The sequence below is a fragment of the Stutzerimonas frequens genome (genome assembly GCF_024448335.1).
GTDB lineage: Bacteria > Pseudomonadota > Gammaproteobacteria > Pseudomonadales > Pseudomonadaceae > Stutzerimonas > Stutzerimonas frequens.
The window spans coordinates 168,924-278,666 of record NZ_JAMOHM010000001.1 but is presented as its reverse complement, the minus strand read 5'-3'; the positions used below and the strand labels follow the sequence as shown (position 1 = coordinate 278,666).

The following is a 109,743-nucleotide window of genomic DNA, read 5'->3' as shown; positions in this document are numbered from 1 at the left end:
GAGATGGCCGCGCTGTCGCCGATTTTCAGCGGCATCAGCCACGCGCGCCTGGCGCGGACCGGCGGGCTGCAGTGGCCGTGCGATGCGGCGCACCCGGACGGTACCGCGATCCTCCACCAACAGTGCTTCCCGCGTGGTCACGCGCAGCTGATTCCGGTTTCGCAGGTCGAGCCGGATGAATGTCCGGATGCCGACTATCCGTTCTGCTTCACCACTCAGCGCCTGCACTTTCACTACGGTGGCGGGGCGATGACTCGCAAGTCGCCGCTGCTGGAGCGGGAGATTCCCGCCGGGCTGCTGTTCATCCACCCGCAGGATGCCGCGCGACTGAACCTGAACGAGGCACAGGGGGTGTGCGTGGCATCGCGTCGCGGCCAGCTGGAAACCCGCGCGCACCTCACCGACGACGTGCCGCCGGGCACCGTCGCCATGCCCTATCACTTCCGCGAGGCGCCCTGTAACCGTCTGACCAACAGCGCCCAGGACCCGATCAGTCACATGCCGGAACTCAAGGCCTGCGCGGTGGCGCTGACCCCGCTGGCGCCCGGCCAGGCGCCGCGCATCGAACTCGAACGCCCGTTGGAGGCCGACCATGCAGGCCTATGAGCTGGACAGCCCCGAGCGGCTGCGCGCGCCTCTGGCCCGCGAGCGGCAGCTTTACCAGCCGCAGCCGGATGGGCAGGGCGCGTTGCGCTGGCAGGTGCTGGACGATCCGTCGCAGCCCTTCGTCGTGCCGGTCGAGCCGCCGGTGTTTTCCGCCAAGGCGTTCTTCTTCGCCGAGCGCGAGGCGCTGTTCCGCTACGAGAGCGGCCGCTTCATCGCGCTGCAGCCCCAGGTGCGGCCGCAGGTGCTGTTCGGCCTGGCCGCCTGCGACCTCACCGCGGTGGCCTACCAGGACCGCTTCTTCGCCGCCGATCCGCACTATCAGGCGCGCCGCGCCGCGACCCTGCTGGTCGGCCTCGATTGCGCGCAGAGCTGCCAGCACGGCTTCTGCGCCATGATGGACAGCGGGCCGGAGGTGCGCGCGCATACCGCCGACCTGATCCTGCGCCCGCTGGGACGGCGTTGGCTGCTGCTCGTCACCTCCGAGCGTGGGCAGCAGGCGCTGGCCGGGCTGGTGCTGGCTCGTGCACCGGCAGACTGGGCACAACAGCGCGACGCCCAGGCACTGCAGGTGGCCGCCGAGCAGGGCGAGCAGGCCGAGATCGCCCTTGGTTGCGCGGCGCTCAATGGCGAAACGGTGGACAGCCAGGCCTGGAAGCGCTCGGCCTGCGCTGCCTGGGCTGTTCCGGCTGCACCTCGGTGTGCCCGACCTGTTCCTGCTTCGCGCCCTTCGAGCAGGCCGAACCCGCAGGCGGCAGTGTGCAGGAGCGGGTCTGGGATTCCTGCCTGTACCGGGGCTTCCAGCAGGAGGCCAGCGGTCATAACCCCAGCGCGACCCCCGGGCAGCGCTTCTGGTACCACAAGTTCGGCGACGACTTCCGCCAGCGCTTCGGCCGCGACGGTTGCGTCGGTTGCGGGCGCTGCGACGCGGTGTGCCCCGGCGGCATCGGCGTGCACCAGGTGATGAAGAGGATCGGCCAGCCATGATCGACCTGACGCCACGGAGCATGCGCCTGCTCGATTGTTACGACGATGGCGAGGCGGCGCGGCATTTCAGCTTCGCCGTCGAGCCGCTGGCCGACGAGCCGGTAGTGCAGCCGGGGCAGTTCTTCATGCTCGCCGTGCCCGGCGTCGGCGAGGCGGCCTTCACCTATGTCAGCCCGCCGGATGCCGAAGGGCGCTTCAGCGCGCTGATCCGCCAGACCGGCACACTCACCGCCGCGCTGTTCGCCCTCGCGCCGGGCGCCGTGCCCGGCTATCGCGGGCCGTTCGGCCACGGCTGGCCACGCCCTGCGCCGGGCGAGCGGTTGCTGCTGGTGGCCGGCGGTTGCGGGCTGGCGCCGCTGGCCGGAGTGATCGACAGCGCCGCCGGCGAGCTGCAGCTGATCTACGCCGCACGCAGCCGTGCCTATCAGGTGCTGGCGCGCGAACGCGCGCGCTGGCGCCAGCGGCTGACGCTGATCGAGACGCTGGACCAGGGCGATGACGGCCGGCCGCAGGGCAACCCACTGGATGCGCTGGAGCAGGCGCTGAGCCGTGGTGAGGCGCCCGCGCAGGTGCTTTGCTGTGGGCCGGAGGCGCTGATGCTGGCGGTGGCGCGGCGCTGCGTCGATCGTGGCCTGCCCGCCAGGCGGATCTGGCTGTCGCTGGAGCGGCGCATGCATTGCGGGGTGGGGTTGTGCGGGCACTGCTACATCGGCAGCAGCTACGCCTGTGTCGATGGGCCGACCTATCGCTACGATGAGTACCTGCGCCTGCTGGCGGCCAGCGGTCAGGTCGCCGCCGGCTGCCTGCCGCCGCAGCCCTGCTGAGCGGGCCGGGTGGCAGAGCGTCGCCGCGACCCGCCAGTTTCAGTCGCGCCGCCAGTGCACGTCCACGTAATACTCTTCGCCTTCGTAGCGGATCTCAATTCGCCATCGTAGGCGGCTTCCAGCGCGTGGCCGATGCGCTGCGCCAGATGCAGTCCGGTGGTGGTCACGCGCAATCCATCGGGTTCGTCGCTGATGACCATCAGGCGCTCGAGGGGATGTTCGCTCTTCTCTTTTTCCTCGGTGTTGCGGATCAGCCCGCAGAGCTCGTCGGCGTGCGTCTTGACGAAGGCGCCGAGCAGACTGATGGTGCCGGCCGGGACGTTCTCGGCAATGCGTTGGCAGGCCGGGCACAGCGCTTCCTGCGCGTTGGCGGCGTCGACCAGGCCGTGCCAGGTCCAACGCCCGGCCTGGTAGGCGGCGCCGCATTGCGGGCAGACGGTGTCGCCGCGCTGGTGCCAGGCCTTGAGATAGGGGTCGTGGTGTTCGGGTTGCAGAAGCTTGTCGCGCGTATTGTCAATGGCGAAGGCCTCGATGATTGGGAGGGTGCCTTTGCAGCGTAGATCAGCCCGGCGCGCTCGTCCGCTGTCCATGGGTGGCGATTGCGGGTTGCGATGATTTGTCGCGCCCAGCCGGTGGCGCCGGTATGGATGCCCGACCGGGCAAGCATCAGCTGTGACTGGGCGTGCGCCGACAGGGCTCGCTCAACAGGGCCGCGACACCTCGCGTGGCGTCAGCTGCTCCAGGCGCAGCGGCGCCAGTGCGCGCCGGCGCACGGCCATCCAGTCTTCCAGCGCCGACAGCGAACGCGGCGGCGAGAGCAGGTAGCCCTGGAACAGGTCGCAGCCGGCCTCGAGCAGGGCCGACTGCTTTTCCATGTTGTCCACGCCCTCGGCGTTCACCCGTTTGCCCTGCGCATGGCAGAAGGCGATGAGCGCCGCGAGGCTCTGCTGCATGTCCGGGCGGGTGAGGCTGTCGACGATCACCATGTCCAGCTTGATGGTGTCCGCCGGGTATTGCAGCAGCTGCTGGAACGAGGTGTAGCCGACGCCGAAGTCGTCGATCGCCACGCGGAAACCCGCCTGGCGCATGCCCTTGACCACCGCCATGGTGTCCTTGCTCAGCTCGGCGGCGTAGGTTTCGGTCAGCTCGATTTCAATCCTGCCCGGCTCGATGCCGTGGTGGGCGGCGCGCTCGATCAGGTAGCGGCAGATGCGATCGTCCACCAGCTGGGCCGAGGACACGTTGATCGCCAGAATGACACCCTCGCCAAACAGGCGGACCAGCTCGGGGTACTCGGCCAGTGCATGGTCGATCACCCAGCTGTCGATCTTCGGGAACAGCCCGGCACGCTCGGCGATGGGGATGAACTCCGCCGGCGAGACGGTGCCGAGGATCGGCGAATGCCAGCGCAGCAGCACTTCGCAGCTGACCACCGCACCTTCACGGTCGAGCGCCGGCATATACACCAGGCGCAGCTGGTCGTCGCCGTCGAGCGCGCGCAGCTGCTCTTCGATCAGGCGGATGCGCTCGTTGCGTAGCGCGAGTTCGCCACTGAAGGCCACCACCGCGTTCTTGCCTTCGGCCTTGGCCTGATACATCGCGGTATCGGCACGGGTCAGCAGTTGGGTGATGGAATCCGCGTCTTCCGGGTAGCGGGCGGTGCCGATGCTCAGTCCCACCGGGTAGAGCCGATCCTCGAGACGGAAGCCGCCACGACACAGCCCCAGCAGTGCCTCGCACAGCTCTTCCAGATCTGCAGCGCCGGGCTCGGTCAGCAGCAGGATGGCGAACTCGTCGCCTGACAAACGGGCCAGGGCCGTTTCCGTCTGCGGATGGCGCAGCCGGTGCGCCTCCAGCACGCCCTGGGCGCGCTGGGCAAAAATCCGCAGCAGCGTGTCGCCGGCATCGTGACCGTGCTGATCGTTGACCTGCTTGAAGTTGTCCAGATCGATGAACAGCAGCGCCAGACGCTTGTCGCTGTGCAGGCAGCGTTCGTACATGGCGTTGGCGAGCATGCCGAAATGCGCGCGATTGCTGGTCTGGGTCAGGCTGTCGGTCCAGGAGATCTCCTGGATACGGCGCAGCGCGGCGGTGTTGTGATCGTGCAGCGTCTTCATGTTCAGCGTCAGGCGGCCGATTTCGCCGCCGACGGTGGGTTCGTCGAGCGCGGCGCGCTTGCACAGCAACAGGTCGGTGAGCTGGTCGTCGAGCTGGCTGATGGGGGCGGTGACGTAGCGGCGGATCAACAGCAGCAACAGGCCGATGGAAACCACGCACACCAGCGTGCCACCGGCGAGGAACGCCAGGCGCAGCGTTTGCAGACGCTCGGCGAGATATTCCGGGGCAGGGGTGAGGCGCGCATACAGCGAGCGCGACAGCAGCACGTCGGCGGACAGCTCCGGCTGGATCGGAGCCAGTTCGGCGGCGATCTCCAGCTGCGCGCGGTATTCGTGTTCAAGTGCCTGTTTCAGCGCAATGAAGGCTTCCGGGCGCACCGCCAGCTGCAGGGCGAAGGCTTCGCCACGCTGGCTGGGCAATGGCCGGCTGCCGGATGCGGGCAGGATGAAGTCGGTCTGCAGCAGAAGCGGGCCGCCCTCGGCCTGCTCGACGTAGACCATTGCGGCGGGCTCCAGCCCCTGCTTTGCCTGCCGAACCACCTGCTGCTGGATCACGTTCATGCTGGCGAACGGCGACAGGCTGCTTTCGAAGTAGTAGGCCGGCTCGCCGTCCGGCTGAACGATGGCGACCGAGGCGAAGGACAGCTTGGCGGTCGACAGCGAGCGGATGGCCTGCTGGATGCTCAGCCCGAGGGTGTCGTTGCGAAAGGCGGTATCCGCCTCGCGCAGGAATGCCAGCAGCGCCTCGCTTTCCATGATCGAGTAGAGCACGCTGCGGTTGAAGGCCTCGTAGTCCAGATAGGCCGATTTCAGCGCGGACAGCTGCTGCGCCAGGCGCGCCTGTTCCAGATCCAGCAGTGCGGACCGCTGGGTCAGGTAGGCGGCGGTCGCGGCAACCAGCTGGATGATCAGAATGACCGGAAAGATCACCAGCAGGGCGCGCTTACCGAGGGTCATGGGCGTTGATCAGTGCGCTGATGATGCGTCGCCGCGTCTGCGTGGCCTGCAGCGGTCGCGGTTCGTAGACCTGGCTGCGCTCGAGCACCGGCTCCGGTGGGTAGATGCTCGGGTCCTGGCGTACCTCCGCCGGCAGCAGTACCCGTGCTGCGGCATTGGGGGTCGCCACACCCAGCTCGGCGGCGTTCAGCGCGGCGATTTCCGGGCGCAGGAGAAACTCCAGGAAGCGATACGCCAGGGCCTTGTTCGGGGTGCTGGTCGGCACCGATAGGCAGTCCACCCAGAGCAGCGTGCCTTCTTCCGGCACCACGTAGCGCCAGGGTTCGCCGTCGATGCCCTCGACCTCGTTGAGGACCTGCTGGTCACCGCTGTAGGCCAGGGCCATGTCCGCCTGATCCAGATAGCGCTGGCTGCGCAGGGAAGTGATCACGTATTCGTAGGTGAGCACGGCCGGCGCCTGGGCCATGAGCAGCTCGAACGCGGCCTTCAGCTCGTCGTTGTCCGCGGTGTTGATCGAGCGTTGCTGGAGGATCAGCGGGCTGGCGAGGATGTCCTCGTGGTCTTCCATCATGATGATGTGTGGCTCGTTCGCCCGAGCCGGCTGCAGCAGGTCTGCCCAGGAGCGGGGCGTGCGTTCGACACGGTCACTGCGGTAGGCGATGCCGAGCGTGCCCCAGAGATACGGCACGCTGTGCGGGCCGCAGCTGTCACGCCAGCGTTGCGGGATGTGGCGCAGCCCTGGCAGTGCGGCCTGGTCCAGCGGTTGCAGCAGCCCGCGCGCGCCGAAACGGGTGGAACTGATCAGCTCGGTCAGGGCGACGTCGACCTGGTGGTCGGTCTTGGCCAGCACTTCGTCGCGCTTGTCGCCGCTGTCGAAGTAGATCTGCCGGATTTCAACGCCGGTCTCGGCCTGCCAGCGCTCGATCACCGCCTCGCCAAGGAATTCCTCCCAGGTCAGCAGCGTCAGGCTCTGTGCCGCCTGCAGCGAGGCGGAGGGAAACAGCAGGCTCACGGTCGTCAGCAGAACGCTGCGTGCGCACCAGGCAACCCGGGGTTTCTTGTTGTTCGGCATGGGTATCCTTCCGCTGGCAGAGGTCGCGCCGGCCGAGCGGCACGGTCGCAATAATGGCACTTTAATGGCGCCAGGCATATGACGGCAATGCCTTTCGTACCTGCACCGATCAGTGGCGACCGCGTTGTTTGTCGCAGCAGTCCACGGACCTCCCATTCTTGAGCCAGACTCCATTGCAATCGGCAGCGTAGCGAGGAACCGGCCATGACCCTGAAGATCCCTTTCCCTGATCGAGTATATGCAGGCGAGGCATTGGCCGAGCGGCTCGCGCAGGAGGACGACTGGACCGATGCCCTGGTGCTGGCGCTGCCGCGCGGCGGTGTGCCGGTGGCGTTCGAAGTGGCGCAGCGCCTCGGCCTGGAGCTGGACATCCTGGTCGTGCGCAAGCTCGGCACGCCGGGCAATCGCGAGCTGGCCATGGGCGCCATTGCCAGTGGCGGCGTGCGGGTGATGAATGAGGACATCGTGCGCTACGTGCACGTCTCCAAGGCCGAGATCGACGGCACCATCGCTCAGGAGAGCCACGAGCTGCAGCGCCGCGAACAGGCCTATCGCGGCGACCGTCCGCGGCCGGTGGTCGCCGGGCGCGCGGTGATCCTGGTGGACGACGGGTTGGCCACCGGCGCCACCATGCGTGCTGCGGTGAAGGCGGTGCGCCAGCTGGAGCCGGCGAGCATCACCGTGGCGGTGCCGGTGGCGGCGCCGGAAAGCGTCGCACAGCTGGAGCCGCTGGCCGACCGTGTCGTCTGCTTGCACATGCCCCACGACCTCTACGCCATTGGCCGCTGGTATCAGAATTTCGACCAGACCCCGGACCAGCTGGTGGTCGATTTGCTGCGGCGCGCCTGGAGCAGCGGAGGGCAGCCAGCATGAGCCAACCTTCATCGACACCGATGCGCTTCACCCTCGGCAAGGCCCGCCTGCATGGCGACCTCTGTCTGCCGCCGCATGCCACCGGGCTGGTGGTGTTCGTCCACGGCAGCGGCAGCAGCCGGCACAGCCCACGCAACCAGAGCGTGGCGCGGCGCTTCAACGAGTTGGGCCTGGGCACCTTGCTGTTCGACCTGCTGACCAAGCACGAACAACCCATCGACGAGATCACCCGCCAGCTGCGCTTCGACATTCCGCTGCTCAGCCAGCGCCTGACTGGCGTGGTCGACCAGTTGAGCAGCGATGCGCAGCTGCGCGAACTGCGCATCGGCCTGTTCGGCGCCAGCACCGGTGCCGCCGCGGCCCTTACCACCGCGGCGTCACGCCCGGCGGACATCGCGGCGGTGGTCTCGCGCGGCGGCCGTGTCGATCTGGCCGAGCCTTCGCTGGCGGGGTGCGGGCGGCTTCGCTGTTCATCGTCGGCAGCCGCGATCTGGAGGTGCTCGAACTCAACCGCGCCGCCGCGGCACGTTTGCAATGCGAACATCAACTGGTGGTGGTGCCCGGTGCCAGCCACCTGTTCGAGGAGCACGGCACGCTGGAAGAGGTTGCCCAGCTGGCCGGCGACTGGTTCGTGCGCTACCTGCGCTGAGCGCGGCGCCTGCAGATCGCGAGAAATATGCGGTGCAGCACGCTGCTGGCACTTCGATTGGCGAGGATCGACGGCGGCCGCGATGATAGGGCGCTCGACAACAAGGAGGTTTCATGAGTATCCACAATCCTTACGCACCACCCGCTGCCACGCTGGCCGCCGATGAGACGCACCGGATCGATGCATTGCCCGTTTCCGACGCCTGGAAACGGCGTTTCATTGCCATTGCCCAGGCTGGAGGGCCACGCCTGCCAGCATTCAAGAGTCTGCCTGCCGCCGAGCGGCGCAAAGCCATGGCGTTCAACATCCTCGCCTTTTTGTTCGGGCCGCTGTACTACCTGGCCAAGGGCATGTGGCGTCGGGCGGTTAGCTATACGTTGCTGGCACTGATCGCGGTCAGCCTGATCATCATGGGGCTTGATGCGTTGGGCTATGGCGAGTTCGCGCGCTTCCTTTCCTATGGTGTCGCTGGCGTGTTCGCCATGCGTGCCAATCTCGATTTCTATAAGAGCCAGGTACTTGGCGACAACGGCTGGCTGTAGCTTCGCCGTCGCGACACCAGGTCGGCGGGCGAAGGCCGCAGCGCCGCTACGCCGACCAAATTGACGGTTAGCGGTTGTAACTCCAGAAGCGGCAGCTGACTCAGCGCCTAGTGCCCTGGCCGACCAGCATCACCGCGATTGCACGCACCCGGGGTTCCCGGCATGCGGTATGCCAGCGGCATCGCTGTCCTTCAATGCCCTCATGGGTGCTCGTCGTACCGGGCGTTCAGCCTGCGGTATCGGAGCCAGGCCCCGTGTCTGTTCTGGTCGTCCCGTCTGTCTCGCGGCGAAGCGCCAAGCCGAGCGGCAATCTGCTGATACAACGCATTTCGCCGCGGAATATGGACAGCGGCGAACTCTTGGCCTCGACTTGTTACAAAGATCGGAATGCCAAGGAGAATGGGATGAGCCACGCCGCACTGCGTCGCGGAGCTGCCGACGCGCTCTTCTGGTTGCTGATCTACGCCGCGCTCTGGGCCCTGTTCGCCGCCGGGCAGGGTTGGTTGCTGGGTGCGCCGACGGTGCTGCTGGCGGTTGCCCTGAGCCTCTGGCTTGGGTTGCGGCCGCTGACTATCCGGCTGGCTGCGCTGCCGGCGTTTGTCGGGCTGTTTCTCAAGCACATGCTGCTGGGTGGCTGGGACGTGGCCCTTCGTGCCCTGCGGCCGAGCTGCCCGCTGCAGCCGGCATGGCATCCCTACGCCTTCAGCAGCCGTTCGCCGCGGGTGCGCCTGCTGCTGTCGGCGATGGTCGGGCTGCTGCCCGGCACACTGGCTTCACGCATCGACGGCGATCGGATGTGGGTGCACGTGCTGGACGAGCGCCAGCCCTGGCAGGCCGCCGTCGATGAGCTGGAGCAACGCCTCGATCAGCTGCTCGCTGCAGGGGATGCGTCGTGATGGCGGTCTTCGCGGCGCTCCTGCTGCTGACCTTGTTGGTCGGGCTTTGGCGCGTGCTGCTCGGGCCCGGCCGGGTCGACAGGTTGCTCGCCGTGCAGCTGTTCGGCACCACTGGCACCGCGCTGTTGCTGGTGCTGGCGCAGTGGCAGGGCGCGCCGGCGTTGCGCGATGCGGCGCTGGTGCTGGCACTGCTGGCGGCGATCGTCAGCGCCGCGCTGGTGCAACTGTTGCGGCGCAGTCGCCATGAATGAGCTGCTGAGTGTCTTCAGCTGGCTGCTCTTGGCCGGCGGCCTGCTGTTCTTCTTTGCCGGCAGCGTCGGCCTGCTGCGCTTTCCCGATACCCTGAGCCGGCTGCATGCGCTGACCAAGGCCGATACCCTCGGCCTCGGCCTGGTGGTCGCCGGGCTCGCGCTGCGTGCGACGAGCCTGCTGGAAGTGGCGCAGATGCTGCTGATCTGGCTGCTGGTGCTGGCATCCGGCGCCACCGCCTGCCAGTTGCTGGCGCGCCAGGCCGGCGAGGAGGGCGAGGATGACTGACTGGCTGCTCGATGCAGTGCTCGGCCTGTTGCTGCTCGGGCTGGCCGGCGGCGCGCTGCATGTACGCCAGCTATATGCCGGCGTGCTGCTGTTCATCGCCTTTGGCCTGGTGCTGGCGCTGGTCTGGGCGCGGCTGGGAGCCGCCGACCTGGCGCTGGCCGAAGCCGCGATCGGTGCCGGGCTGACCGGTGTGCTGCTGTTCGCCGCGCTGGCGCGCCAGCCCCGGGCCGGCAGCGAGCCGCAGCTGTCGCGCCGCCGGCGTCTGGCCGCGGTGGCGGTGCTGCTGCCGCTCTTGTTGATGGTGTTGCCCCAGCTGGCGCCGCTGGCCGAGTTGCAGCCAGGCGTTCCGGCGCAAATCGATGCTGCGCTGGCACAGAGCGGCGTTGAGCATCCGGTGACGGCGGTGCTGCTGAACTTCCGTGCCTGGGACACCTTGCTGGAACTGGCGGTGCTGCTGCTGGCGTTGCTTGGCGCGCGCCAGCTCGGCACGCTGCAGCCGCAGCTGAGCGAGCCCTGGCCATTGTTGCGCGCCTGGGGCCGCACCCTAGCGCCGCTGCTGGTGCTCGCCGGCGGCTATGTGCTCTGGCGCGGTGCGGCCTCGCCGGGTGGCGCATTTCAGGCTGGCGCGCTGCTGGCTTCCGGCATCGTCCTGCTGCGCCTGGCGGGTGCGCTGCCGGCGCTGTACTGGAGTTTCTGGCCGCTGCGCCTGCTGGTGCTGATCGGGCTGCTGCTGTTCGTCGGCGTGGCCGCCGCCTGTGCCTGGTTCGGCGATGGCTGGCTGCATTACCCGGTCGGCTGGGCCAAGCCGCTGATCGTCTTCATCGAGGCCGCGGCGACGCTGTCCATCGCCGCCAGCCTGAGCCTGCTGGTGATCGGCGACGATCCGGAGCCGCAGTCATGAGCGCCACGCTGTTCTGGATCGCCATCGGTTTCGCCCTCTGGCTGCTCGGTCTGCACGGCCTGCTGACGCTGCGTCACGCACTACGGCGGATCATCGCCATCAACCTGATGGGCAGTGGTGTGTTCCTGGTGATGATCGCCCTGGCGGCGCGTCATGATCCGAGCGACCCGCTGCTGGTGGCGCTGGTGGTCACCGGGCTGGTGGTCGCCGTCAGTGCCACCGCGCTGGCGCTGCGCCTGAGCAGTGCGCTGGCGTCGGAGACCAAGCGGTGAACGCCGCGATGGTCAGCCTGCTGCTGCCCCTGGCCGGCGCGTTGCTGCTGATCCTGCTGCGCCCGGCACGCGGCGGCCGCTGGGTGATCGCGCTGAGCCTCGGCGCGCTCCTGGCGGCGGTCATGGCGTTGCAGGTGGTGCTCGACCATGGCGAACGCAGCCTGTTCATCGGCGGCTGGGAGGCGGGGCTGGCGATTCGTTTTCGCCTGACGCCGCTGGCCGCGCTACTGCTGGTATTCACCGCCGGGCTGCACCTGCTGGTGGCGCTATATGCCGCGCGCATCACCCATGCCACCGGCAAGGCGGACTACTGGCCATTGTCCTGCCTGCTGCACGCGGCACTGGCGGCGCTGTGGCTGTCGGCCGATCTGTTCAACCTCTACGTGACCCTGGAACTGCTCAGCCTGGTGGCCGTGGCGCTGGTGTCGCTGGCCGGGCGCAAGGCGTGGAAACCCGCGCTGAACTACTTGCTGCTGTCGCTGGCCGGCTCGCTGGCCTACCTGCTTGGCGTGGCGCTGATCTACGGGCGCTACGGGCTGCTCGATCTGGCCCTGCTGGCGCGCTTGACTGAAGCCGACGGCGCAACCCATCTGGCACTGCTGCTGATGAGCGTGGGGCTGATGCTCAAGGCCGCACTCTGGCCGCTGCACCTGTGGTTGCCGCCAGCCCACGCCGCGGCGCCGACCGCGGTCAGCGCGCTGCTCTCGGCGCTGGTGGTCAAGGGCCCGCTTTACATCCTCTGGCTGATCTGGAGCGAGATCGCGCCGGCACCCTTCAGTCACGATGCCGGCCTGCTGTTCGGCACTGCCGGCGTGCTGGCGCTGGTTGCTGGCGGCTGGTCGGCACTGCGCGCGCCACGGCTGAAGACCCTGGTGGCCTACTCGACGGTCGCCCAGCTGGGTTATGCGCTGCTGGCGCTCGGCTTGCTGCTGCACCTCGACGAGCCGCGTCTGCATGCGGCGCTGTGGCTGTTCGTGCTGGCCCATGGGCTGGCCAAGGTGTCGATGTTTCTCGCCGCCGGCGAGTTGCAGACCATCCTCGGCAGCAAGCGGGTCAACGGCATGAAGGGCGCCAGCCAGAACGTGCCGATCGCCCTGGCCGCCTTCGCCGTGGCTGGCGGCAGCCTGGTCGGGCTGCCACCCAGCGGCGGCTTCCTGGCCAAGTGGTTGCTGCTGCAGCCACTGTTCGAGCGGCCGCAGCACTGGCCCTGGGCGCTGGGTGCGCTGTTCGGCACGCTGATGTCGGCCGCCTACGTGTTCCGCGTCGTCGCCCACGGCTTCGATCGCGCCAGGCCGAACCCACCGAGCATCCATCCCGATCGCCTGGCGCAGTGGCTGGCCCTGCTGCCGGCGCTGCTGGTCTGGGGGCTGGCGCTGATCAGCGAGCCGCTGCTGCTCTGGCTCGGAGGGCTCGGGCGATGAGCTGGCGTGAGCTGTTGCCGCTGGGCATCGTGCTCAGTTCGCTGCTGCCGGGCCTCGTGATCTTCGCGCTGCGCGAGGAACAGCAGCGCCTGCGGGTGAGCCTCAACCTGCTCGGCGTGACGCTCAAGCTGGTGCTGGTCGCGAGCATGCTCTACGGCGTCAGCCAGGGCAGCGAGTACCGTTTCAGCGTGCCGCTGCTGCCGGGCGCGCCGCTGGTGCTGCAGGCCGATGCGCTGTCGCTGCTGTTCGTCGCGCTGTCTTCGCTGCTGTGGGCGGTGACCACCGTCTACGCCATCGGCTATCTGGAAAACTCGCCGCTGCGCTCGCGCTTCTTCGGCTACTTCAGCCTGTGCGTCAGCGCCACCGTCGGCCTGGCCTTGGCCGGCAACCTGGTCAGCTTCCTGCTGTTCTACGAGCTGCTGACCCTCGCCACCTTCCCATTGGTGGTGCATCGCGGCACGCCGGAGTCGCTGGCCGCCGGTCGCATTTATCTGGCCTACACGGTCGCTGGCGGCACCCTGGTATTGATGGGTGTGGCGTTGCTGCACAGCATCGCCGGTACGCCGGATTTCCAGGCCGCCGGCTACCTGCTGGAACAGGTCGAGGAACATGACCTGACGCTGCGCGTGGCCTTCGCCCTGCTGATCTTCGGCCTCGGCGTGAAGGCCGCGTTGATCCCGCTGCATGGCTGGCTACCGCAGGCGATGGTCGCGCCGGCGCCGGTCAGCGCGCTGTTGCATGCGGTGGCGGTGGTGAAGGCGGGCGCCTTCGGCATCGTGCGGGTGGTCTACGACGTGTTCGGCGCCGAGGCGCTGCTGCGCCTGGACCTCACCACGCCGCTGCTCTGGCTGGCGGCCGCGACCATTCTCTACGGCTCGTTGCGTGCCATGCAGCAGCAGGAACTGAAGAAGCGCCTGGCCTACTCGACCATCAGTCAGGTGTCCTATGTCACGCTGGGCGTGGCGCTGCTCGGGCCGATCGCCGCGGTGGGCGGCCTGGTGCACCTGGTGCATCAGGGGCTGATGAAGGTCACGCTGTTCTACTGCGCGGGCAACTTCGCCGAGACCCTGGGCATCCATCGCATCCGCGAGATGGATGGCGTCGGCCGGCGCATGCCCTGGACCATGACGGCGTTCTCGGTGGGCGCGCTGGGCATGATCGGCATACCGCCGATCGCCGGCTTCATCAGCAAATGGACGCTCGGGCTTGGCGCACTGGAGGTCGGGCAGGACTGGGTGCTGCTGGTGCTGCTCGGCTCCGCGTTGCTCAACGCCGCCTACTTCCTGCCGCTGCTCTGGCGCGGCTGGTTCGCCGAGCCCGCCGACTGGCACCAGAACCGCTGGACCGACGAGCGCTTCGAGACCCACTGGATGCTGCTGCTTCCGCCATTGATCACCGCGTTGCTGTCGCTGCTGGTCGGGTTGCTGGCGGCGACGGCGCTCAGCCCGCTGGGCTGGAGCCAGCTGATCGTCGAGCGGGAGTTCGCCATATGAACGCCTGGCTCTGGCTGCTGGTGCCCTTCGCTCCGCTGCTCGGCGGCGCGTTGCTGCCCTGGCTGCGCGAACGCTGCTTGCCCTGGCTCTGGCTGAGTTGTCTGCCGGCGCTGCTGGCGACGCTGCAATCACCGCCGTCACTGGAGCTGCCCTGGCTTTGGGAAGGCGTGCGCTGGGGTGCCGACGATGCGCTGACTCGCGCCTGGCTGGGCTTTTCCGCCGTGCTCTGGGGCTGCGCCGCGGTTTTCGCCAGCAGCAGCCTGGCCCATGGGGCGGGACGGCTGCGCTTCTGGGTCTTCTGGCAGCTGGCATTGGCCGGCAACCTGCTGCTGATCATTGCCACCGATGCGCTGAGCTTCTATCTCGGCTTCAGTGCCATGAGCCTGGCTGCCTACGGGCTGATCGTGCACCACGGCGGACCGGGGCCGCGGCGCGCCGGGCGTCTGTATCTGCAACTGGCGATCGGCGGCGAAATGCTGCTGCTTGCCGGGCTGCTGCTGCGCAGCCACGGCGCCGCGCTGGCCTTCGACTTCGCCAGCTGGCAGGCGCAGCCGATCGACCACCTGACCCTGGCCCTGCTGGTGCTCGGGCTCGGGCTGAAGGCCGGCTTCTGGCCGCTGCACGTCTGGCTGCCACTGGCCCATCCCGAGGCGCCGGCACCGGCCAGCGCGGTGCTCTCCGGGGCGATGCTCAAGGCCGGCATCCTCGGTGTCTGGCGCTGTGTGCCGGAGGCCGATCCAACGCTGACGGCCTGGAGCACGCCGTTGCTCGTGGTCGGCCTGTTCGGCGCGTTCTATGCCGCTGCGCTGGGACTGCGCGCCGCTAAGCCCAAGGCGGTGCTGGCCTGGTCATCGGTGAGCCAGATGGGCTGGCTGCTGATGATCCTCGCGTTGGCCTGGAGCGCGGAGGCGCCGTCCCCCGCGCTGCTCACGCTGCTGGTGCTGTTTGGCGTGCATCACGGGCTGGCCAAGGGTGCGCTGTTTCTCGCCGCCGGGATGGTTCACGAGGGGCGCCTGCCACGCCTCGGTTGGTTATTGCTGGTCCTGCCGGCGCTGGCGATCATGGGGGCGCCGCTCACCAGTGGTGCAGCGGTGAAGTACCTGCTCAAGGACGCCTGGCACGACAGCGCCTTTGCCGCCTGGGCGCCATGGCTGACGCTGGCCAGCTTCGCCACCGCACTGCTGCTCTGGCGCGCACTCTGGCTGATGTGGCGCGACCAGCAGCAGGTCAGCACGCGCGTGCCGCTCGGGCAATGGCTGCCCTGGGTACTGCTCAGCCTGGCCTCGGTGGCGCTGCCGTGGTTGTGGCCGGCGCTGCGCGATCCGCTGCTGGCAGGCCTGTATCCGGCGGGTCTGTGGGGAGCGCTTTGGCCGTTGCTGCTGGCGCTGGGTCTCACCGGGTGGGCGCTGTTTCGGCGCTGGCAGGTGCCGTCCAATCTCGCGCGTATGCCCAACCCCGCACTGTGGGCATCGTCATACCTGACGCGTCTCCTGCGCCAGCCACCGCTGCCCGAACCCAGCGTGCGGCTCGATCGCGGGCGCTGGCGCAGGCGGGAGCGACGCTGGAACCGGCTATGGGAGCGCGGCGCCCTGGCGATCAGTGCCTGGCTGCTGGTGCTGCTGCTCTGGTTGGGCTGGCTGTGGTGATCAGGGTAGGGCCTTTTCGGCGAACGGCCGGGTCTCCAGGCCGAGCTGGGCGCGGAAGCTTTCCATGTCGAACATGGTGCAGATCTCCTGCACCTGCTGCGTCGGGGTGATGGTCCAGAAGGCCATGGCGGAGATGCTCAGCACCTTGTCGCTGGGCGGATAGCCGAACGCCGGCTGCGCGATGCTGCCGATCAGCGTGCTCCAGGTCACCACCCGGTTGCCTTCGGCGAGGCATTCCTCGACCACCACTTCCAGCTCCGGCATGACCTGGCGGATCTGCCGGACCATGTCGAGAAACTCGGCACTGCCCAGCGGGCGACCGATAAAGGAGCTCTTGTAGAGGAAATCCTTGCTGTGCAGATGCTCGGCGAGCGCCAGGTGCCCGCGGTTCCAGGTCAGGTCGATGTGCTGACGGACGAGTTTCTTGCGGTCATCCAGTGACATGCACTCTCCAATGGGCTGCAGATAGCTCGGCAGCGAACTCTAGCAGCGGTCGGGGCAGTGCGGGAGTGCCGTTCGGTCAGTCGGCCTGCAGGCGGATGCGAAAAGCCGCGCCACCGAGCGCTGACTCGCCCAGGCTGAGTTCGCCGCCGTAGCTGTCGAGGATGTCCTTGACCACCGCCAGGCCGATGCCCTGGCCGGGATGCTGGGCGTCGAGGCGTTCGCCACGGCGGATGATGCGCGCGCGCTGGTCCATCGGCACGCCGGGGCCGTCGTCCTCGATGCCGAGCAGCAGGTCGCCGTCATGCGTGCGTGCGCTGATACGGACCTGCCGGAGACAGAGCCGGTAGGCGTTCTCCAGCAAATTGCCGAGCAGCTCCATCAGCGCGCCTTGTTCGATCGGCACCTGGCATGGCTCGGCGAGCTGCATGTCGACCTGCACGTGTTTGTCGCGGTAGACCTTGTCCAGCGTGCTGCACAGGCTGTCGAGCAATGGCCTGAGCTCGACCCGGTGGCGCACCAGGCCGCTCTTGCCAAGGCTGGCGCGCTGCAGCTGATAGCCGATCTGCTGACTCATGCGCTCGATCTGCGCCTGCATCACCTGGGCCTGTTCGCGGCTCTGCGTCTGCGCGGCGAGGGTCTCGCCGACGCCCTGCAGCACGCTGAGCGGCGTCTTCAGGCTGTGCGCCAGGTCGCCCAGGGAGTTGCGGTACTGCTCGCGCTGGCGCCGTTCGCTGTCCAGCAAGCGGTTCAGCGAGCGGGTCAGGCGCAGCAGTTCGCGCGGGTGGTCGTCGCTCAGGCGCTCGCGCTGCCCGGCCTCGACCTGGTCGAGCTCGGCGCTGACCCGCTTGAGGGTGCGAAAGCCCCAGGTCAGGCCGAGCCAGAGCAGGGCCAGCAGCACCAGCAGGCCGCTGCCCAGCCACAGGTAGAGCTGCCGGCGAAACTCCTCGAACAGGCTCAGGTACTCGCTGGTCGGCTGCATGGTGACGAAGCTGAACGCATTGTCGCGGCTGCCGGCCAGGTGCAGCTCGACGTCGTAGGCGAAGTATTCCGTTCCGGCTTCGTCGCGCACGCGCAGGAACTCGCTGGTGCCGCCCTCATAGCGCGGGCGGTAGTCGATGCGCTCGTCGGCGGCCGAGCGGGAACGCCAGACCAGCTTGCCGCGGCGGTCGTAGATGAAACCGAGCAGTCGTGCATCCGGCAGGTTGAACTCCTCGTCCGGCAGCCGCTCGGGCATCTGCAGCCGGCTCTCCTCGACCTGGGCGGCGGTGATCAGCGTATTGGCATCGGCCGCCAGGCGCTGCTCGATGACCCGCTCGAAGGTCAGGCTGAAAGCGCCCTGCAAAACCGGCAGCAGGACCAGCATGAACAGCGCGGCCAGGCTTGCGGCGCCGAGCATCAGACGCAGACGCAGCGACATCGCACCGCCTAGACGGGTTCGTATGCGCGCCTGCAGCCGGCGCCAGCGTCGACTCATCGACAGCGCTCGGTGAACAGATAGCCGAGGCCGCGCACGGTTTCGATGGGCTTCATCGCGCACTGCGCTTCGAGCTTGCGCCGCAGCCGTCCGACCAGCACTTCGATCACGTTCGGGTCGCGCTCCTCGTCGCCGCTGTAGAGCTGCTCCATCAGCCGTTCCTTGGCCACCACCTGCTGCTGGTGACGCATCAGGTATTCGAGGATGCGGTATTCGTAGGCGGTCAGCGCCAGCGGCTCGCCGTTGGCCGTGGCCTGTTTGCGGTTGAGATCGAGCAGCAGTGGGCCGGCTTCGATGGTGGCCTGGGTGAAGCCGCTGGAACGGCGCAGCAGCGCGTTCAGCCGGGCCTCCAGTTCCTCGAACTGGAACGGCTTGACTACATAGTCGTCGGCGCCGGCGGCCAGGCCCTCGACCTTGTCCTGCCAGTTGCCGCGGGCGGTGAGGATCAGGATGGGAAAGGTCTTGCCACGGCTGCGCAGCTGGTGGATCAGGTCCAGCCCGCTGATACCCGGCAGGCCGAGATCGATGACGGCCAGATCGTGGTTGAATTCGTGGGTCTGATACAGCGCTTCTTCGGCGTCCGGCACGGCATCGACGATATGCCCGCTTTCACCGAGCCGCGTCTGCAAGTGGTGGCGCAGCAGCGCCTCGTCTTCCACCACCAGCACCTTCATGTCTTGTGCTCCCTGTGCAAACGGCCGGGCAATGCCCGGCCGTCGTTCAACGTTCTGTCAGCGTAAACGCCATCAGAAGTGATAGTTCAGACCCAGATAGGCCTGCTTGCTGCTGTGCAGGTCGATCGAGCCCAGCTTGCCGACGCCGCGCTCGGAGACTTCGGTTCCGGCGTTGCTGCGCAGGTAGCGGTAACCGGCTTCCACCGAGGTGCTGTCGCCGAGCTTCTGCAGGATACCGGCCTGCAGGCCGACCAGGTAGCCGATGTCGCTGTCGCGGCTGTAGCCCCTGGACTCGTTCTCCAGCTTGGTCAGGCCGGCGCTGGCACCGCCGAACAGGCGGGTGGTGTCGCCCAGCGGGACGAACAGGTCGTAGCTGCCGAGCAGGTTCTGCTGGCGCAGCTTGAAGGTGCTGCCGTAATCGTCCGAGACGTTCTCGTAAGTCATGTAGTAGCGGCCTTCGTCGGTCATCTGACCGGCGCGAACACCCCAGGTGCCGCTGTTCCTGATGGTGTCATCGAAGCGGTTCTCGCCGCCCATGTTCTGCTTCAAGGCGCTGGAACGATCGGTGTTGACGGTGGTTTTACCCCAGGTGAGACCGGCGAAGTTCTCCGCGGCATGGGCGCCGAAGCTGAAGATGCCAAGGGATGTGGCCAGGGCGAGGGTGCTGAGTTTGTTCATCGGTGACTCCGTTTCAGGCAGTGGGAAACTGACGGCCCCTAGCCTGAACGGATGTCACTGAACGCCAACTGAACCCTGCCTGAACCTGCGCTGAACGGATCGGACGCGCCGTGCCGCCGGTCGCCCAGGGCTGGTTTCAGGCGATCTGCTGCGGTTGATCCGGCTCCTCGCGCTCATCGGTATCGCCCGTGCTGCCCGGATAGCGGCGCAGCAGTGGGGGCTGCTCGGCATCGTCGATCCACCACTGCAGTTCGGCTTCGACCTCGGTGTCTGCGGCGATACCAAGGCGGTTGCGTACCGGGCACTGGGATGTTGCGTCAGCGATGAGCGTGCCGCTCTGGGTGCTCTGCGAGGTCCCGGCGCTGCCGCTGGAACGGACCTTCAGGCGGAAGCGAACCTGTTGTCCGCTGCCCTTGAAGCACAGCGAGAGGGCCACGCGGTTGTCCTCGAGCGGTTGCAGCCCTAGGTCGGCCGCGACGGGTGCGCCGGGGGGTGAGGGAGTGGCTGCGAGCAGCCAGGTGAAGAGGGTCATGGTCAGCATCCGTTTTGCTTCCGTTGAGAGCCGGTCCTCGGCTCGGTTGCCACATTACTGCTGAACGATGCTCGCGGTATTGCCGCTGCCGTTCTGGATGATCGTCGCGCTGGCCGGCAGGCGCGTGTAGTCCTGCACCGGCATGCTCTGGGTGATCCGCGCCTCGTTGGCATTGCCCAGCTGGGTGATGCTGGCCTGGTGGCCGAAGTTGCCCTGCTCGATGCTCGCCAGGTTGTCGTTGCCGTTCTGGATGACCGATGCGTTGTTGGACATGAAGCTTTGCGCGATATCGACGCTGTTGCCGCTACCTGTGGACGAACCGCTGATGCGGCCGCCGAAACCGTTCTGATCGACCGTGAGCCGGTTGCTCGTGCCGTTCTGGCTGAAATCCAGCTCGTTGTGGTAGTCGTTCTGCCGGATCTCGGCCAAGTTGTAGCCGCCCGACTGGGCGAGGTTCATGCGGTTGCCGTCGCCCTGGTAGATGTCCGCGAGGTTGCCTGTGCCATCCTGCGAGACGTTCAGCCGCGAGCCTTCGTAATAGCCCTCCTGGCGAAAGGTCAGCACGTTGTCGTCGCCACGCTGCTCGACCTGCGCCGTGACGAAGCTCGTCTGGCTAGCGCTGATCCGGTTGCGGTTGCCGATACTGCTGGCGTTCAGGGTACTGGTGCGTCCGGTCTGCTCGATGGTGGCGACGTTGGCATTGCCGACCTGCTGGAGGTTGGCCACCTTGAAGTAGGCATCGCCGACCTGGGTGATCGCGGCGACATTCAGGTTGCCGTCCTGGCTGACCTCGATCGCGCTGGATTCAACCAGGCCGGTCTGCTGCAACTCGGCGACGTTGTCGGTTCCGCGCTGCTCGAGTTCGATGCTGTTCTCCGCCAGCGCCTGTGACGTGCTGAAGGCGAGCAGGGTGGCGATTGCCGCGGGCTTGATCATCTGGTTCTCCGTGGCCTTTCAGCGGCCCTGCACGATATTGATCTGTTGACCGACGCCGTATTGCGTCACCGCGCTGCGCAGGCCATTGCCGGTCTGTTCGATGCGCGCGTCGTTGTACGCGCCGTATTGGCTGATGCTGGCCTGGTTGTCACTGCCGGACTGGCGGATGGCGGCGTAGTTGCCCTGGCCGACCTGCTCGATGATCGCCAGCAGGTTGTCGCCGTTCTGCAGGATGAACGCTTCCTGGTCGCCGCCTTGCTGTAGCACCCATGCATTCAATGCCTGTCCGTTCTGGGACAGCTCGGCGAGATTGCTTTGGCCAATCTGCTGGATGTAGGCCGCCCGCGCGTCGGTCAGCTGGATGGCAGTGGCAGGCCCGGCGATGCCTCCCGGTGCGAGGTCACCGTTATCCAGCAGGTCGGCTGCCATCAGCGGTGAGCAGATCAGGCCGGCAACGAGGGCGATCAGGCGCTTGGCAGTGGCTGGGACGCAACGGGACATGGGCGTGTACCTGATGGCAGTGGGTGCGATTCTTTAACGCAGCGGGCGAGGCTGAACATCCATCGAACGATGTAAAGGCACGGCGCGCGATGGCGGCCAAGGATTAATGCCTGGCACTGCGCGCGCCGTGCTTGAGCGCTTGGCCCGCACGGCGCACCCGATAGGCCGCCCGTCGCCGCGGCGCTACCGGGACTCCGACGTTCAGGCGCTGCAGGACTTGTCCCAGTCCAGACGGCTGCGCAGCAGATAGGCGGCTTCGGCGCGGTTGGAGGCGCCGATCTTGCGCAGCAGGTTGTGGATATGGCTCTTGATCGTGTGAGGGCTCAAGCACAGCTGCTCGGCGATCTCGGCGTTGGACAGGCCCTTGCCGGCGAGCGTGAGGATCTCGCGCTCGCGCAGGGTCAGGCTGGACTTGCTTTCGGCAAGCTGGCGCATGCGTCGCCATTGGCCAAGCAGGCGCTCGGTGAGAATGCGTGGCAGCCAGTCGCCGCCCTGCAGCAGCACGCGGATGCCTTCGAGCAGGTGTTCGCGTGTCGCGTGGCTGTAGAACACTCCACGGATGACCGGATGCTTCTCGACCAGCTGTTCGGCCTGCTCTGGCACGATGTTCACCAGCGCGACGGGGGTGTGCTCGTCGAGCTGATCGATGAGGCTGGAAATCTGTTCGGCTTCGCTGTGGCCGGCATCGACAAGAAACAGGTCGGCGCCGCGATTCTCCGGTGATTCCAGGCTGGCCAGGGCCACCTCGACCTGGGCCTGCTCGCCGAGGAAGTGGCGGAAGAACAAGCCGAGCAATTCATTGCCGGTTAACAGCGTGACGGTTGGGGAGGTGTTGCCCCGCGTAAGATCCGCGTCCATGTTCGGTACCTAGTCAGTCGGGCGTAATCGTTTAAAAAGCTACTAAACGACCAGCACCTTGCAGCGAAGTTCAGCCGAGCGATGGCGAACGGGCACTATCCGGCCAGCAGGTGCGCAACCTGGCCGAGCGAGGGACGCGTGGCCGGGAGCGTCGCGCGTTTTTGCACGGAACGGCTGCTAAGGTAGCTGCATGACTGACATCCCCGTTGCCGTTTCATCTCGCGAACTCACGGCTCGTGCCCTGCTGACAGGGTTGCTGCTTGGCGCACTGCTGACGCCATCGAACGTCTATTCCGGGCTCAAGATCGGCTGGTCGTTCAATATGTCGGTCATCGCGCTGCTGGTTGGCTTCGCCTTCTGGCAGAGCGTTGCGTCGACCTTCGGCCGCCCACGCTGGACGCTGCTGGAGAGCAACATCACCCAGACCACGGCCTCGTCCTGCGCCTCGATCATCTCCGGTGGGCTGGTGGCACCGATTCCGGCGTACACGCTGCTCACTGGCCAGCAGCTGGGCAGCCCGGCGCTGATGGCCTGGGTGTTCTCGGTGAGCTTTCTCGGCGTATGGGTGGCCTGGTACCTGCGGCCGTCGCTGATCGTCAGCGCGGGCCTGCGCTTTCCCGAGGGCATGGCGACACTGGCGACGCTGCAACAGATTTTCAGCCATGGGGCCGAGGCCGGACGCCGATTGTGGGTGCTGGGCGGTGCGGCACTGTTGTCGGCAGCGGTCAAGCTGATGGATACCTTTGTCTGGATGCTGCCGCGCTGGGCGCCCTCGACGCATCTGGAGCGGCTGACCTTCACGTTCGAGCCGTCGCTGTTGCTGGTCGGCTTCGGCGGCATCATCGGTTTGCGCGTTGGGCTCTCGTTGCTGCTCGGCGCCCTGCTGGCGTGGGGGCTGTTGGCTCCCTGGCTGCTGGCCGAGGGCCTGGTGCGGTTGCCGGCGGCGGCCGACGGCCCGCAGTTCGCGGTACTGATCGAATGGTTGCTGTGGCCCGGCGTCAGCCTGATGGTCTGTGCCACCCTGACTTCTCTAGGCGTACGCCTGCTGCGCCCGCGCGCCATGGCGAAACGCGGCGACTGGCGCCTGCCGCGAGTGGCGCTGTGGCCGGCTGTCGGCCTCGGGCTTGCGGTGGTGCTGGTGGTGATGCTGCAGATAGGCCTGTTCGGCATTCATCCCGGCCTGGCGCTGCTGTCGATTCCGCTGGCGCTGCTGCTGGCGACAGTCGCGGCTCGGGTGGTCGGCGCCACCGGCATTCCGCCGATTGGTGCCATCGGCCAGCTGTCGCAGCTGGGTTTTGGTGTGTTCGCCCCCGGCCAGGTGCCGGTGAACCTGATGAGCGCCAATACCGCCGGCGGCGCCGCCGGGCAGTGCACCGATCTGCTCAACGACTTCAAGGTCGGGCACGCCATCGGCGCGGCACCTGGCCGTCAGGCCGTGGCGCAGTGTCTGGGCATCCTGCTCGGCAGTGTGGTCGGGGTGCTGGCCTATCAGCTGTTGATCCCCGATCCGCAGAGCATGCTGATCACGCCGGAATGGCCCGCGCCGGCGGTCGCTACCTGGAAGGCCGTGGCCGAGGCACTGACCGGTGGGCTCGGCGCACTGCCGCTCGACGTGCGCTGGGCGATGCTGGTCGGTGCGCTCTGTGGCGTGACGCTCGGGGCTCTGGAAGCCTTGCTGCCGGAGCGTCGTGTGCATTGGCTACCCAGCTCCGCGGCGCTCGGTCTGGCTTTCATCATCCCGGCGTCGATCTCGCTGATGATGACCTTTGGCGCCGTGCTGGCCTGGTGTTTCGTCTCGCGCTGGCGCAGCCTCGGCGAGCGTTTCGTGATCGTTGCTGCCGCGGGGCTGGTGGCGGGCGAAAGCATGGCGGGCGTCGGTGCATCGCTCTGGCAGTTGCTGAGCTGAATCATTCTGCCGCACAGCCTGTCGTACCCCTTGTAGCCAGCAAGGGGAGAGGTATGTCCGAACCAACGTCAGCAGACGACAACAAGCAGGTCGCCAACCGCGCCATGGTTCAGGCGGCCGTGCTCGCGACCGTGGTACTGCTGTGCATCGTCGCCTGGCTGGCGTTCGATTTCCTGCTGCTGCTGTTCGCATCCATTCTCTTCGGTGTGCTGATCCATGGCGTGAGCCAATGGCTGGGCTGCCGCACGCCGCTGTCCTACAAGGCGTCCATGGGCCTGTTCTTTGTCGTCACGCTGCTCGGCCTGGGAGGTGCAGGCTGGCTGGTGGCGCCGAGTATTGCCGAGCAGGCCGATGCGTTGTCCGATTCACTGCCGGAGGCCGTCGAGCGGCTGCGTGAGCGAGCGCAGCAACTGCCCTGGACCAATGAGTTATTGCAGCAGCGTGAACGCATCGAGGACTCCCTGCCCGACGGCTCCAGTGCCTTCAGTGTGGTGAGCAAGGTGATGGGCTCGGTGGCCGGGGCGCTGAGCAGCTTCGTGATTGCCTTCGCCATCGGTGTTTGCCTCGCCATCAACCCGCCGATCTATGTCTGCGGCCTGCTCAAGCTGGTGCCGCTGAGCTATCGCCCGCGCGCCGCCGAGGTGCTCGACGAGAGCGGGGCGACGCTGCGCGCCTGGCTGCTGGCCAAGCTGCTAGAGATGCTGTTGATCGGCGTGCTGACCACCCTCGGTCTCTGGCTGCTGGGCATCGAACTGGCCCTGGTGCTCGGGCTGATCGCCGGGCTGCTGTCGTTCATTCCCAACATCGGTCCGGTGTTGGCGGTGATTCCGGCACTGCTGCTGGCCTCGCTGGAGGGCGGCCGCACGGTGCTCTATGTTGCCGCGCTCTATCTGTTCGTCCAGGCGCTGGAAAGCTATGTGTTCACGCCCTGGATGCAGCAGCGCATCGTCTCGGTGCCGCCGGCACTGACCATCGGCGTGCAGCTGCTGTTCGGCCTGCTTGCCGGCACCTTGGGGTTGCTGCTGGCGACGCCGTTGGCGGCGGTCGGCATGGTGCTGGTGCGCATGCTGTATGTCGAGGATCTGCTCGGTGACCGCGAGCAGCTGACCAACGGTTCCTCCTAGCGTCCGCTCTGCGCTGCCGCCTGCGCGGGGAGTTCATGTTTTGTAAAGGCGGCCGAGGAAACCCCTGGCCGGCCCTGCTGCCGGAATCTGTGTACCCACAGAACGATGGCAGGAGACGAATCATGAACATGCACAAGATCGCGGCACTCACCCTGGCGGGACTGCTTTCCGGCGCGGCATTCGCGGCTGACAACACCGGCACCGGCGCCGATACCGGCCACCGCGATTCGAAGGGACATAGTACCGAGCAGCCTGGAACCATGGGTGGCACGGGCAACGGCATGGATTCGACCTCCGATACCGGCAAAATGCCGGACGAGACTGAGCGCCCGGCGACCACACACGGCAGCGATCACGGCACCGGCGTCGGTTCTGGGGGCGATGGTGCGTCCGGTAAGCAGGGCACGACCGGTACCGGCGGCGAGGGCGGTGCACGCGGCGCCTACTGATCCCGGCAATACGACGACCTGGCAAGGCGCTCCCTTGCCGGGTCGTTTTATGTCTGGCCTGCGACCGCCCGACCGACAGTCGCGGCGCCGCTGAAACCTTGGCGGCGTGGGTATGCCGAAAGCGTTATAGAGACGCTCGGAGGTGCGACGATGAGTATTCTGCGTGACGGCATGCTGCTGCTTTCGCTGGCGTTCGCTGTCGGCGCCATGGCCGATGGCACCGGCCCCACCCAGCCGGACAAGGCGCGCCAGCACCCGCTGGACAACAGCGCGCCGCGTGACGATTCGATGGAGCAGCCGAGGCAGCGACCCCAGCGCGATCAAACTCCCGTGCTGCAGCCGCGTCAGGCGCCGATCGAAACCGATGTTCCACCCCAGCTCGATCCGGCGGACGAGCAGCCCGGCACCGATGAGGATGCCGCGGCCCCGCGTGCGCTGCGCAGCTAGTCCGTCGCGGTGCGCCGGACGGAAGTCGCAGCAACGAAAAAGGGAGGCCGAAGCCTCCCTTTTAGTTCAGTGCACCACGTCAGCGAATCAGAACAGCACGCGGCTGCGGATGGTGCCGTTGACGTGCTGCAGCTTCTCCAGCGCCAGGTCGGAGTATTCCTTGTCGACGTCGATGACGACGTAACCGACCTTCTCGTTGGTCTGCAGGAACTGGCCGCAGATGTTGATGCCGTTGTCGGCGAAGACCTTGTTGATCTCGCTCATCACGCCCGGAATGTTCTGGTGGATGTGCAGCAGGCGGTGCTTGCCCGGGTGCGACGGCAGGGCGACTTCCGGGAAGTTGACCGAGGACACCGAGGTGCCGTTGTCGCTGTACTTGACCAGCTTCTCGGCGACTTCCAGGCCGATGTTGGCCTGTGCTTCGGCAGTCGAGCCACCGATGTGCGGGGTCAGGATCACGCGATCCAGGCCGCGCAGCGGGCTTTCGAACTCCTCGTCGTTGGACCTGGGTTCGACCGGGAACACGTCGATGGCGGCGCCGATCAGGTGCTCGTCCTTGATCGCGGCGGCCAGGTGATCCAGCTCGACCACGGTGCCGCGGGCAGCGTTGATCAGGATGCCGCCCTTCTTCATGGCGCGGATTTCCTTCTCGCCGATCATCCACTGGGTGGACGGCAGCTCCGGAACGTGCAGCGAGACGATGTCGCACATGCCCAGCAGCTCGTACAGCGAGCCGATCTGGGTGGCGTTGCCCAGCGGCAGCTTGGTCACCACGTCATAGAAGAAGACCTGCATACCCAGCGCTTCGGCCAGTACCGACAACTGCGTACCGATGGAGCCGTAGCCGATGATGCCCAGCTTCTTGCCGCGGATCTCGAAGGAGTTGGCCGCCGACTTGATCCAGCCGCCGCGATGGCAGGAGGCGTTCTTCTCGGGGATGCCGCGCAGCAGCAGGATAGCCTCGGCCAGCACCAGTTCGGCTACCGAACGGGTATTGGAGTAGGGCGCGTTGAATACCGCGATGCCGCGCTCGCGAGCGGCGTTGAGATCGACCTGGTTGGTGCCGATGCAGAAGCAGCCGACGGCGATCAGTTTCTTGGCCGCGTCGAAGACTTCCTCGGTCAGCTGGGTGCGCGAGCGGATGCCGATGAAATGGGCGTCGGCGATCTTTTCCTTCAGCTCATCGCCGGACAGCGCGGTCTTGAGGTACTCGATGTTGGTATAGCCGGCCGCCTTCAGGGTGTCGACAGCGTTCTGGTGCACGCCTTCGAGAAGAAGGAACTTGATCTTGCTCTTGTCGAGAGAGGTCTGGCTCATCTGTATTAAAACCTTAAGGCCGAAGGATAGGACTGAAGTGTCCAGCGAAGGCTGGCCGACCCGTCATTAGCGGTGTCGGGAGTCTGCCGAGGCACGTTTCAAAGGGGTGCGTATGCTAGCATACGAGCCCCTCGAAACACCCCCACCCCTGTGCTGAAGCGTGCTCAGGGTGACCATGAATCGTATGAGAGTTCCCGTGATGACCGACCCCGCCCTGATCGATGAGCTGAAAACCCTGGTCGAGCCCGGCAAAGTGCTGACCGACGCCGATTCGCTGAATGCCTACGGCAAGGACTGGACCAAGCATTTCGCTCCGGCACCCTCGGCCATCGTCTTTCCCAAGAGCATCGAGCAGGTCCAGGCCATCGTGCGCTGGGCCAATGAGCGCAAGGTCGCGCTGGTGCCCTCGGGCGGTCGCACCGGGCTGTCCGCAGCGGCAGTGGCGGCCAATGGCGAGGTGGTGGTGTCCTTCGACTATATGAACCAGATTCTCGAATTCAACGAGATGGATCGCACCGCCGTCTGCCAGCCCGGCGTGGTCACCGCCCAGCTGCAGCAGTTCGCCGAGGACAAGGGCCTGTACTACCCGGTGGACTTCGCCTCCGCCGGCTCCAGCCAGATCGGCGGCAACATTGGCACCAACGCCGGTGGCATCAAGGTGATCCGCTACGGCATGACCCGCAACTGGGTCGCCGGCATGAAGGTCGTGACCGGCAAGGGCGATCTGCTGGAGCTGAACAAGGACCTGATCAAGAACGCCACCGGCTACGACCTGCGCCAGCTGTTCATCGGCGCCGAGGGCACCCTGGGCTTCGTCGTCGAGGCGACCATGCGCCTGGAGCGCCAGCCGACCAACCTCACCGCGCTGGTGCTGGGCACCCCGGATTTCGAGTCGATCATGCCGGTGCTGCACGCCTTCCAGGACAAACTGGACCTCACTGCCTTCGAGTTCTTCTCCGACAAGGCGCTGGCCAAGGTGCTCGGTCGCGGCGACGTGCCGGCGCCGTTCGAAACCGACTGCCCGTTCTATGCACTGCTGGAATTCGAGGCCACCACCGACGAGCGTGCCGACCAGGCACTGGCGACCTTCGAGCATTGCGTCGAGCAGGGCTGGGTGCTCGATGGCGTGATAAGCCAGAGCGAGCAGCAGCTGCAGAATCTGTGGAAGCTGCGCGAGTACATCTCCGAGACCATCAGCCACTGGACGCCGTACAAGAACGACATCTCGGTGACCATCGCCAAGGTGCCGGCCTTCCTCAAGGAAATCGACGCCATCGTCGGCGAGCATTACCCGGATTTCGAGATCGTCTGGTTCGGCCATATCGGCGATGGCAACCTGCACCTGAATATCCTCAAGCCCGATGCCATGGACAAGGACGAGTTCTTCGGCAAGTGCGCGACGGTGAACAAGTGGGTATTCGAGACCGTGCAGAAGTACAACGGCTCGATCTCCGCCGAACACGGCGTCGGCATGACCAAGCGCGACTACCTCGAGTACAGCCGCTCGCCGGCCGAAATCGAATACATGAAAGCGGTGAAGGCGGTGTTCGATCCGAACGGCATCATGAACCCCGGCAAGATCTTCGCGGCCTGAGTGGCCCACCGACCCAAGGAGTCCTCGATGAGCTACCAGCACCACTACACCGACGGCACGCCGATCCACTACCCGCTGGGCAAGGTGGTCTGCATCGGCCGCAACTATGCCGAGCACGCCAAGGAACTGAACAACCCGGTGCCGACCGAGCCGCTGCTGTTCATCAAGGCCGGCAGCTGCAGCGTGCCGCTGGAAGGCGGCTTCAGCATCCCCAGCGATCGTGGTGCGGTGCACTACGAGGCGGAAATTGCCGTGCTGATCGGCAAGCCGCTGTCGCGCAAGCCGAACGAGGAAGAGGTGCGCGATGCCATTTCCGGCTTCGCCCCGGCGCTGGACCTGACCCTGCGCGACGTGCAGGCCAGGCTCAAGGAAAAGGGCCACCCATGGGAGATCGCCAAGAGTTTCGACGGTGCCTGCGTGCTGGCGCCGTTCGTGCCGGGCGACGCGGTGGAGGATCTGGGCGACATCGGCATCCGCCTGACCATCAATGGCGAAGTCCGCCAGGACGGCAACAGCAGCCAGATGCTCAATGCCATCCTGCCGCTGCTGCAGCACATTGCCGGGCATTTCAGCCTGCAGCCGGGCGACGTGGTACTGACCGGCACGCCGGCCGGTGTCGGCCCGCTCAACCAGGGCGATGAGCTGGTGCTGGAGCTGGTCGGCCTGTCCCGCTTCGAGAGCCGCGTGCTCTGATCCATCGACGCGGCGGGATTCACCCGCCGCGTTTGCCGCTTCTTTGCGAACCGTTCTCGTGTTGTAATCCAGCACCCTCCGCTGGAACGCTTTCCATGCCCGTTCGTTATTCCCGTTGGCGCCTGCTCGTGGCTGGCGTCCTGTTGCTGCTGTTCGTCGCGCTGCTCGTCGCAGGCCGCCTGCTGCACTGGGATGACCAGCTGCGGCTGTACTGGGGCGAACGTTCGGTCACTGCCGAACAGCGTGCTGCCGGCATCTGGCTGCCGGACTACGAATTGGCGCTGGAGACGACGCTGGCCGGGCTGGAAGACGAGGAAACCTCGGGGCTGACTTGGAATCCGCTGAGCGGCACGCTGTTCACGGTCACCGGTGAGCAGCTGGTCGAGTTCAGCCCTGCTGGCGTGGTGCTACGCCGGATCGCGCTGAATGGCTTCGCCGACCCGGAAGCGGTGGAAGCGCTGAGTGATGGCCGTCTGGCGATCGTCGACGAGCGTCGCCGGCTGGTGGCAGTGTTCCATCTGCAGCCGGACGTGGAAACCCTGGAGCTGGACGACTTGGCCAGTTACGACCTTGGCTTCGCCGATGCCGGCAACAAGGGCTTCGAGGGGCTGGCCTGGAATCCGCGTACGCAGCGCCTGCTGCTGGCCAAGGAACGTGACCCGCAGGGCCTGTTCGAGCTGCCATTTCCGGGTGAGGACGGCGCGCCCGGCGCACTGCAGGCACTGTCCAGCCAACCGCTGCTGGTACGCGACATTTCCTCTGTCGCCATCGACCCGCGCAGCGGCCATACGCTGATGCTTTCCGACGAGTCGCGGCTGCTGGTGGAGCTGGACCTGCAGGGCAAGCCGCGCAGCTTCATCAGCCTGTTCGGCGGGCTCAACGGCTTAGTGCAGGGCATCGAGCAGGCAGAAGGCGTGGCGATGGATGGCGAGGGCAACATCTATGTGGTCGGTGAACCCAACCACTTCTACGTATTCAGCCGCAAGCGCTGAGTCGCTGAGCCGATTAAGCCTGGTGTAAGCCGGGCGCGCCACAATCGCGATTTAACAACTAGAAGAAAGCGGGTGGTCATGCGTGCGTTGAAAATCCTTCTGGCTGCGCTGCTCGGCGTTGCCCTGTTACTGGCCGTGGCGGCCGGTGTTCACTACCGTCTGTTCGAGCGCGGCTGGTTCCACTTCACCCAGTGGCAGCAGGGCGAGCAGAGCGGCAGCGCCTCGTTGTGGCTGCCGGACTACCGGGTCGGGATCCAAGGCAAGGTCGTCGCCGGTATCGACGATGACCTGTCGGCGCTGACCTTCGATCCGGATCGCAACAGCCTGATCGCCGTCACCAATGGTGATCCGCACTGGCTGGAACTCAGCCTGGAAGGCGATCTGCTGCGCGCCATTCCGATGGTCGGCTTCGGCGATCCGGAGGCCATCGAGTACATCTCCGAAGGCGTCTACGTGATCAGCGATGAACGCCTGCAGCGGCTGCTGCGTGTCGAGGTAAACGAGCAGACCAGCGTCATCGACGCCGAGCAGGCGCAACAGCTTTCGTTGGGCATCGATCTCAACGGTAACAAGGGCTTCGAAGGCCTGGCCTACGACACCGCCGGCAAGCGCCTGTTCGTCGCCAAGGAGCGCGATCCGGTACGTATCTACGAGATTTCCGGCTTTCCTTACCGCGAACCGAGCCCGTCGGTGCATATCGGTGAACACGAGGCCAGGCTGTTCGTCCGCGACCTCTCCAGCCTGCAATACGACGAGCAGACCGGCCATCTGCTGGCGCTGTCCGACGAGTCACGGCTGGTGATCGAATTGGATGGTGACGGCCAGCCGCTCAGCAGCCTTTCGCTGAGCGCGGGCCGGCACGGGTTGGAGCGGGACGTGCCGCAGGCGGAGGGGATGGCGATGGGACCGGACGGCACGCTCTATCTGGTCAGCGAGCCGAACCTGTTCTACGTGTTTCGCAAGACCAGGTGACTAGGCCTCGCCGGCCACCTGGTCCAGCGGCAGGTCAGCCGACCGCCGAAGCGCTTTCGTCCTGCAGCGCGGCGTTCGGTGCATGGCGTCGAACCGAGTCGCAACCCTGCTCGGCACTGTGCAGGCTGGCATACATCTGACTCTGGCCGATGACCTGCCCGTTGGTTGCCCTGAGCACGAAAAAGTACTTGCCGTTGCTCGACTCCTTGACCTCGAACGCACCTTCACGCACCGCGTTCTTGCGTACCGAATCGATGCCGTTGAGCGCCGAGGCATGGGCTTTGTATTGCTCGCTGGACAGTACGACCTGGCCATTGCTGGCCAGAAGATTGAAGTGGAACTGGCCGTTGCTGGATTTCTTCAACTGGAATTTGCCGGACATGGCGACACCTCCTGTGGTGAGCTGCGGCGGACTCGTCGCAGCGCACGCTAAAGCGTAGACGCCAGTTGGGCGTCGCGCCGTTGCGCTTAGCCCGAAAGGCTCAGCGCTTGAGAGTCTGCACGCCGTCTTGGGTGCCGAGCAGCAGCAGGTCGGCCGGGCGCATGGCGAACAGGCCATTGGTGACCACGCCGACGATATTGTTGATCTTGCCTTCCAGCTCGGGGGCGAAGCCGATCATCAGGTTGTGCACGTCGAGGATGACGTTGCCGTTGTCGGTGACCACGCCGTCGCGGTAGACCGGGTCGCCGCCGAGCTTGACCAGCTCGCGCGCCACATGGCTGCGCGCCATCGGGATGACTTCCACCGGCAGCGGAAAGGCGCCCAGCTGCTCGACCAGCTTGCTGCCATCGGCGATGCAGATGAAGGTCTTGGCCACCGCCGCGACGATCTTTTCGCGGGTGAGTGCCGCACCGCCGCCCTTGATCAGCTCCAGGTGCTTGTTCGCCTCGTCGGCGCCATCCACGTAGAACTCCAGTTCGCTCACCGAGTTCAGGTCGTAGACCGGAATGCCGTGCTGCTTGAGACGTTCGGCGGTGGCTTCGGAGCTGGCCACGGCACCGTCGAAGAAGCCCTTGTGCTTGGCCAGCAGGTCGATGAAGAAGTTGGCGGTGGAGCCGGTACCGACGCCAACGATGCTGCGATCGTTGAGCTTGGGAAGGATATGGTCGACAGCGGCCTGGGCGACGGCCTGCTTGAGCTGGTCCTGGGTCATGGGGGAATCCGGGCGGGAAAGACGAAGCGCGGATTATAGCCCCGCGCCGGCGACCGGTCTCGTGTGCTGCGGCAATGCCGAGGCCTTCGCGGATTGCCGGTGGTCGCCGGGGCGCTCGCGGGGGTAGACTCGGCGTTCCCCGCAAGGCCCGCCCAAGATAGCCAGAATGCTCGAACACTACGTCAAGAAGATCCTCACTTCGCGCGTCTATGACGTCGCCGTCGAAACGCCGCTGCAACCCGCCCGCCAGCTTTCCGAACGGATCGGCAACCAGATTCTGCTCAAGCGCGAGGATCTGCAGCCAGTGTTCTCCTTCAAGGTGCGTGGCGCCTACAACAAGCTGGCGCAGCTTTCGCCCGAGGAACTGGCGCGCGGTGTGGTCACCGCGTCGGCCGGCAACCATGCCCAGGGCGTCGCGCTGGCGGCCAAGCAGCTGGGGATCAAGGCTACCATCGTCATGCCGCGCACCACCCCGGAGCTGAAGGTGCAGGGCGTGCGTGCCCGTGGCGGCAAGGTGGTCCTGCATGGCGATGCCTTCCCCGAGGCGCTGGCCTATTCGCTGAAGCTGGTGGAAGAGAAAGGCTACGTCTATATCCACCCGTACGACGATCCCGACGTGATCGCCGGACAGGGCACCGTGGCGATGGAAATCCTCCGCCAGCATCAGGGGCCGATCGATGCGATCTTCGTTCCGGTGGGCGGTGGCGGGCTAGTGGCGGGAATCGCCGCCTACGTGAAATACCTCTATCCGCAGACCCGCGTGATCGGCGTCGAGCCGGACGACTCCAACTGCCTGCAGGCAGCCATGGCGGCCGGCGAGCGGGTGGTGCTCGAGCAGGTCGGGCTGTTCGCCGACGGCGTGGCCGTGGCGCAGATCGGCCAGCATACCTTTGATGTCTGCAAGCATTACGTCGATGAGGTGATCACCGTAAGCACCGACGAGATCTGCGCGGCGATCAAGGACATCTACGACGACACTCGCTCGATCACCGAGCCGGCCGGTGCCCTGGCGGTGGCGGGAATCAAGAAGTACGTCGAGCGCGACGGCGTCAGCGGTCAGGTGCTGGTGGGCATCGACTCGGGGGCCAACGTCAATTTCGACCGCCTGCGCCATGTCGCCGAGCGCGCCGAGCTGGGCGAGAAGCGCGAAGCGATCATCGCCGTCACCATTCCCGAGCAGCCCGGCAGCTTCAAGGCCTTTTGCGAGGCGATCGGCAAGCGCCAGATCACCGAGTTCAACTACCGCTACCACACCGACCGCGAGGCGCACATCTTCGTCGGCGTGCAGACCCATCCGGAGAACGACCCGCGTGCGGCGCTGGTGCAGGGCCTGCGCGACAAGGGCTTCCCGGTGCTCGATCTGACCGACAACGAGCTGGCCAAGCTGCACACCCGGCACATGGTCGGCGGGCACGCGGCCGGGGTCAGCGACGAGATGGTGCTGCGTTTCGAGTTCCCGGAGCGGCCCGGCGCGCTGTTCAACTTCCTCAACAAGCTGGGCGGGCGCTGGAACATCTCGATGTTCCACTACCGCAACCACGGCGCGGCTGATGGCCGGGTGGTCGCCGGCCTGCAGGTGCCGGCCGAGGACCGGCATCTGCTGCCGGCGGCTCTGGACAAGATCGGCTACCGCTACTGGGATGAAAGCGACAATCCCGCCTACAAGCTGTTTCTCGGCTGAGCGCAGATAAAGGAAAGCCAATGGAACACTACCTGACCCTCCGCATCGTGCACGGCGCCACCGCAGTGCTGTTGCTGCTGGGTGTGATCGTGCACCTGCTGATGCTGTGGAAGGCGGCCCGCGGCGGCGACCAGGCCGTGCTGCAGCGCAAGTTGCAACGTACCCACCGGCTGTCCCTGCCGCTGTTGGCGGTGATCGGCCTGTCATTGCCGCTGACCGGATGGTGGATGACCCATCTGGCCGGATGGCCGCTGGGCCAGTTCTGGCTGCTGGCCAGCTCCGTGCTGTTCCTCGCGCTGATCCCGCTGGTCCTGCTGTTGGCCGGGCGTCTTGCCGCCTGGCAGGCGCCGGGCAACGCCACCGCGGCGCGCAATGCCGGCATCTACGGCGTGCTGGTACTGCTGGTGCTGATCGCAATCACCGCCCTGATGGGCGCCAAGCCGGTCTGACTCGACCGGCCCGGGCATCGCTGCTGAGCGGGTTCAGCGCAGCGAGATGATCCGCCAGCCACGCTCGGTGGCAATCTGGCGCAGGACCGGATCCGGGTCCACCGCCACCGGATGCGTCACCCGTTGCAGCAGCGGCAGGTCGTTGCGCGAATCGCTGTAAAAGTAGCTGTCTTCCAGGGTCTGTTCGGTCTCGGCCAGCCAGCGCTCGATGCGCTGGACCTTGCCTTCCTGGAAGCACGGAATGTCGGTCAGCCGGCCGGTATAGCGGCCGTCGCGCATCTCGCACTCGGTCGCCAGCAGGGTGTCGACCCCCAGCCGGGCGGCGATCGGTCCGGTGATGAAACGGTTGGTCGCGGTGATGATCACCACCTTGTCGCCGGCATCCAGGTGCTGACGGACCAGCGCCTCGCCCTTACTCAACACGATGGGTTCGATGTGGTCGCGCATGAACTCCTCGTGCCACGCCTGCAGCTGCGACATTTCGCTGCGGCCGAGCAGTTCCTGGCAGAAATTCTGGTACGCATGCACATCGAGATTGCCGGCGAGGTAGTCCTGATAGAAGGCATCGTTGCGCGCACGGTAGTGGCTGGCGTCGACGATGCCGCGCTGGCAGAGGTATTCGCCCCAGGCGTGGTCGCTGTCACCGGCCAGCAGGGTGTTGTCGAGATCGAATAGAGCCAGGCGCACGGAAGAGTTCCTCGAAGATGGAGTCAGGGCAGCGCCAAGCATAACGGTAGAGTGCCCTCGACGCAGCTTCGACCGGCCGCCTGGCGTGCCCGGAGATGCATGCCGAATGGCGCCTTGCCGCGCTTTCGGCTCGTCGCAGTTTTGTGGAACAATGCCGCGACATGCGTCTGCGAGGTTGTATGCCGTGATCGATTCCGATGGTTTTCGCCCTAATGTCGGCATCATCCTGACCAATGATGTCGGTCAGGTGCTGTGGGCCCGGCGGATCAATCAGGACGCCTGGCAGTTCCCGCAGGGTGGCATCAACGCCCGCGAGACGCCGGAAGAGGCCCTGTATCGCGAACTCAACGAAGAGATCGGCCTGGAAGAGCAGGATGTGAATATCCTCGCCTGCACCCGTGGCTGGTTGCGCTATCGTCTGCCGCAACGCCTGGTGCGTACGCACAGCCAACCGCTGTGCATCGGCCAGAAACAGAAGTGGTTCCTGCTGCGCCTGACCAGCGCCGAAGAGCGTGTGCGCATGGACCTGACCGGCAAGCCGGAGTTCGATGGCTGGCGCTGGGTCAGTTACTGGTATCCGCTGGGGCAGGTGGTCACCTTCAAGCGCGAAGTCTATCGTCGCGCACTCAAAGAACTCGCGCCGCGGTTGCCGGTGCGGGACTGAAAAATCGGGGAGAAAGCCTCTGAGCATGCTCGGCACGCTGCGCAAGATTGTCCAGGAAGTGAATGCCGCCAAGGACCTCAAGGCGGCATTGGGCATCATCGTGCTGAGAGTCAGGGAGGCCATGGGCAGCCAGGTCTGCTCGGTCTATCTGCTCGATCCGGAAACCGAACGCTTCGTCCTGATGGCCACCGAAGGCCTCAACAAGCGCGCCATCGGCAAGGTCAGCATGGCGCCCAACGAGGGCCTGGTCGGCCTGGTGGGCACCCGCGAAGAGCCGCTCAACCTCGAACATGCCTCTGAGCACCCGCGTTACCGCTACTTCGCCGAGACCGGCGAGGAACGCTACGCCTCCTTCCTCGGCGCGCCGATCATCCACCACCGGCGGGTGATGGGCGTACTGGTCATCCAGCAGAAGGAGCGCCGCCAGTTCGATGAAGGCGAGGAAGCCTTTCTGGTGACCATGAGCGCGCAGCTCGCCGGGGTTATCGCCCATGCCGAGGCCACCGGTTCGATCCGCGGCCTCGGCCGCCAGGGCAAGGGCATCCAGGAAACTCGCTTCATCGGCATTCCCGGCGCCCCGGGCGCCGCGGTGGGCACCGCCCTGGTGGTGCTGCCGCCGGCCGATCTGGACGTGGTGCCAGACAAGCACATCGACAACATCGAGGCCGAGCTGACGTTGTTCGAGGCGGCGCTGGAAGCGGTGCGCGCCGACATGCGCAACCTGTCGGAAAAGCTCGCCACGCAGATGCGCAAGGAAGAGCGCGCGCTGTTCGACGTCTACCTGATGATGCTCGACGACTCCGCCCTCGGTGGCGAGGTGACCAAGGTCATCCGCACCGGCCAGTGGGCCCAGGGCGCGCTGCGCCAGGTGGTCACCGAGCACGTCCGGCGTTTCGAGATGATGGACGATGCCTACCTGCGCGAGCGCGCCTCGGACGTCAAGGACATCGGCCGGCGCCTGCTCTCCTATCTGCAGGAGGCACGCCAGCAGGCTCTGGTGTATCCGGACAAGACCATCCTGGTCAGCGAGGAACTGTCGCCGGCCATGCTCGGCGAGGTGCCCGAAGGCAAGCTGGTGGGGATGGTCTCGGTGCTGGGCTCAAGCAACTCCCACGTCGCCATCCTGGCCCGTGCCATGGGCATTCCGACGGTGATGGGCGCGGTCGACCTGCCCTACTCGAAGGTCGACGGCATCGAGCTGATCGTCGACGGCTACCGCGGCGAGATCATCACCAACCCTGGCAAGGTGCTGCGCGAGCAGTACGAGGTGCTCGCCGAGCAGGAGCGGCAGCTCTCCGAAGGCCTCGACGTACTGCGCGAGCTGCCCTGCGAAACCACCGATGGTCACCGCATTCCGCTGTGGGTCAATACCGGATTGCTGGCCGATGTGGTGCGCGCCCAGGAGCGTGGCGCCGAAGGCGTGGGGCTGTATCGCACCGAAGTGCCCTTCATGATCAAGGAGCGCTTCCCCAGCGAGAAGGAGCAGATGGCCATCTACCGTGAGCAGCTGGAAGCCTTCCATCCGCTGCCGGTGACCATGCGCAGCCTCGACATCGGCGGTGACAAGTGCCTGCCGTACTTCCCGATCAAGGAAGAGAACCCGTTCCTCGGCTGGCGCGGCATTCGCGTCACCCTCGATCATCCCGAGATCTTCCTTCTGCAGACCCGCGCCATGCTCAAGGCCAGCGCCGGGCTGAATAACCTGCGCATCCTGTTGCCGATGATTTCCGGCATCCGCGAGCTGGAAGAGGCGCTGCACCTGATCCATCGCGCCTGGTGCGAGGTGCGCGACGAGGGGCTGGACGTGATCATGCCGCCGGTCGGCGTGATGATTGAGGTGCCGGCGGCGGTCTACCTGACCCGCGAGCTGGCGCGCATGGTGGACTTCATCTCGGTCGGCTCCAACGACCTGACCCAGTACCTGCTGGCGGTGGACCGCAACAATCCACGGGTCGCCGATCTCTACGACTATCTGCATCCGGCCGTGCTCGAGGCGCTGCAGCGGGTGGTCAAGGAAGCCCATGGGGAGGGCAAGCCGGTGAGCATCTGCGGCGAGATGGCTGGCGATCCGGCGGCGGCCATGCTGCTGCTGGCGATGGGCTTCGACAGCCTGTCGATGAACGCCACCAACCTGCCCAAGGTGAAATGGCTGCTGCGTCAGATCAGCATGGACACCGCCCAGCAGCTGCTCGCCCGCGTCATGCTGCTGGACAGCCCGCAGGTCATCCACAGCACGGTGCAGCTGACGTTGCGCAACCTCGGCCTTAACAAGCTGATCAACCCCTCCGCCGCGGTCTGAGCCCGCCGCGGTCGCGCGCCATCAGCTGGCGGGTGGGTGGCGGTAGCGCACCTCGCCCAACGGACCGGCCGGGCCGAAGCTGCGTTCGATGATGTCCAGCGAACCGTCTGCATGACGGATCAGCGCCGTACTGGCGCGAGTGCCGTACTCAGGACTGGCGATGAAGACGCTCGACAGCCGCCGTTCCCATTCCAGCGGCACCCCGGTCTGCGGCAGCTCATGCTCGGCGGCTGGCTCAGCATCGGCTAGCAGTGCCAGCAGGCGCTCCGGCTCCGGTTGATCGAGGGCGTCGGCCAGTGCCGCACGGGCCTTTCTGAGCTTGGGCCAGGGCGTATCCAGCCCGGCGTTGGACAGACCGTAGACGCCGGCCTGCAACGCCTGTGGCTGACCATCATGGGAATTCAGATACCACAGCGTCTGCCGATCGCCGACCAGCAGGTTGAAGCCAGCGTAGTCGCCGCGGCGCTCGGCCAGTTCGGCCAGGTAGTCGGCTGGCGGCAAGTTTCCGCGCAGGTACTGTTCCGGCAGCTCGCCGCGCGAACGTGGCCCGATCGCCTGGCCGGGCGCGCGGATATTGGTCAGCGCGGCGAAGCGGCCGCGGGCGGTGACGCCCATCCAGGTGCCGCCAGCTTGCAGGTCACGTCCGCCGATGATCCAGGGTGCGTCTTCCCAGCAGCCCAGCGGCAGGCTCGGGCGGGCGTGGAATTCGTCGCGGTTGGCGGCCACCACCAGCGGCTGGGCGTGGTCGGGGCGCCAGGCGAAAACGATCAGGCACATGGGACACCTTCGCGGTTGCAGACCTGCAAGGGTACAGGCGCGGCGGCCGAAAGGGCCATGGGTAGCCGGCGTCAGCGCGTCGGCGAGCAAGCGCCGGCCGGGCATTTTCGCTACCATGCCGCTTTGTTTCGCCGGGACGGGGCGCATGGAGTTTCTGCTTTATCTGCTGCTGGGCGGCTTCGCCGGGGTGCTGGCCGGTCTGTTCGGCGTGGGTGGCGGGCTGATCATCGTGCCAGTGCTGGTGTTCAGCTTCAGTGCGCAGGGCTTTTCCCAGGACATTCTCACGCACCTGGCGGTCGGAACCTCGCTGGCGACCATCGTCTTCACCTCGGTCAATTCGATTCTCACCCACCATCGCCTGGGCGCGGTGCGCTGGTCGATGGTGCTCTGGATGACCTTCGGCATCCTGCTCGGCGCGGCGCTGGGCAGCCTGACCGCGGCGGCGATCCAGGGGCCGATGCTGCAGAAGATCATCGGCGTGTTCGCCCTGGCGATGGCGGTGCAGATGGGCTTCGACCTGCGTCCCAAGGCCACCGGCCAGGTGCCGGGACGACCGGAACTGTCGCTGGTGGGCGTGGTGATCGGCTGGGCTTCGGCGATTTTCGGCATCGGCGGCGGCTCGCTGTCTGTGCCCTATCTGACCTGGCGCAGCGTGCCGATGCAGCAGGCGGTGGCGACTTCCGCGGCGTGCGGCCTGCCGATCGCCATCGCCGGGGCGCTAAGTTTCATGGTGGTCGGCTGGCACGAGACGCAACTGCCCGACTGGAGTCTGGGTTTCGTCTATCTGCCGGCGCTGCTGGGCATCGCGGCAACCAGCATGTTTTTCGCCAGACTGGGTGCGAAGCTGGCGCACCGGCTGTCGGCCAAGGTTCTGAAACGGCTGTTCGCTCTGCTGCTGCTGAGCGTTGGCATCAACTTTCTGGTTTGAGGAGTAACCGATGCTGCCCTATCCGCAGATCGATCCGGTGGCGATATCCATCGGCCCCTTGCAGATTCACTGGTACGGTCTGATGTACCTGATCGGCATCGGCGGCGCCTGGTGGCTGGCTTCGCTGCGGGTGCAGCGCTTCGCGCCGGAATGGCCGAAGGACAAACTGTCCGACCTGGTGTTCTGGGTCGCCATGGGGGTGATCGTCGGCGGCCGCCTGGGTTACGTGCTGTTCTACGACCTGGCCGCCTACATCAATCAGCCGAGTCTGATCCTGCAGGTGTGGAAGGGCGGCATGTCGTTCCACGGTGGCCTGATCGGCGTGCTGCTGTGCAGCTGGATCTTCGCCCGGCGCAACGGCAAGAGCTTCTTCGAGCTGATGGACTTCATCGCGCCGTTCGTGCCGATTGGTCTTGGCGCCGGACGCATCGGCAACTTCATCAATGCCGAGCTGTGGGGCAAGGCCACCGATGTGCCCTGGGCGATGGTCTTCCCGACCGACCCGCAACAACTGGCGCGGCACCCGTCGCAGCTCTATCAGTTCGCCCTGGAAGGCGTCGCGTTGTTCGTCATCCTCTGGCTGTACTCGCGCAAGCCGCGGCCGACCATGGCGGTGTCCGGACTGTTCGCGGTGTGCTACGGCATCTTCCGCTTCATCGTCGAGTTCGTCCGCGTGCCGGATGCCCAACTGGGCTACCTGGCGTTCGGCTGGCTGACCATGGGCCAGCTGCTCTGCGTGCCGATGGTGCTGCTCGGCGCCGGGATGATCGCCTGGGCCTACCGGCGCGACGCCGGCCGGGCGCCGGCCTGAATCCGTTGCCCTGCCTGTCGCCATGAGGGCGACAAGCGGGGCGCAGGCCTTTTACTATTCGCGCAGCCTTATCACCGCGCTTCGGCGCCTGCTTCGAGTCAATCGATGAAACAGTACCTCGACCTGATGCGCCACGTGCGCGAACACGGCACCTTCAAGAGCGACCGTACCGGCACCGGCACCTACAGCGTGTTCGGCTACCAGATGCGCTTCGACCTGGCCGAAGGCTTCCCGCTGGTGACCACCAAGAAGTGCCACCTCAAATCCATCATTCACGAGCTGCTGTGGTTCCTTCAGGGCGACACCAATATCCGCTACCTGAAGGAAAACGGTGTCTCGATCTGGGACGAATGGGCCGACGAGAACGGCGAGCTGGGCCCGGTGTACGGCTACCAGTGGCGCTCCTGGCCGGCGCCGAATGGTGAATCCATCGACCAGATTTCGAACCTGCTGGCGATGATTCGCAAGAACCCGGATTCGCGCCGGCTGATCGTTTCGGCCTGGAACCCGGCGCTGGTCGAGCAGATGGCGCTGCCGCCGTGCCACGCGCTGTTCCAGTTCTACGTCGCCGACGGCAAACTCAGCTGCCAGCTGTACCAGCGCTCGGCCGATATCTTCCTCGGCGTGCCGTTCAACATCGCCAGCTACGCGCTGTTGACGCTGATGGTGGCGCAGGTCTGCGACCTTGATCCGGGCGAGTTCATCTGGAGCGGCGGCGACTGCCATCTGTACGCCAATCACCTGGAGCAGGCCGACCTGCAGCTGACCCGTGAGCCGCTGCCGCTGCCGACAATGAAGCTCAATCCGGAGGTGAAGGACCTGTTCGCCTTCCGCTTCGAGGACTTCGAGCTGGTCGGCTACGAGGCGCACCCGCACATCAAGGCGCCCGTCGCGGTCTGACTTTGGTCGGGTTTGTCGTCGCGGATAACCCGGCTGTCACATTTGCCGTATAGACTCGACCGCTCAGGATTTCTTGGGAGGCGGGTCATGCGCAGGGTCGTGTTCAATCAGAAGGGCGGTGTCGGCAAGTCGAGCATCGCCTGCAATCTGGCTGCGGTCAGCGCATCGCAGGGCTACCGCACACTGCTGGTGGACCTGGACGCCCAGGCCAACTCCACGCACTACCTGACTGGGCTGACCGGCGATGACATTCCCACCGGCATCGCCGACTTCTTCAAGCAGATCCTCGCTGGCGGTACGGCTGGCAAGAAGGCGCGTCCGCCGATCCTCGAAACGGCCTTCGACAACCTGCACCTGATCAGCGCCACGGCCGAGCTGGCCGACCTGCAGCCCAAGCTGGAGGCCAAGCACAAGATCAACAAACTGCGAAAATTGCTCGACGGCCTTGCCGAGGATTACGACCGTATCTATCTCGACACACCGCCGGCGCTGAACTTCTACACCGTGTCGGCACTGATCGCTGCCGACCGCTGCCTGATCCCCTTCGACTGCGACAGCTTTTCCCGTCAGGCACTGTACAGCCTGCTGGACGAGATCGAAGACATGAAGGACGACCACAACGAAGCGCTCGAGGTCGAGGGCATCGTGGTCAATCAATTCCAGCCACGGGCCGCGCTGCCGCAGCAGATGATCGACGAGCTGCTGAGCGAAGGACTGCCGGTGCTGCCGGTCAACCTGATGAGTTCGGTAAAGATGCGCGAGTCGCACCAGGCCTGCATGCCGCTGGTCTATCTGGACCCGCGGCACAAGCTGAGCCAGCAGTTCGTTGAGCTGCACGACCTGCTCGAAGCGAACGGCTGAATTGCCCCGCGCTGCGCCTGGCGGCTCTAGTCGTCGGCGCGCCGCTCCAGCTTCTTGCCCAGCCGTGAGGCATAGAGCTCGCCGATCATCCCGCGGCGGAACACCAGTACGCAGACCATGAAGATGATCCCGGTGACCAGCGTTACCGGCAGCTCCGAGGTGGCGAAGTAGTTGCCCAGGCTGGTCACCAGTGCGGCGCCGAAGATCGGCCCGACCAGCGTACCGATGCCGCCGAGCAGGGTCATCAACACCACCTCGCCGGACATCTGCCAGCTGACGTCGGTCAGCGTGGCGAACTGGAACACCAGCGCCTTCAACCCGCCAGCCAGCCCGGCCAAGGCGGCGGACATGACGAAGGCGCCGAGCTTGTAGCGCGACACCGAATAGCCCAGGGAAATGGCGCGGTTCTCGTTCTCGCGGATCGAGCGCAGGATCATGCCGTACGGCGAGTTGATCACGCGCCAGATCAGCAGCATCCCGGCGAGAAATACCGCGAGCACGAAGAAGTACATATACAGCGGCTCCTGCAGATCGATGAAGCCGAACAGCTGCCCGCGTGGAACGTTCTGAATGCCGTCTTCACCATGGGTGAAGGGCGCCTGCAGGCAGAAGAAAAAGAACATCTGCGACAGTGCCAGGGTGATCATCGTCGAGTAGATGCCCTGCCGGCGGATCGCAAGAAAGCCGATGATCAGCCCGAGAAACGCCGCGCCGGCAACGCCGACGAGAATACCCAGCTCCGGCGGCAATCCCCATTCCTTGACCGCGTGGGCGGTGAAATACGCCGCGCCGCCGAAGAACGCCGCATGGCCGAAGGAGAGGATGCCGGTATAGCCGAGCAGCAGGTTGAAGGCGCAGGCGAAGAGGGCGAAGCACAGCACCTTCATCAGGAAGATCGGGTAGAAGTAGAACGGTGCCAGCGCCAGCGCGACCACGCCGATCAGGATCAGCACGGTCTCCAGGCGCAGCAGCGGGCGTTTGGTGGTCGGCGTGACGTTCACCTGGCTGTTCATCAGGCGTCCCTCCCCATCAGGCCGGCCGGGCGCACCAGCAGCACGATCGCCATGATCACGAAGATCACGATGTTGGAAGCCTCCGGATAGAACACCTTGGTCAGCCCTTCGAGAATGCCCAGCATGTAGCCGGTGATGATGGCGCCGAGAATCGAGCCCATGCCGCCGACCACGACCACGGCGAACACCACGATGATCAGGTTCGAGCCCATCAGCGGACTGACCTGGTAGATCGGCGCGGCGAGCATGCCGGCCAGGCCGGCCAGCGCCGCGCCCATGCCATAGGTGAAGGTCAGGAGCAGCGGCACGTTGATACCGAAGGTGCGTACCAGCGTCGGGTTCTCGGTGGCGGCACGCAGATAGGCGCCGAGTTTGGTCTTCTCGATCAGCAGCCAGCTGGCGATGCAGATCACCAGCGAGGCCAGCACCACCCAGGCGCGGTACTTGGGCAGGAACATGAAGCCCAGGTTGTAGCCACCGGCCAGTTCTTTCGGCACGGCATAGGGCTGCCCGGAGGAGCCATAGAAGTAGCGAAACGCGCCTTCCAGGGCGAGCGCCAGACCGAAGGTGAAGAGCAGGCTGTAGAGGTGGTCGAGGTTGTACAGCCGCGACAGCGCCAGGCGCTCGATCACCGCGCTGCACAGGCCGACGATGATCGGCGCGAGGATCAGCGCCGGCCAGTAGCCGATGCCGAGGGTCGCCAGCAACAGATAGCCGGCGAAGGCGCCGATCATGTACTGCGCGCCGTGGGCGAAGTTGATGATCTTCAGCATGCCGAAGATGATCGCCAGGCCCAGGCTGAGCATGGCGTAGAACGAGCCGTTGATCAGGCCGATCAGCAATTGCCCGAGAAAGGCCTGGATCGGTACATCGAAAATCGTCGTCATCAGACCCCCAGGGCTTCGTTGAGCATGGTCATGCGGCCGGGCAGATCGGCGACATCGAAGGTATCGATAACCTTGCCGTGGTCGACCACATAGAAGCGGTCGGCCACCTTGCTGGCGAAGCTGAAATTCTGTTCCACCAGCAGGATGGTCATGCCGCGCTGCTTGAGGGTCTGCAGCACCTCGCCGATACGCTGGATGATCACCGGCGCCAGGCCTTCGGTGGGCTCGTCGAGGAGTAGCAGCCGGGCGCCGGTGCGCAGGATGCGCGCCATGGCCAGCATCTGCTGCTCGCCGCCGGAGAGCTTGGTGCCGGGGCTCTTGCGGCGTTCCTCGAGGTTGGGGAACAGCTGGTAGATCTCCGCCAGGCTCATGCCGCCCTTGGCGATCACCGGCGGCAGGGTGAGGTTCTCCTCGACGGTAAGCGTGGAGAAGATGCCGCGCTCCTCCGGCACGTAGCCGATGCCGTGGCGGGCAGTGCGGTGCAGTGGCACGCGCAGCATGTCCTTGCCGTCGAAGCGGATCGTCCCGCTGCGCTGGCGGATGATGCCGACGATCGCGCGCAGCGCGGTGGTCTTGCCGACGCCGTTACGGCCGAGCAGGGTCACCGTCTCGCCCTGCTGCACGTCGAGGTCGATGCCATGCAGGGCATGGCTTTCGCCATACCAGGCGTTGAGGTCGCGCACGCTGAGCAAGGGTTCAGTCATCGTCGGTCCCCATGTAGGCCACGCGCACGCGCTCGTCCTGGCTGACCGTGCGGTAGTCGCCGGAGGTCAGGATTTCGCCGCGCTGCAACACCGTCACTTGATGGCAGAGGTCGGCGACCACCTTGAGGTTGTGCTCGACCATCAGCACCGCGCGCTGGGTGGCGACCTCGCGGATGATCTCGGCCACCACATGCACGTCTTCGTGGCCCATGCCGGCCATGGGCTCGTCCAGCAGCAGCACCTTGGGTTCCAGCGCCAGGGTGGTGGCGATCTCCAGTACGCGTTTTCGCCCGTAGGAGAGATCAGCCGCCAGCTCGTTGCGCTTGTCGGCCAGGCCGACCGACTCGATCAGCTGCATGGCGCGCTCGTTGAGGCGGTTGAGCGAGCGCATCGGCAGCCAGAACTGCGTGGCCAACCCGCCCGGGCGCTGCAGGGCGACGCGCACGTTGTCCAGCACCGAGAGGTGCGGGAACACCGCGGAAATCTGGAACGAGCGCACCAGCCCCATGCGCGCCACCTTGGCCGGGTCGGTGCGGGTGATGTCATGGTCGAGCAGGCGGATGCTCCCGCTGGTGGGCTGCAGGAACTTGGTCAGCAGGTTGAACACCGTGGTCTTGCCAGCACCATTGGGGCCGATCAGGGCGTGTACCCGGGCATGGTGCACGTCCAGATCGACATTGTTGACCGCGACGAAGCCGCCGAACTCCTTGCGCAGGCCGCGGGCAGAGAGCATCACCGGCGTGTCCGTGGCTGTGCCGGCGGTCGAACCGCCGGCGTCCAGGCCTTGCGCTGCCGCCATGCTCACTGCCCGACCAGATCGCAGCCACTCTCGGCCGGATCGATGTAGGCCTCGTTGCCCGGCACGGTCGCCAGCACCTTGTAGTAGTCCCACTCGCGCTTGCTCTCTTCGGGCTTCTTCACCTCCATCAGGTAGACGTCGCTGATCAGCCGGCCGTTGGCGCCGACCTTGGCGTTGCGCGCGAAGACATCGTCCACCGGCATCTCGTGCATGGCCTTGGCCACCGGTTCGGTGGCGTCGGTACCGGCCTTCTCGATCGCCTTGAGGTACTGCATGACGCCGGAGTAGGTGCCGGCGTGGACCATGTTCGGCATACGCCCGGTGCGCTTGAAGAAGCGCTCGCCGAACTCCCGGGATTTGTCGTCGCGGTCCCAGTAGAAACTCTCGGTCAGGGTCAGGCCCTGGGCGGCATCGAGGCCCAGGCCGTGCACTTCGGCGAGGGTGAAGAGCAGCGCGGCGAGGCGCTGGCCACCGGCTACGATGCCGAACTCGGCGGCCTGCTTGATGCTGTTGGCGGTGTCCAGACCGGCGTTCGCCAGGCCGATGACTTTGGCGCCCGAGGCTTGGGCCTGAAGCAGGAACGACGAGTAGTCGGTTGTTGCCAGCGGATGGCGCACCGAGCCCTTGATCTCGCCGCCCTTGGATTTGACGAACTTGGAGGTCTGCTCTTCCAGCGAGTAGCCGAAGGCGTAGTCGGCGGTGAGGAAATACCAGCTGTCGCCGCCCTGGGAAACCAGCGCGCCGCCGGTGCCGACCGCCAACGCGTGGGTGTCGTAGGCCCAGTGGAAGCCGTAGGGCGAGCACTGCTTGCCGGTCAGTTCGGTGGTGGCGGCGCCGGTCACCAGATTGATCTTCTTCTTGCTCTTGGAAATGCCCTGTACCGCCAGCGCCACCGAGGAGGTGGTCAGCTCCATGATCGCGTCGACCTGCTCGCGGTCATACCACTGCCGCGAGATGTTGGAGGCTATGTCCGGCTTGTTCTGGTGATCGGCGGTGACGATCTCGATGGGGGCATCGAGCACCTTGCCGCCGAAGTCTTCGGCCGCCATCTTCGCCGCCTCGAACGACCACTTGCCGCCGAAATCGGCATACACGCCGGACTGGTCGTTGAGGATGCCGATCTTTACCTTGCCGTCGGTAATCTCGGCCGACGCGGGTACGGCGGCCACTGCCGTCAGGGTTGCCGCTGCGATTGCTGAAAGCTTCATGCGTATCTCCTTGCACGGTTTGCTCGGCATACGGGCTCGCCCCATGCGAAGCGGTCCGTATGGGCGGGTTAGGGGAAAGCTGGGCAGGCGGTCAGGCGCACGACGTCGTGGGTCGCCGGCTGGCTGAATGCCGCGGCCTGGCATTGACGCGCGCACGCCGAGCGCAGGCGCGTGCGGGGCACCACGTCGTCGTGGAAAGTCGTAGAGATGGGAGCTGGACAGCGGGACCAGAAACGAGTCGAAGCGAGGCACATGGGCGTCTTCTTCTTATTGTTGTTCTGGCTCTAAACGTAGCAGGGGTTTGCAGGGACGCAACCTGGCGGTGGTATGTCGAGCGGCAATGCAGTGCCTGCGCCATCGAGCGCAGGCGGGTAAGGACGCGCCTCAGCGCGCGATGAGGATGTCGCAGGGCGGGTTGTCGATGAACTGCCGGGCGAGGCTACCGAGCAATGCACTGCTCAGCTCGCCGCGGCTGTGACTGCCAAGGGCCAGCAGCTGCGGTTGCAGGTCGCGCAGCGCCGCGTCCATGCAATTGTTGCGCTCGCCCTGATGCAGGCTGTAGCTCAGCAACGCGCCGGTATCCGGCAGCTGCGGCTGGATATCTTCGATCAGCTGGTCGAACAGCTCCTGCTGCAGCGACAGCCCTTCGTAATCGGGGCCGTGTACTTCGGCCATCTCGTCGATATGCAGGGCGTGCAGCTCGGCCCCTTCGCCCAGCAACTCCCAGGCGCAGTGCATGGCATGCGTGGCGCAGCGGGAGAAATCCAGCGCGGCCACTGCTCGCTTGTAGACGATGTTGCCGGGGATAGTTGCCAGTAGCAGCGGTGCCGGAGCGTCGAGCAGTACGCGTTCCAAGGTCGTGCCGATGAAGCCCTGGGCCGATTCGCGGTGGTGTCGTCCCAGCACCAGCAGGTCCGCTTCCAGCCCCTGGGCCTGGGTCAGGATCTCTTCGGCGGGGTGGCCGCGGCGCAGCCAGGGTTCAACATCGCGCAGTCCGTTCTGTTGCAGGCGGCTCCCGAGCAGGGCGCGGGCCGCCTGTTCATCGCAACCTGGGTCGCGTTCGTCGAGCACGTGCAGCAGGCTGATCCGCGCGCCGCTCTGTCGCGCCAGTTGCGCGCCCCGCTGCAGTGCCAGGTCGGCGTCCGGGCTGAGATCGTGGGCGACGAGAATGTGCTGAACCATGACGGCCTCGCGAAGCTGGCGAAAGCGGCCAGTATGCCGCGCCGGCAACCGGCTGTCCCCTCGTGGCGCGCTGCGCCGGCTTGATCGGGCGCAACAACTTTACAGCTCATGGCCTCTAGCGCTTTTGTCGACCCCGCCAGGCGGCTATGCTTGCCGGCATTCGCGCAGGAGAGATGGATGAGCAAGGTCAGTGTGCTGGTAGTGGATGACGCACCCTTTATCCGCGATCTGGTGAAGAAGGCGCTTCGCAGCCACTTTCCCGGTATTCGCACCGAGGACGCGGTAAACGGACGCAAGGCTCAGCAGATGCTCAGCCGCGAGCGTTTCGACCTGATTCTCTGCGATTGGGAAATGCCGGAGATGTCCGGTCTGGAGCTGCTGAGCTGGTGCCGTGCGCAGGATTCGCTGAAGACCACGCCGTTCATCATGGTGACCAGCCGTGGCGACAAGGAGAACGTTGTGCAGGCCATTCAGGCCGGCGTTTCGGACTTCATCGGCAAACCCTTTTCCAACGAACAGCTGACCAGCAAGGTGCGCAAGGCCCTCGGGCGTGCCGGCAAGCTGGATGCCCTGGCTGCCAGCGCACCGACACGAATCCTGTCCACTGGCGTCGCCAACGACTCGCTGACTGCGCTGACCGGTGGCAAAGCCGAGGTGGTGCGGCCCTCCGCGCCACCGACTCCGACTGCGGAGGCAAACCCCGCGCCACTGGTGCAGCCCGCTGCGCCGGTGCCGCGCAGTGCCCCCGCCGCACCGGCTTCCGGGCGTGGGCAGGGCCAGCTACGACTGGCCAATGGCAGTGTCGCCTGCGTGATCAAGGCGCTGAGCCTCAAAGAGGCACTGCTGGTAGTCAAACGCGGCGAACAGCTGCCGCAGGTGCTGGAAAGTGCCGTGCTCGATCTGGAACAGGGCGAGGGCGGCGAGATCGCTCGCCTCAACGGATATCTGCACGCCGTTGCGGCGTTCGAGCCGAAGCCGGACAGCGACTGGTTGCAGTTGTCGTTCCGCTTCGTCGACCGCGACCCGCAGAAACTCGACTACCTGTCGCGGCTGATCGCTCGCGGCACGGCGCAGCGGCACTTCGTCCCCGGCGCCTGATTCACCCCCAGCCAGGCGACCGTTCGGCGCCTGGTCGCGCAGACAAACTGACCGCCATCACACCCCGACGGTCGGTGGCTCGCACAGGCCACTCGCCGCTGCTAGAGTTCCCGCTCCAACACTATAACCACTAGAAACTGCCGTTATGCTGGGGCGCATTCTCTTGTTGCTCGGGCTGCCGCTGCTGGCTACGCCGGCGCTGGCCCTGACCATCTACAAATACACCGACGCCAATGGGGTCGTGACCTACAGCGACCAGGCCGCGCCTGGTGCGCAGGTCTTCGTCTTCAGCGACCGCATGGTGGAAAAGCTCGATACCCAGGTGAAACTGGAAACCCGCAAGCACGCGGCGGGCGAGACCCTGCTGGTGCGCAACGACCTGTTCGCGCCGGTGGATATCGAACTCAAGCTGGACAACGTCGAGAACGCCGTCGGCGCACCGGCCAAGCCGATCCGCTGGGTATTGCCGCCGCGCAGCCAGATTCGCCTGGCCACCCTCGCCCCGCGCGATGCCAGCAAGCCGCTCAAGTACACGCCCAAGCTTCGCCATGCGCTGGGCGATCCGCGGCTGATACCCAAGCCCTACAAGTATCCGCTGCCCTGGCGCGGCGGTCCGTTCCGCCTGACCCAGGGTGCCAACGGCCAGTACAGCCATTTCACCCCCAAGGGCCGCTATGCCGTGGATATCGCCATGCCCGAGGGCACGCCGATCGTCGCTGCGCGCGGCGGCATGGTGGTGAAGATCGAGAACCAGCAGAGCGGCCGCGGCAACAACCCGGCCGGTAACTTCGTGCGCATCATGCATGACGACGGCACCATGGGCGTCTATCTACACCTGATGAAAGGCTCGGTGGCCGTGCGCGAAGGCCAGCGGGTCGAGACTGGCACCCGCATCGCACGTTCCGGCAACACCGGCAACAGCACCGGCCCGCACCTGCACTTCGTGGTACAGCGCAACGTGGGCCTGGCCATCGAGTCGATCCCGTTCGACTTCTCCCAGCCGGTCAACAGCCTGCCGAACTTCGCAGTCGGCGGTGAGTGAGGCTTGCTGCCGCCGGCCGTAGCCGCCGAGGCACATCCGGCGCCCAGGTCGATTGCCCGGCTCAGGCCTGCTTGAGCACCTTGGCCAGCACGATCTTCGGCCCGCGCATCTTCTTGATGACGATCTGCAGGCCTTCGACCTGCAGCACTTCGTCCTCGTCGGGAACGCGCTTGAGCGTTTCGTAGACCAGCCCTGCCAGGGTCTCGGCCTCGATGTGGTCGAGGTCGATGTCAAGCAGGCGTTCCAGCTTGAACAGAGGGGTGTCGCCGCGCACCAGCAGCTTGCCGGGCTGGTAGGCAAGCACGCCGCGCTCGGTCTTGCGATGCTCGTCCTGGATATCGCCGACCAGCACTTCCAGTACGTCTTCCATGGTCAGGAAGCCGATCACCTTGTGGTCGCCTTCCTCGACCAGCACGAAATGCGCGCCGCCCTGGCGGAACTGCTCCAGCAGGCTGGCCAGCGGCATGTGCTTGGACACCCGCTCCAGCGGACGCAGCAGCTCGTCGAGGCAGAAGTGCTCGGCCAGGCGTTCGTCGGCCGCCAGTGCCAGCAGCAGATCCTTGATGTGCAGCAGGCCGACATAGTCACCCTGCTCGCTGTCGTAGACCGGGTAACGGCTGTATTTGTGGCGGCGGATGATCTCGAGGATCTCGGCCAGCGGTGCGTCGTGGTCGAGCTGCAGCAGGTCCTCGCGAGAGTTGGCCCAGTCGACCACCTCCAGCTCGCTCAGCTCCACCGCCGAGGCCAGGACCTGGATCTGCTGGTTGCCAGGGTCGCGGGCGCGGTTGGAGTGCAGGATCAGCTTGAGCTCTTCGCGGCTGTAGTGATGGTCGTGGTGCATGCCCGGCTCGCCTTGGCCGGCGATGCGCAGGATGGCATTGGCGCTGGCGTTGAGCAGATAGATCGCCGGATACATCAGCCAGTAGAACGCGTACAGCGGCGCGGCCGTCCAGAGCGACAGCAGCTCCGGCTTGCGGATCGCCCAGGACTTCGGCGCCAGCTCGCCGATGACGATGTGCAGGTAGGAAATGATGAAGAACGCGGTAAAGAAGGCAACGCCATGCACCAGCGCCTGCGATTCGATGCCGATGCTCGCCAGCAGTGGTTCGAGCAGGTGGGCGAAGGCCGGCTCACCGACCCAGCCCAGGCCCAGCGAAGCCAGGGTGATACCCAGCTGGCAGGCCGACAGGTAGGCGTCCAGCTGCTGGTGCACGGTGCGCAGGATGTGTCCGCGCCAGCCATGGCGGTTGGCGATCGCTTCCACCTTGGTGGCGCGCAGTTTGACGATGGCGAACTCGGCGGCGACGAAGAAACCGTTGAGCAGCACCAGGAACAGGGCGAAGAGAATCAGGCCGAAGTCGGCGAAATAGGAAGAGGCGGCGTAACTGGGGGAAGGGTCCATGAAGGGGTCTGGTAGCCAATGTCGCGACAGGATGGAGGCGGCGCGTCGGCTTTTCAAGCGCCCGAGCGAGACTTTCCGCGACGGCGTGGCTTAGCGAACCGCCGCCTGCCCATGCGGGAAGTGACAGGAGAAGCAGCTGCCCCGACCGGGAATGCTGGTGATATCCAGGCGTCCCTGATGACGTAACAGCACATGCTTGACGATGGCCAGGCCCAGACCCGTTCCGCCGGTGCTGCTGGCGCGACTGGAATCGACGCGGTAGAAGCGTTCGGTCAGGCGCGGCAGGTGCTTTTGCTCGATGCCGATACCGCTGTCCTCGACGCTCAGGTGCGCGCCGGCCTCGTCGCTCCACCAGCGAACATGAATGGTGCCGCCGTCGGGCGTATATTTCACGGCGTTGAATACCAGGTTCGAGAATGCACTGCGCAGTTCGGTCTCGCTACCTTTGAGCTGCAGCTCCGGGGCTGCGTCCAGGCTGATCAGGTGGCCGCGCGCACCCGACAGCGCCCGCGCATCGCTGACGATCGACTGCAGCAGCAGCCCCACCGCCACCGGCTGGCTGTCGGCGGGTCGGCTGCTGGCTTCCAGGCGCGCCAGCAACAGCAGGTCGTTGAGCAGGTGCTGCATGCGGCCCGCCTGCTGGTTCATCTGCTGCAGCGCGCGCAGCCAGCGCGGACTCACCGCCTCGGCGCTCTCCAGCATGGTTTCCAGATAGCCGGCGATGACCGTCAGGGGCGTGCGCAGCTCGTGCGAGACATTGGCGACGAAGTCCTTGCGCATCTGCTCCAGCTGATGCAGCCGGGTGACATCACGGACCAGCAACAGGTGCTCGCGGTTGCCGTAACGGGTGATGTTGAACTGCAGGCGGATGCGGTCATCCACCGGCGAGGCCAGTTCGAGGGGCTGATCGTAGCTGCCGCTGTCGAAGTACTCCTTGAACGCCGGATGACGCACCAGATTGGTGATGGGATGGCCGGAGTCCTGCGGTTTCTTCAGGCCCAGCAGCCGGTTGGCGGCGAGGTTCCACCACTCCAGGTTGCCGTCGCTATCGAGCATGATGACCGCGTCCTTCAGCGCTGCGGTCGAGCCCTGCACCCGATCGATGATGCTCTGCAGCTGGCCGCGCAGGCGCAGGTCGCGGCGCTGTAACTGGTAGAGGTTGTCGAACACGTCACCCCAGATCCCGGCCGAATCCGGCGGCGGTTCGTCGGGGTCGCTGCGCCGCAGCCAGCGCTGCAGGCGCAACAGCTGGCGCAGCGTCCAGACCAGGTAGCCGCTCAGGCCGATGACCAGTGCCCAGGCGTACTCGCCGGTGATCAGGCCCAGCAGCAGGCAGCCGCCCAGCAGAAGCAGCAGGCGACGCACGAGGGCTCCTTGCCAGTCCTGATTCAACCGATGCACTCCCCGCTGGTGGCGATAATGGTGTGTGGGCCGGAACGCATGGTTACCCGGCGCACTCAGCTCTTGCTGGAGAAACGATAGCCGGTGCCGCGCACCGTCTGCACCAGGTTCTCGTAGGCCTCGCCGAGCGCCTTGCGCAGGCGACGGATGTGCACGTCGACGGTGCGCTCCTCGACGTAGACATTGCCGCCCCAGACCTGATCGAGCAGCTGACTGCGGGTGTAGGCGCGTTCCTGGTGGGTCATGAAGAACTGCAGCAGACGGTATTCGGTGGGGCCCATTTCGGCCGGTTTGCCGTCGATGGTGACGCGGTGACTGACCGGATCGAGCAACAGGCCGCCGATCTCGATCGGCGACTCGCTGTCTACCGGCGCTGCGCGGCGCAGCACGGCCTTCAGCCGGGCCACCAGTTCGCGCGGGGAGAACGGCTTGGTGATGTAGTCGTCGGCGCCGACTTCCAGGCCCTGGATCTTGTTGTCCTCTTCACCCTTGGCGGTGAGCATGATGATCGGCGTGTCGGCGGTCAGCTCGTCGCGCTTGAGCCGGCGGGCCAGTTCGATGCCCGAAGTGCCGGGCAGCATCCAGTCGAGCAGGATCAGGTCGGGCTTGCGATCGATGATCAGGGCGTGGGCCTGCTGGGTGTTTTCCGCTTCGAGGCAATCGTAGCCGGCCATTTCCAGGGCGACGACGATCATCTCCCGGATCGGCGCCTCGTCATCGACGATCAGTATGCTCTTGCCATTCATGGTCAAGCCTCGGGTCCGTTCTTGTCGTCCGGCATTAGATAACGGAATTATTGCAGGCATGTGACAGACAGACGGCAATCCGTGCAAGAGCGATCGCCCCTCAATGCTGGCGTTTTGCTCAAGCTTTCGTCGCGTAATCCAGCACGATACCCGCGAGAATCGCCAGCCCCGCCCAGTGATTGTGCAGGAACGCCTTGAAGCATGCCTGCGGCTTGCGCGAGGCGGTCTTCCAGTACTCCCAGGCGAAGCAGCCAGCGGCGACCACCAGTCCCAGGTGAAACCACTGACCGAGCTCGAAGCGCACCCCGGCGAGGATCAGGCAGAACAGCGCCAGGCCCTGCAGGGTGACGATGATGATGCGGTCGGCTTCGCCGAAGAGGATGGCGGTGGACTTGATGCCGATCTTCAGGTCGTCCTCGCGATCGGCCATGGCGTAGTAGGTATCGTAGGCCACCGTCCACAGCAGGTTGGCGATGAACAGCAACCAGGCTTCCGGCGGCAGACTGCCGGTCTCGGCGGTGAAGGCCATCGGCATGCCCCAGGAAAAGGCCGCGCCGAGCACCACCTGCGGGTAGAAGGTGTAGCGCTTCATGAACGGGTAGCAGGCGGCCAGCGCCAGCGCGCCGAAGGACAGGTAGACGGTGGTCGCGTTGGTCAGCAGCACCAGCACGAAACTCAGCCCCACCAGGATGGCGAACAGCGTCCAGGCCTCGCGCGAGCTGATCTTGCCGGTGGCCATGGGGCGCGTCTGGGTGCGTTGCACATGACCGTCGAAGTTGCGGTCGGCGAAGTCGTTGACCACGCAGCCGGCGGCGCGCATGAGGATCACGCCGGTGATGAAGATGAACAGGTTCTTCGCGCTCGGCACGCCTTCGGCGGCGATCCACAGCGCCCACAGCGTCGGCCAGAGCAGCAGGTAGGTGCCGATGGGCCGGTCCAGGCGCATCAGCTGGATGAAATCCCAGGCACGCGGGTGCAGGCGATTGCACGATTGCAGCAACTTCGAATACATCAGCGGCTCTCCTTGGCGAAGGGGGACATGCAGCGGTTCGCTCAGGGCGTGACGGCGGCGGCCCGCCACAGCGCGGGCAGGAACACCTCGGCGACCAGCACGCCGAGTCGATTCTGGCGGAAGCACGAGCGCCGTGCCCAGAGACCGTCGACACGCTGCGCCTGTGGCAGCCATTGCGGCGGGTAATGGCAGGCTTCGAGCTGCCCGCGGGCGAAGGCGGGGTCGCTGAACAGCAGCTCGCCCAGGGAGCGATTGCCCAGGCTTTGCAGGTCCAGTCCGGCGGCTTCCAGCTGGGCGCGGGGGGCGACGCTGCGGGCGAAGACCCAGGGTTGCTCATGCCCGCACAGGTAGACCTCGCGTACCCACCCCTCGCTCGCTGCCGGAACGCCGAGCGCCAGGCATTCGTCGGCGCGCAGCGGCTGCCAGGCCTGGTGCAACGGAATCACGCTGAAGGCGCCATCGGCCAGCTCGGTCAGGCGGCGGGTCAGCGAGCCCTTGTCGACGTACAGCCAGTCGTGCAGGGCGGGAGCGAGGGGGGCGGGCAACTGATCGGCACTCAGCCAGTCTAGGAATTCGGACACGGCGCGTTCGGGCATAGCGAAAAGAGCGGCGAGTCTAGCACGCGCCCTGGCTGCTGCAGGCTGCGCGCGACAATGCGGCCCTCGCGTCGGTTGTAGGCCCTTGCGGCAGGCCCTACAGGATTTCAGGTCCAGCCTTCCAGGCGCATGGTGGCGCGCACCAGGCGCTGCTCCTCCTGCTCGATCTCCTTGAGATTGTCGCGAATGCCGTGGATATGGTCGCGCGCGGCGCGCTGCGCCTGTTCCGGCAGGCGTTCGATCACCGCGTGGTAGAGCCGCGAGTGCTGGCGGTCGATCTGCCGTTTCTGCGCCGGGCGGTGATAGAGGTTGTTCACCGAGGCGAATACGGTGCTGAGCATCAGGTCGGTCAGCGACTGCAGCGTATGCACCAGCACCGGGTTGTGCGAGGCCTCGCAGATGGCCAGGTGAAACGCGTGGTCCAGGCGGGCATGTTCGCGCGGGTCGGCGCCCTCGCCATCGGCATGCGCGGCGAGCATTTCCTCGTAGCGCCGGCGCAGCAGGACGAAATCCGCGTCGGTGCCGCGCAAGGCCGCCAATCGCGCCGACTCGCCTTCGAGCAGCGCACGCACTTCCAGCAAGTCGTAGAGGGTGCGCGGTTGCGAGTTGAACAGGTGCATCAGCGGGCTGGCGTCGTGGTTGCCGGACAGTTCGGCGACGAAGGAGCCGCGGCCCTGGGAGGTCTCGATGATGCCGCGCCCGCGCAATACGCGCAGGCCCTCGCGCAGCGCCGAGCGCGAGATGCCGAGCTTTTCGCACAGGCGCCGCTCGGAGGGCAGCGCCTGGCCGACCTTGAGCACGCCGTCGACGATCAGTCGCTCGATGCGTTCGGCAACCACGTCGGCGACTTGACGGCGATCATTGTTGGGTTCGTTCGACATGCCAGTTCTCCAGCTGGTAGGACCAGTTGGTGGGAAGTTTACCCTTGATGGCAGGAAGCGCCTAATCGCGAGGGATAGACGGCCATCAGGTAGTGCCTTTCCCTGGCTGACTACAAAAAACTGGTAGGACCAGTTGTCGCGAGCATGGACGGCCAAGACCCATCGGCGCTAAAGATGCGTCATTGCACCGCAGCTGCCCGTGCTGACGGTGACCCACGAAAGCGGAACCTGCCATGAACATTCTCTACGACGAACGCGTCGATGGTGCGTTGCCCAAGGTCGACAAGGCCGCCTTGCTGGCCGAGCTGCAGGCGCAGCTGCCCGATCTGGACATTCTTCACCGCAGCGAAGACCTCAAGCCCTACGAGTGCGACGGCTTGTCCGCCTACCGCACCGCGCCGCTGCTGGTGGTGCTGCCCGAGCGGGTCGAGCAGGTCGAAAGACTGCTCAAGCTCTGCCACCAGCGTGGCGTGCCGGTGGTCGCCCGCGGCGCCGGTACCGGGCTGTCCGGCGGTGCGCTGCCGCTGGAGCAGGGCATCCTGCTGGTCATGGCGCGCTTCAACAAGATACTCGAAGTCGATCCGGCCGGTCGTTTCGCCCGGGTGCAGCCCGGCGTGCGTAACCTGGCGATTTCCCAGGCCGCCGCACCCTATGAGCTGTACTACGCGCCGGACCCCTCGTCGCAGATCGCCTGCTCGATCGGCGGCAACGTCGCCGAGAACGCCGGTGGCGTGCACTGCCTGAAGTACGGCCTGACCGTGCACAACCTGCTCAAGGTGGAGATTCTCACTGTCGAGGGCGAGCGCATGACGCTCGGCTCCGATGCGCTGGACTCGCCGGGCTTCGACCTCTTGGCGCTGTTCACCGGCTCCGAGGGCATGCTCGGCATCGTCACCGAGGTGACCGTCAAGCTGCTGCCCAAGCCGCAGGTGGCCAAGGTGCTGCTCGCCGCGTTTGACTCGGTGGAAAAGGCCGGGCGTGCGGTGGGTGACATCATCGCCGCCGGCATCATCCCCGGCGGCTTGGAGATGATGGACAACCTGTCGATCCGCGCCGCCGAGGACTTCATCCACGCCGGCTACCCGGTGGATGCCGAGGCGATCCTGCTCTGCGAGTTGGATGGCGTGGAAGCCGACGTGCACGACGACTGCGCGCGCGTCAGCGAAGTGCTCAAGCTGGCCGGCGCCACCGAAGTGCGCCTGGCCAAGGACGAAGCCGAGCGCGTGCGCTTCTGGGCCGGGCGCAAGAATGCCTTCCCGGCGGTTGGACGTATCTCGCCGGATTACTACTGCATGGACGGCACCATCCCGCGGCGCGAGCTGCCGGGCGTGCTCAAGGGCATTTCCGACCTGTCCGAGCAGTTCGGCCTGCGCGTGGCCAACGTGTTCCACGCCGGCGACGGCAACATGCACCCGCTGATCCTGTTCGATGCCAACCAGCCCGGTGAGCTTGAGCGCGCCGAGGAACTGGGCGGCAAGATCCTCGAACTCTGCGTCGAGGTCGGCGGCAGCATCACCGGCGAGCACGGCGTCGGCCGCGAGAAGATCAATCAGATGTGCTCGCAGTTCAACGCCGACGAGCTGACGCTGTTCCATGCGGTCAAGGCGGCGTTCGACCCGAGCGGCCTGCTCAACCCCGGCAAGAACATCCCGACCCTGCATCGCTGCGCCGAATTCGGCCGCATGCACATCCACAACGGCCAGCTGCCTTTCCCCGAACTGGAGCGTTTCTGATGTCCGTAATCGCCAACGACGCCAGCGCGCTGTTGCTGGACCAGGTCAACCAGGCACTCGCCGCCAACACGCCGCTGCGCATCCAGGGCAGCGGCAGCAAGGCCTTTCTCGGCCGTACGGTCGAGGGCCAGCTGCTCGACGTGCGCGAGCACCGCGGCATCGTCAGCTACGACCCCACCGAGCTGGTAGTGACAGCGCGTGCCGGCACGCCGCTCGCCGAACTCGAGGCGACGCTGGACGAAGCCGGGCAAATGTTGCCTTGCGAGCCGCCGCACTTTGGCGAAGGCGCCACCGTCGGCGGCATGATCGCCGCCGGGCTGTCCGGGCCGCGTCGGCCGTGGAGCGGTTCGGTGCGCGACTTCGTGCTCGGCTCGCGGGTCATCACCGGCCAGGGCAAGCACCTGCGTTTCGGCGGCGAGGTGATGAAGAACGTCGCCGGTTACGACCTGTCGCGCCTGATGGCCGGCAGCTTCGGCTGCCTCGGCGTGCTCACCGAAGTCTCGCTCAAGGTGCTGCCCAAGCCACGCCTGTGCACCAGCCTGCGTCTGGAAATCGATCTCGAACGTGCGCTGCTCAAGCTCGCCGAATGGGGCCAGCAGCCGGTACCGATCAGCGCCGCCAGCCATGACGGCAAGGCCCTTTACCTGCGCCTGGAAGGTGGCGAAGGGTCGGTCAATGCCGCGCGCGAACGCATCGGTGGCGAGGATCTCGACCCCGGCTACTGGAATGAGCTGCGCGAGCAGCGCCTGGCCTTCTTCGCCGACTCGCGCCCGCTGTGGCGCCTGTCGCTGCCGAACAACACGCCAGCCGTGGCGTTGCCGGGCGAGCAGCTGGTCGACTGGGCCGGCGCCCAGCGCTGGCTGAAGTCCGATGCCGACGCCACAAGCATCCGCGCCATCGCTGCTGAAGTCGGCGGCCATGCCACCTGTTTTACCGCCGGTGCCGCCGAGCCGTTCCAACCGCTGTCGGCGCCGCTGTTGCGCTACCACCGCCAGCTCAAGGCCGCGCTGGACCCGCAGGGGATCTTCAACCCCGGCCGCATGTATTCCGAGGTCTGACGACGTATGCAAACGAATCTGAGCGAAGCCGCCAAGCAACTGCCGCGCGCCGAGGAAGCCGAAAGCATCCTGCGCTCCTGCGTGCACTGCGGTTTCTGCAATGCCACCTGCCCGACCTACCAGCTGCTCGGTGACGAGCTGGATGGCCCGCGCGGGCGCATCTACCTGATGAAGCAGATGTTCGAGGGCGGCGAGGTGACCGAGAGCACCCAGCTGCACCTTGACCGCTGCCTGACCTGCCGCAACTGCGAGACCACCTGCCCGTCCGGGGTGAAGTACCACAACCTGCTGGACATCGGCCGTGACTTCATCGAACGCCAGGTCCAGCGCCCGCTGGGCGAGCGCCTGGTGCGCGGCGGTCTGCGCACGGTGATCCCGCGTCCGGGGCTGTTCAAGGCGCTGCTCGGTACCGGCAATGCGCTCAAGCCGCTGATGCCGGCCTCGCTGAAGGACCACCTGCCGCGCGAGATTCGCCCGGCCAAACCGCGCCCGCAGGTGCTGCACAGCCGCCGCGTGCTGATGCTCGAAGGCTGCGTGCAGCCGAGCCTGTCGCCGAACACCAATGCCGCCGCCGCGCGCGTGCTCGATCGCCTGGGCATCAGCGTCAGCCCGGCGCGCGAAGCCGGCTGCTGCGGCGCGGTGGATTACCACCTAAACGCGCAGGATGCCGGCCTGGACCGCGCGCGGCGCAATATCGACGCCTGGTGGCCGGCCATCGAGGCGGGTGCCGAAGCCATCGTGCAGACCGCCAGCGGCTGCGGCGCCTTCGTCAAGGAATACGGCCATCTGCTCAAGGACGACCCGGCCTACGCGGCCAAGGCCGCCCGTGTCAGCGAGCTGGCCAAGGACCTGGTCGAAGTGCTGCGCAGCGCCGAGCTGGAAAAACTCGACGTGCGTGCCGACAAGCGCATGGCCTTCCACTGCCCGTGCACCCTGCAGCACGCACAGAAGCTCGGCGGCGCGGTCGAAGACGTGCTCACCCGTCTGGGCTACCAGCTCACTGCAGTGCCCGATGCGCACCTGTGCTGCGGCTCGGCCGGCAGCTATTCGATCACCCAGCCGGAGATTTCCTACCAGCTGCGCGACAACAAGCTCAACGCGCTGGAGAGCGGCAAGCCGGAAGTGATCGTCACCGCCAACATCGGTTGCCAGACCCACCTCGATGGCGCCGGCCGCACGCCGGTCAAGCACTGGATCGAAGTGGTCGAGGAATCGATGCAGTAACCGTAGGTGAGCCTCGGCCGTAGGGTGGGCTTTAGCCCACCAGCATGCAGCTGGGGCACCTTCGGTGGGCTGAAGCCCACCCTACGGGAACTGGATCGCGAGCGTCACGTAACGCTACGCACGAACAACTGGAACATGAGAACAGGAGAATCGAGATGAAAAGCAAAGCCGTACTGAGCCAGACCGAAGTCGCCACCATCCTCGCCGCCGCCCGTGCCGAAGCGCAGGCCAACGGCTGGGCCGTGACCATCGTCGTCGCCGACGACGGCGGCCATCCGCTGGCGCTGGAGCGTCTGGACGGCTGCGCGCCGATCGCCTCCTACATCGCCACCGAGAAGGCCCGCAGCTCGGCCCTCGGGCGTCGCGAAACCAAGGGCTATGAAGACATGGTCAACGGCGGCCGCAGCGCCTTCCTCTCCGCGCCGGTGGTCTGCTCGCTGGAAGGCGGCGTGCCGCTGGTGGTCGACGGCCAGGTCATCGGCTCCGTTGGCGTCTCTGGCGTGACCGCCGCGCAGGACGCCCAGATCGCCAAGGCCGGCGTCGCTGCCCTGGCCAACTGAACAAGACAAGGAGAACGACAGATGACCGAGCGTGTAACCCTGGGCCGCCTGCAAGTTGCGGCCAATCTGCAGCGATTCATCGAAGACGAAGTCCTGCCGGGCACCGGTATCGAAGCCGCCGCCTTCTGGCAGGGCCTGGACGCCCTGGTCCACGACCTGGCGCCGAAGAACCGTGAGCTGCTCGCCGAGCGCGACCGCATGCAGGTCGAACTGGACAGCTGGCACAAGGCCAACCCAGGCCCGATCAAGGACATGGCCGCCTACCGCGCCTTCCTCGAATCCATTGGCTACCTGCTGCCGGTGCCGGGCGATGTGAAGATCGAAACGGCCAACGTCGACAGCGAGATCGCCACCCAGGCCGGTCCGCAGCTGGTGGTGCCGATCATGAACGCGCGCTATGCGCTGAACGCCGCCAACGCTCGTTGGGGCTCGCTGTATGACGCGCTCTACGGCACCGACGCCATCTCCGAAGAGGGCGGTGCGCAGAAGGGCCCGGGCTACAACGAAGTCCGTGGCGCCAAGGTCATCGCCTACGCACGCAACTTCCTCGACCAGGCCGCGCCGCTGGCCGAAGGCAGCCATGCCGACGCCACCGCCTACCGCGTGCAGGATGGCCAGCTGAAGGTCACCCTGGAGAACGGTAGTGTCACCGGCCTCAAGCAGCCAGAGAAGTTCGTCGGCTTCCAGGGCGAAGCGGTCGAGCCGAAGGCCGTGCTGCTGAAGAACAACGGCCTGCACATCGAGATTCAGATCGACCCGAACAGCCCGATCGGCCAGACCGATGCCGCCGGCGTGAAGGACCTGCTGATCGAGTCCGCGGTTTCCACCATTCTCGACTGCGAAGATTCGGTCGCCGCGGTGGATGCCGACGACAAGGTGCTGGCCTACCGCAACTGGCTGGGTATCGTGCAGGGCACCCTCTGCGAGGAAGTGGCCAAGGGCAGCTCGAGCTTCGTCCGCCGCCTGAACCCGGACCGCGAGTACAGCGCGCCCAACGGCGGCGAGCTGAAGCTGCACGGCCGCTCGCTGCTGTTCATCCGTAATGTCGGCCATCTGATGACCAACCCGGCGATCCTGCTGGAAGACGGCCGCGAGATCCCGGAAGGCATCATGGACGGCGTGTTCACCAGCCTGATCGCCAAGCATGACTTGAAGCGCAAGGGCAACTCGCGCACCGGCAGCTTCTATATCGTCAAGCCGAAGATGCACGGGCCGAAGGAAGTCGCCTTCGCCGACGAGCTGTTCGCTCGTGTCGAAGACCTGATCGGCGTGCCGCGCTACACCCTGAAGATGGGCATCATGGACGAGGAGCGACGCACCAGCGCCAACCTCAAGGCCTGCATCGCCGCGGCCAAGCACCGCGTTGCGTTCATCAACACCGGCTTCCTCGACCGCACCGGCGACGAGATGCACACCTGCATGGAAGCCGGCCCGGTGCTGCGCAAGGGCGACATGAAGTCCACCCCGTGGATCCAGTCCTACGAGCGCAACAACGTGCTGGTCGGCCTGGCCTGCGGCCTGCGCGGCAAGGCGCAGATCGGCAAGGGCATGTGGGCCATGCCGGACCTGATGGCGGCCATGCTTGAGCAGAAGATCGGCCATCCGAAGTCCGGTGCGAACACCGCCTGGGTGCCGTCGCCGACCGGCGCCACCCTGCATGCGCTGCACTACCACCAGGTCGACGTGCAGGCGGTGCAGAGCGAGCTGGAAAAAGTCGACCTGGCCGCCGAGCGCGAGCAGCTGCTCAACGATCTGCTGACCATCCCGGTGGTCGCCGAAGACAAGTGGAGCGCTGAGGAAAAGCAGCAGGAGCTGGACAACAACTGCCAGGGCATCCTCGGTTACGTGGTGCGTTGGGTCGAGCAGGGCGTCGGTTGCTCCAAGGTGCCGGACATCCACAACGTCGGCTTGATGGAAGACCGCGCCACCCTGCGCATCTCCAGCCAGCACATCGCCAACTGGCTGCACCACGGTGTGGTGAGCCGCGAGCAGGTGCAGGAAACCCTGGAGCGCATGGCCAAGGTGGTCGACCAGCAGAATGCCGGCGATCCGCTCTATCGCGCCATGTCCAGCGACTACACTCAGTCGATCGCCTTCCAGGCGGCGTCCGATCTGGTGTTCAAGGGCCGCGAGCAGCCGTCCGGTTATACCGAGCCGCTGCTGCACCAGTGGCGCCAGCGCTTCAAGGCCGCCCAGGGCTGATGAACAGGGGGAACCGCGTGCGGCCGGAGGTTCGGCCCCCGCGGTGAGGACAGGAGCCCCAGGCGTCCAACGGCGCCCGGGGCTTTCGAGCATGAGCGGCACGGCTTCGGCCGGGCCGTCGGGAAGCGCACCGCGTGGCTGCGCTTCATGCGAAGCACCGGGCACGCCCGGACACAATAGAAGTGGTTCACAACAAAAAACGCAGGGACCCAACAAATGAGTCAAACACTACTGTCCATCCTGGCCTTCGTGCCGCTGGTGCTGGCGGGTGTGCTGCTGATCGGCTTTCGCTGGCCGGCCAAGTACGCCATGCCGCTGGTTTTCGTCCTCACTGCGCTGATCGGCCTGCTGGCCTGGGGCATGACCCTCAACCGGGTCATCGCCTCGACCTTCCAGGGCCTGATCCTCACCGCGGCGATCCTCTGGATCATCTTCGGTGCGATCCTGCTGCTCAACACGCTGAAACATTCCGGGGGGATCAGTTCGATTCGGCGTGGCTTCTCCAACGTCAGCCCTGACCGTCGCGTCCAGGTGCTGATCGTCGCCTGGCTGTTCGGCTGCTTCATCGAGGGGGCCTCGGGCTTCGGTACGCCAGCGGCGGTGGCGGCACCGTTGATGGTAGCGCTGGGCTTCCCGGCGTTGGCGGCGGTGGTGATGGGGATGATGGTGCAGTCCACGCCGGTGTCCTTCGGTGCGGTGGGCACGCCGATCCTGGTCGGTGTCGGTGCCGGCCTGGACAAGACCGGCATCAGCGAGCAGCTGGCGGCGGTGGGCAGTAACTGGGAGGTGTTCTTCCACCTGATCTTCTCGCGCGTGGCGATCATCCACGCGCTGTGCGGGATTCTCATGCCGCTGATCATGGTCAGCATCATGACCCGCTATTTCGGCCGCAACAAATCCTGGACCGAAGGTCTGGCAATCGCACCGTTCGCGGTGTTCACCGGCCTGGCCTTCGTCATTCCGTACGCGGCGGCCGGTGTGTTCCTCGGGCCGGAATTCCCGTCGATGATCGGTGCGCTGGTCGGTCTGGCCATCGTCGTACCGGCGGCCAAGGCCGGTTTCCTGCTGCCGAAGGACAGCTGGGATTTTGCGCCGGCGAGCGAGTGGCCATCCGAGTGGATGGGCAAGATCGAGATGAAGATCGAGGACGTCGCCGGCAAGACGCCGATTTCCGTGCCGATGGCCTGGGCGCCGTACCTGATCCTGGCCGCGTTGCTGGTGGCCTCGCGGGTGTTCCCGGACTTCAAGGCGCTGCTGATGTCGCTATCGTTCGGCTGGAAGGACATTCTCGGTGAGACCGGCGTCTCCGGCACGCTGGAGCCGCTGTACCTGCCTGGTGGCATTCTCTGCATCGTGGTGCTGATCACCTTCTTCCTGCATCGCATGAGCGCGCGGGAACTGGGCGCGGCGATCTCCGAGTCGAGCAAGACCCTGCTCGGCGCAGGCTTCGTGCTGATCTTCACCATCCCGATGGTGCGCATCCTGATCAACTCGGGCGTGAACGGCTCCGACCTGGTGTCCATGCCGGTGGCCATGGCGCAGCTGGTGGCCAACAGCGTGGGTGATGTCTATCCGTTCTTCGCGCCGGCGGTCGGTGCGCTGGGCGCCTTCATCGCCGGTTCCAACACCGTGTCCAACCTGATGCTGTCGCAGTTCCAGTTCAACACCGCGGGCCTGCTGGGGCTGTCCGGTGCGCTGATGGTGGCGCTGCAGTCGGTCGGTGCGGCGGCGGGCAACATGATCGCCATCCACAACGTAGTGGCGGCCTCGGCCACCGTCGGCCTGCTCGGTCGCGAAGGGATCACCCTGCGCAAGACCATGCTGCCGACCCTGTACTACCTCATCCTGGCCGGCAGCATCGGCCTGATCGGGTTCTACGTGATGGGCATCGGCGATCCGCTGGTGGGTGCCGCAGGCTGAGCCTGGCGGTAGCGTGACGGGCGGCCCAGGCCGCCCGTTTTCATTTGTGCAGTTGGTACGGCGCATCGTTCTGGTATAGCGTGCGTCGCAGTCGATAACCGTCGAGGTTGATCATGAAGAAATGGCAATGTGTGGTGTGCGGCTACATCTATGACGAAGCGCTGGGCGTACCGGAAGAGGGCATCGCCCCCGGGACGGCCTGGGAAGACGTGCCGGAAGACTGGGTCTGCCCCGACTGCGGCGTCGGCAAGCTCGATTTCGAAATGATCGCCATCGGCTGATCCCGTTTCGCCAACCCATCAAACGAGGACATGACGTGAGCGCACCCGTAGTCATCATCGGCACCGGCCTGGCCGGCTACAACCTGGCGCGCGAGTTCCGCAAGCTGGACCCGCAGACGCCGCTGTTGCTGATCACCGCGGACGACGGTCGTTCCTATTCCAAACCGTTGCTGTCCACCGGTTTCGCCGCCAACAAGGACGCCGACAGCCTGGGCATGGCCACCGCCGGGGCCATGGCCGAACAGCTGAACGCGGAGATTCGCACGCACACCCGCGTCACTCGTCTGGACCCGGCGCACCGCCGTGTCTGGATCGGCAACGAGCCGGTGCCATACCGCGATCTGGTGCTGGCCTGGGGCGCGCAGACGATCCAGGTACCAGTCGCAGGCGATGCCGCCGACGCCATTTTCCCGATCAACGACCTGCACGATTACGGCCGCTTCCGTGCCGCTGCCGCCGGCAAACGCCGCGTGCTGATCCTCGGCGCCGGGTTGATCGGCTGCGAGTTCGCCAACGACCTGCTGCAGGGCGGCCACGAGGTGGATCTGGTCGCCCCCAGCGAGCAGGTCATGCCGGGCCTGCTGCCGCTGCAGGCCGCCGAGGCGGTGAAGCGCGGCCTGGAGGGCATCGGCGCGCGCTTTCATCTCGGGGCCACGCTGGAGCGCCTGCAGCGCAGCACCGACGGTCTGCAGGCGACCCTGTCCGACGGCTCGCAGCGGGCCTGCGATCTGGTGGTCAGTGCCGTCGGCCTGCGCCCACGTACCGAGCTGGCCGCCGAGGCGGGGCTTGAGGTCAAGCGCGGCATCGTCGTCGATCGCCTGCTCAAGACCTCGGCGGAGCACGTCTATGCCCTGGGCGATTGCGCCGAGGTGGAAGGGCTCAGTCTGCTCTACGTGATGCCGCTGATGGCCGGCGCACGGGCCTTGGCTAAAACGCTGTTTGGCAATCCGACCTTTGTCAGTTATGGCCCGATGCCGGTCACCGTGAAGACCCCGGCGTGCCCTGTGGTGGTCTCCGTACCTGCCACCGGTAGCGCCGGCTCGTGGACCGTGGAAGCCCAGGGTAATGATGTGAAAGCGCTCTATCTCGGGCCTTCCGGGCGGTTGCTCGGCTATGCGCTGACCGGCGCCGCGGTGCAGGAGCGGCTGGCGCTGAACAAGCAGTTGCCACCGGTATTGGCGGAACTACCGCAAATTCTGTCGCTAAAGTCCCCCAACTGAGCTTGCAGGGCGTCCGCGGGGACTGGCGCAGGTGCTAGCGCCGTGCCATTCTCCATGGGTCTGCCCCAGCCTAGAGCTGTTGCAGCGCCTTTAGCGCTGTTCTTGTGAACAGTACGGACACAACAACAAAAACGTCTCAGAGGCTCCCAATGCGTAAACCGGAACTCGCCGCAGCCATTGCCGAGAAGGCTGATCTGTCCAAGGACCAGGCCAATCGCGTGCTCAACGCCGTGCTGGATGAAATCACCAATGCGCTGAACCGCAAGGACAGCGTCACCCTGGTCGGTTTCGGCACCTTCGTTCAGCGCCACCGTGGCGCCCGCACCGGGAAAAACCCGCAGACCGGGCAACCGGTCACCATCAAGGCCAGCAATACCGTCGCGTTCAAACCGGGCAAGATGCTCAAAGACGCCGTCAACTGACGCTGCGCCGACCCGGAGCCGATCGGCTCCGGGTAAACCTGACCGACCGGTCTTCCCCGGACCCGTTCGTACCCGTCCTTCCCCCCGCCGACCAAGCCACTACAATGCGGCCTTCCTCTCGTACCGGTCGGAACATCACCATGAAATTCCGCTTTCTGCTTTGGATGCTGGGCCGCCTGATGGCCAAGGCCAGCCGCACCAATCCCGAGTTCCAGCAGCAGCTGGGCGACAAGGACCTGAGCTTCCAGCTGCACACTCTGGACGGCAAGGTTGCCCGGCACTTCGTGGTGAAGGACCAGCGCGTCACCAGCAAGCGCGGCCCGGCGCCTGAGCCGGCGTTCTCCCTGGGGTTCAAGGATGCCGCCTATGGCTTCGCCACCATGACGGCGAAGAACAAGCAGCTGGCGTTCATGCAGGGCATTCAGAACAAGGACATCCAGATCGAGGGGAATCCGGCGCTGGTGATGTGGTTTCAGGGACTGATGAAGTACCTGAAGCCTCGTAAGAAGAAGTGACCCTGTCGCGTCACCTTCTCATGTCCGGCCAAGAACCGTAGGGTGGAAAACCGCGTAGGGCGTCCATGCCTGAGCGGATCAGCTTTGACTTGGTCGTAACTCAAATTTAAGTTCGCTGAATGCATGAGTTGACTTGTGGTGTGGGTTGAATCTCGGCCTTGTCTAGTATTTTTGCGGGTTTGCGTGGCATTGTGTCGACTTAATTGTTGAGCGGGTTGGAGATTTTCAACATGCCGGATTTCACTCATCACGACTTGGCCCTCCTCAATCCAGCCTTCGACTCACCACTTGTCGATGTCCTGAATGAGCTGGAGCACCTACGCCGCTACAGGCTGGCGGGTACGACTCCAGCAAGCCTTTTCTTCCAACTCAAGAATGTTTTCCACATCTTGGAAAGCCTTGGGTCTGCCCGCATTGAAGGCAACCACACAACTCTCGCTGATTACGTTGAAAGCAAGATGGAGGGAGATGACACGGCTACCGATCAACTGCGCGAAATCTCCAACATCGAGAGAGCTATGAGCTTCATCGAGCAACATTTCAAGGAAGGAGACGACGTCAGCCTCCATCTCATTCGAGAATTGCACGCCATTACCGTAGGGGGGCTCGACAGAGAGGGAGACCGGAATCCCGGTCAGTTCAGGACGACCCAGGTTCGCATTGCGCAATCGAAGCACCTTCCGCCGGACGCCGTGCAAGTTGCTGGGTACATGGATGAGTTGGTGGCGTTCATAAATGCTCACGATCCGCAGAAGTATCACCTTATGAAAGTGGCGCTTGCGCACCACCGATTCGGATGGATTCACCCGTTTGCCAATGGCAATGGCCGGGTGGTTCGTTTGTTGACGTACCTGATGCTCATCAAGTACGGATTCGATGTCTCCGCCGGCGGTCGACTGCTGAACCCCACTGCAGTGTTCTGCAATGATCGTGAGCGTTACTACGAGATGCTGGGCGAGGCTGATCGCGGTACACAGCTAGGTCTGGAACGGTGGTGCATCTATGTACTCCAGGGCATCCTCACAGAGCTGAGCAAGCTCGATCGGCTGTGTGACTATGGCTACCTTAAAGCCAGAATCCTGCAGCCGGCACTCGTCTTCTCTCGTGAAAGAGAACACATCACCGGCCAGGAGCACTCAATTCTTCGTCGACTTCTGGACACTGACAGCGGAGTGGCGAAGTCTGGAGACCTAGCGGATGCGATGCCTGACCTGAACGGGCCGCAAAGGACCTATCAAATCAAGAAGTTGGTTGACAGACGAATGCTGGTCCCGATTCAGCCCAACTCCCGTCAGTACACCCTGGGCTTCACGAACAACTACCTGCTTCGGGGCGTCATTCGTACGTTGACGGCCGAAGGCTTTATTCCTGAGCCTGTCGTGGCGGCACGGCCATAAGTGGCTGCCTATTAAGGTTAGCTGCCTGATTCTCTTGGGGCGGCAATGAGTTCGTTAGGAGCCTGCCCCCTCCAAACCCTCGCCTCATCCTTCAGCCAGTCTCGAAACGCCACCAGCCCCGCCGACTCCACCTTGCGCTCGGGAATCATCAGGTAGTACGCCCGCGTCTCGCTGCGATAGGCGTGCGGATGCGCCAGCACCAGCCGCCCCTCGGCCAGTTCGCGCTGGATCAGGAACGGCGGAATCAACGCTACTCCCATGCCATGCTCGGCCGCCTGCGCCAGCATGGAGAACAGCTCCAGGCGCGGGCCGGTCATGTCGCGGGCGACTTTCAGCCCCAACGAATCGAACCACTGCCGCCAGGCATAGGGCCGGGTGGTCTGCTGCAGCAGCGGCAGTTCGGCCAGGGCCTGGGTCGTGAACGGCTGACCGTCGCGCAGCAGGGCGGGGCTGCAGACTGGCTGCAGGTCCTCGGGCATCAGGTAGTGCGCCTCGGTACCGGACCAGTCGGCATCGCCGAAGTAGATGGCAGCATCGAACTCGGTATCGGCAAAGAGAAAGGGCCGGGTGCGGTTGGTCAGGTTCACCGTGATTTCCGGATGCAGCGCCTGGAAACGCCTGAGGCGCGGCACCAGCCACTGGGTGCCGAAGGTCGGCACCACGGCCAGCTCCAGGCTCATGGCGCCCTGCTGGCCCATCACCGACAGCGTGTCGCGCTCCACCGCGTCCAGCTGCGCGGCGATGCGGCGGGCGTAGGACTGGCCGGCGGCGGTGAGCTTCACGCCGCGCCGCGAACGGCGGAACAGCGCCAGGCCGAGGAATTCCTCCAGCCCGCCGATCTGCCGGCAGATGGCGCTCTGGGTCAGCGCCAGCTCGTCGGCCGCGCGGGTGAAGCTCTCGTGGCGGGCGGCGGCCTCGAAGGCGATCAGCGCGGCGGTACTAGGGATCTTGCGGCGCATTATGCAAAGACCTCACGGGATAAGCCTGATAATGGACGCGGAGCTTATCTCGGAGTGAGCGAAACGCACAGTTTGGTGCGAAATCCTCGTTTGCGACACACCGTTGCGGCGCCTAGGATCAGCTCATCCCGCCCGCGCGCCCGCGGTGCCGAAGACAACAAAAGAGGAGCCTCCCGAATGGCCGGCAAAGCAAGCTTCAACTGGATCGACCCGCTGCTGCTCGACCAGCAGCTGACCGAGGAAGAACGCATGGTGCAGGCCAGCGCCGCGCAGTTCGCCGCCGACAAGCTGGCGCCGCGGGTGCTGGAAGCCTTCCGCCATGAGCGCAACGATCCGGCGATCTTTCGCGAGATGGGCGAGACCGGTCTGCTCGGCGCGACCATTCCCGAAGCCTACGGCGGCAGCGGGCTGAACTACGTGTGCTACGGCCTGATCGCCCGCGAGGTCGAGCGCATCGATTCGGGCTACCGCTCGATGATGAGTGTGCAGTCCTCGCTGGTGATGGTGCCGATCTTCGAGTTCGGCAACGAGGCGACTAGGCAGAAGTACCTGCCCAAGCTGGCCAGCGGCGAATACATCGGCTGCTTCGGCCTCACCGAGCCGAACCACGGCTCCGACCCTGGCTCGATGGTCACCCGGGCGAAAAAGGTCGACGGCGGCTATCGCCTGTCCGGCAGCAAGATGTGGATCACCAACAGCCCGATCGCCGATGTCTTCGTGGTCTGGGCCAAGGATGACGCCGGCGAGATTCGCGGCTTCGTGCTGGAAAAGGGCTGGGAAGGGCTGTCCGCCCCGACGATCCACGGAAAAGTCGGCCTGCGCGCCTCGATCACCGGCGAGATCGTCATGGACAACGTGTTCTGCCCGGAAGAGAACGCCTTCCCCGACGTGCGCGGGCTGAAGGGGCCGTTCACCTGCCTGAACAGTGCCCGCTACGGCATCAGCTGGGGTGCACTGGGCGCCGCCGAGTTCTGCTGGCACACCGCGCGCCAGTACGTGCTCGACCGCCAGCAGTTCGGTCGGCCGCTGGCGGCCAACCAGCTGATTCAGAAGAAGCTGGCCGACATGCAGACCGAGATCACCCTGGCCCTGCAGGGTTGCCTGCGCCTCGGCCGCATGAAGGACGAGGGCACCGCCGCGGTGGAAATCACCTCGATCATGAAGCGCAACAGCTGCGGCAAGGCGCTCGACGTGGCACGCATGGCGCGCGACATGATGGGCGGCAATGGCATCAGCGACGAGTTCGGCGTGGCCCGGCACCTGGTCAACCTGGAGGTGGTGAACACCTACGAGGGCACCCACGATGTGCATGCACTGATCCTCGGCCGCGCGCAGACAGGCATTCAGGCGTTCTTCTGAAACTGCACCCGTCTCCCAGGAGGAGAGGGTGCTTGCTCCGTCCAATAGCCTTCGAGGTTTCGTCCATGCCCGGCGCCCTGTCCCATATCCGCGTTCTCGACCTGTCGCGCGTGCTCGCCGGGCCCTGGTGCGGGCAGATCCTCGGTGATCTCGGCGCCGAGGTGATCAAGGTCGAGCGCCCCGGCACGGGCGACGATACCCGCCACTGGGGCCCGCCCTATCTCCAGGATCAGCACGGCGAGAACACCTCTGAGGCGGCCTATTACCTGACCGCCAACCGCAACAAGCAGTCGCTGACCGTCGACTTCACCCGGCCCGAGGGCCAGCGCATCATCCGCGAGCTGGTGGCGCAGTGCGATGTGCTGCTGGAGAACTTCAAGGTCGGCGGGCTGGCCGCCTACGGGCTGGATTACGAAAGCCTGAAGGCGATCAATCCGCGGCTGATCTACTGCTCGATCACCGGTTTCGGCCAGGACGGCCCCTACGCCACACGTGCCGGCTACGACTTCATGATCCAGGGCCTCGGCGGGCTGATGAGCCTGACCGGCCGCAGCGATGCGGAGGAGGGCGCCGGGCCGGTGAAGGTCGGCGTGGCGCTGACCGATATCCTCACCGGCCTTTACGCCACCGTTGGCGTGCTCGCTGCGCTGGCACACCGCGAACGCAGCGGCGAGGGCCAGCATATCGACACGGCGCTGCTCGACGTGCAGGTCGCCTGCCTCGGCAACCAGGCGCTCAACTACCTCACCACCGGCGTGGCGCCCAGGCGCATGGGCAATGCCCATCCGAATATCGTGCCCTATCAGGATTTCCCCACTGCCGACGGCGACATCATCCTCACCGTCGGCAACGACGGTCAGTTTCGCAAGTTCTGCGAGGTGGCCGGGCGTCCCGAGTGGGCGGCCGATGCCCGCTTCGCCACCAATCGCGCGCGCGTTGCCCATCGCGCCGAACTGATTCCGCTGATCCGCCAGGTCACGGTGTTCCGCACCACGGCCGAATGGGTCAGTGCGCTGGAGCAGGCCGGCGTGCCTTGCGGGCCGATCAACGACCTGGCCCAGGTGTTCGCCGACCCGCAGGTGCAGCACCGCGGGCTGAACGTCGAGATGCCGCACCCGCTGGCCGGCCACCTGCCGCAGGTGGCCAGCCCGCTGCGGCTGTCCGCTTCGCCAGTGGATTACCGCATGCCGCCGCCGCTGCTCGGCGAGCACAGCGAGGCGCTGTTGCAGCGCCTGCTGGGCATGAACGACGAGCAGATCGCCGGCCTGCGCGCGGCCAGAGTTATCTAGCCTGGAGGCTATCTAGCTCAGAAGCCTTCCAGCACGATCTTGCCCTTGGCCTTGCCGCTTTCCAGCAGGGCATGGGCACGGCGCAGGTTGGCCGCGTTGATGGTGCCGAAATGTTCGCCGAGGGTGGTGCGCAGCACGCCCTGATCGACCAGCTGGCTGACGCGCTGCAGCAGGTGGTGCTGCTCGATCATGTCCGGCGTCTCGAACAGTGAGCGGGTGAACATCAGTTCCCAGTGCAGCGACAGGCTCTTGCGCTTGAGCTTCATCACGTCCAGCGGTTGGGCCGGATCGTCGATCAGTGCCAGGCGGCCCTGCGGCGTCAGCGCCTCGACCAGCTGATCGAAGTGCTGATCGGTTTGGGTCAGGCTGGCGACATGGCTGACGCTGGCGAAACCGGCGCGCTGCAGCTCGGCGTGCAACGGCTGACTATGGTCGATGACATGATGGGCGCCGAGTTCACGCGCCCAGGCCTGGGTTTCCGGACGCGAGGCGGTGGCGATCACGCTGACCTCGGTGAGCTGACGGGCCAGCTGCAGCATGATCGAACCGACGCCGCCGGCGGCTCCGACGATCAGCAGCAGCTGCCCGGCGCCATGGCCCTCCACCAGTTGCAGGCGTTCGAACAGCAGCTCCCAGGCGGTGATGGCGGTCAGCGGCAGCGCGGTGGCCTCGGCGAAGCTCAGGCTCTGCGGCTTGCGTCCGACGATGCGCTCGTCCACCAGATGGCGTTCACTGTTGCCGCCGGCGCGGGCGATGGAGCCGGCGTAGAACACCTCGTCGCCGACCTTGAACAGGCTGACTTCGCTGCCCACCCCGACCACCACGCCGGCGACGTCCCAGCCCAGCACCTTCGGCTGACCGGCCTCTGGCTGGGTGTTGCGGCGTACCTTGGTATCCACCGGGTTGACCGAGATGGCGCGCACCTCCACCAGCAGGTCCCGCGGGCCGGGCACCGGCTCTGGTAGCTCCACGTCCTGCAGGGCACGGGGATCGTCGATGGCGAGGGATTCGAAAAAGGCGACCGCTTTCATGCTGATGCTCCATTGGGTTCGGTTGAGTGCGGGCATGCTCGTTTATTTGACTCGGCGGAAAAACGGGGCGATAAGCGAGTCTCTTTCAACAGGATTTTGAAAATGCTGCGTATCGACGACCTGCAGCTGTTCGTCCGTACCGCCGACAGCGGCAGCCTTTCCGCGGCCGCGCGCGGGCTCGACGTGTCGCCCGCAGTGGCCAGTGCGGCCTTGAAGCGCCTGGAAGCGAGCCTGAGTGTGCGGCTGTTCGTGCGCTCCACCCGCAGCCTGCGTCTGACCGCCGAGGGCGAGGCTTATCTGCTACATGCCCGGGCGGCGCTGGCCAGTCTGGACGAGGGTGCCCAGGCGCTCGCTGGCGGGCGCGAGGCGATCAGCGGCGTGCTGCAGCTGTCGGCGCCATCGGATTTCGGGCGCAACGTGCTGCTGCCCTGGCTCGACGAATTCCAGGCGAGCCATCCGCAGTTGCAGCTGCGCCTGCTGTTGGGCGACGGGCTGACCGATCTGTTCCGCCAGCCGGTGGACCTGGTCCTGCGCTATGGCGCACCGGAGGATTCCAGCCTTGTCGCGCTGCCGGTCGCTGGCGAGAACCGCCGTGTGCTGTGCGCCTCGCCTGCCTACCTGCAGCGTCACGGTGCACCGCAGCGGCTGGACGAACTGGCGGCGCACAACTGCCTGCGCTTCATGCTCGCCGGGCGCGTGCATGACCGCTGGTGCTTTCAGGAGGGACGCCGGGCGCTCACCGTGCAGGTCAGCGGTGATCGGGTCAGTGACGATGCCGACGTGGTGCGGCGGTGGGCGCTGGCCGGCGGTGGGCTGGCCTACAAGTCCTGGCTGGACATCGCCGACGACGTGGCCGCGGGCCGTCTACAGGTGTTGTTGCCAGACTGTCTCGGCGAGGCGGCGCCCTTGAACCTGCTCTGCGCCCATCGCGCACAGTTGAGCAAGCCGGTGCGGTTGCTGCATGAACATCTGCAGACGCGTTGCAAGGCGCTGCTGGCGCGCGCGCCCTGGCGGACGTTGTAGCTCGTTTTTGCACCACAGCCATGCAGGTTCGTTGCCGGGCTGAACTCTTATGGCGTTTGGCTATTCTTATCTGAGTACTGGTTAACAGAATGGACAGGCGCATCATGCATACGCAGCGTTTTCGCTACACCTGGCAACTGACGGTTGTCGTTCTCATGTCCTGGCTGCTGGCCGGCTGCGGGATCAATAACATCCCAACCTATGACGAGCAGGTGAAGGCCGCCTGGTCGCAAGTGGAGAACCAGTACCAGCGCCGTGCCGACCTGATTCCCAACCTGGTTGAAACGGTCAAGGGCTTCGCCCGTCAGGAGCAGGAAACCCTCACCGCGGTGGTGGAAGCGCGGGCCAAGGCGACGTCGATTCAGGTCGATGCCAGCACCTTGGATGATCCGCAGAAGCTGCAGCAGTTCCAACAGGCGCAGAACCAGCTGACCGGCGCCCTGAGCCGGCTGATGGCGGTATCCGAGCGCTATCCGGAGCTGAAGTCGAACCAGAACTTCCTCGCCCTGCAATCGCAGCTCGAAGGCACCGAGAACCGCATCGCGGTGGCCCGGCGTGATTTCATCGCGGCGGTAGAGCGCTATAACACCGAGATCCGCACCTTCCCTGGCCGCATCTGGCACACGCTGATGTACAGCGACATGCCGATTCGCGAGAACTTCGAGGCTACCGCCGAGAATGCCGAGCAAGCGCCACAAGTGCAGTTTCAATGACCTCCAGGTTTTCGCTACTGCTGATCCTGCTGCTCTGGGCCGGTAACCTCGTCGCCCAGGAAGTCGAGGTCCCGGAGCTGACCGGCCGCGTGGTCGATCGTGCCGAGCTGCTCGACACCCAGGCCGAGGCGCGGCTGACCAGCATGCTGGCCGGCCACGAGCAGGCGACCGGTGAGCAGGTTGTCGTTGTTACGGTTCCGGACCTGGGCGGGCGCAGCATCGAGGAATTCGGTCTGGAGCTCGGCCGTACCTGGGGCATCGGCCAAGAGGGCGAGGATAACGGTGCGCTGCTGATCGTCGCTCGCGATGATCGCAAGATTCGCATCGAAGTCGGCTACGGCCTGGAAGGTCGGCTCACCGATGCGCAGTCCTCGGTCATCATCAACCGGATCATCGCGCCGGCGTTCCAGCGCGGCGACTTCACCGCCGGCATCACCGAGGGTGCAGAGGCGATCATCACCGTGCTTGGCGGCGACCCATTGCCGGCCGAGCTGCGGCCGGTGATGCCGATGGCGCAGGAACAACCGGGTGGCCTCGGGATTCTCGGTTTCTTCCTCATGCTGGTAGCAATTTTCGTCATCGGCGGCGGGCGCGGTGGCCGCGGTGGCGGTCGTCGTGCCTTGCTGCTGGGCGCCTTGCTTGGTGGCATGGGGCGCGGAGGCGGCTTTGGCGGTGGCGGTTTCGGCGGCGGAGGCTTCGGTGGAGGCGGTGGTGGCTTCGGTGGCGGCGGCGCTTCCGGTGGCTGGTAAACGGACGATGGACGAACGATGACCTTACTCAGCGAAAGCGAACTGCGGCAGGTGGCCGAGGCGATCGAGCGCGTAGAGCGCAGCACCGACGCCGAGCTGGTGACGGTGCTCGCCGCGCAGGCCGACGACTACCACTACATCCCACTGCTCTGGGCCAGCCTGATCGCGCTGCTGCTGCCTGGTGCATTACTGTTCTTCAGCGGCTGGCTGAGCGCCTGGCAGCTGCTGCTGGTGCAGTGGGCGACCTTTATCGTGCTCGCGGTGCTGTTCCGCATGCCGGCGCTGACCAGCCATCTAATCCCGCGTTCGGTGCGCAACTGGCGCGCCTGCAACCTGGCGCGGCGGCAGTTCATCGAACTCAATCTGCATCACACCGACGGCGACACCGGAGTGCTGATCTTCGTCTCCGAAGCCGAGCGCTACGTGGAGATTCTGGTCGACCGCGGCATTTCCAGTCGAATCGACAATGCCGCCTGGGAATCGGTTGTCGCCTGCTTCACCGAGCGGGTGAAGCAGGGCCAGGTGCTCGAAGGCTTTCTCGGCTGCATCGAGGCCAGTGGTGCGCTGCTGGCGCAGCATGTGCCGAAGACCCACGAACGCAACGAACTGCCCAACCGCCTGGTGTTATTGCCCTGAGCGCACGGGTGTTGCCGAGGCGCCAGGCAGAGCTCTAGGCCATCCCGGGGCCTTCCGGCTCGGTAGTGTCCTTCGGCTCACCAGCGACGAGGTCGAACAGCGCCCCGGTGCCGTCGTCGAAGCCTGAGGCGGCGACGCGCTCGAGTCCGGAGACCGGGCCATGCCATGGCGAGATGCCGTGGCCACGGTCGGCAGGAATTGCCGCAACCGCAGCGAGCACTTCCTCACCCGGCACGGTCTCGCACTCGAGCAGGCGTTCGGTGATCTGGTCGAGCGCCGGCTTCAGGCGCTGTAGCAGTGCGAGGCACTCGTGATTGAGTTGCTGCAGTAGTTCATCGGCTGCTTCCAACGCTTCGCGCGGATCGCTGTCCAGATGCGCGTCGCGCACGGCCTGCAGGCTCAGCAGCGAGCCACGCGGCCCCATGCCGAGGGCACCGACCATGGAAAGGGCGATCTTCGAGGCTTCCTGCAGATCCTGCCCGGCACCGGACGATACTTCATGGAAATACAACTGCTCGGCACCACGGCCGGCCAGCAGCATCTGGATGCGGTTACGCAGCTCGGAATACATGTGCAGCCGCTTGTCTTCCACCGGCGTTACCAGGGTCACGCCCAGCGCCTGGCCGCGCGGCAGGATGGTGACTTTTTCCACCCGACCGACATTCAGCGCCGCGGCTACCAGCGCGTGGCCGGCTTCGTGCACGGCGATGCGCTTGCGGTCGGTGGCGGACATCGGCGTTACGCCGGAAGGCTGCTCGCCGATGCGGCAGGTTTCCACCGCATCGACGAAGTGCGCCATATCGACCTGTTTGGCGCCCGCGCGGGCTGCTAGCAGGGCGGCATGGTTGACGATGTAGGCGATCGCGGCCGGCGTCAGGCCGACGGTGTTGCGCGCCAGCTGCGGGAAGTCCAGATCGGTCGCCGCGCTGATCTTGCCGGCGTACAAGCGGAACAGCGCCTCACGGTCATCGAGGCCGGGCAGGCCGACGGCGATGGAGCGGTCGAAGCGGCCTTCGCGCACCAGCGCCGGATCGAGCGAATTGGGGAAGTTGGTGGCGCCCAGCACCAGCACGCCGCTGGCGCCGTCGAAGCCGTCCATCTCGGCGAGGAACTGGTTGATGATGCGGTTGCTCTCGGCATCGCTGGAACGCTGCTGTTCGGCGCGCTTGCCGATGCCATCGATCTCGTCGATGAAGATGATGCACGGCGCCTGCTTACGTGCGGTACGGAACAGCGCCTTGACCTTCTGGATGCCGACGCCGAAATACATCGAGGAGAAGTCGCTGCCGGTGACCTGGATGAAGCTGGCATTCGATTCGCTGGCCAGTGCCTTGGCCAGCTGAGTCTTTCCCGTACCGGGCTCGCCAGTCAGTAGCACACCCTTGGGTGGGCGCGCGCCGAGGCGTGCGTAGGCGGCCGGATTGCGCAGGTAGGCGGTGACGTCGCTGAGGGCCTGCTTGGCCTCCGCGGCACCGATCACGTCGGCGAAGGTCACGCCGCTGCCCTTGCGCTGGACCTCGAAGCTGCGCGTTTTCATGCCGAAGAAGATTGCCGCGCCGAGCAGCAGCAGGGCAATTGGCGAGTACGGCAGCAGGTAGGTGTAGAACGGCTTTTCCGCGTCGGTCTGGAACATGGCCAACGGGAACAGTTCGCCGCTGCCCTGCGCGTACTGCTCGAGCAGCAGCCCGGCGACGCGACCGGACTGATCCGGCACCCAGTAACGTAGGCCGTCGTGCAGGCTGACGTACACCGCGTCCTTACCCAGCGCGGCGCTGGCGATGTTGGCGCCACGCAGGTCATTCACCAGCACCGAGAGGTCGCGGCGATTGGCCTGCCAGGGATCGGTGGACTCCTGCAGGGCTTCGAGCATGCTCGCCGCCGCGCCAGTGGCTGGTGTCGACGGAGAGCTGGGCTGCAGCTGCCAATAGGTAATGCAAGCGGCGATCAGCAGGAGTAGAAAAATGGCGAGTACAGGGCGGCGACGACCTTGTAGCAGACGAGGTGTTTTCATTTCACATCCAGTCGGGTAGCCCCGACGTTTCGACAAACCACCGCCCGCAGGCGGACCACAGTTTTGCGGGAAGCCCCGCGGCGCCATTTGCATGGCGCGCCACAGTTCGGATGCGTTGGATGCGATTTATATGCCCGACTGTGTCTCGGGTCCGCAGACTCCGATAGCCGGCGAGAATACGGCAAGTGCCACCATGGGGGTGGCTACGCGACGAACGGCTCGCAGGTTTTCGACGAATGACCAGCCGCCAGGGGAACGAAAACTAGCGCCAAATGCCGTGGCTCTGCATTTGCCCCTGCGTTGTGGAGCCGCCATCGGAGGGCAGCACGCACGTAAGTGATCCGACGCAGAGAGTGTCCTGCCAGGCGCTGTTAGGGTTCATCGCCGCGCGGTCGCTTGTCACGAGCCGGGCGCAATAAGAACTTGCCGACAGCCGCCCGGAATCGACGCCGGTGCGGCATAACGATGTCCGATCGACCCGAGATCTCAACATGCCGACCAACAAGAAATATTTTCGCTGCGCTTTCCTGGGCGCGCTGATTGCCCTCCTCCCATTTGCCTCGGCCAGTGCCGACGGGGAAACGATCAACCTGCTCACGCAAAACTTTCCACCCTTCAGCATGGCCGACGATGGCAAGAATTTCGCCAAGGAGGATGCGATCAGCGGCATCGACGCCGACGTGGTGGCCGCCCTGTTCAAGCGCGCGGACGTGCCCTACGCGATGACGCTGCGTTTCCCGTGGAGCCGCCTGCAAAAACTGGCCGAGAAGACCCCAGGCTTCGCCGTGTTCTCCCTCAGTCGTACCCCCGAGCGCGAGCCCAAGTACAAGTGGGTCGGTCCGCTCAGCGAGATCCAGATTGTGCTGCTCAAGACCCCGGAAAGCCAGGTTCAGGTCTCTAGCCTGGAAGATGCCAGGCAGTATCGAATCGGCTCGAAGGATGGCAGCGTGGGCAGTCAGTACCTGATCAACCGCGGCATCGAGGTGCAGAGTTCGCTGATCGATACGCCGGCCAAGCTGAAGGCCGGCCAGTTCGATCTGTGGGCGACCACCAACCCCTCCGGCGAATACGAGGCGAAGCAGGCTGGCGTCGGCCCGCTGGTCGTGGCGCTGACACTGAGCCGGGGCGATCTCTACCTGGCGCTGAACAAGGAAACGCCGGATGCGGTCGTCGAGAAACTGCAGCGAACACTCGACCAAATGAAACAGGAGGGGTTGCTGCAACAGGCAGGGCAGCGTTACCTGAACTGATGGCGTTCCATGCCGCCAGGGGGGCGGGTGATCGTCCCCGAGGTTGTTTGCGCGGTCCGATCTGCCTCTCGAATCGAAACATGAACGAGCCGTGCCTGTGCGGCCTTCGGCTGCGCGGGCCGCTGCAGCGAGAGCCGGTTCGCGCTGACTCGCAGATGCCAGCCGCCTGGCTCCGTTCCACCAGTAAATCACCGGAAAACGAAACGGCAGGGGATTTTTTGCCGGTTTGGACTGCCTTAGCTCAGTGGAGCGGGATCGCTCCAACCGCATTCCTGACGATTCGAGAATTCGATGATTTGCTTCAACAACATGCAGCGTGCCCTCTATCTGGCCGCTGCAGCCTTGATTGCGCCTGCCTTCGCCGAAAAGCTGCCCGAACCGGTTGGGCATGTGGCGCGGGTGGAAGGCCCTGCGTACGTCAGCAGCCGCGGCTATACCAACGCGGCAAAGGTCGGTCAGGCGATCGTGCCCGGGGTGGCATTGAGTACCGGCGCCAAGGGTAGGCTCGGTGTGATCCTCGACGATGGCAGCGTGTTGTCGTTCGGCCCGCATAGCGAATTCACGCTTGATGAGTTCCGCTTCGCCCCGGCCGCTGGCGATCTCCAACTGCGTGCCATGCTCGCTCGGGGATCGCTGAATCTGATTGCCGGCGACATGGCGCGGCTCGATCCCGACGCGGTGGCGATCGATACCCCACAGGGGCTTGTGCGGGTGCTTGGAGGCCAGCTGCTGATGAAGGTGAACGAATGAAGCGGCACGTTCTGCTCATGGCGCTGCTGACGCTTGCTGGTTGCGCGCAGCACTCCTACGTCATGCTGGCCGACGGGGTGCCGGGCGGTGTGGTGCTGGGTGACGAGGGGCAGCGCCTGCTCGAGGCGCCGGGCCAGGGCATGACGATTGCCGGGACTGGTCCAGCGTTTGCGGTCAGCGACATGCGCCGGGGCCGTGATTTCGGCGAGGCCTTGTCCGCGCAGCCGGCCCTGCCGGAGCGTTTCGTCATTCAGTCGGGAGCCTCGGGGCTGGACGGTGCCGCCACGCAGGTCGTGGACGAGGTATTGCAGGCGGCGCTGCGCCGCGATTACCCGGTGGTCACGGTGATCGGCCATACCGATACGCTGGGGCATCGGGCCACGAACGAGCAGGTCGGCCTGCGCCGCGCCCAGGCTGTCGCCGAACTACTGAAAGCGCGGGGGCTGGAGGCCATGGAGCTGCGGGTTACGTCGCACGGCGAGGGAAATCTGCTGGTGGTGACACCGGATGCCACCGCCGAGCCGCGCAATCGGCGGGTCGAGGTGCTGGTGCGCTGATGAGCAGCGGCGCGGCACAGGGCCGCGCCGGCCGCAGCGGATCAGTCGATGACCAGAATCGCGTCCATTTCGACCTGCGCGCCTTTCGGTAGCGCGGCGACGCCGATGGCTGCGCGCGCCGGGTACGGCTGCTGGCAGTAACGGCTCATCACCTCGTTGACGGTGGCGAAATTGCCGAGGTCGGTGAGGAAGATGTTGAGCTTGACGATGTCCTTCAGCGAGCCGCCTGCGGCCTCGGCCACCGCCTTGAGGTTCTCGAACACCTGCACGGCCTGCGCCTCGAAACCCTCCACCAGCTCCATGGTCTTGGGATCCAGCGGGATCTGTCCGGACAGGTAGACGGTGTTGCCGGTTTTGATGGCCTGGGAGTAGGTGCCGATGGCGGCCGGGGCCTTGTCGGTGTTGATCACGGTCTTGCTCATGGAAACTCCTCTGCGAATTGGGCAACGGGTAGCCAGCATAATGGCTGACGCCGGCAGCGGCCAGCCGGGGCGTTATGCAGACAGGTCGGAGGCGACGGGGAGGTCAGGCTTTGACGCGGGTGATGCGCGTCACGCCTTTGATGGTGCGCAGTTTCTTGATCACGCGGGCCAGATGCACGCGGTCATGCACGCTGACCACCAGCTGGACCACGCTGATGCGGCCGTCGCGCTCGTCCATGCCGATCTTCTCGATGTTGCCGTCGGCGGCATTGACGCTGCCGGCGAGCAGGGCGATCAGGCCGCGCTGGTGCTCCAGCTCGACGCGCAGCTCGACGTTGAACTCGCCCGTGACATCCTTGGACCAGGACAGCTGGATGCACTTGTCCGGATTGTGCCGGACATCGGCGATGTTCCGGCAGGTTTCCAGGTGCACCACCATGCCCTTGCCGGCCGACAGGTGACCGACGATCGGGTCGCCGGGAATCGGCGTGCAGCACTTGGCGTAGTTGAGTACCAGCCCTTCGGTACCACGGATCGCCAGCGGCCCTTCGAGGGCCGGTGCCTGCTCGTCGTCCCGGGCGATCAGGCGGCGGGCGATGACGTAGGCCATGCGGTTGCCCAGGCCGATGTCTTCCAGCAGGTCCTCGACGTATTCCATGTGGTACTCGGCAAGCACCAGCTGGATACGCTCGGGGCTGATCTTGTCGAGGCTCGTTTCGAAACCGCTGAGGGCCTTGCTCAGCAGCCGCTCGCCGAGGTTGATGGACTCCGAGCGGCGCTGCAGCTTGAGCGCATGGCGAATGTGCGTGCGCGCCTTGCCGGTGACGACGAAATTCAGCCACGCGGGATTCGGCCGTGCACCCGGCGCGGTGACGATTTCCACCGTCGAGCCGCTTTCCAGCGGCTGCGACAGCGGTGCCAGGCGGCGGTTGACGCGGCAGGCGATGCAGGTGTTGCCGACATCGGTGTGCACCGCATAGGCGAAGTCGACAGCGGTGGAACCCTTGGGCATCTCCATGATGCGGCCCTTGGGGGTGAAGACGTAGACCTCGTCGGGGAACAGGTCGATCTTCACGCTCTCGATGAATTCCAGCGAGTTGCCGGCACGCTGCTGCAGTTCCAGTACCCCCTTGACCCACTGACGGGCGCGAGCATGGGTACCCTTGGGCACCTCGTCCTCGGGGGACTTGTACAACCAGTGTGCGGCGATGCCGTTGTTGGCCATCTCTTCCATTTCGCGGGTGCGGATCTGGATTTCGATGGGCACGCCGTGCATGCCGAACAGGGTGGTGTGCAGCGACTGGTAGCCGTTGGCCTTGGGAATCGCGATGTAGTCCTTGAAACGGCCCGGCAGTGGCTTGTACAGGCTGTGCACGGCGCCGAGCACGCGATAGCAGGTATCGACCTTGTCCACCACGATGCGGAAGGCGTAGACATCCATGATCTCGTGGAAGGCTTTCCGCTTGCCGCGCATCTTCTTGTAGATGCTGTACAGGTGCTTCTCGCGGCCCAGTACGTCGCCTTCCAGACCTTCGCGCTCGAGGCAGTGGATCAACGACTGTTCGATCTTCTCGACGATCTCGTTGCGGTTGCCGCGGGCGCGGCGTACGGCGGCGCGGATGCGCTCCGAACGCATCGGGTGCATGGCCTTGAAGCCGAGATCCTCGAACTCCACGCGCATCGTGTGCATACCGAGGCGATTGGCGATCGGTGCGTAGATTTCCAGGGTTTCCTTGGCGATGCGTCGACGCTTTTCGCCGGCCAGCACTTCCAGGGTGCGCATGTTGTGTAGACGGTCGGCGAGCTTGACCAGGATCACGCGGATGTCGCGGGCCATGGCCATGGCCATCTTCTGGAAGTTCTCGGCCTGGGCCTCGGCCTTCGTCTCGAAGTTCATCTGGGTCAGCTTGCTGACCCCATCGACGAGCTCGGCCACGGTTTCGCCGAACTGGGCGACCAGGGCTTCCTTGGGAATGCCGGTGTCCTCGATGACGTCGTGCAGCATCGCGGCCATCAGGCTCTGATGGTCCATGTGCATGTCGGCGAGGATATTGGCTACCGCGAGGGGATGGGTGACGTAGGCTTCACCGCTGCGCCGGCGCTGCCCGTCGTGGGCCTGCTCGGCATAGAAATAGGCTCGGCGAACCAGGTTGACCTGGTCCGGGCCGAGATAGGTCGACAGGCGATCCGCGAGTGCGTCTATGGCTGGCAAGGTAGTGCTCCTTGCCGGCGGGCGATGTGATCGGCTCGACTTCGACCTGGCATTTAATCAGATGGCCTCGTTCGGCTCTTCCTCGTACTGGGTGAAGAGCGGTTCGTCATCAACGATTTCGTCCTGTGCGATGACATCGTAATCGACCAGGCCGGAAGCGATTTCGCGTAGCGCGACAACGGTCGGCTTGTCGTTCTCCCAGGCCACTTTCGGCTCCTTGCCGCCGGTCGCCAGTTGACGCGCGCGCTTGGTGGCAAGCATGACCAGCTCGAAGCGGTTATCAACGTTGTCCAAGCAGTCTTCAACGGTAACGCGGGCCATGGTGTTCCTCGTGATCAGTAACGGTAGAGCATGCCCGGATGGGCGAGCGGACGGATTAGTCTAAAAAATCACCAGCCTTAATGGAAGCGCTGTTTCTCAGGCCAGCAGCTCGCTGAGCAGTCGTGCGTGGCGCCGCTGCTGGGATTGCTGCTTGAGCTGGTTGGCGCGGAAGATCGACTGCAGGTCGACCAGCGCGTGGGCGAAGTCGTCATTGATCACCAGGTAGTCGTACTCGACGTAATGGCTCATCTCGCTGACCGCTTCGCGCATGCGCTTCTCGATGATCTCGTCGCTGTCCTGGCCGCGGTTGTTCAGGCGCTGGCGCAGAGCTTCCTGGGTCGGCGGGAGGATGAAGATCGACTTGGCTTGCGGCATCAGCCGGCGCACCTGCTGGGCGCCCTGCCAGTCGATTTCCAGGATCAGGTCGAAGCCCTCGGCCAGGGTCTGCTCCAGCCAGCGCTGCGAGGTGCCGTAGAGGTTGCCGAACACTTCGGCATGTTCGAGGAACTCGTCGCGCTCCAGACGCTCGAGAAAATCCTCGCGGCTGACGAAGTGGTAGTTCACGCCGTCGACCTCGCCCGGGCGCATGGCGCGAGTCGTGTGCGAAACCGACACCCGCACCTGCGGTTGTGCGTCGACCAAGGCCTTGACCAGGCTGGTCTTGCCGGCCCCGGAAGGCGCGGACACGATGTAAAGCGTACCGGTAGTGGCGGACATGACGGGTTCCTGGAAAGCCTGTGGGACAAAAGTAGACCAGCCGCTAGGCAGCTGGGGTTATTCGATGTTCTGCACCTGTTCGCGCATCTGCTCGATCAGAACCTTGAGGTTCACCGCGGCCTGGGTGCTGCGCGGGTCGAAGGCTTTCGAACCGAGGGTGTTGGCCTCGCGGTTGAGTTCCTGCATGAGGAAATCAAGGCGGCGCCCGGCGGCGCCACCGGCCTTGAGCACGCGCTGAACTTCGCCGACGTGGGTGCTCAGACGGTCGAGTTCTTCGGCCACGTCACTCTTCTGTGCGAGCAGGACCATCTCCTGCTCGAGGCGTTGCGGATCCAGCTCGGCGGCCATCTCGTTGAAACGGTCGAGGATCTTCTGGCGCTGGGCGGCGAGCATCTGCGGCACTTGCTCACGCAGCGTGGCGACTTCCGCAAGGATGCTGTCCAGGCGCTCCTCGAGCAGCTTGGCGAGCTCCGCGCCCTCGCGCCGGCGGCCTTCCTTGAGCTGCGCCAGAGCCTTGTGGAACAGCTCCAGTGCGCTCTGGTTGAGTGCTTGCGGGTCGGCCGCATCGGCAACCAGCACGCCCGGCCAGCCGAGCACCTGCAGCGGATCGATGGCGGCCGGCTGGCGAATCAGGGCGGCAACGCTTTCGGCGGCGGCGATCAACTGGCTGGCGCGCTCCCGGTCGACCTGCAGGCTGCTGCGCTGGCTTTCCTCGGCGAAGCGCAGCGTGCACTCCACTTTGCCGCGCGAGAGGCCCTTGCGCAGCGCATCGCGCACCTGACCTTCAAGATCGCGGAACGCCTCAGGCAGGCGCAGGTGCGGTTCCAGATAACGGTGATTGACCGAGCGGATTTCCCAGCTGAGGGTGCCATGGGTGCCGGCCTGCTCGCTGCGGGCAAAGGCCGTCATGCTGTGGACCATCGGATAACCTCTCGGATGCGGACTGCGAAAGGCGGAGGATTGTAATGGAAACCGGCCATCGCTGCAGTGACGGCCGGACGGTTGCGACCCTTTCCCGGCCAGGGGCTCTATAATGCCGCTCACATTCTTTATCTAGCAGGACCTATCCATGAAGCGACCCAGTGGCCGTGCCGCCGATCAGCTGCGCTCGATCCGCATCACCCGTAACTACACCAAGCATGCAGAGGGCTCGGTGCTGGTCGAGTTTGGCGATACCAAGGTGATCTGCACGGCGAGCATCGAGGCCGGCGTGCCGCGCTTCCTCAAGGGCCAGGGCCAGGGATGGTTGACTGCCGAGTACGGCATGCTGCCGCGTTCGACTGGTGAGCGGAACCAACGCGAAGCCGCACGGGGCAAACAGGGTGGACGCACGCTGGAAATCCAGCGTCTGATCGGGCGCTCGCTGCGGGCCGCGCTGGACATGAGCAAGCTGGGCGAGAACACGCTGTTCATTGACTGCGACGTGATTCAGGCCGATGGCGGTACGCGCACAGCCTCGATCACTGGCGGCATGGTCGCGCTGATCGACGCCCTGAAGGTCCTGAAAAAGCGTGGTGGTCTGAAGGGTGGCGATCCGGTCAAGCAGATGATCGCAGCCGTTTCGGTCGGTATCTACCAGGGTGCGCCAGTGCTGGACCTGGATTATCTGGAAGACTCTGCCGCCGAGACCGACCTGAATGTGGTGATGACCGATGCTGGCGGTTTCATCGAGGTTCAGGGCACTGCCGAGGGTGCGCCGTTCCATGCCGATGAGCTCAATGCCATGCTCGCACTGGCCCACGATGGCATGCGCCAGTTGTTCGACCTGCAGCGCGCGGCGCTGGCGGACTGAGAAAGAGGTAGCGCGGAATGAGCGATCAGGATCTCGTGCCGTTGCCCAGTCGCGAAGCGCGCCAGTGGGCAATGTTCTGTCATTATTCGGCGTTCTTCTGGTTCCTGGCGCCGATGATCGGCAACGTGATTGGTCCGCTGATCGTCTGGCAGCTGAAGAAGGACATGGACCCCTACGTCGACCAGCAGGGCAAGGAGGCGTTGAATTTTCAGCTGACCTTCAGCATTGCGATGATGATCTGCGGCGTGCTGGCCTGGATCCTCATCGGCTTCCCGCTGATGGTGCTGGTGAGCGTCGTGGCGCTGGTGCTGGTGGTGATCGCCGGCATCCGCGCCAACGAGGGCAAGCCCTACCGTTATCCGTTCTGCTGGCGGCTCGTCAAATAGGCCGGCTTCGATCTTCAGTTGACCGCTGAGCGGCGACCGGCGGTCTCCGCGCCGGTCGCCCTTGCGAGTCGCGAGCTTACAGGCTGAGCGTCCAGTCGTAATCGGCGATCAGCGGTGCGTGCTGGGAGAAGCGTGGCTGACGTGGCAAGCGTGCGCTGCGGACGAAGCGGCGAAGGCCCGAGGTCAGGATCTGGTAATCAAAGCGCCAGCCGAGGTTGAGCATCTCCGCTTGCTCCGTGTCCGGCCACCAGCTGAACAGATCGCCTTCGCGATTCACTTCGCGCAAGGCGTCGACGTAGCCCATGTTGCCGAAGATTTCATCGAGCCAGGCACGTTCGGGCGCGAGGAAGCCCGGATCCTGTTGGCAGTCGCGCCAGTTCTTCACATCGATCTTCTGATGCGCGACGTACAGCGAACCGCAATAGATGTACTCACGACGCTTGCGGCGCTGCTTGTCCAGATAGCGGGCAAAATCGTCCATGAACTTGAGCTTGTGATTCAAATTGGCGTCGCCACCCTGACCGGACGGCACCAGCAGGCTGGCAATGCTGACCTTGTCGAAGTCGGCCTGCAGGTAACGGCCGTAGCGGTCCACGGTTTCGAAGCCCAGTCCGGTGATCACTGCTTTTGGCTGCAATCTGGAGTAAAGCGCCACGCCGCCCTGTTCCGGAATCTCGGCATCGCAGGCGTAGAGGAAATAACCGTCCAGCTGATAGGCCGGGTCGTCGAGTTCCAAGGCAGAGGCGCGGGTATCCTGCAGGCAGATGACATCGGCATTCTGCGCCTGCAGCCAGCTGAGCAATCCCCGCTGCGCCGCCGCTTGAATGCCATTCACGTTGACGCTGATGATCCGCATAAATGGCCCCTAAAAACACGTGCGTGTATGATAACCCAAGCTCTTCGCAATTAGCTAAAACAGTGGTTTTCCGGGAAATTTCTTCATGCAGGCGTACCAGCGCGAATTCATCCGCTTCGCCATCGAGCGCGGCGTACTGCGTTTCGGTGAGTTCACTCTCAAGTCGGGACGTACCAGCCCTTACTTCTTCAATGCCGGTTTGTTCAACAGTGGCGGTGCGCTCGCCCAGCTCGGACGCTTCTATGCCTCGGCCGTGATGCAGAGCGGTCTGGATTTTGATGTCATTTTCGGCCCTGCTTACAAAGGCATCCCACTCGGCGCCGCGACCGCCATCGCCTTGGCCGAGCAGCACCAGCGCGACGTGCCCTGGTGCTTCAACCGCAAGGAAGCCAAGGATCACGGCGAGGGGGGCACCCTGGTCGGTGCGCCGTTGGCCGGGCGCGTGCTGATCGTCGACGATGTGATCACCGCTGGCACCGCCATCCGTGAAGTCATGCAGATCATCCAGGCGCAGAACGCCGAGGCAGCCGGGGTGCTCATCGCCCTCAATCGTCAGGAAAGAGGGCAGGGACAGCTGTCCGCGATTCAGGAAGTGGAACGTGATTATCGAATGCCGGTGATCAGTATTGTGTCCCTGGAGCAGGTGCTGGAATATCTGGCCGACGACGCTCAGCTGAAACAGTACCTGCCTGCGGTGCAGGCTTATCGCGAGCAGTATGGAATCTGACCCAGGATAGGTAGTCCGCCATGCATAGATTGGTAGCCGCTCGAACGATGCTTCTGTTGGGGTTCATGTCTCCCGCATTGCTTCCGGCTGCCGAGCTATATCGTTACGTCGATGAGCGGGGTGTGGTCGTGCTCGATCGCCATGGCGTGCCGCCGCAGCATATCTCGCGTGGTTATCAGGTGCTCAATGAGCAGGGGCGCGTAGTTCGCGAAGTGCCTCCAGCCCCGAGCGCGGAAGAGTTCGCCCGGCTGCAGGCAAAGAAGGCGCGCGATGCGTCCGACGCGCAGCTGCTGCGGCTCTATGCGAGCGTGGAGGATGTGGAGCGAGCCGAGGCGCGCAAACTGGCTGAGCTCGACAGTGTAATCGGCTTGTCTCAGGGCAATCTGCAGTCGATCCGCAGTCAGCACGCGAGTCTGCGCAAGCAGGCGGCGAACCACGAGCGGGCGGGGCGCAAGGTCCCGGAGAACCTGCTGGCACAGATCGAAAACCTCGAGAAGGAAGAGCAGAGCCTGCTGCGTGATCTTGCGCGTTTCGAGAAAACGCGTGCCGAGGCGGAGGTCAACTTCGCTCAGGATCGGCAGCGCATCGCCGAGCTGCTTGGTCAGAACCCGTAAGCGCGTCGACTCGCGCGCCATCCCGAAAGTTCTAGCTGAAAGCGATCTGCCTGCGCCAATGGCTATTAGCCACTTTCGCGTGCCGATGCATAGCATGCTTATTATCATAAAAGACCGCTCTAACTCAATAGTTTCAAGGTCGTGGTGAGTTGTTCGAGGTCAATCTGTACCGTTGCGCAAAATTTTCGGTATGGCTGACTCGCATGAATGATAGGAACCTACGCAGTTATCAGGAGCTTCACAAACCGAAGGGAAATTTCGCGACTCGCGCTGAATATCTGGAGCACGAACTGGAGATCATGGCGCCGAAACGTTGGGGCATAAACCTGCCGTTTCGCGATTACCGCTTCGAGTACGAGGATTGGGTGCCGGCCATGGCGGCCACCATCGGCAAGATCGTCATGGTGGCGGCGGTCGTTGCGGCTTTTGCCGGGCCGATGGGGCTGTCCAGCGAGTTCGTGATCGAGAACGCGCGTTACGAGATGCTGATTGCCGCGTTGCTGTTCGTGGTGCTGTTCTCGGGGTTCCTCAACCCAACCGCCAACCTGGCTGGCACTCACGGGCCGCTGATTCCGCTGATCCCGCTGATCGTTGCGTCGGGCGGGCATCCGATGGCGCTGGGGATCATGGTCGGTGTGCTCGGTTTTACCCTCGGTGTGTTCAAGGGTGGCAGCCTGCTGGCGCGTCTGACCAGTGACGGTGTCTGCGGTGGTCTGCTGCTCTACCTGGGCTTCATCGGCATCACCTCGCAGATCAAGAAGCTGTTCGGCTGGGCTGACAGCTTCGATATGGGCTACATCGCCTTCGTCGTGGTGTTCGCCACCATCGTCATGTACGCCTATCTCGAACACATCCGCATGCGCTGGCTGGCGATTCCGCTGGGTTCGGCGTTGGCCGCGGTGATCGCCTTGGCATTGGGCGCGCCGTTCGAATTCACCACTGAGCCGGGTGTGCCCAACCTGAACCCGATGTACTGGTGGGGGGAGACTACCGGCTGGCAGATCGGTCTACCGGATCTGCACCATTTCATCGCCGTCGCGCCCTTTGCCGTGCTGGCGGTGGCCATGTGGTCCCCGGACTTCCTCGGGCATCGCGTGTTCCAACAGCTCAACTATCCGCCCAAGGCGAAGAAAGTGCTGATGAACATCGACGACACCATGTGCGTCGCAGCGGCGCGGCAGATCGTCGGCACCTCCCTGGGTGGCGGCAACCTGGCTTCATCGTGGGGCACTTTCATGGTCCCGGCGGCCATCGCCAAGCGTCCGATCCCCGCAGGTGCGCTGCTCACCGGCCTGCTCTGCGTCATCGCGGCGCTGTGGGGCTATCCGATGGATCTGGCCATCTGGCCGCCGGTGCTCAGTGTGGCGCTGATGGTCGGGGTGTTCCTGCCACTATTGGAGGCGGGCATGCAGATGACCCGCGAGGGCAAGACCTCGCAGTCGGCGGCCATCGTCATCTTCTCCTCGGCCCTGGTCAATCCGGTGTTCGGCTGGTCGCTGACGGTGCTGCTGGATAATCTCGGGCTGATCGGTGACAAGGAGCGCGGTCAGTCACTGAGCCATCTGCACCGCTGGGTGATTCCGACGATCGTGTTCATCGTGCTGTGCGCGGTGATGCTGGGCATCGGCATGTTTCCGGGCATTCCGGCTATGCTCGAGTCGTTCCGTATCGATCTCTGATCGGTGACGGCATGGCATGAAAAAAGGGAGCCTAGGCTCCCTTTTTCTTTTGCGTCAGCTTCAACTCTGGCTGTTGGTGATCAGTGTGCCGACGCCGACGTCGGTGAAGATCTCCAGCAACACCGCGTTGGGCACGCGGCCATCGATGATGTGAGCGCTGTTGACGCCGCCCTGCACCGCTTCCAGCGCGCAACGGATCTTCGGCAGCATGCCGCCGTAGATAGTGCCGTCGGCGATCAGCGCATCAACCTGGGCAGTAGACAGGCCGGTCAGCACGCTGCCCTGTTTGTCCATAAGGCCGGCAATGTTAGTCAGCAGCATCAGTTTCTCGGCTTTCAGCGCCTCGGCTACCTTGCCCGCGACCAGGTCAGCGTTGATGTTGTAGGACTCACCGTTCTCGCCTACGCCGATCGGCGCGATGACCGGAATGAAGTTGCCCTGCACCAGCATTTCCAGCAGTTCGGCATTGACCCCGGTGACCTCGCCGACATGGCCGATGTCGATGATTTCCGGTTTGGTCATCTCCGGCGTCTGGCGGGTCGCCTTGAGCTTTTTGGCGCGGATCAGGCCGGCATCCTTGCCGGTCAGGCCGATGGCGCTGCCGCCATGCTGGTTGATCAGGCTGACGATGCTCTTGTTGACTTGGCCGCCGAGGACCATCTCCACCACATCCATGGTCTGGCTGTCGGTGACCCGCATGCCGCCGATGAAGTGGCTTTCGATATTCAGGCGCTTGAGCAGGTCGCCGATCTGCGGACCACCGCCGTGTACCACCACCGGGTTGATGCCTACCGCCTTCATCAGCACGATGTCGCGGGCGAAGCCGGTCTTCAGCTCCTCGCTCTCCATCGCGTTGCCGCCGTACTTGATGACCAGCGTCTTGCCGACGAATCGGCGGATGTAGGGCAGCGCTTCGGACAGGACCTTGGCGAATTGGGTGGCAGCTTCACGGCTGAGGGTCATGCAGGACTCCGCAAAATCAGAACGGCAGTTTGAGGTCGGGTGCAACGCTGAGCAGCTGGCCGCGGAAGACGTCCTGGATGCGGCCGAGTTCTTCCTCGCTGTCGGCCTCGAAGCGCAGTACCAGCACCGGAGTGGTGTTGGAGGCGCGGATCAGGCCCCAGCCCTTGGGATAGTCGACCCGCACACCGTCGAGGGTGATCAGGTTGGCTTCGCCCCATTTGGCGTCGCGTTGCAGGGCGTCCATGATGGTGAATTTGCTTTCCTCTGTCACCGTGATGTTGATCTCCGGCGTCGAGATATCGCAGGGGAAGGCGGCGAACACCTGTTCGGCGTCACGCTTGTCCTGACTGAGGATTTCCAGCAGGCGTGCAGCACTGTAGATGCCGTCGTCGAAGCCGAACCAGCGTTCCTTGAAGAAGATGTGGCCGCTCATCTCGCCGGCCAGCAGCGCGCCGGATTCCTTCATCTTCTTCTTGATCAGCGAATGGCCGGTCTTCCACATCACCGGGCGGCCGCCATAGCCGCTGATCAGCGGGGTCAGGCGGCGGGTGCATTTGACGTCGAAGATGATGTCGGCGCCGGGATTGCGCGAAACCACGTCCTTGGCGAACAGCATCAGCAGGCGGTCCGGATAGATCATGGTGCCGGCATTGGTCACCACGCCGACGCGGTCGCCGTCGCCGTCGAACGCCAGGCCCAGGTCGGCCTTCTCGGATTTCACCCTGGCGATCAGGTCGACCAGGTTTTCCGGCTTGCCCGGATCGGGGTGGTGATTGGGGAAGCTGCCGTCGACCTCGCAGTACAGCGGGATCACCTTGCAACCCAGCGCCTCGATCAGCTTGGGTGCGATGACGCCGGCCACACCGTTGCCGCAGTCGATCACCACCTTCATCGGCCGGGCCATGGCGATGTCGCCGCGGATCTGCTGGAAATAGCGCTCCAGCACATCGACCTGTTCGACCTTGCCGACACCGCTGGACAGATCGTTGCTCTCGATCCGTTTGCGCAGTACCTGAATCTGTTCGTTGGCCAGGGTGTCGCCGGCGATGACGATCTTGAAGCCGTTGTAGTCCGGCGGGTTGTGACTGCCGGTGAGCATCACCCCAGATTTGCCGGCGAGAATGTTGGCCGCGTAGTAGAGCACCGGGGTCGGCACCATGCCGATGTCGCTGACGTCGCAGCCGCTGTCGAGCAGGCCCTGGATCAAGTGCTGGACCAGCTCCGGGCCGGACAGGCGACCGTCGCGGCCGACCGAAACATTGGGCTCACCCTTGGCGAGGCTCTCGGACCCGATGGCGCGGCCGATCCAGTAGGCGGTTTCGGTGGTCAGGCTGTCGCCGACAACGCCACGGATGTCGTAGGCGCGGAAGATACTGGCGGGCAAGTTCGGGGCTTTGGCGCTGCTCATTGCGGTTTCTCGCTCCTTCGTGTCGAGGCCGAAGATGTCCTGGTCCTCGTCGAGAATATCGATGTCGAGAATATCGGTCTCCGGCAAGGGCGGAGCGACGTACTCGGTAGGTTTGGCGGGCCGAACGGCGGGGGCCGCGGCAGGTGCCTGAGTCGGGGCCGATCCGGCGGGGCGGATGGGCAGTCGGACCATGTTCCTTGCCAGTGCGTCGAGTACCGGCAGGCTCAAGGCCGGTAATTGGATGGTCTTGCCGGTGGAGAGTTCCTGTAGCAGCCGGCTGATCTGCAGCACGTCCTGGCGCAGCTTGCGCTGCTGGCTGCCGAGTACCAGTTGCAGGCCGATCAGCATGCCGGCCAGCGCCGCCAGGGCCGCCGCGAGCAGGAGCAGCGGCAGGAGGGTCGGCTGATCGATAGTGCCGGGCAGGTAGGTCAGCTTCCAATTGGCGTTGCCACTGGCGAGGGTCAGTGCCGAAGCATTGTCCGCCGCGGTGCCGCGCTGCAGCAGCACCTGTTCGGGTGCGCCGGAGAACTGCTGGGTCAGCCGCAGCTGGCCGGCTTCGTCGGGCAGCGCCGGGAGTGTCGACAGCAGGTGCTGGAGATCGCTGACCAGCAGCAGCGTGCCGCGGATCGCCTGCTCGCCCTCGGCGCGCAGCGCAATCGCACTGTAGAGCAGCCAGCGGTTGCCGACCTTGTAGGCTTCAGGAGCGGCCGACTGGCCTGCTTCGACCCGCTGCAGCAAATCGAGCGCAGCGAAGTTCAGCGGACCTGGGCGGCTGGTGTCCGGCACTACCCTGCCGCGTGGATTGAGGTGCGAGTCGACCACGCCGGGCAACTCCAGTAGGCGCCGTTCGGCTTCGCGTCTGAGCTCGGTGTCAGCACGGACGACGTCTACCAGGCGTTGCTGCTCCACCGTTTTCTGGGTATCGGCACGCAGCTGGCGCAGCGCCTGCTGCAATGCGCTGGCCTGGCTCTGGCTCCAGGCATCGGCGAGCTGGGTCTGTTGCTGCTGCTGGGCGGCCTGCAGGCCGAACCAGATCAGCGCGGCGGCCGCGCCGAGTCCGATCAGGCTGGCTGCGAGGCCACCAAGCAATGGCTTGAGGGTGAAACCGCCGCGCTTGCTGCGGGTCTCGGGCGGGTTCAGAACGCCTGAATCCTTGGCGGTGCGCTTGAAGAGTGCCATGGAGCTCCTCGAATCATCCTGAAAGGTAAGCGGTGTGCAGTGGCTCAGTGGCTGCCGGAATGGCCGAATCCGCCGGCGCCGCGATCACTGCTGTCGAAATTGTCGACCAGCTCGAAGCGTGCCTGTACCACTGGCACCAGCATCAGCTGCGCGATGCGCTCACCGACGGCGATGCTGAAGGCGCTCTGGCCGCGGTTCCAGCAGGACACCATCAGCTCACCCTGGTAGTCCGAGTCGATCAGCCCGACCAGGTTGCCGAGCACGATGCCGTGTTTGTGCCCGAGGCCCGAGCGCGGCAGGATCAGCGCGGCCAGGGTCGGGTCGGCGATGTGGATGGCCAGACCGGTGGGAATCAGCAGGGTCTGGCCGGGTTCCAGAACGGTGTCCTGCTGCAGCATGGCGCGCAGGTCGAGACCGGCCGAGCCGGGCGTGGCGTATTCGGGCAGTGGGAAGTCCCGGCCAAAGCGCGGGTCGAGGATCTTGGCTTGGAGTGCGTGCATGTCAGGACTCTTTGTAGCGCTCGGCGATGAAGGCCACCAGCGCACGGGCGATATGCCCCTTGCTGGCCTGGCCGAAACGGGTTTCGTGCTGTTGGCGGTCGATCACGCTGACCGCGTTGTCTTCGCTGTTGAAGCCGATGCTGGGGTTGGCCACGTCGTTGGCGACGATCAGGTCGAGGTTCTTGTCGCGTAGCTTGCGAGCGGCGTATTCCAGCAGGTTCTCGGTTTCCGCGGCGAAGCCGACGCAGAACGGGCGATCCGCGCGGCCGGCAAGGGTGGCGAGGATGTCCGGATTACGCACCATCTGCAGCAGCAGACCGTCGCCGGTGCTGGGGTCTTTCTTCAATTTATGCGGCGCCACCACCTCCGGGCGGTAGTCGGCTACCGCGGCTGCGGCGATGAGGATGTCGCAGGGCATCGCCGCTTCGCAGGCCGCGAGCATGTCGCGGGCGCTGACCACGTCGATGCGCTGCACGCGATCGGGCGTGGGCAGGAACACCGGGCCGGTGACCAGAGTGACCCGCGCGCCGGCTTCGGCGGCGGCCTCGGCGAGGGCGAAGCCCATCTTCCCGGAGCTGTGGTTGGTGATGTAGCGCACCGGGTCGATGTTTTCCTGGGTGGGACCGGCGGTGATGAGCAGATGCTTGCCGGTCAGCAGGCCGGTCTCGAAGCAGTCGGCGGCGGCACGGGCCAGCTCCTCGGCTTCGAGCATCCGGCCCATGCCGATGTCGCCGCAGGCCTGGCTGCCGGAGCCGGGTCCGAACAGACGAATGCCGCGAGCCAGCAGCAGCTCGCGATTGGCCTGGGTAGCCGGGTCGGCCCACATGGCCTGGTTCATGGCCGGTGCCAAGGCGACCGGCGCGTTGGTGGCCAGCACCAGGGTGGTCAGCAGGTCATCGGCGACGCCCTGAGCAAGGCGGGCCATGAGGTCAGCAGTGGCCGGCGCGATCAGTACCAGGTCGGCCCAGCGGGCCAGTTCGATATGGCCCATGGCGGCTTCGGCCGCCGGGTCGAGCAGGTCCAGGTGGACCGGATGACCGGAAAGCGCCTGCAGGGTGAGGGGGGTGATGAACTCGCGCCCGCCCTGGGTCATCACCACCCGGACTTCGGCGCCATGGTCGCGCAGGCGGCGGACCAGTTCGGCGCTCTTGTAGGCGGCGATGCCGCCGCCGACGCCCAGGACGATGCGTTTACGATACAGCCGCTGCATAGGCCTGCCTTGTTATCTGGTAGGGATGTCCGGAGTGAGAACCAGGTCAGAAGTCGCCCGGTACCCCGGAAAAATGACGGGCTAAGATAGCACAGCGCCCACAACGGAAAAGTGGGCCTGCTCGACAGGGAGATGACATGAGCATACGTGACTGGCCGGCGGCGGAGCGGCCGCGGGAGAAGCTTCTCGAACAGGGCGCGGCGGCGCTTTCCGATGCCGAATTGCTGGCGATATTCCTGCGCACCGGCGTCGCCGGCAAGAGCGCGGTGGATCTGGCGCGCCACTTGCTCGCCGAGTTCGGCAGCCTGCGTGCATTGCTGGAGGCTGATCTCGAGCCGTTCAGTGCGCACCTGGGTCTGGGGCCGGCCAAGTTCGCCCAGTTGCAGGCCGTGCTGGAGATGGGGCGCCGGCACCTGGCCGAACGGTTGCGCCGCGACTCGGCACTGGAGTCGCCGCAGGCGGTACGCGATTACCTCAAGGCGCGCCTGCGTCACGAGCCGCATGAGCTGTTCGGCTGTCTGTTTCTCGACTCCAAGCATCGGGTACTGGCGTTCGAGGTGCTGTTCCACGGCACCATCGACGGTGCCAGCGTCTACCCGCGGCAGGTGGTCAAGCGCGCCCTGGCTCAGAACGCGGCGGCGGTGATCCTCACCCACAATCACCCGTCGGGCGTGGCCGAGCCGAGCCAGGCCGACCGTCAGCTGACCCAGCGGCTGAAAGACGCCCTGGCGCTGATCGACGTGCGGGTGCTCGATCATTTCATCGTCGGCGACGGCGAGCCGCTGTCGATGGCCGAATATGGCTGGATGTGAGCGTCGCTACGCCAGCAGCGGCACCAGCAGCAGCGGGCCGAGCACCAGCAGGACGAAGCGGCCGTTCCAGCCGAAGGCGATGCGCCACGGGGAAATCCCCGCGTGGCGCGCCAGCATCAGCGCCGAAGGCCCATAGGGCGACAGCAGCATCGCCAGGGAAAAGCCCACCAGCAGCGCCACCGCCGGGTGCATCACCGCGACGCCGTGGCCCGCCAGCTGGGCCAGCAGGGCGGCGCAAAGGCTCAGCGAGATGATCGGCGCGACACCCAGCAGCGCCAGCGCGATGATGGCGAGCATGCCGATGGCGCCGAGGCCGAACAGCGCCAGCGGCGTACTGCTGAAATGACCTGCCAGCCGTTCGACCGGAATCAGGATGGCGGTCAGCCCGCCCAGCAAGGCAGAGCAGGCGAAGATGAAGGTCTCGTTACGCATTCCGGCGAGGGTGTCGCGTACCTCGCCATAGATGTCGCTTGGTGAGCCGCCCTGACGGAACAACAGGCCGACCACGGCGAGCGGCACCAGCAGCATGGCTGCCTGGGTCGCCGACAGCCAGGTCAGGCTGGCCAGTAGAGCGATCAGCGCGATGCCCAAGAGGCTGCCGTACAGCAGCCCGCGCAGCTCTCCGGCCGGAGCGGGCGGCAGTTCGCCGTCCGCTTGCAGTTGCTGCAACCGGTGATTGTCCATCGTCCAGCCGACCACCAGCAGGATTGCCGCACAGAGCAGCCCGAACGGCAGCAGTGCGCTCCAGCTTAGCCCTGGCAGCTCGCGGGTGAGGATCGCCACGGCAACGCTGGTGGGTGCCAGCAAGGGCACCAGGGCGAAGCCACGCAGTGCCGTGACCATCACCCCGCGGGCGCCCTCGCGCCGCTGTGCCGGACTGTAGCCGCGGCCGTCCAGATGACGTTCCAGCGAGCCGCAGACCAGGTTGAGCATGCCGAAGCTCAGCACCGAGCTGATGGCGAAGGTGCTCAGCAGATAGCTCGGATAGAGGCGCCGGCGCGGTTGGCGCAGCACCAAGCGGTGCAGTTCGCCCAGTTGCGGCAGACGCTTGACCGCGCAGTGCGCGAGCCCCAGCGCGCCGATGAATGCGCCGTAATAGGCGGCGGCGGCCAGCATCCGCTGCGCCTGCTCCCAGCTGGGCGTGTCGAGCAGCAACCAGTAGGCGAGCAGAGCGAGCGTGACCAGCCCCAACCGGCGCGGGTAGGGCATCAGCGAGCGCCAATGCCAGACGAAGAACAGCATCAGCAGGGCGCCGCTGATCACGCTCGGCCATTGCAGGCGAGAGACCAGCGCGAACAGTTCGCAGGCGAGCGCCAGTGGCAGCAGGGCCAGCATCGGTCAGGGCAGCTCGCTGCGCAGCTTGCCGCGCTGGAAGACGCCTTCACCGAAGGCCAGCAAGCGATCTTCCTCGTCCAGCAGGTCGCAGCTGGCCATGAATACCTTGTGCCCGGAGGACCGGCAGCGTGCCACCGCGCGGATGCGGCTGCCGGCTGGCGCCGGTGCGCTGAAGTTGACGTTCATCGACAGGGTGGTCGCCACGCGGCGCTGGTCCGCCTGCTCGGTCCAGGTGCCGCACAGGCCCATCGCCACGTCGAGCAAGGTTGCGCTGACGCCGCCGTGCAGGTTGCTGGCGTTGTTCAGGTGGCGAGGCTGCAGCAGCAGTTCGATCACCGCCCGCTCGGGGCCGTACTCGGTCAGGCGGCAGCCGAGATCCTGAAAGAAGCCGGTTATGGAGGCTTCGACCTGCTGGCGTGAATGCTCGGACATAAGGGCGTATCGGTAGGAGGTTGCGCCGCAGAGTGGCAGTCTTTAGCCTGCTGGTCAATCTGGCGGAATGTTATTCCGCATTGCGGAATGTGCGGCGTGTGAGGAGGGGCTTGGGATGTTCGAACGTATCGGAATCATCGGTGCCGGCGCCATGGGGCGGGGCATCGCTCAGCTGTTTGCCAGCGCGGGCAAGCAGGTATGGCTCTACGATGCGCGCGGCGAATCGGTCGCCGAGGCGCTGCGTTTCAATCGCGAGCTGCTGGAGCGCAGTCTGGCCAAGGGCCGCCTGAGCACCGAAGAACTCGATGCCACCCTGGCGCGCATGCAGCCGGCTTCGACGCTGCAGGAGCTGGCCGGTTGCGACCTGCTGATCGAGGCCATCGTCGAGAACCTCGAGGCCAAGCAGGCGCTGTTCGTCGAGCTAGAGTCGCTGCTCGCCGAAGATGCGGTGCTGGCGACCAACACCTCGTCGCTTTCGGTCACGCGCATCGCGGCGGCCTGCCAGCACCCGGAGCGGGTGGCCGGTTTTCACTTCTTCAACCCGGTACCGCTGATGAAGCTGGTGGAAGTGGTGCGCGGCGAGCGCAGCGATCCGCAGGTAATCGAGCGGCTGGTAAAGCTGGCCGAAGAGGCTGGGCATTTCCCCGCGATCACGCCGGATACGCCCGGCTTTCTGGTCAACCATGCTGGTCGCGCCTACAGCACCGAGGCGCAGCGCATCCTCGCCGAGGGTATCGCTGATGCCGAGCAGATCGACCGCATCCTGCGCGACGGGCCGGGCTTTCGCATGGGGCCGTTCGAGCTGTTCGATCTCACCGGCCTGGACATCTCTCACGCCGTGATGGAGTCGGTGTACCAGCAGTTCTATCAGGACCCGCGCTATACGCCGTCCTACCAGGCAGCGCAGCGGGTCGCCGCCGGCCTGCTCGGGCGCAAGACCGGTCAGGGCTATTACCGCTACGACAATGGTCAGCAGATGCGGACGCCGGAGCCGGCCGTCGAGCCAGCCCCGGTCGACCGCCCGTTCTGGCTGGACAGCCAGGACGCCGAGCTGCGCGGCTGGCTGGCGGCCTTGCTGGGCCTGGCGGGTGCACAGTTGGAGTCGGGCGAGACGCCGTCGGAACAGGCGATCTGCCTGATCACGCCGTTGGGTGAGGACGCCAGCGCGATGATCGCGCGTCTGGATTTGCCGGCGGAGCGTTGCATCGCCTACGACCTGTTCTGCGATCGCGAACGGCGACGCGTGCTAATGCGTACGCCCGCGCTCGACCCCGCACTGGAAGCCCAGGCGCGGCAGGCGCTGGGCGGCGACGGCGTGCCGGTGGAGGTGATCAACGATTCGCCGGGGTTCGTCAGCCAGCGCGTCGTGGCCAGCATCGTCAACCTGGGCTGTGAGATCGCCCAGAAGGGCATCGCCGATCCGCATTCGCTGGACCGGGCAATCACTCTCGCGCTTGGCTACCCAAAAGGGCCGCTGGGGTTTGCCGAGCACTACGGTGCGGCGCGCATCCTCGCCATTCTCGAGGCGATGCAGCTCTGCTATGGCGGCGAGGCGCGCTACCGGCCGAGCCCTTGGTTGCGCCGACGCGTGCAGCTGGCGCTGCCTCTCGCGGCGGCCGATCGGTCGGGGTGATCCGAGACCGGCGATGCTGACCGGTGGCAGGCGTGGTGCCTTCAGTTTGGCGCGAAGCGGCCGTTAAATCGGAGGTGAGCCTCCGATAACGGCACGTTGCTACTAAGACACTACTGTTCTTTAGCGGAGCGTATGGGTACAACGTCGGATCGCCCCGACAAGAACAAGAGGCCGCTATGAGCCCTGCCAAACGCCATCCCCAGGCCATCGTGTTGCACGCCGCGCTGATCATCGGACTGCTGTTCGCGCATCACTGGCTGGCGCCGCCCGTGCTGGTCATGGCGGTCCTGCTCTTGCTCGCGGCGCTCCTGCCGTGGTTCCTGCTCGGGCGGGCTGCGCAGGATGGCACGCCGGCCGAGGGGGATGCTTCCCAGAGCTTCACCAAGTTGAGCAAGAACCTGTCGCGCAACACCTGCCACAACGCGCTTTCCGCCGCTCAGGTCGCCTTCAGCGCCGAGCAGCTCGCCAGCCGCCTGCAGTCGCAGCTCAAGGCAGTGAGCGAAATCGCCAACGGTGCCGAGGCGATTGCGGCCACCGAGCAGGACAGCGCCGAGCGCGCCCGACACACGCTGGACGCCGCACAGTCGGTGCGTCAGCGCAGCGATGCTGGTCAGGCCGAGCTGCAGCGCGCCATCGAGCGCATGCAGCAGCTCAGCGCGCAGACCCATGCCAGCCGTGAGCTGATCGATGGCCTGTCCGCGCGCACCGAAGAGATCCGTCGGATCACCGATGTGATTCAGTCCATTGCCAGTCAGACCAATCTGCTTGCGCTCAATGCCGCCATCGAGGCCGCCCGCGCCGGCGAGGCAGGTCGTGGCTTCGCCGTGGTAGCCGACGAGGTTCGCAGCCTGGCGGCGCGCACATCCAGCGCCACCGAGGAAGTCGGACGCATGGTGACCGACATCCGTGAGCAGAGCGAAGCGGTGGTCAGTTACATCCAGCGGCAGGGCAGCGAGCTGGACGTTGCGGCCGAACAGATCGCCGCTACCGGCGAACAGCTCAGCGGCATCGCCGAACTGGCCGGTAGCGTCGAAAGCCAGGTGGAGCAGATCACCACCGGTACCGCCGACAACCATCAGCGGCTTACTGGGCAGTTCGTCGCCCTAGACCAGCTGCGCGCCGATGCGCTGGACAGCGAGAAGCAGACCCGCCAGCTCGAGCAGGCTGCCGAACGGTTGGTCGCCCAGGCCGAAAGCGCCAGCGAGCAGTTGGCCGAGGTACAGCTGGACGATTACCACCAGGCGATCTACGACCTGGCCCGCGAAGGCGCAGCAGCCATCGCGGCGCGCTTCGAGGCCGACGTCCAGGCCGGGCGGATCAGCCTCGACGACCTCTTCGATCGCAACTACCGGGCGTTGCCCAATACCGATCCGGTGAAGTACCAGACGCGCTTCGATCGTTACGCCGATGAGGTCTTGCCGGCCATTCAGGAGCCGTTGCTAGGGCAGCATCAGTCACTCGTCTACGCCATCGCCACGACCCCGGAAGGTTATGTGCCGACCCATAATCGGGCGTTCAGCCAGCCGCCGGTGGGCAATCCTGAGATCGACCGGGTCAAGAGTCGCAGCAAGCGCCTGTTCAACGATCGCACCGGTGGACGCTGCGGTAGCCACCAGCGCCGCGTGCTGCTGCAGACCTACAGTCGTGATACCGGTGAGCTGATGCATGATCTGTCGGTGCCGATCATGGTCGGCGGGCGCCACTGGGGTGGGTTGCGCCTGGGCTATCGGCCCGAGGAATAACCTTTCGGTCCTGCAGCTTGGCGCTATAGCCGTGCGCCTGGGCGGGACGGCTCCGCAGGCAGCGACTAAGCTTGGCGAACCGCCGTTGTCTGGGACAGCACCATGAAAAGCCTGACCGATCACCTGGCGCAATACGCCGCCTACCACCGTGACCCGCGCAATCTGCTCAGCCACTTCATCGGCATCCCGCTGATCGTTCTCGCCGTGGCCGTGCTTCTTTCGCGTCCCGCCATCGAGTGGGGCGGCCTTTGGCTCAGTCCGGCAGCATTGGTATCGCTTGCCGCTGCGGTCTTCTATCTTCGTCTTGACTGGCGCTATGGCCTGCTTATGAGCGCCGTGCTGCTGGTCTGCCTGTGGCTGGGCGCACGCCTGGCGAGCGCCGGCACGCCGCTCTGGCTGAGCGCGGGCGTGGGGATGTTCGTGCTCGGCTGGATCATTCAGTTCGTCGGGCACTATTTCGAGGGGCGCAAGCCGGCCTTCGTCGATGACCTGACCGGCCTGATCATCGGCCCGCTGTTCGTTGCGGCGGAACTCGGTTTCATGCTCGGTTTGCGCGAGCCGCTGCGCCTCGCCATCGAGGCGCGCGTCGGCCCGGTGCGTCTGCGCGAGTCGACCGCGCGTAGCTGAAGCGCGTCAGGGCCGTGCGGCCATCCACTGGTCGCTGAGGCTGCGCGCGTGGCGGTCGACCATGATCGGCGCGAACGGGCGGCCCGAGGCGGTGCTGAAGTTGTTGCTGGCGCTGTTCATGTCCTCCAGTGCCACCTTGAGAAAATCCCAGCGCGTTTTGAGCTTCGCCAGCGTCGGATCACGCTTGCCGTCCAGCTCGGCCAGCTGTGTATCGATGGCCGGCACCAGCTGGCGTTCATCCTGACCCAGGTAGGTATCCGGTTGCTCGCGGGCAATCTCGAAGGAACCTATGTAGGCACGGCTGAGGTACTGCACCGCGAGGTACTCGACCTTGGCCGGCAATTCCGCTCGAGCATCGGCGCCCTGTTGCGCGCGAACCGCGGTGAGAAAATCGCGCAGGGCCTTGCTCATCTGCAGTGGCCAGCCCCAGGGCATATCGTCTTCCTCGTAGCCGAAGCCCGCTCCCTCACGCAAGCGCGCGAGCAGCTCCTGATGACCTTCGCGCAGCGCACTGGTGGGGCTGGGCACTTCGAGCATGGCCGCATTCAGTGCCCGGATGTCGTCCTCCAGGCGTAACAGATGGGCCTTCTGGAAGCCTTCGCCACGGTAGAGCAGCAGGCTGCTGGTGGCGCGGTTGGCATGGATCTGCATGTTCTGCAGGGCAGTGGCAGGTTCGCTTGGCGCCGCCTCGGTGAAACCGGGCAGCATCGCAAGTATCAGCAATAGCCAGAGGCGGGTGAAACGTTCCATTGTTGTGCTCCTTTCTTATTTTTATAGAAGCGTTGCGTGCTGGCAGCCGCGAATTGAGCCTAACGGAGCGCTGGCCAAGTGGTATCACCCCAAAGAATGATTTGTAGCGCTTTGTAGTCATTTGCGTCGCTATCGCGCAGCGGCGAGCGGCGAACCTAGAGCATTTTTTCCAGGCCGATCACGTTGGAAAACCACGCGTTGAAACGTCGCCACAGGCCGCCTGGCTCTTTTTCGATGACGCGCAGCCGGCCACCGTCTTCCGCGATCCAGACCAGCTGCCGCTGTCCACCTCGCTCCTCTAGGCGCACCTCGTAGCTCACCGCTGGCGACATGCCTTCCAGCGTCAGGCGATGCACCTCGCGGGCCAGCTCGGGGCTTTTCACCAGAATGCCGACTTCGCTGTTCCACAGGATCGAGCGCGGGTCGAGATTGAGCGAGCCGATGAAGACTTTTTCCTGATCGAACACCGCCGCCTTGCTGTGCAGGCTGGACTCCGATTCGCCGAGAAAGCTGTAGGACGGTTCCTGCTCCGGCTGCCGGCGCAGTTCGAACAGGCGGACCCCGAGCTCCAGCATCCGCTCGCGGTAGGGCGCGTAGCCGCCATGCACCGCCGGAACGTCGGTGGCTTCCAGCGAATTGGTCAGGACGCGAACGACGACGCCGGCACCGGCCCGGTCGGCCAGGTAGTCGACGCCGCTGTCGGTCGGTACGAAATAGGCGGAGACCAGCGTCAGCTCCTGGCTGACCGCCTGCATGGAGGGAGCCAGCTGGGCGGTCAGCAACAGGGAGGCAGCAGGCACGCCCTCGGCCAGCAGTTTTTCCGGCGCGTCCCACATGGCTTCGCCGGGCGCCCAGATCAGTTCCTCCAGCCACTGTTGCAGTTGCGGACGCTGCTTGTACTGCATCAGCCGCTGGTACTGCTTGCTGTTGTCCTGTCGTGCCTGTTGCAGGTAGTCACGCAGTTCCTGCCGCGCCTTGTCCAGGCGGCTGGCCTTGGGCTGCGACCAGAGAAAGCGCTGGATGGGCACGCTGAGCTGGTTGTTCCAGTATTCATCGAAACTTCGCGCCAGCTGTTCGGCCACCGGGCCGGCACCGAGCAGGTCGATGTCGGTGAAGTTCATCGCCTGGTCCGCCTCGAAGTACTCGTCGCCAAGGTTGCGTCCGCCGACGATCGCCAGGCTGCTGTCGACCAGCATCAGCTTGTTGTGCATGCGCCTGTGCTGCAGAGACAGGTGCAGCAGCCGTCCCAGGGTGCGAGTGACAGCGTTGCTGCGGCCGATATGCAGCGGATTGAATACTCGAACTTGGATGTTGGGGTGCGCCGCGAGCGTCGCGATCCGGTAGTCATGTCCGTCGCTGGTGGTGTCGTCCAGCAGCAAGCGCACGCGTACGCCGCGATCGGCGGCCTGCAGCAGTTCGTCGATCAGCGCCCGCGTGGTAAGGCCGTCATGGACGATGTAGTACTGCACGTCCAGGCTGAGCTGGGCCGCGCGGATCATCTCGCTGCGGGCGGTGAACGCCTCGGTGCTCTCGGGAAGCAGGCGAAAGCCCGAGTGGCCGTCAGGATGGTCGGCGGCGAGCTGCTGGATCCGACGGCCGAGCGGTGAGGCGTCGGCGGCGACCGCATGGGACTCGGATGGTGCAGGATGGCTGGCGCAACCGGCCAGCAGCACAAGCAGCAACAGCGTCAGATAGGCGCGCAAGGTGGCTCCGGGTCTGCATCCATTCATTCATGCTTGGACGCTGCGCTTCGTCGGAAAATTCAGAAGCGGTCCTTCAGCCTGTACCAGAGCATGCCCAGAGCCAGCAAAGGCGAACGCAGCGCCCGGCCACCAGGGAAGGTCGGATGCGGCACCTTGGCGAACAGGTCGAAGCCCTGGCTTTCCTGGGTGGCGATGGCTTCGGCCAGCAGCCGACCGGCCAGGTGGGTGGCGTTCAACCCGTGCCCGGAGTAGGCCTGGGCATAGAACACGTTGGGCTGCTCCGGCAGGCGACCGATCTGTGGCAGGCGATTGGCGCCGATGCCGATCATGCCTCCCCACTGGTAGTCGATGCCGATGCCGATCAGCTGCGGGAACACTTCGAGCATCTTCGGCTGCATATAGGCGGCGATGTCTTTCGGATCGCGGCCGGAGTAGTGGCAGGCGCCGCCGAACAGCAGCCGGCCATCGGCGGAGAGGCGGAAGTAGTCGAGCGCCACGCGCTGATCGCAGACGGCCGTGTTTTGCGGCAGCAACTCACGGCGCAACGGTTCGGGCAGGCGTTCGGTGGCAATGATGTAGCTACCGGCCGGCAGCACCTTGCCGGCGAGCTTCGGCTGCAGGCCGTTGAGGTAGGCGTTGCAGGCGAGCACCAGGTTGTCCGCGTACACCACGCCCTGCGCGGTATGCACCTTGATCTGCGGGCCGTACTCGATGCGCTCGACTGCCGACTGTTCGAACAGCCGCACGCCCAACGACTGCGCCGCGGCCGCTTCGCCAAGCGCCAGATTGAGCGGGTGCAGGTGCCCGGAACCCATGTCCAGCAGCCCGCCGAGATAGCGCTGCGAGCCGACCACGGTGGCCAGGTTCGGCCGCGAAATGCGCTGCAACTGATGCGGATAGCCCAGGCGCAGCAGGTCGGAATAGTCTTCGTCGAAGCCCTTGAGGTGACGCGGCTTGGTTGCCAGGTCGCAGTAGCCCCAGGTCAGATCGCAATCGATGGCGTAGCGCTCGATGCGCTGGCGAACGATATCCACCGCCTCGAAGCCCATGCGCTTGAGTTCGTCGACACCCTCTTCGCCGATAATCTTGCTGAACTGCTCGACATCATGGCCGACGCCGCGGATCAGCTGGCCGCCGTTGCGGCCACTGGCACCCCAGCCAATGCGGTGCGCTTCCAGGAGGATGACGCTGAGCCCGCGTTCGGCCAGTTCGATGGCGGTATTGAGGCCGGAGAAGCCGCCACCGACGATGCACACGTCGGCACGCTGTTCGCCCTGCAGCGGCTCGAGGGTCAGCTCGCGGTTGACGCTCGCGGCATAGTAGGAGGGTGCATGGTCGCTGGTGTTCGAAGCGGATGCACGGTGGTTCACTGAAGTGTCATGAAGAGTCTGCATTTTTCTAGGGTAGACCGGAGCGGTATCCCGGAGCAAAGGCGGCTCGGACCGACGGCGGCGTACAAGGTCCGTCGCGGCATTATGAAATGTGTTGTCAGCGGCTCTAGTCCGGGACCGGCAGGTCAAGGGACTCCTTGATCTCCTCCATCACGATATAGCTCTTCGATTCGCGTACGTGAGGCAGCTTCAGCAGGATGTCGCCGAGCAGCTTGCGGTAGGACGCCATCTCCGAAATCCGTGCCTTGACCAGGTAATCGAAGTCTCCGGAAACCAGGTGGCATTCGAGCACGTGCGGCAGCTTGAGCACGGCGCGACGGAACTCCTCGAAGATGTCGCCGGACTTGTACGCCAGGCTGATCTCGACGAATACCAGTAGCCCCGCCTTCAGATACTGCGGGTTCAGCCGCGCCGAATAGCCCATGATGATGCCCTCGCGCTCCAGGCGCCGGACGCGCTCGGTGCAGGGCGTGGTGGACAGGCCGACGCGCTCGCCCAGCTCGGTGAACGGCAGGCGTCCTTCGGCCTGCAGGATGCGCAGGATATGGCGGTCGATCTTGTCCAGTTCGCGGCGGCTCTGGTGGCGCGTTCTCAAGGGATAAACCCTCCAAATAAAGCTTCGCTGGCGTGAATGATGGCCAAAGATAGCTTTTTATATGGTGAATAACACTGCTCAGGCCTTCCTATACTCCGAATCAATAGTGAATCCGGAAAAGTCCGTTCCAACGGGCGGGAGGCTGCAATGCGTGTACTGGTACTGGGTAGCGGAGTCGTCGGCACCGCCAGCGCCTACTATCTGGCGCGGGCCGGTTTCGAGGTGGTGGTGGTCGATCGGCAACCGGCCGTGGCGATGGAAACCAGTTTCGCCAACGCCGGCCAGGTTTCGCCGGGTTATGCCTCTCCCTGGGCTGCACCGGGTGTACCGCTGAAGGCGATGAAGTGGCTGCTGCAGCGCCATGCGCCGCTGGCCATCAATCTCACCGGTGACGTCGACCAGTATCTGTGGATGACGCAGATGCTGCGCAACTGCACGGCGGCACGTTATGCGGTGAACAAGGAGCGCATGGTGCGGCTGTCCGAGTACAGCCGTGACTGCCTCGACGAGCTGCGCGCCGAAACCGGTATCGCCTATGAAGGGCGGCAGCTCGGCACCACGCAGCTGTTCCGCACCCAGGCCCAGCTGGATGCCGCGTCCAAGGACATTGCCGTGCTGGAGCGCTCCGGCGTGCCCTACGAGCTGCTCGATCGCGCCGCTATCGCCCGGGTCGAACCGGCCCTGGCCAAGGTAGCGGACAAGCTCAGCGGCGCTCTGCGCCTGCCCAACGACCAGACCGGCGACTGCCAGCTATTCACCACCCGCCTGGCGGAGATGGCTCGAGAGTTGGGCGTCGAGTTCCGTTTCGAGCAGAACATCCAGCGTCTGGAGCATGCCGGCGACCGGATCGCCGGGGTGTGGATCGACGGCAAGCTGGAAGTCGCCGATCGCTACGTGCTGGCGCTGGGCAGCTACAGCCCGCAGATGCTCAAGCCGCTGGGCATTCGCGCGCCGGTCTACCCGCTCAAGGGCTATTCGCTGACCGTGCCGATCAGCGATCCGGCCATGGCGCCGCAGTCCACCGTGCTCGACGAGACCTACAAGGTCGCCATCACCCGCTTCGATCAGCGTATCCGCGTCGGCGGCATGGCGGAGATCGCCGGACACGATCTGTCGCTCAACCCGCGCCGCCGCGAGACTCTGGAAATGGTGGTGGGCGATCTGTTCCCGCTGGGCGGCGATCCGAGCGAAGCGGTATTCTGGACCGGCCTACGACCGGCCACGCCCGACGGTACGCCGATCATCGGTGCGACACCCTATCGCAACCTGTTCCTCAACACCGGTCACGGCACGCTGGGCTGGACCATGGCCTGCGGCTCCGGCCGGGTGCTCGCCGATCTGCTCGCCTCCAAGCGTCCGCAGATCAGCACCGAGGGGCTGGATATCTTCCGTTACGGCAAGCACAAGGAGAATCACAAACATGCCCATCCGGCGGCTGCACACTGAGACACGCTACAGCGAGGCGGTGATCCATAACGGCGCGGTCTATTTGTCCGGGCAACTGGCCGATGACCTGGCCGGTGACATCCGCCAGCAGACCCGCGAAACGCTTGCCAGCATCGAGCGTCTGCTGGACGAGGCGGGCACCAGCAAGGCCCGCCTGCTGTCGGCGACCATCCATTTGAAGGACATCGCTGGCGACTATGCCGGCATGAACGAGGTGTGGGATGCATGGGTCGCGCCTGGAACGGCACCGGCACGGACAACCGTTCAGGCACTGATGTATTCACCGGATGTACGGGTCGAGATCACCGTTGTCGCGGCCATGCCCGATCTCGCCGGCCCGGTACTCTGAGGCCTGGGAGCGCCGCGTGAACCGGGCGCCGGCTTGGCCGGAAGCAGTGTTGTAAATTTTGAACGCCGTTGCCATCATAAGCCCCCTCATCGCTTCGCTCTTGAAAGGGGGCTCCCGTATTGGACGTCGGCGTTCGACTGCAAACCATCCGTAAGCTCAAGGGCCTGTCCCAGCGTGAACTCGCCAAGCGCGCAGGCGTGACCAACAGCACCATTTCCATGATCGAGAAGAACAGCGTCAGCCCGTCGATCAGCTCGCTGAAAAAGGTGCTGGGCGGCATCCCGATGTCGCTGGTGGAGTTTTTCTCGCCCGACTTCGATCAGGACAGCGATACCCAGGTGGTCTACAAGGCTGGCGAGCTGATCGATATCTCGGACGGTGCGGTGAGCATGAAGCTGGTGGGCAAGGCGCACCCGGGACGTGCCATCGCCTTTCTCGACGAGACCTATCCGCCCGGCTCCGACACCGGAATGGACATGCTCTCGCATCAGGGCGAAGAGGCCGGCATGCTGGTCGAAGG

Annotated in this window: 109 protein-coding genes and 2 pseudogenes (2 of these 111 running past the window's edge); 64 read left to right on the top strand and 47 right to left on the bottom strand. The window is 65.4% G+C overall.

The window, feature by feature from the left end; translation table 11 throughout:
* From fdhF to NAO55_RS01320, 3 genes are all read left to right on the top strand, one after another.
* Nucleotides 1-606: the end of a formate dehydrogenase subunit alpha gene (gene fdhF / locus NAO55_RS01330; RefSeq protein ID WP_102839456.1), read on the top strand. It extends 1,491 nt beyond the left edge of the window; the window shows 606 of its 2,097 coding nt (coding positions 1,492-2,097); its start codon lies off the left edge, out of view; the stop codon is at nucleotides 604-606.
* 696 nt (nucleotides 607-1,302) lie between these two features.
* A complete protein-coding gene (locus tag NAO55_RS01325; protein WP_232244592.1) occupies nucleotides 1,303-1,590 on the top strand; it encodes a 4Fe-4S dicluster domain-containing protein in 288 nt (95 codons plus the stop codon).
* Complete coding sequence (locus NAO55_RS01320) at nucleotides 1,587-2,414, top strand: FAD/NAD(P)-binding protein (protein WP_102839457.1); 828 nt, start codon at nucleotides 1,587-1,589, stop codon at nucleotides 2,412-2,414. The genes NAO55_RS01325 and NAO55_RS01320 overlap by 4 nt, the downstream gene beginning before the upstream one ends.
* Nucleotides 2,415-2,453: 39 nt before the next feature.
* Here NAO55_RS01320 and NAO55_RS01315 read toward each other — a convergent pair.
* The 3 genes and pseudogenes from NAO55_RS01315 to NAO55_RS01305 all read right to left on the bottom strand — a co-directional run bounded on the left by NAO55_RS01315 (nucleotide 2,454) and on the right by NAO55_RS01305 (nucleotide 6,560).
* Nucleotides 2,454-2,932, bottom strand: a pseudogene (locus NAO55_RS01315) (BCAM0308 family protein).
* Between the two features lie 183 nt (nucleotides 2,933-3,115).
* Entirely contained in the window at nucleotides 3,116-5,488 is a 2,373-nt protein-coding gene (locus tag NAO55_RS01310) for a putative bifunctional diguanylate cyclase/phosphodiesterase (RefSeq protein WP_102839458.1), read from the bottom strand.
* Nucleotides 5,475-6,560, bottom strand: coding sequence for an ABC transporter substrate-binding protein (locus tag NAO55_RS01305; RefSeq protein WP_102839459.1), 1,086 nt, complete (start codon nucleotides 6,558-6,560; stop codon nucleotides 5,475-5,477). The genes NAO55_RS01310 and NAO55_RS01305 overlap by 14 nt, the downstream gene beginning before the upstream one ends.
* 204 nt (nucleotides 6,561-6,764) lie before the next feature.
* On the opposite strand from NAO55_RS01305, the gene NAO55_RS01300 reads away from it, so the two are divergent.
* The 11 genes and pseudogenes from NAO55_RS01300 to NAO55_RS01250 all read left to right on the top strand — a co-directional run bounded on the left by NAO55_RS01300 (nucleotide 6,765) and on the right by NAO55_RS01250 (nucleotide 15,790).
* Nucleotides 6,765-7,433, top strand: coding sequence for a phosphoribosyltransferase (locus NAO55_RS01300; protein ID WP_102839460.1), 669 nt, complete (start codon nucleotides 6,765-6,767; stop codon nucleotides 7,431-7,433).
* Nucleotides 7,430-8,082, top strand: a pseudogene (locus NAO55_RS01295) (dienelactone hydrolase family protein). Before NAO55_RS01300 ends, NAO55_RS01295 begins: the two are co-directional and overlap by 4 nt.
* 113 nt (nucleotides 8,083-8,195) lie before the next feature.
* Complete coding sequence (locus tag NAO55_RS01290; protein WP_102839461.1) at nucleotides 8,196-8,624, top strand: DUF2628 domain-containing protein; 429 nt, start codon at nucleotides 8,196-8,198, stop codon at nucleotides 8,622-8,624.
* A gap of 404 nt (nucleotides 8,625-9,028) precedes the next feature.
* Entirely contained in the window at nucleotides 9,029-9,520 is a 492-nt protein-coding gene (locus tag NAO55_RS01285) for a Na+/H+ antiporter subunit E (protein WP_102839462.1), read from the top strand.
* The gene (locus NAO55_RS01280; protein ID WP_063539478.1) at nucleotides 9,520-9,771 is read left to right on the top strand and encodes a monovalent cation/H+ antiporter complex subunit F; all 252 of its coding nucleotides are present in this window, start codon (nucleotides 9,520-9,522) and stop codon (nucleotides 9,769-9,771) included. Before NAO55_RS01285 ends, NAO55_RS01280 begins: the two co-directional genes overlap by 1 nt.
* The gene (locus tag NAO55_RS01275) at nucleotides 9,764-10,057 is read left to right on the top strand and encodes a cation:proton antiporter (RefSeq protein ID WP_102839463.1); all 294 of its coding nucleotides are present in this window, start codon (nucleotides 9,764-9,766) and stop codon (nucleotides 10,055-10,057) included. The genes NAO55_RS01280 and NAO55_RS01275 overlap by 8 nt, the downstream gene beginning before the upstream one ends.
* A complete protein-coding gene (locus tag NAO55_RS01270) occupies nucleotides 10,050-10,958 on the top strand; it encodes a hydrogenase subunit MbhD domain-containing protein (RefSeq protein WP_102839464.1) in 909 nt (302 codons plus the stop codon). Before NAO55_RS01275 ends, NAO55_RS01270 begins: the two co-directional genes overlap by 8 nt.
* Entirely contained in the window at nucleotides 10,955-11,230 is a 276-nt protein-coding gene (locus tag NAO55_RS01265) for an NADH-quinone oxidoreductase subunit K (protein ID WP_102839465.1), read from the top strand. The genes NAO55_RS01270 and NAO55_RS01265 overlap by 4 nt, the downstream gene beginning before the upstream one ends.
* Nucleotides 11,227-12,651, top strand: coding sequence for a complex I subunit 5 family protein (locus NAO55_RS01260; RefSeq protein WP_102839466.1), 1,425 nt, complete (start codon nucleotides 11,227-11,229; stop codon nucleotides 12,649-12,651). Before NAO55_RS01265 ends, NAO55_RS01260 begins: the two co-directional genes overlap by 4 nt.
* Nucleotides 12,648-14,144 (top strand): complex I subunit 5 family protein, encoded by a 1,497-nt coding sequence (locus tag NAO55_RS01255; RefSeq protein WP_102839467.1) that lies wholly within the window; start codon nucleotides 12,648-12,650, stop codon nucleotides 14,142-14,144. The genes NAO55_RS01260 and NAO55_RS01255 overlap by 4 nt, the downstream gene beginning before the upstream one ends.
* Nucleotides 14,141-15,790: a complex I subunit 5 family protein gene (locus NAO55_RS01250; protein ID WP_102839468.1), complete on the top strand. Its 1,650-nt coding sequence runs from the start codon at nucleotides 14,141-14,143 to the stop codon at nucleotides 15,788-15,790. Before NAO55_RS01255 ends, NAO55_RS01250 begins: the two co-directional genes overlap by 4 nt.
* Here the strand turns inward: NAO55_RS01250 and NAO55_RS01245 are convergent, their stop codons facing one another.
* The 8 genes from NAO55_RS01245 to NAO55_RS01210 form a co-directional block, all read right to left on the bottom strand.
* Nucleotides 15,791-16,234 carry a ketosteroid isomerase-related protein gene (locus NAO55_RS01245; RefSeq protein WP_102839469.1) on the bottom strand — a complete coding sequence of 148 codons (444 nt, stop codon included), beginning with the start codon at nucleotides 16,232-16,234 and terminating at the stop codon, nucleotides 15,791-15,793. It abuts the gene before it with no gap.
* 76 nt (nucleotides 16,235-16,310) lie between these two features.
* Nucleotides 16,311-17,708 carry an ATP-binding protein gene (locus NAO55_RS01240; protein WP_102839470.1) on the bottom strand — a complete coding sequence of 466 codons (1,398 nt, stop codon included), beginning with the start codon at nucleotides 17,706-17,708 and terminating at the stop codon, nucleotides 16,311-16,313.
* Nucleotides 17,705-18,382: a response regulator gene (locus NAO55_RS01235; protein ID WP_102839471.1), complete on the bottom strand. Its 678-nt coding sequence runs from the start codon at nucleotides 18,380-18,382 to the stop codon at nucleotides 17,705-17,707. The genes NAO55_RS01240 and NAO55_RS01235 overlap by 4 nt, the downstream gene beginning before the upstream one ends.
* A gap of 72 nt (nucleotides 18,383-18,454) precedes the next feature.
* The gene (locus tag NAO55_RS01230) at nucleotides 18,455-19,060 is read right to left on the bottom strand and encodes a putative outer membrane beta-barrel protein (protein ID WP_102839472.1); all 606 of its coding nucleotides are present in this window, start codon (nucleotides 19,058-19,060) and stop codon (nucleotides 18,455-18,457) included.
* 136 nt (nucleotides 19,061-19,196) lie between these two features.
* Nucleotides 19,197-19,601 (bottom strand): hypothetical protein, encoded by a 405-nt coding sequence (locus tag NAO55_RS01225; RefSeq protein WP_102839473.1) that lies wholly within the window; start codon nucleotides 19,599-19,601, stop codon nucleotides 19,197-19,199.
* 45 nt (nucleotides 19,602-19,646) lie between these two features.
* Nucleotides 19,647-20,528 (bottom strand): hypothetical protein, encoded by an 882-nt coding sequence (locus NAO55_RS01220; RefSeq protein ID WP_102839474.1) that lies wholly within the window; start codon nucleotides 20,526-20,528, stop codon nucleotides 19,647-19,649.
* 18 nt (nucleotides 20,529-20,546) lie between these two features.
* A complete protein-coding gene (locus tag NAO55_RS01215; RefSeq protein WP_102839475.1) occupies nucleotides 20,547-21,029 on the bottom strand; it encodes a curli production assembly protein CsgB in 483 nt (160 codons plus the stop codon).
* Nucleotides 21,030-21,230: 201 nt separating this feature from the next.
* Nucleotides 21,231-21,815, bottom strand: a complete 585-nt coding sequence (locus NAO55_RS01210; RefSeq protein ID WP_102839682.1) for a helix-turn-helix transcriptional regulator — start codon at nucleotides 21,813-21,815, stop codon at nucleotides 21,231-21,233.
* A 262-nt stretch (nucleotides 21,816-22,077) separates the two neighbouring features.
* On the opposite strand from NAO55_RS01210, the gene NAO55_RS01205 reads away from it, so the two are divergent.
* The 4 genes from NAO55_RS01205 (at nucleotide 22,078) to NAO55_RS01190 (ending at nucleotide 25,813) form a co-directional block, all read left to right on the top strand.
* A complete protein-coding gene (locus tag NAO55_RS01205; protein WP_102839476.1) occupies nucleotides 22,078-23,793 on the top strand; it encodes an OPT/YSL family transporter in 1,716 nt (571 codons plus the stop codon).
* Between the two features lie 53 nt (nucleotides 23,794-23,846).
* Nucleotides 23,847-24,917: an AI-2E family transporter gene (locus tag NAO55_RS01200; protein ID WP_102839477.1), complete on the top strand. Its 1,071-nt coding sequence runs from the start codon at nucleotides 23,847-23,849 to the stop codon at nucleotides 24,915-24,917.
* Nucleotides 24,918-25,039: 122 nt separating this feature from the next.
* Nucleotides 25,040-25,366, top strand: a complete 327-nt coding sequence (locus NAO55_RS01195) for a hypothetical protein (RefSeq protein ID WP_102839478.1) — start codon at nucleotides 25,040-25,042, stop codon at nucleotides 25,364-25,366.
* A 150-nt stretch (nucleotides 25,367-25,516) separates the two neighbouring features.
* Nucleotides 25,517-25,813, top strand: a complete 297-nt coding sequence (locus tag NAO55_RS01190) for a hypothetical protein (RefSeq protein ID WP_102839479.1) — start codon at nucleotides 25,517-25,519, stop codon at nucleotides 25,811-25,813.
* A gap of 87 nt (nucleotides 25,814-25,900) precedes the next feature.
* Here the strand turns inward: NAO55_RS01190 and serA are convergent, their stop codons facing one another.
* Nucleotides 25,901-27,130, bottom strand: a complete 1,230-nt coding sequence (serA, locus tag NAO55_RS01185) for a phosphoglycerate dehydrogenase (RefSeq protein WP_063539496.1) — start codon at nucleotides 27,128-27,130, stop codon at nucleotides 25,901-25,903.
* Between the two features lie 199 nt (nucleotides 27,131-27,329).
* Here serA and NAO55_RS01180 point away from each other — a divergent pair, with 199 nt between their 5' ends.
* From NAO55_RS01180 to NAO55_RS01165, 4 genes are all read left to right on the top strand, one after another.
* Nucleotides 27,330-28,724, top strand: a complete 1,395-nt coding sequence (locus NAO55_RS01180) for a D-2-hydroxyglutarate dehydrogenase (protein WP_102839480.1) — start codon at nucleotides 27,330-27,332, stop codon at nucleotides 28,722-28,724.
* A gap of 27 nt (nucleotides 28,725-28,751) precedes the next feature.
* On the top strand, nucleotides 28,752-29,417 hold the full coding sequence (locus NAO55_RS01175; RefSeq protein WP_102839481.1) for a fumarylacetoacetate hydrolase family protein: 666 nt from the start codon (nucleotides 28,752-28,754) through the stop codon (nucleotides 29,415-29,417).
* A 95-nt stretch (nucleotides 29,418-29,512) separates the two neighbouring features.
* Entirely contained in the window at nucleotides 29,513-30,409 is an 897-nt protein-coding gene (locus tag NAO55_RS01170) for an SdiA-regulated domain-containing protein (protein WP_102839482.1), read from the top strand.
* Between the two features lie 78 nt (nucleotides 30,410-30,487).
* Nucleotides 30,488-31,381 carry an SdiA-regulated domain-containing protein gene (locus NAO55_RS01165; protein WP_102839483.1) on the top strand — a complete coding sequence of 298 codons (894 nt, stop codon included), beginning with the start codon at nucleotides 30,488-30,490 and terminating at the stop codon, nucleotides 31,379-31,381.
* Between the two features lie 34 nt (nucleotides 31,382-31,415).
* Here NAO55_RS01165 and NAO55_RS01160 read toward each other — a convergent pair whose 3' ends face one another.
* The gene (locus NAO55_RS01160) at nucleotides 31,416-31,763 is read right to left on the bottom strand and encodes a YegP family protein (RefSeq protein WP_102839484.1); all 348 of its coding nucleotides are present in this window, start codon (nucleotides 31,761-31,763) and stop codon (nucleotides 31,416-31,418) included.
* Nucleotides 31,764-31,863: 100 nt separating this feature from the next.
* Nucleotides 31,864-32,535: a ribose-5-phosphate isomerase RpiA gene (gene rpiA / locus NAO55_RS01155; RefSeq protein ID WP_013981543.1), complete on the bottom strand. Its 672-nt coding sequence runs from the start codon at nucleotides 32,533-32,535 to the stop codon at nucleotides 31,864-31,866.
* 166 nt (nucleotides 32,536-32,701) lie between these two features.
* Between rpiA and ilvA the strand changes: the two genes are divergently transcribed.
* Together ilvA and NAO55_RS01145 are read left to right on the top strand one after the other, a co-directional pair.
* Nucleotides 32,702-34,216: a threonine ammonia-lyase, biosynthetic gene (gene ilvA / locus NAO55_RS01150; protein WP_102839485.1), complete on the top strand. Its 1,515-nt coding sequence runs from the start codon at nucleotides 32,702-32,704 to the stop codon at nucleotides 34,214-34,216.
* A 20-nt stretch (nucleotides 34,217-34,236) separates the two neighbouring features.
* Complete coding sequence (locus tag NAO55_RS01145; protein ID WP_102839486.1) at nucleotides 34,237-34,665, top strand: DUF2269 domain-containing protein; 429 nt, start codon at nucleotides 34,237-34,239, stop codon at nucleotides 34,663-34,665.
* Between the two features lie 33 nt (nucleotides 34,666-34,698).
* Here NAO55_RS01145 and NAO55_RS01140 read toward each other — a convergent pair whose 3' ends face one another.
* Nucleotides 34,699-35,352 carry a histidinol-phosphatase gene (locus NAO55_RS01140; protein ID WP_102839487.1) on the bottom strand — a complete coding sequence of 218 codons (654 nt, stop codon included), beginning with the start codon at nucleotides 35,350-35,352 and terminating at the stop codon, nucleotides 34,699-34,701.
* A gap of 184 nt (nucleotides 35,353-35,536) precedes the next feature.
* Here NAO55_RS01140 and NAO55_RS01135 point away from each other — a divergent pair, with 184 nt between their 5' ends.
* On the top strand, nucleotides 35,537-36,016 hold the full coding sequence (locus NAO55_RS01135; protein ID WP_063539684.1) for an RNA pyrophosphohydrolase: 480 nt from the start codon (nucleotides 35,537-35,539) through the stop codon (nucleotides 36,014-36,016).
* 25 nt (nucleotides 36,017-36,041) lie between these two features.
* Nucleotides 36,042-38,315 carry a phosphoenolpyruvate--protein phosphotransferase gene (gene ptsP, locus NAO55_RS01130; RefSeq protein WP_011911646.1) on the top strand — a complete coding sequence of 758 codons (2,274 nt, stop codon included), beginning with the start codon at nucleotides 36,042-36,044 and terminating at the stop codon, nucleotides 38,313-38,315.
* 21 nt (nucleotides 38,316-38,336) lie between these two features.
* Here ptsP and NAO55_RS01125 read toward each other — a convergent pair whose 3' ends face one another.
* Nucleotides 38,337-39,092: an NRDE family protein gene (locus NAO55_RS01125; RefSeq protein ID WP_102839488.1), complete on the bottom strand. Its 756-nt coding sequence runs from the start codon at nucleotides 39,090-39,092 to the stop codon at nucleotides 38,337-38,339.
* Nucleotides 39,093-39,237: 145 nt separating this feature from the next.
* Between NAO55_RS01125 and NAO55_RS01120 the strand changes: the two genes are divergently transcribed.
* From NAO55_RS01120 to NAO55_RS01105, 4 genes are all read left to right on the top strand, one after another.
* Nucleotides 39,238-40,020, top strand: a complete 783-nt coding sequence (locus tag NAO55_RS01120) for a sulfite exporter TauE/SafE family protein (RefSeq protein ID WP_102839489.1) — start codon at nucleotides 39,238-39,240, stop codon at nucleotides 40,018-40,020.
* Between the two features lie 10 nt (nucleotides 40,021-40,030).
* Nucleotides 40,031-40,831, top strand: coding sequence for a prolipoprotein diacylglyceryl transferase (gene lgt / locus NAO55_RS01115; protein ID WP_102839490.1), 801 nt, complete (start codon nucleotides 40,031-40,033; stop codon nucleotides 40,829-40,831).
* 105 nt (nucleotides 40,832-40,936) lie between these two features.
* Nucleotides 40,937-41,731 carry a thymidylate synthase gene (locus tag NAO55_RS01110; protein ID WP_102839491.1) on the top strand — a complete coding sequence of 265 codons (795 nt, stop codon included), beginning with the start codon at nucleotides 40,937-40,939 and terminating at the stop codon, nucleotides 41,729-41,731.
* A gap of 87 nt (nucleotides 41,732-41,818) precedes the next feature.
* The gene (locus NAO55_RS01105) at nucleotides 41,819-42,592 is read left to right on the top strand and encodes a ParA family protein (protein WP_038663969.1); all 774 of its coding nucleotides are present in this window, start codon (nucleotides 41,819-41,821) and stop codon (nucleotides 42,590-42,592) included.
* 26 nt (nucleotides 42,593-42,618) lie between these two features.
* Here the strand turns inward: NAO55_RS01105 and NAO55_RS01100 are convergent, their stop codons facing one another.
* The 6 genes from NAO55_RS01100 to NAO55_RS01075 form a co-directional block, all read right to left on the bottom strand.
* The gene (locus tag NAO55_RS01100; protein WP_102839492.1) at nucleotides 42,619-43,605 is read right to left on the bottom strand and encodes a branched-chain amino acid ABC transporter permease; all 987 of its coding nucleotides are present in this window, start codon (nucleotides 43,603-43,605) and stop codon (nucleotides 42,619-42,621) included.
* Entirely contained in the window at nucleotides 43,605-44,492 is an 888-nt protein-coding gene (locus tag NAO55_RS01095) for a branched-chain amino acid ABC transporter permease (RefSeq protein WP_013981555.1), read from the bottom strand. The genes NAO55_RS01100 and NAO55_RS01095 overlap by 1 nt, the downstream gene beginning before the upstream one ends.
* The gene (locus NAO55_RS01090) at nucleotides 44,492-45,196 is read right to left on the bottom strand and encodes an ABC transporter ATP-binding protein (protein WP_102839493.1); all 705 of its coding nucleotides are present in this window, start codon (nucleotides 45,194-45,196) and stop codon (nucleotides 44,492-44,494) included. Before NAO55_RS01090 ends, NAO55_RS01095 begins: the two co-directional genes overlap by 1 nt.
* Nucleotides 45,189-45,995, bottom strand: a complete 807-nt coding sequence (locus NAO55_RS01085) for an ABC transporter ATP-binding protein (RefSeq protein WP_102839494.1) — start codon at nucleotides 45,993-45,995, stop codon at nucleotides 45,189-45,191. The genes NAO55_RS01090 and NAO55_RS01085 overlap by 8 nt, the downstream gene beginning before the upstream one ends.
* Nucleotides 45,996-45,997: 2 nt before the next feature.
* Nucleotides 45,998-47,203, bottom strand: a complete 1,206-nt coding sequence (locus NAO55_RS01080; RefSeq protein ID WP_102839495.1) for an ABC transporter substrate-binding protein — start codon at nucleotides 47,201-47,203, stop codon at nucleotides 45,998-46,000.
* Between the two features lie 384 nt (nucleotides 47,204-47,587).
* The gene (locus NAO55_RS01075; RefSeq protein WP_102839683.1) at nucleotides 47,588-48,385 is read right to left on the bottom strand and encodes a universal stress protein; all 798 of its coding nucleotides are present in this window, start codon (nucleotides 48,383-48,385) and stop codon (nucleotides 47,588-47,590) included.
* 177 nt (nucleotides 48,386-48,562) lie between these two features.
* Between NAO55_RS01075 and NAO55_RS01070 the strand changes: the two genes are divergently transcribed.
* Nucleotides 48,563-49,483 (top strand): response regulator, encoded by a 921-nt coding sequence (locus NAO55_RS01070; RefSeq protein ID WP_063539514.1) that lies wholly within the window; start codon nucleotides 48,563-48,565, stop codon nucleotides 49,481-49,483.
* A gap of 145 nt (nucleotides 49,484-49,628) precedes the next feature.
* On the top strand, nucleotides 49,629-50,525 hold the full coding sequence (locus NAO55_RS01065; protein WP_102839496.1) for a peptidoglycan DD-metalloendopeptidase family protein: 897 nt from the start codon (nucleotides 49,629-49,631) through the stop codon (nucleotides 50,523-50,525).
* 61 nt (nucleotides 50,526-50,586) lie between these two features.
* On the opposite strand, the gene NAO55_RS01060 is transcribed toward NAO55_RS01065, so the two are convergent.
* The 6 genes from NAO55_RS01060 to glcC form a co-directional block, all read right to left on the bottom strand.
* Entirely contained in the window at nucleotides 50,587-51,927 is a 1,341-nt protein-coding gene (locus NAO55_RS01060; RefSeq protein ID WP_102839497.1) for a hemolysin family protein, read from the bottom strand.
* 90 nt (nucleotides 51,928-52,017) lie between these two features.
* On the bottom strand, nucleotides 52,018-53,319 hold the full coding sequence (gene phoR / locus NAO55_RS01055; RefSeq protein ID WP_102839498.1) for a phosphate regulon sensor histidine kinase PhoR: 1,302 nt from the start codon (nucleotides 53,317-53,319) through the stop codon (nucleotides 52,018-52,020).
* 65 nt (nucleotides 53,320-53,384) lie between these two features.
* Nucleotides 53,385-54,074, bottom strand: coding sequence for a phosphate regulon transcriptional regulator PhoB (phoB, locus tag NAO55_RS01050; RefSeq protein ID WP_063539518.1), 690 nt, complete (start codon nucleotides 54,072-54,074; stop codon nucleotides 53,385-53,387).
* Nucleotides 54,075-54,192: 118 nt separating this feature from the next.
* Nucleotides 54,193-55,086, bottom strand: a complete 894-nt coding sequence (ubiA, locus tag NAO55_RS01045; protein WP_102839499.1) for a 4-hydroxybenzoate octaprenyltransferase — start codon at nucleotides 55,084-55,086, stop codon at nucleotides 54,193-54,195.
* 41 nt (nucleotides 55,087-55,127) lie between these two features.
* The gene (locus NAO55_RS01040; RefSeq protein WP_102839500.1) at nucleotides 55,128-55,682 is read right to left on the bottom strand and encodes a chorismate--pyruvate lyase family protein; all 555 of its coding nucleotides are present in this window, start codon (nucleotides 55,680-55,682) and stop codon (nucleotides 55,128-55,130) included.
* Nucleotides 55,683-55,789: 107 nt separating this feature from the next.
* Nucleotides 55,790-56,563 carry a transcriptional regulator GlcC gene (glcC, locus tag NAO55_RS01035; protein WP_063539521.1) on the bottom strand — a complete coding sequence of 258 codons (774 nt, stop codon included), beginning with the start codon at nucleotides 56,561-56,563 and terminating at the stop codon, nucleotides 55,790-55,792.
* Between the two features lie 233 nt (nucleotides 56,564-56,796).
* Here glcC and glcD point away from each other — a divergent pair, with 233 nt between their 5' ends.
* The 11 genes from glcD (at nucleotide 56,797) to NAO55_RS00980 (ending at nucleotide 69,095) form a co-directional block, all read left to right on the top strand.
* On the top strand, nucleotides 56,797-58,296 hold the full coding sequence (gene glcD / locus NAO55_RS01030) for a glycolate oxidase subunit GlcD (protein WP_063539522.1): 1,500 nt from the start codon (nucleotides 56,797-56,799) through the stop codon (nucleotides 58,294-58,296).
* A complete protein-coding gene (glcE, locus tag NAO55_RS01025; RefSeq protein WP_102839501.1) occupies nucleotides 58,296-59,354 on the top strand; it encodes a glycolate oxidase subunit GlcE in 1,059 nt (352 codons plus the stop codon). The genes glcD and glcE overlap by 1 nt, the downstream gene beginning before the upstream one ends.
* Nucleotides 59,355-59,360: 6 nt before the next feature.
* Nucleotides 59,361-60,578, top strand: coding sequence for a glycolate oxidase subunit GlcF (gene glcF / locus NAO55_RS01020; protein ID WP_102839502.1), 1,218 nt, complete (start codon nucleotides 59,361-59,363; stop codon nucleotides 60,576-60,578).
* Nucleotides 60,579-60,733: 155 nt separating this feature from the next.
* On the top strand, nucleotides 60,734-61,138 hold the full coding sequence (locus tag NAO55_RS01015; RefSeq protein WP_003283314.1) for a heme-binding protein: 405 nt from the start codon (nucleotides 60,734-60,736) through the stop codon (nucleotides 61,136-61,138).
* Between the two features lie 21 nt (nucleotides 61,139-61,159).
* Nucleotides 61,160-63,340, top strand: coding sequence for a malate synthase G (locus NAO55_RS01010; protein ID WP_102839503.1), 2,181 nt, complete (start codon nucleotides 61,160-61,162; stop codon nucleotides 63,338-63,340).
* A gap of 216 nt (nucleotides 63,341-63,556) precedes the next feature.
* Nucleotides 63,557-65,260, top strand: coding sequence for an L-lactate permease (locus NAO55_RS01005; protein ID WP_102839504.1), 1,704 nt, complete (start codon nucleotides 63,557-63,559; stop codon nucleotides 65,258-65,260).
* 113 nt (nucleotides 65,261-65,373) lie between these two features.
* On the top strand, nucleotides 65,374-65,541 hold the full coding sequence (rd, locus tag NAO55_RS01000; protein WP_014595645.1) for a rubredoxin: 168 nt from the start codon (nucleotides 65,374-65,376) through the stop codon (nucleotides 65,539-65,541).
* Between the two features lie 35 nt (nucleotides 65,542-65,576).
* Nucleotides 65,577-66,761, top strand: coding sequence for an NAD(P)/FAD-dependent oxidoreductase (locus NAO55_RS00995; RefSeq protein WP_102839505.1), 1,185 nt, complete (start codon nucleotides 65,577-65,579; stop codon nucleotides 66,759-66,761).
* A 149-nt stretch (nucleotides 66,762-66,910) separates the two neighbouring features.
* Nucleotides 66,911-67,183: an HU family DNA-binding protein gene (locus tag NAO55_RS00990; protein WP_003283322.1), complete on the top strand. Its 273-nt coding sequence runs from the start codon at nucleotides 66,911-66,913 to the stop codon at nucleotides 67,181-67,183.
* A gap of 140 nt (nucleotides 67,184-67,323) precedes the next feature.
* A complete protein-coding gene (locus NAO55_RS00985) occupies nucleotides 67,324-67,698 on the top strand; it encodes an SCP2 sterol-binding domain-containing protein (RefSeq protein WP_102839506.1) in 375 nt (124 codons plus the stop codon).
* Nucleotides 67,699-67,928: 230 nt separating this feature from the next.
* The gene (locus NAO55_RS00980) at nucleotides 67,929-69,095 is read left to right on the top strand and encodes a Fic family protein (protein WP_102839507.1); all 1,167 of its coding nucleotides are present in this window, start codon (nucleotides 67,929-67,931) and stop codon (nucleotides 69,093-69,095) included.
* A gap of 17 nt (nucleotides 69,096-69,112) precedes the next feature.
* Here NAO55_RS00980 and NAO55_RS00975 read toward each other — a convergent pair whose 3' ends face one another.
* Entirely contained in the window at nucleotides 69,113-70,054 is a 942-nt protein-coding gene (locus tag NAO55_RS00975) for a LysR family transcriptional regulator (RefSeq protein ID WP_102839508.1), read from the bottom strand.
* 177 nt (nucleotides 70,055-70,231) lie between these two features.
* Between NAO55_RS00975 and NAO55_RS00970 the strand changes: the two genes are divergently transcribed.
* Both NAO55_RS00970 and NAO55_RS00965 read left to right on the top strand, forming a co-directional pair.
* Nucleotides 70,232-71,413 (top strand): acyl-CoA dehydrogenase, encoded by a 1,182-nt coding sequence (locus NAO55_RS00970; RefSeq protein ID WP_102839509.1) that lies wholly within the window; start codon nucleotides 70,232-70,234, stop codon nucleotides 71,411-71,413.
* Nucleotides 71,414-71,478: 65 nt separating this feature from the next.
* Nucleotides 71,479-72,702 (top strand): CaiB/BaiF CoA transferase family protein, encoded by a 1,224-nt coding sequence (locus tag NAO55_RS00965; RefSeq protein ID WP_102839510.1) that lies wholly within the window; start codon nucleotides 71,479-71,481, stop codon nucleotides 72,700-72,702.
* 17 nt (nucleotides 72,703-72,719) lie between these two features.
* Here the strand turns inward: NAO55_RS00965 and NAO55_RS00960 are convergent, their stop codons facing one another.
* Nucleotides 72,720-73,733 (bottom strand): zinc-binding alcohol dehydrogenase family protein, encoded by a 1,014-nt coding sequence (locus NAO55_RS00960; protein WP_102839511.1) that lies wholly within the window; start codon nucleotides 73,731-73,733, stop codon nucleotides 72,720-72,722.
* A 102-nt stretch (nucleotides 73,734-73,835) separates the two neighbouring features.
* On the opposite strand from NAO55_RS00960, the gene vimR reads away from it, so the two are divergent.
* The 4 genes from vimR (at nucleotide 73,836) to NAO55_RS00940 (ending at nucleotide 76,854) form a co-directional block, all read left to right on the top strand.
* Complete coding sequence (vimR, locus tag NAO55_RS00955) at nucleotides 73,836-74,756, top strand: transcription regulator VimR (RefSeq protein WP_102839512.1); 921 nt, start codon at nucleotides 73,836-73,838, stop codon at nucleotides 74,754-74,756.
* A 104-nt stretch (nucleotides 74,757-74,860) separates the two neighbouring features.
* Nucleotides 74,861-75,469, top strand: a complete 609-nt coding sequence (locus tag NAO55_RS00950; protein ID WP_063539686.1) for a LemA family protein — start codon at nucleotides 74,861-74,863, stop codon at nucleotides 75,467-75,469.
* Nucleotides 75,466-76,218, top strand: coding sequence for a TPM domain-containing protein (locus tag NAO55_RS00945; RefSeq protein ID WP_102839513.1), 753 nt, complete (start codon nucleotides 75,466-75,468; stop codon nucleotides 76,216-76,218). The genes NAO55_RS00950 and NAO55_RS00945 overlap by 4 nt, the downstream gene beginning before the upstream one ends.
* 18 nt (nucleotides 76,219-76,236) lie before the next feature.
* Complete coding sequence (locus NAO55_RS00940) at nucleotides 76,237-76,854, top strand: TPM domain-containing protein (RefSeq protein WP_102839514.1); 618 nt, start codon at nucleotides 76,237-76,239, stop codon at nucleotides 76,852-76,854.
* Between the two features lie 34 nt (nucleotides 76,855-76,888).
* Here NAO55_RS00940 and NAO55_RS00935 read toward each other — a convergent pair whose 3' ends face one another.
* Nucleotides 76,889-78,865: an AAA family ATPase gene (locus NAO55_RS00935; RefSeq protein WP_102839515.1), complete on the bottom strand. Its 1,977-nt coding sequence runs from the start codon at nucleotides 78,863-78,865 to the stop codon at nucleotides 76,889-76,891.
* 491 nt (nucleotides 78,866-79,356) lie between these two features.
* Here NAO55_RS00935 and NAO55_RS00930 point away from each other — a divergent pair, with 491 nt between their 5' ends.
* The 3 genes from NAO55_RS00930 to NAO55_RS00920 all read left to right on the top strand — a co-directional run bounded on the left by NAO55_RS00930 (nucleotide 79,357) and on the right by NAO55_RS00920 (nucleotide 81,422).
* Entirely contained in the window at nucleotides 79,357-80,115 is a 759-nt protein-coding gene (locus tag NAO55_RS00930; protein ID WP_102839516.1) for a substrate-binding periplasmic protein, read from the top strand.
* A 291-nt stretch (nucleotides 80,116-80,406) separates the two neighbouring features.
* Nucleotides 80,407-80,865, top strand: coding sequence for a FecR domain-containing protein (locus tag NAO55_RS00925; protein WP_102839517.1), 459 nt, complete (start codon nucleotides 80,407-80,409; stop codon nucleotides 80,863-80,865).
* The gene (locus NAO55_RS00920; protein ID WP_232244581.1) at nucleotides 80,862-81,422 is read left to right on the top strand and encodes an OmpA family protein; all 561 of its coding nucleotides are present in this window, start codon (nucleotides 80,862-80,864) and stop codon (nucleotides 81,420-81,422) included. Before NAO55_RS00925 ends, NAO55_RS00920 begins: the two co-directional genes overlap by 4 nt.
* Nucleotides 81,423-81,463: 41 nt before the next feature.
* On the opposite strand, the gene NAO55_RS00915 is transcribed toward NAO55_RS00920, so the two are convergent.
* The 5 genes from NAO55_RS00915 to NAO55_RS00895 all read right to left on the bottom strand — a co-directional run bounded on the left by NAO55_RS00915 (nucleotide 81,464) and on the right by NAO55_RS00895 (nucleotide 86,015).
* On the bottom strand, nucleotides 81,464-81,844 hold the full coding sequence (locus NAO55_RS00915) for a RidA family protein (RefSeq protein WP_063539541.1): 381 nt from the start codon (nucleotides 81,842-81,844) through the stop codon (nucleotides 81,464-81,466).
* Nucleotides 81,845-81,947: 103 nt separating this feature from the next.
* Entirely contained in the window at nucleotides 81,948-84,056 is a 2,109-nt protein-coding gene (gene spoT, locus NAO55_RS00910) for a bifunctional GTP diphosphokinase/guanosine-3',5'-bis pyrophosphate 3'-pyrophosphohydrolase (RefSeq protein WP_102839518.1), read from the bottom strand.
* A gap of 57 nt (nucleotides 84,057-84,113) precedes the next feature.
* Nucleotides 84,114-84,377 (bottom strand): DNA-directed RNA polymerase subunit omega, encoded by a 264-nt coding sequence (gene rpoZ, locus NAO55_RS00905; RefSeq protein WP_003295433.1) that lies wholly within the window; start codon nucleotides 84,375-84,377, stop codon nucleotides 84,114-84,116.
* Between the two features lie 96 nt (nucleotides 84,378-84,473).
* On the bottom strand, nucleotides 84,474-85,094 hold the full coding sequence (gmk, locus tag NAO55_RS00900) for a guanylate kinase (protein ID WP_102839519.1): 621 nt from the start codon (nucleotides 85,092-85,094) through the stop codon (nucleotides 84,474-84,476).
* A gap of 57 nt (nucleotides 85,095-85,151) precedes the next feature.
* A complete protein-coding gene (locus NAO55_RS00895; RefSeq protein ID WP_102839520.1) occupies nucleotides 85,152-86,015 on the bottom strand; it encodes a YicC/YloC family endoribonuclease in 864 nt (287 codons plus the stop codon).
* Nucleotides 86,016-86,163: 148 nt separating this feature from the next.
* Between NAO55_RS00895 and rph the strand changes: the two genes are divergently transcribed.
* Nucleotides 86,164-86,886, top strand: coding sequence for a ribonuclease PH (rph, locus tag NAO55_RS00890; protein WP_063539545.1), 723 nt, complete (start codon nucleotides 86,164-86,166; stop codon nucleotides 86,884-86,886).
* A gap of 17 nt (nucleotides 86,887-86,903) precedes the next feature.
* On the top strand, nucleotides 86,904-87,272 hold the full coding sequence (locus NAO55_RS00885) for a DUF4870 domain-containing protein (protein WP_102839521.1): 369 nt from the start codon (nucleotides 86,904-86,906) through the stop codon (nucleotides 87,270-87,272).
* A 76-nt stretch (nucleotides 87,273-87,348) separates the two neighbouring features.
* On the opposite strand, the gene crc is transcribed toward NAO55_RS00885, so the two are convergent.
* The gene (gene crc / locus NAO55_RS00880) at nucleotides 87,349-88,128 is read right to left on the bottom strand and encodes a catabolite repression control protein Crc (RefSeq protein WP_102839522.1); all 780 of its coding nucleotides are present in this window, start codon (nucleotides 88,126-88,128) and stop codon (nucleotides 87,349-87,351) included.
* Nucleotides 88,129-88,213: 85 nt separating this feature from the next.
* Between crc and pyrE the strand changes: the two genes are divergently transcribed.
* From pyrE to NAO55_RS00865, 3 genes are all read left to right on the top strand, one after another.
* On the top strand, nucleotides 88,214-88,855 hold the full coding sequence (gene pyrE / locus NAO55_RS00875) for an orotate phosphoribosyltransferase (protein WP_102839523.1): 642 nt from the start codon (nucleotides 88,214-88,216) through the stop codon (nucleotides 88,853-88,855).
* Nucleotides 88,856-88,902: 47 nt separating this feature from the next.
* Complete coding sequence (locus NAO55_RS00870; RefSeq protein WP_102839524.1) at nucleotides 88,903-89,469, top strand: DUF4124 domain-containing protein; 567 nt, start codon at nucleotides 88,903-88,905, stop codon at nucleotides 89,467-89,469.
* A gap of 203 nt (nucleotides 89,470-89,672) precedes the next feature.
* Complete coding sequence (locus NAO55_RS00865) at nucleotides 89,673-91,148, top strand: DUF3360 family protein (RefSeq protein WP_102839525.1); 1,476 nt, start codon at nucleotides 89,673-89,675, stop codon at nucleotides 91,146-91,148.
* 60 nt (nucleotides 91,149-91,208) lie between these two features.
* Here NAO55_RS00865 and argB read toward each other — a convergent pair whose 3' ends face one another.
* The 4 genes from argB to coaBC are packed head-to-tail and all read right to left on the bottom strand — an operon-like array spanning nucleotide 91,209 to nucleotide 96,408.
* The gene (gene argB / locus NAO55_RS00860) at nucleotides 91,209-92,111 is read right to left on the bottom strand and encodes an acetylglutamate kinase (protein ID WP_102839526.1); all 903 of its coding nucleotides are present in this window, start codon (nucleotides 92,109-92,111) and stop codon (nucleotides 91,209-91,211) included.
* 16 nt (nucleotides 92,112-92,127) lie between these two features.
* Nucleotides 92,128-94,698 (bottom strand): phosphomannomutase/phosphoglucomutase, encoded by a 2,571-nt coding sequence (locus NAO55_RS20940; RefSeq protein WP_102839527.1) that lies wholly within the window; start codon nucleotides 94,696-94,698, stop codon nucleotides 92,128-92,130.
* 44 nt (nucleotides 94,699-94,742) lie between these two features.
* Nucleotides 94,743-95,198 carry a dUTP diphosphatase gene (gene dut, locus NAO55_RS00850; RefSeq protein WP_102839528.1) on the bottom strand — a complete coding sequence of 152 codons (456 nt, stop codon included), beginning with the start codon at nucleotides 95,196-95,198 and terminating at the stop codon, nucleotides 94,743-94,745.
* A gap of 1 nt (nucleotide 95,199) precedes the next feature.
* Nucleotides 95,200-96,408 carry a bifunctional phosphopantothenoylcysteine decarboxylase/phosphopantothenate--cysteine ligase CoaBC gene (gene coaBC, locus NAO55_RS00845; protein ID WP_020306763.1) on the bottom strand — a complete coding sequence of 403 codons (1,209 nt, stop codon included), beginning with the start codon at nucleotides 96,406-96,408 and terminating at the stop codon, nucleotides 95,200-95,202.
* Between the two features lie 137 nt (nucleotides 96,409-96,545).
* On the opposite strand from coaBC, the gene radC reads away from it, so the two are divergent.
* The gene (gene radC / locus NAO55_RS00840; protein ID WP_020306762.1) at nucleotides 96,546-97,220 is read left to right on the top strand and encodes a RadC family protein; all 675 of its coding nucleotides are present in this window, start codon (nucleotides 96,546-96,548) and stop codon (nucleotides 97,218-97,220) included.
* A 6-nt stretch (nucleotides 97,221-97,226) separates the two neighbouring features.
* On the opposite strand, the gene NAO55_RS00835 is transcribed toward radC, so the two are convergent.
* Nucleotides 97,227-98,555 carry a hypothetical protein gene (locus NAO55_RS00835; protein ID WP_102839529.1) on the bottom strand — a complete coding sequence of 443 codons (1,329 nt, stop codon included), beginning with the start codon at nucleotides 98,553-98,555 and terminating at the stop codon, nucleotides 97,227-97,229.
* 3 nt (nucleotides 98,556-98,558) lie between these two features.
* The gene (locus NAO55_RS00830) at nucleotides 98,559-98,987 is read right to left on the bottom strand and encodes a PaaI family thioesterase (protein ID WP_102839530.1); all 429 of its coding nucleotides are present in this window, start codon (nucleotides 98,985-98,987) and stop codon (nucleotides 98,559-98,561) included.
* 115 nt (nucleotides 98,988-99,102) lie between these two features.
* On the opposite strand from NAO55_RS00830, the gene NAO55_RS00825 reads away from it, so the two are divergent.
* The 3 genes from NAO55_RS00825 to NAO55_RS00815 all read left to right on the top strand — a co-directional run bounded on the left by NAO55_RS00825 (nucleotide 99,103) and on the right by NAO55_RS00815 (nucleotide 102,989).
* A complete protein-coding gene (locus NAO55_RS00825) occupies nucleotides 99,103-100,620 on the top strand; it encodes a 3-hydroxyacyl-CoA dehydrogenase (RefSeq protein WP_102839531.1) in 1,518 nt (505 codons plus the stop codon).
* A 176-nt stretch (nucleotides 100,621-100,796) separates the two neighbouring features.
* A complete protein-coding gene (locus NAO55_RS00820) occupies nucleotides 100,797-102,362 on the top strand; it encodes a methyl-accepting chemotaxis protein (RefSeq protein ID WP_102839532.1) in 1,566 nt (521 codons plus the stop codon).
* A gap of 102 nt (nucleotides 102,363-102,464) precedes the next feature.
* Complete coding sequence (locus NAO55_RS00815; protein WP_102839533.1) at nucleotides 102,465-102,989, top strand: Mpo1 family 2-hydroxy fatty acid dioxygenase; 525 nt, start codon at nucleotides 102,465-102,467, stop codon at nucleotides 102,987-102,989.
* Nucleotides 102,990-102,995: 6 nt separating this feature from the next.
* Here the strand turns inward: NAO55_RS00815 and NAO55_RS00810 are convergent, their stop codons facing one another.
* From NAO55_RS00810 to NAO55_RS00795, 4 genes are all read right to left on the bottom strand, one after another.
* Nucleotides 102,996-103,739, bottom strand: coding sequence for a hypothetical protein (locus NAO55_RS00810; protein ID WP_102839534.1), 744 nt, complete (start codon nucleotides 103,737-103,739; stop codon nucleotides 102,996-102,998).
* 155 nt (nucleotides 103,740-103,894) lie between these two features.
* Nucleotides 103,895-105,442 (bottom strand): phospholipase D family protein, encoded by a 1,548-nt coding sequence (locus tag NAO55_RS00805; protein WP_102839535.1) that lies wholly within the window; start codon nucleotides 105,440-105,442, stop codon nucleotides 103,895-103,897.
* A 59-nt stretch (nucleotides 105,443-105,501) separates the two neighbouring features.
* On the bottom strand, nucleotides 105,502-106,836 hold the full coding sequence (locus tag NAO55_RS00800; protein WP_102839536.1) for an NAD(P)/FAD-dependent oxidoreductase: 1,335 nt from the start codon (nucleotides 106,834-106,836) through the stop codon (nucleotides 105,502-105,504).
* A gap of 103 nt (nucleotides 106,837-106,939) precedes the next feature.
* Complete coding sequence (locus NAO55_RS00795) at nucleotides 106,940-107,428, bottom strand: Lrp/AsnC ligand binding domain-containing protein (RefSeq protein ID WP_053526900.1); 489 nt, start codon at nucleotides 107,426-107,428, stop codon at nucleotides 106,940-106,942.
* Nucleotides 107,429-107,575: 147 nt separating this feature from the next.
* Between NAO55_RS00795 and dadA the strand changes: the two genes are divergently transcribed.
* From dadA to NAO55_RS00780, 3 genes are all read left to right on the top strand, one after another.
* A complete protein-coding gene (dadA, locus tag NAO55_RS00790; RefSeq protein WP_102839537.1) occupies nucleotides 107,576-108,874 on the top strand; it encodes a D-amino acid dehydrogenase in 1,299 nt (432 codons plus the stop codon).
* A complete protein-coding gene (locus tag NAO55_RS00785) occupies nucleotides 108,849-109,223 on the top strand; it encodes a RidA family protein (RefSeq protein WP_053526898.1) in 375 nt (124 codons plus the stop codon). Before dadA ends, NAO55_RS00785 begins: the two co-directional genes overlap by 26 nt.
* A 119-nt stretch (nucleotides 109,224-109,342) precedes the next feature.
* A protein-coding gene (locus NAO55_RS00780; RefSeq protein ID WP_020306743.1) for a cupin domain-containing protein crosses the window boundary here: on the top strand, nucleotides 109,343-109,743 show its 5' portion. Its footprint extends 148 nt past the window's final position; 401 of the gene's 549 nt are visible here — the first part of the coding sequence; its start codon is at nucleotides 109,343-109,345; its stop codon lies off the right edge, out of view.

Excerpts from the sequence above, each read along its gene's own strand:
- NAO55_RS01105 (WP_038663969.1), top strand. The coding sequence starts at position 41,819 with ATGCGCAGGGTCGTGTTCAATCAGAAGGGCGGTGTCGGCAAGTCGAGC.
- NAO55_RS00835 (WP_102839529.1), bottom strand. The coding sequence starts at position 98,555 with ATGCTGGCCCTGCTGCCACTGGCGCTCGCCTGCGAACTGTTCGCGCTG.
- NAO55_RS01255 (WP_102839467.1), top strand. The coding sequence starts at position 12,648 with ATGAGCTGGCGTGAGCTGTTGCCGCTGGGCATCGTGCTCAGTTCGCTG.
- NAO55_RS01095 (WP_013981555.1), bottom strand. The coding sequence starts at position 44,492 with ATGACGACGATTTTCGATGTACCGATCCAGGCCTTTCTCGGGCAATTG.
- glcD (WP_063539522.1), top strand. The coding sequence starts at position 56,797 with ATGAACATTCTCTACGACGAACGCGTCGATGGTGCGTTGCCCAAGGTC.
- NAO55_RS00950 (WP_063539686.1), top strand. The coding sequence starts at position 74,861 with ATGCATACGCAGCGTTTTCGCTACACCTGGCAACTGACGGTTGTCGTT.
- NAO55_RS01125 (WP_102839488.1), bottom strand. The coding sequence starts at position 39,092 with ATGTGCCTGATCGTTTTCGCCTGGCGCCCCGACCACGCCCAGCCGCTG.
- NAO55_RS01060 (WP_102839497.1), bottom strand. The coding sequence starts at position 51,927 with ATGGACCCTTCCCCCAGTTACGCCGCCTCTTCCTATTTCGCCGACTTC.
- NAO55_RS01120 (WP_102839489.1), top strand. The coding sequence starts at position 39,238 with ATGGAGTTTCTGCTTTATCTGCTGCTGGGCGGCTTCGCCGGGGTGCTG.
- NAO55_RS01040 (WP_102839500.1), bottom strand. The coding sequence starts at position 55,682 with ATGCCCGAACGCGCCGTGTCCGAATTCCTAGACTGGCTGAGTGCCGAT.
- argB (WP_102839526.1), bottom strand. The coding sequence starts at position 92,111 with ATGACCCTCAGCCGTGAAGCTGCCACCCAATTCGCCAAGGTCCTGTCC.
- NAO55_RS01180 (WP_102839480.1), top strand. The coding sequence starts at position 27,330 with ATGACCGACCCCGCCCTGATCGATGAGCTGAAAACCCTGGTCGAGCCC.
- NAO55_RS00865 (WP_102839525.1), top strand. The coding sequence starts at position 89,673 with ATGAATGATAGGAACCTACGCAGTTATCAGGAGCTTCACAAACCGAAG.
- NAO55_RS00810 (WP_102839534.1), bottom strand. The coding sequence starts at position 103,739 with ATGGAACGTTTCACCCGCCTCTGGCTATTGCTGATACTTGCGATGCTG.
- NAO55_RS01100 (WP_102839492.1), bottom strand. The coding sequence starts at position 43,605 with ATGAACAGCCAGGTGAACGTCACGCCGACCACCAAACGCCCGCTGCTG.
- NAO55_RS01190 (WP_102839479.1), top strand. The coding sequence starts at position 25,517 with ATGAGTATTCTGCGTGACGGCATGCTGCTGCTTTCGCTGGCGTTCGCT.
- NAO55_RS01245 (WP_102839469.1), bottom strand. The coding sequence starts at position 16,234 with ATGTCACTGGATGACCGCAAGAAACTCGTCCGTCAGCACATCGACCTG.
- NAO55_RS01220 (WP_102839474.1), bottom strand. The coding sequence starts at position 20,528 with ATGATCAAGCCCGCGGCAATCGCCACCCTGCTCGCCTTCAGCACGTCA.
- NAO55_RS00815 (WP_102839533.1), top strand. The coding sequence starts at position 102,465 with ATGAAAAGCCTGACCGATCACCTGGCGCAATACGCCGCCTACCACCGT.
- NAO55_RS00980 (WP_102839507.1), top strand. The coding sequence starts at position 67,929 with ATGCCGGATTTCACTCATCACGACTTGGCCCTCCTCAATCCAGCCTTC.
- ubiA (WP_102839499.1), bottom strand. The coding sequence starts at position 55,086 with ATGTATTCGAAGTTGCTGCAATCGTGCAATCGCCTGCACCCGCGTGCC.
- NAO55_RS01305 (WP_102839459.1), bottom strand. The coding sequence starts at position 6,560 with ATGCCGAACAACAAGAAACCCCGGGTTGCCTGGTGCGCACGCAGCGTT.
- NAO55_RS01175 (WP_102839481.1), top strand. The coding sequence starts at position 28,752 with ATGAGCTACCAGCACCACTACACCGACGGCACGCCGATCCACTACCCG.
- NAO55_RS00990 (WP_003283322.1), top strand. The coding sequence starts at position 66,911 with ATGCGTAAACCGGAACTCGCCGCAGCCATTGCCGAGAAGGCTGATCTG.
- NAO55_RS00895 (WP_102839520.1), bottom strand. The coding sequence starts at position 86,015 with ATGGTCCACAGCATGACGGCCTTTGCCCGCAGCGAGCAGGCCGGCACC.
- NAO55_RS01160 (WP_102839484.1), bottom strand. The coding sequence starts at position 31,763 with ATGTCCGGCAAATTCCAGTTGAAGAAATCCAGCAACGGCCAGTTCCAC.
- NAO55_RS01265 (WP_102839465.1), top strand. The coding sequence starts at position 10,955 with ATGAGCGCCACGCTGTTCTGGATCGCCATCGGTTTCGCCCTCTGGCTG.
- NAO55_RS01080 (WP_102839495.1), bottom strand. The coding sequence starts at position 47,203 with ATGAAGCTTTCAGCAATCGCAGCGGCAACCCTGACGGCAGTGGCCGCC.
- crc (WP_102839522.1), bottom strand. The coding sequence starts at position 88,128 with ATGCGGATCATCAGCGTCAACGTGAATGGCATTCAAGCGGCGGCGCAG.
- rpiA (WP_013981543.1), bottom strand. The coding sequence starts at position 32,535 with ATGACCCAGGACCAGCTCAAGCAGGCCGTCGCCCAGGCCGCTGTCGAC.
- NAO55_RS01205 (WP_102839476.1), top strand. The coding sequence starts at position 22,078 with ATGACTGACATCCCCGTTGCCGTTTCATCTCGCGAACTCACGGCTCGT.
- NAO55_RS01195 (WP_102839478.1), top strand. The coding sequence starts at position 25,040 with ATGAACATGCACAAGATCGCGGCACTCACCCTGGCGGGACTGCTTTCC.
- rpoZ (WP_003295433.1), bottom strand. The coding sequence starts at position 84,377 with ATGGCCCGCGTTACCGTTGAAGACTGCTTGGACAACGTTGATAACCGC.
- NAO55_RS01275 (WP_102839463.1), top strand. The coding sequence starts at position 9,764 with ATGAATGAGCTGCTGAGTGTCTTCAGCTGGCTGCTCTTGGCCGGCGGC.
- NAO55_RS01010 (WP_102839503.1), top strand. The coding sequence starts at position 61,160 with ATGACCGAGCGTGTAACCCTGGGCCGCCTGCAAGTTGCGGCCAATCTG.
- NAO55_RS00960 (WP_102839511.1), bottom strand. The coding sequence starts at position 73,733 with ATGAAAGCGGTCGCCTTTTTCGAATCCCTCGCCATCGACGATCCCCGT.
- NAO55_RS01165 (WP_102839483.1), top strand. The coding sequence starts at position 30,488 with ATGCGTGCGTTGAAAATCCTTCTGGCTGCGCTGCTCGGCGTTGCCCTG.
- NAO55_RS00825 (WP_102839531.1), top strand. The coding sequence starts at position 99,103 with ATGTTCGAACGTATCGGAATCATCGGTGCCGGCGCCATGGGGCGGGGC.
- NAO55_RS00785 (WP_053526898.1), top strand. The coding sequence starts at position 108,849 with ATGCCCATCCGGCGGCTGCACACTGAGACACGCTACAGCGAGGCGGTG.
- NAO55_RS01270 (WP_102839464.1), top strand. The coding sequence starts at position 10,050 with ATGACTGACTGGCTGCTCGATGCAGTGCTCGGCCTGTTGCTGCTCGGG.
- pyrE (WP_102839523.1), top strand. The coding sequence starts at position 88,214 with ATGCAGGCGTACCAGCGCGAATTCATCCGCTTCGCCATCGAGCGCGGC.
- glcF (WP_102839502.1), top strand. The coding sequence starts at position 59,361 with ATGCAAACGAATCTGAGCGAAGCCGCCAAGCAACTGCCGCGCGCCGAG.
- rph (WP_063539545.1), top strand. The coding sequence starts at position 86,164 with ATGAAGCGACCCAGTGGCCGTGCCGCCGATCAGCTGCGCTCGATCCGC.
- NAO55_RS01215 (WP_102839475.1), bottom strand. The coding sequence starts at position 21,029 with ATGTCCCGTTGCGTCCCAGCCACTGCCAAGCGCCTGATCGCCCTCGTT.
- rd (WP_014595645.1), top strand. The coding sequence starts at position 65,374 with ATGAAGAAATGGCAATGTGTGGTGTGCGGCTACATCTATGACGAAGCG.
- coaBC (WP_020306763.1), bottom strand. The coding sequence starts at position 96,408 with ATGCAGCGGCTGTATCGTAAACGCATCGTCCTGGGCGTCGGCGGCGGC.
- NAO55_RS01225 (WP_102839473.1), bottom strand. The coding sequence starts at position 19,601 with ATGCTGACCATGACCCTCTTCACCTGGCTGCTCGCAGCCACTCCCTCA.
- NAO55_RS01070 (WP_063539514.1), top strand. The coding sequence starts at position 48,563 with ATGAGCAAGGTCAGTGTGCTGGTAGTGGATGACGCACCCTTTATCCGC.
- NAO55_RS01320 (WP_102839457.1), top strand. The coding sequence starts at position 1,587 with ATGATCGACCTGACGCCACGGAGCATGCGCCTGCTCGATTGTTACGAC.
- NAO55_RS20940 (WP_102839527.1), bottom strand. The coding sequence starts at position 94,698 with ATGGCACTCTTCAAGCGCACCGCCAAGGATTCAGGCGTTCTGAACCCG.
- serA (WP_063539496.1), bottom strand. The coding sequence starts at position 27,130 with ATGAGCCAGACCTCTCTCGACAAGAGCAAGATCAAGTTCCTTCTTCTC.
- NAO55_RS01085 (WP_102839494.1), bottom strand. The coding sequence starts at position 45,995 with ATGGCGGCAGCGCAAGGCCTGGACGCCGGCGGTTCGACCGCCGGCACA.
- NAO55_RS01075 (WP_102839683.1), bottom strand. The coding sequence starts at position 48,385 with ATGGTTCAGCACATTCTCGTCGCCCACGATCTCAGCCCGGACGCCGAC.
- NAO55_RS01090 (WP_102839493.1), bottom strand. The coding sequence starts at position 45,196 with ATGACTGAACCCTTGCTCAGCGTGCGCGACCTCAACGCCTGGTATGGC.
- NAO55_RS01250 (WP_102839468.1), top strand. The coding sequence starts at position 14,141 with ATGAACGCCTGGCTCTGGCTGCTGGTGCCCTTCGCTCCGCTGCTCGGC.
- NAO55_RS00820 (WP_102839532.1), top strand. The coding sequence starts at position 100,797 with ATGAGCCCTGCCAAACGCCATCCCCAGGCCATCGTGTTGCACGCCGCG.
- NAO55_RS00920 (WP_232244581.1), top strand. The coding sequence starts at position 80,862 with ATGAAGCGGCACGTTCTGCTCATGGCGCTGCTGACGCTTGCTGGTTGC.
- dut (WP_102839528.1), bottom strand. The coding sequence starts at position 95,198 with ATGCACGCACTCCAAGCCAAGATCCTCGACCCGCGCTTTGGCCGGGAC.
- NAO55_RS01235 (WP_102839471.1), bottom strand. The coding sequence starts at position 18,382 with ATGAAGGTGCTGGTGGTGGAAGACGAGGCGCTGCTGCGCCACCACTTG.
- NAO55_RS01170 (WP_102839482.1), top strand. The coding sequence starts at position 29,513 with ATGCCCGTTCGTTATTCCCGTTGGCGCCTGCTCGTGGCTGGCGTCCTG.
- NAO55_RS01005 (WP_102839504.1), top strand. The coding sequence starts at position 63,557 with ATGAGTCAAACACTACTGTCCATCCTGGCCTTCGTGCCGCTGGTGCTG.
- NAO55_RS01145 (WP_102839486.1), top strand. The coding sequence starts at position 34,237 with ATGGAACACTACCTGACCCTCCGCATCGTGCACGGCGCCACCGCAGTG.
- dadA (WP_102839537.1), top strand. The coding sequence starts at position 107,576 with ATGCGTGTACTGGTACTGGGTAGCGGAGTCGTCGGCACCGCCAGCGCC.
- NAO55_RS00915 (WP_063539541.1), bottom strand. The coding sequence starts at position 81,844 with ATGAGCAAGACCGTGATCAACACCGACAAGGCCCCGGCCGCCATCGGC.
- phoB (WP_063539518.1), bottom strand. The coding sequence starts at position 54,074 with ATGAATGGCAAGAGCATACTGATCGTCGATGACGAGGCGCCGATCCGG.
- NAO55_RS00985 (WP_102839506.1), top strand. The coding sequence starts at position 67,324 with ATGAAATTCCGCTTTCTGCTTTGGATGCTGGGCCGCCTGATGGCCAAG.
- ilvA (WP_102839485.1), top strand. The coding sequence starts at position 32,702 with ATGCTCGAACACTACGTCAAGAAGATCCTCACTTCGCGCGTCTATGAC.
- NAO55_RS01280 (WP_063539478.1), top strand. The coding sequence starts at position 9,520 with ATGGCGGTCTTCGCGGCGCTCCTGCTGCTGACCTTGTTGGTCGGGCTT.
- vimR (WP_102839512.1), top strand. The coding sequence starts at position 73,836 with ATGCTGCGTATCGACGACCTGCAGCTGTTCGTCCGTACCGCCGACAGC.
- lgt (WP_102839490.1), top strand. The coding sequence starts at position 40,031 with ATGCTGCCCTATCCGCAGATCGATCCGGTGGCGATATCCATCGGCCCC.
- NAO55_RS01310 (WP_102839458.1), bottom strand. The coding sequence starts at position 5,488 with ATGACCCTCGGTAAGCGCGCCCTGCTGGTGATCTTTCCGGTCATTCTG.
- radC (WP_020306762.1), top strand. The coding sequence starts at position 96,546 with ATGAGCATACGTGACTGGCCGGCGGCGGAGCGGCCGCGGGAGAAGCTT.
- glcC (WP_063539521.1), bottom strand. The coding sequence starts at position 56,563 with ATGTCGAACGAACCCAACAATGATCGCCGTCAAGTCGCCGACGTGGTT.
- NAO55_RS01230 (WP_102839472.1), bottom strand. The coding sequence starts at position 19,060 with ATGAACAAACTCAGCACCCTCGCCCTGGCCACATCCCTTGGCATCTTC.
- gmk (WP_102839519.1), bottom strand. The coding sequence starts at position 85,094 with ATGTCCGCCACTACCGGTACGCTTTACATCGTGTCCGCGCCTTCCGGG.
- NAO55_RS00885 (WP_102839521.1), top strand. The coding sequence starts at position 86,904 with ATGAGCGATCAGGATCTCGTGCCGTTGCCCAGTCGCGAAGCGCGCCAG.
- NAO55_RS01200 (WP_102839477.1), top strand. The coding sequence starts at position 23,847 with ATGTCCGAACCAACGTCAGCAGACGACAACAAGCAGGTCGCCAACCGC.
- NAO55_RS00870 (WP_102839524.1), top strand. The coding sequence starts at position 88,903 with ATGCTTCTGTTGGGGTTCATGTCTCCCGCATTGCTTCCGGCTGCCGAG.
- NAO55_RS00935 (WP_102839515.1), bottom strand. The coding sequence starts at position 78,865 with ATGAAAACACCTCGTCTGCTACAAGGTCGTCGCCGCCCTGTACTCGCC.
- NAO55_RS01300 (WP_102839460.1), top strand. The coding sequence starts at position 6,765 with ATGACCCTGAAGATCCCTTTCCCTGATCGAGTATATGCAGGCGAGGCA.
- NAO55_RS00830 (WP_102839530.1), bottom strand. The coding sequence starts at position 98,987 with ATGTCCGAGCATTCACGCCAGCAGGTCGAAGCCTCCATAACCGGCTTC.
- NAO55_RS01285 (WP_102839462.1), top strand. The coding sequence starts at position 9,029 with ATGAGCCACGCCGCACTGCGTCGCGGAGCTGCCGACGCGCTCTTCTGG.
- NAO55_RS00930 (WP_102839516.1), top strand. The coding sequence starts at position 79,357 with ATGCCGACCAACAAGAAATATTTTCGCTGCGCTTTCCTGGGCGCGCTG.
- NAO55_RS01015 (WP_003283314.1), top strand. The coding sequence starts at position 60,734 with ATGAAAAGCAAAGCCGTACTGAGCCAGACCGAAGTCGCCACCATCCTC.
- NAO55_RS01240 (WP_102839470.1), bottom strand. The coding sequence starts at position 17,708 with ATGAGTCGACGCTGGCGCCGGCTGCAGGCGCGCATACGAACCCGTCTA.
- NAO55_RS01065 (WP_102839496.1), top strand. The coding sequence starts at position 49,629 with ATGCTGGGGCGCATTCTCTTGTTGCTCGGGCTGCCGCTGCTGGCTACG.
- NAO55_RS00975 (WP_102839508.1), bottom strand. The coding sequence starts at position 70,054 with ATGCGCCGCAAGATCCCTAGTACCGCCGCGCTGATCGCCTTCGAGGCC.
- NAO55_RS00970 (WP_102839509.1), top strand. The coding sequence starts at position 70,232 with ATGGCCGGCAAAGCAAGCTTCAACTGGATCGACCCGCTGCTGCTCGAC.
- NAO55_RS00965 (WP_102839510.1), top strand. The coding sequence starts at position 71,479 with ATGCCCGGCGCCCTGTCCCATATCCGCGTTCTCGACCTGTCGCGCGTG.
- NAO55_RS00940 (WP_102839514.1), top strand. The coding sequence starts at position 76,237 with ATGACCTTACTCAGCGAAAGCGAACTGCGGCAGGTGGCCGAGGCGATC.
- NAO55_RS00800 (WP_102839536.1), bottom strand. The coding sequence starts at position 106,836 with ATGCAGACTCTTCATGACACTTCAGTGAACCACCGTGCATCCGCTTCG.
- NAO55_RS01110 (WP_102839491.1), top strand. The coding sequence starts at position 40,937 with ATGAAACAGTACCTCGACCTGATGCGCCACGTGCGCGAACACGGCACC.
- NAO55_RS01290 (WP_102839461.1), top strand. The coding sequence starts at position 8,196 with ATGAGTATCCACAATCCTTACGCACCACCCGCTGCCACGCTGGCCGCC.
- NAO55_RS00925 (WP_102839517.1), top strand. The coding sequence starts at position 80,407 with ATGATTTGCTTCAACAACATGCAGCGTGCCCTCTATCTGGCCGCTGCA.
- ptsP (WP_011911646.1), top strand. The coding sequence starts at position 36,042 with ATGCTCGGCACGCTGCGCAAGATTGTCCAGGAAGTGAATGCCGCCAAG.
- glcE (WP_102839501.1), top strand. The coding sequence starts at position 58,296 with ATGTCCGTAATCGCCAACGACGCCAGCGCGCTGTTGCTGGACCAGGTC.
- NAO55_RS00945 (WP_102839513.1), top strand. The coding sequence starts at position 75,466 with ATGACCTCCAGGTTTTCGCTACTGCTGATCCTGCTGCTCTGGGCCGGT.